The organism is Dactylosporangium sp. NPDC049742, assembly GCF_040674675.1.
Taxonomy (GTDB): domain Bacteria; phylum Actinomycetota; class Actinomycetes; order Mycobacteriales; family Micromonosporaceae; genus Dactylosporangium; species Dactylosporangium maewongense.
Window position 1 is genome coordinate 121,116 of record NZ_JBFANF010000006.1, and the last position, 115,343, is coordinate 236,458.

Sequence of the window (115,343 nt, forward strand, 5' to 3'; positions counted from 1 at the left end):
GGTGCGGGGAAGACCGCGCTCGCGCAGGGGATCGGCAAAGGGCTGGACGTGCAGGGCGCGGTGACGTCGCCGACGTTCGTGATCGCCCGCGTGCACCGTCCCGTCGTCGCGGGCCGCCCCGCGATGGTGCACGTCGACGCGTACCGCCTCGGCGACGTCAAGGACCCCATCGGCGAGCTCGACGCCCTCGACCTCGACGCCACCGTCGAGGACTCGGTGACGCTCGTCGAATGGGGTGAGGGGTTCGTCGAGCACCTCGCCGACGACCACCTCGAACTGCGCCTGACCCGCCACGACGACGACACGCGCACCGTCACCGTCGTCCCGCACGGCGCCGGCTGGCCAGCCCGGGTGGCACATCTCGTACCGGCGAAGAAAACGCAACAAAGCAGCGCCGAAGACTAGGCGGGCTGCAGGACTTCCCAGACGTCGATCGACGTGCCTTCGTCGTCGGTCCGGCGGGCCAGCAGGTGCCGCCCCTGGTGGCAGAACGCGGTCCGGACCTGCCGCGCCGGCGACAGGTCCGCGCGGAACACCTCCGCCTCCGTCTCGACGTCCCGCACGCACACCGAGCCGTCGAGCACCGCGGCCCGCAGCCGCCCGTCGGGGCTCGCCATCTCGGTCGCGAACGCGTCCGCGCGGCTCGTGCCCGTGTACCCGGCGAACCGCCGCATCAGGTCCTCCCCGACGATCCGGTCGAGCCGCGCCCCGGTCGCCAGGTCCCACACGGTGGCCACGTCCCGCCGGTACCGGCCGACGCTCGCCGCACCCTCCCCGGACGCGACGAGCCGCCACTCGCCCTCGTTGACGAGGACCGCGTCGGGCCGGTGCCCGTCGGAGAAGCTGCTGGTCATGCGCCCCGACAGGACGTCCCACACGGCGAAGTGGCCGTCGGCGTCCCAGGTGACCAGCGCCAGCTGATGGTTGGGGCCGAGCGCCACCTGCCCGTGCTGCGGGCGGCCCGCGCCGCGACCGGGGCGCAGCTCCGTGACCAGCGCGCCGCTGTCGACCGCGCGGACCTTCACGTACTCGCCGGTCCGCGACCACTCGACCAGCATCCGGCGGTCCGGCATCAGCAGCCAGTCGCCCGCGACCCGCAGGTGGTGCCGCTTCGCGAGCTGGAACCGTTCGGCGGTCGGCACGATCCGCACGTGCGCCGCGGCCGCGCCCGACACGACCATGCCGCCGACCGGCACGCGGTGCTCCAGCAGCACCCCGCCGGTGCGCCCGGCGGTGAGGTCGAAGACCCGGTCGTCGGCGGTGCGGACCTGCGCGAGCGGCGCGCCCGCCGGATACGGCTCGCCCTCCTTCGCCAGCCAGCGCACCAGCCGGCCCCGCCCGCCGGGGATCGTCCACGCGAGCGGCTCGACCCGCCACGGCGCGGGGTCCGCCGGCAGCGTCCGCGTCCCCCGGTCGCCGGCCAGCCGGGCCGCGCCGCGCAGCACCGCCAGCTCCGGCTCCGGCGGTCGCGTCACCGGACGGCCGAGCCCCGCGTGCAGCGCCTGCGCCACCCCGGGCAGGTGCGCGCAGCCGCCGTCGAGCACCACGGCCGCCACCTCCGCCGGCACGATCCCGGCCCGCGCGACCACCGCCCGGCAGCTGGCGATCAGCCACCGGTTCGCGGGTTCGGTCAGCTGCTCCAGGAGGTTCCGGCGGATGGTGTACGGCGGAGCTCCCGGCTCGACCTGGTCCGTCGCCTCCGGCGCCTCGCTCAACCGATGCTTGAGCCTGCGCACGATGTCGAGGGCGTGGAGGTTGGCCCGCACGCTGGTGTCGCCGCCGGCCGCGAACGCGGGCTCCACCCACTCCGCCAGGGTGGCGCGCAGGTCCGCGGCGAGCACCACGTCGAGGTCGCGCCCGCTGCCGGAGCTCTCCTGGCTCAACGGCACCGCCATCCCGCGCTGCACCTGCGTCAGCGTGGCGCTCCAGGTCGCCCCGAGGTCGCAGACCAGCACGTACGCGCCGTCGGGCAGGTCCAGCTGCGCCAGCGGGTCGGCGACCGCCGCCGACGGGTCGTGCACCAGCTCCACGTCCGGGAACCCGGCGACCGCCGCGGCCGTCACCAGTATCTCCCTGCGCGGGTCGTGCGTCCGGTACGCCGCCGGCACCGTCACCGCGAGCCGCCTGACATCCCCGTGCTGCCGCCTCGCCTCCTGGACGACCGCGTCGAGCGCCGCCGCGACCAGCTCGGCGCCGTTGACCAGCTGGTCGCCGAGCCAGATCGGGGCGTTGGCGTCGACGGCCCGCCGCACCCCGTCGACGTAGTGCCGGGGATGCTGGTCCCTGAGCTGCTCCCCGGCGACCAGCCGTTTGCTCGCCGGGTCGAGGCACGCCCCGCCGGGCCAGCGGGCGGCGCCGGTCGCCGGATCCCGCACGAGATGCAACTGGTCCCGCGTGACGACGGCGGCGGACAGTGCCCAGGACCCCAGGTCCACGACCAGGACCGGCTCAGTCATACCGCTCTCCCTGCCGCACGCGGGTCGATGTCGGCCGATGCTAGGCCCGGCTCGTTGCGGGCCTGTTAACTGACGCGGACGACGACCGCGGGAAGTGTCGGACCCGGTCGGTAGAGTTGGCGGCGTGCTGGTGATGGTGGTGGACTCCTCGACGCCCGCGGTGACGGCCGCGCTCGTCCGCGTCGACGAGCTCGCGGTCACCGTCGTCGCCGAGCGCGTCACCGTCGACGGCAAGGCCCACGGCGAGCTGCTCGCCCCGCAGATCCATGCGGTCCTCGCCGAAGGTCAGGTGGCGCCCGGCGACCTGGCCGCGGTCGTCGCCGGCACCGGCCCCGGCCCGTTCACCGGCCTGCGCGCCGGCATGGTCACCGCCGCCGCCCTCGCCCACGCCCTCGACGTCCCGGTCTATGGCGTCTGCTCCCTCGACGGCATCGGCCACCCCCTCCCCGGCCGCGTCCTCGTCGCCACCGACGCCCGCCGCAAGGAGATCTACTGGTCCGTCCACCACGACGGCACCCGCGTCACCGACCCCGCCGTCGACAAGCCCGCGGCGGTGGCCGCCGCGATCGCCGCCGGGGAGGTGCCTGCCGTCGACGGGGCGGCGGGTGACGGCGCCGGGAAATATGCCGATGTGCTCGGCCTGCCGGTGCTGCCGCTGCTGTACCCGTCCGCGCGGGCGCTCGCCGAGCTGGCCGCCGACCGGGTCCTGTCCAAGGCACCCAGCGAGGCGCTCGTCCCGCTCTACCTGCGCAGGCCCGACGCCGTCGCGCCCGGCGAGCGGAAGCCGGCGCTGCAGTGAGCGTCCAGCTGGCCGAGCTTCGCTGGTTTCACATCGAGTCACTGCTGCCGATCGAGGACGAGCTGTTCGGCGAGGAGCGGTGGTCCGCGGGCATGTTCTGGAATGAGCTGGCCAACGGTCACCACTACCTCGTGGCCCTCGACGGCGAGCGGGTCGTCGGCTATGCCGGGCTGGCCCTCGCCCCGCCCGACGAGGCGTGGATCCAGAATGTCGGGGTCCGCAAGGACGCGCAGCGGCAGGGCATCGGGCGGCGGCTGCTCGAGGCGCTGCTCGACGAGGCGACCAGGCACGGCATCCGGCAGGTGCTGCTCGAGGTCGCCGTCGACAACCTGCCCGCGCAGAAGCTGTATGCCGGCTACGGGTTCGAGGGTGTCGGCGTCCGCAAGGGCTACTACCAGCCGAGCAACACGGATGCGTTGGTGATGAGACGTGAAGACTGAGCCCCTCGTCCTCGGCATCGAGACGTCCTGCGACGAGACGGGCGTCGGCATCGTCCGCGGGCACACGCTGCTCGCCGACGAGGTCGCGTCCAGCGTGGAGGAGCACGCGCGGTTCGGCGGGGTCGTCCCCGAGGTCGCCAGCCGCGCCCACTTCGAGGCGATGGTCCCGACCGTCCAGCGCGCCCTCGACACCGCGGGGATCACGCTCGGCGACGTCGACGCGATCGCCGTCACCGCCGGGCCCGGGCTCGCCGGCGCGCTGCTCGTCGGTGTCGCCGCGGCCAAGGCGTATGCGCTCGCCGCCGGCAAACCGATCTATGGCGTCAACCACCTGGCCGCGCACGTCGCCGTCGACACCCTGGAGCACGGCCCGCTGCCCGAGCCGGCGATCGCGCTCCTCGTCTCCGGCGGCCACTCGTCGCTGCTGCGGGTCGACGACCTCGCCGGCCGGGTCGAGCCGCTCGGCGCCACCATCGACGACGCCGCGGGGGAGGCGTTCGACAAGGTCGCGCGGCTGCTCGGGCTGCCGTTCCCGGGCGGCCCGCCGATCGACCGCGCCGCCCGCGAGGGGCAGATCGTCATTCCGTTCCCGCGCGGGCTGACCGCCGCCCGGGACCTGGTCGAGCACCGGTTCGACTTCTCGTTCTCGGGCCTGAAGACCGCGGTCGCGCGCTGGGTCGAGGCCCGGCAGCGCACCGGCGAGCCGGTCCCCGTCAACGACGTCGCCGCCAGCTTCCAGGAGGCGGTCTGCGACGTGCTCACCGCCAAGGCCGTCGACGCCTGCCTCGCCGGCGGCGTGCGGACCCTCGTCATCGGCGGCGGCGTCGCCGCCAACTCCCGCATCCGCGCCCTCGCCCAGGAGCGCTGCGACAAGCACGGCATCACGCTGCGCGTCCCACACCCCAAGCTCTGCACCGACAACGGCGCCATGGTCGCCGCCCTCGGCTCCCACCTCGTCGCCGCCGGCACCACCCCGGGCCGGCTCGCCTTACCCACCGACTCCGCGATGCCGATCACCCTCGTCACCGCCTGACCACCAGCACCCCCTGCCCAGCGGAATCCACCACTCGCCGAGACCGACCGTCGACCGAGAGCGGCCGTCCGACGGGAGCGCTGTCCGGCGGGGGAGGCTGTTCGACAGGGGAGCCGTTTGGCCGGAGCGACTGTTCGGCGGGGAGCCGTTTGGCGGGAGTGGCCGTCTGGCGGGAGCGGTCGTCCGGCCTGCACAGCGGGAGTGATCGCCAGCCGGAATCCACCGTTCGACGGGAGCGGCCGTTCGGTGGGCAGAGTCGTTGGCGGGGCGGCTGTCCGGCGGGAGCGGCTGTTCGGCGGGGGAGCCGTTGGCGGGAGCGGCTGTTCGACCTGCACAGCGGAAGCGACCGCCAGCCGGAATCCACCGTTCGACGGGAGCGGCAGTTCGGCGGGAGGAATTCTTGGCGGGGCGGCTGTCCGGCGGGCGGAGCCGTTCGGCGGGAGCGGCCGTTTCGGCGGGAGCGGCCGTTTCGGCGGGAGCGGTGTCCGGCCTGCACAGCGGATTGACCGCCCGCCTGAATCCACCGTTCGGCGGGAGGAGTCGTTGGCGGGGTGGCTGTTCGATGGAGCGGCTGTTCGGCGGGAGGAACACGAACAGCACGAGTGGCCGACCGGCGGGTGCAGCTCGAACAGCGGTAGTGCCGGACCAGCGGAGTGGGAGCTGTTTGGCCGGAGCGACTGTTCGGCGGGGAGCCGTTTGGGGGGAGTGGCCGTTCGGTGGGCGGAGTCGTTGGTGGGGCGGCTGTTCGGCGGGAGCGGCTGTTCGGCGGGAGCGGCTGTTCGACCTTCACAGCGGAGGCGACCGCCCGCCGGAATCCACCCTTCGACGGGAGTGGCTGTTCGGCGGGAGGAGCACGAACAGCAGGAGTGGCCGACCGGCGGGTGCAGCTCGACCAGCGGTGGTGCCGGACCAGCGGGAGTGTCGAACTGGCGGGAGCTGCCGGCCGCCGGGGTGCAGTTTGAATAGCGGGAGTGGCCAAGCGGCGAGTTGACCGACCGGTGGAAGCCGCCTGCGTCGCCGAGCGGCGGGAGTCGCCAACCGGTGGGAGCAGCTTGAACGGCGGGGGTGGCCAGTCAGTAGGAGCGGCGGATTGGCGAGATCTGCTGATCGGTGGGAGTGGCTCGACGTGGACAGTGGGAGCTGCCGAGCGGAGGAAGTCGCCGACCGGTGGGATTAGCCGAGCGGTGGGGTCGCCGAGCGGTGGGAGTCGCCGTCCGCTGGGAGTGGCTACCGGCCGGAGCGGTCAGCTGGTCAGGAGCAGCCCGGCCAAGTGGAGCGGGCGGCCGGCAGAAGTTGTGGGACCAGTCTGAGTGGCCGGCAGGAAGGAACTGCCCGACCGGCCGGGGCGGTCGGCTGGCAGAAGCAGCGCGACTCGCTGGGAGCAGCCGATCGGCAGCAGCAGGCCTGACCAGCCGCAGTAGCCAGTCCGCCGGAGCGGGCCGACCAGCCGGAGTGGCAGGTCCGCCGGAGCAGACGAACAGGCAGAGTAGGCGGCTCGCTGAGGTGGGCTTAGCGGTGGGGAGCGGGGGCGGGCGGTGGGGTGGCATGGTGGGCAGGAGCGGGAAGGACGGTGGGAGTGGTATGGGAGTAGAGTCCAGCGCCGTGATCGTGCGCATGTGGGAGGTCCGGGCGCACCCGGAGGCGTTCGACGAGCTGCTGTCGTGGGTGTGTGAGGCGATGCTGCCCAAGGTCGAGGTGCATCCGTTGCACATCAGCAGTGAGGTGTACTCGTCGACGGACCATCGGCTGGTGGTCATCGCGAAGTGGCGGGGGAGCACGCCTGAGGAGTTCGCGGACCCGCCGTCGCATCTCGTGTCGCGGCGGCCGCAGGCGTGGGACTTCACCGAGGTCGACCGCTGAGGGCGGGCCGCGGGGGCGGTCCGGCGGGCGGAAAAATGTAAGGCGTCCGACCGGGGTTCCGGGTTACCGTCGGCGGGCCATGAAACGGTTGCCGATCGACGAGCCGGGGGAGCCTGACAGCAGGTCCGCCGCGCGGTTTCTGCTGTGGGTGCTGCGGCACCAGCTGCCGACGATCATCGCGGGGATCGCGCTCGGGATCGTCTGGATGGTGAGTCAGGCGCTCGTGCCGGCGGCGCTCGGTGCGGGGGTCGACGCGTTGACCGGCCATGACCGGGGTGCGCTGGTCGCGGCTGGTGGGGCGCTGCTCGGGCTGGGGACGGTGACCGCGGTCAGCGGCATCATGCGGCACCGGTTCGCCGTCACGAACTTCCTGTCCGCCGGGTTCCGGACCATGCAGGTCACCGCCCGGCACGCGACGCGGCTCGGGGCGACCCTGCCGAAGAAGGTCGCGACCGGCGAGGTCGTGAGCATCGGCACCACGGACTTCGACCACGTCGGGTACGCGATGGACGTCACCGCCCGCGGTGGTGGGGCCGTCGTCGCGATCGTCGTCGTGTCCGTGCTGTTGCTCGACGTGTCGGTGCCGCTCGGGCTCGTCGTCGTCATCGGGGTGCCGCTGCTCGTGGCCGTCGTGGGGCTGCTGCTCAAGCCGCTCCACCAGCGTCGCCGCGCGCAGCGGGAGCTCGCCGGCGCGCTCACCGGCCGCGCCGCCGACATCGTGTCGGGGCTGCGGATCCTGCGCGGCATCGGCGGTGAGGACGTCGTGTCGGGGCGGTACAGGGCCGAGTCGCAGCAGGTGCGCGCCGCCGGCATCCGGGTCGCGAAGGTCGAGACGCTCCTCGAAGGCGCGCAGATCCTGCTGCCGGGGCTGTTCGTCGCGCTGGTCACGTGGCTCGGCGCCAGGTTCGCCGTCGCGGGCAAGATCACGCCGGGTGAGCTGGTCGCGTTCTACGCGTACGCGGCGTTCCTCGTCAGCCCGCTGCGGACGCTCACCGAGGTCGCGGAGAAGGTGACCCGCGGGCACGTCGCCGCCGGCCGGGTCGTGTCGCTGCTGCGGGTCGAGCCCGAGCTGCACGACCCCGCCGACCCGGAGGCGCCGCACGACGGCGACCTCGAGGACCCCGGGTCGGGCTTCACCGCGGGCCACGGCCGGCTCACCGCCATCGCCGCCGCCCGCCCCGAGCACGCCGCGGCCATCGCCGACCGGATCGGCCTGCTCGACCCGGGGTCGGAGGCGAGGCTGCTCGGCGTGCCGCTGCGGACCATGCGGATCGACGACGTCAGGTCGCACGTGGTCGTCGCCGACAACGACGACCGGCTCTTCCGCGGGCGGCTCCGCGACGAACTGAGCGGCCACCAAACCACCAAGAGCGACACCGCGGTGCTGGGCGGCCACCAGACCACGAAGAGCGACACCGCGGTGCTGGGCGGCCACCAGACCACGAAGAGCGACACCGCCGTGCTGGGCGGCCACCAGACCACGAAGAGCGACACCGCCGTGCTGGGCGCGCTGGAGACGGCCGCGGCGCAGGACATCGTCGACGCGCTCCCCGACGGGCTCGACACCGAGATCGCCGAGCGGGGCCGCGACTTCTCCGGCGGGCAGCAGCAGCGGCTGCGGCTCGCCCGCGTGCTCGCCCTCGACCCGCCGGTCCTGGTGCTCGTCGAACCCACCAGCGCCGTCGACACCCACACCGAGGCCCTCATCGCGCGGCGCCTGCCGGCCGCCCGCGCCGGCCGGACCACCGTCGTGTGCACCACCAGCCCGCTGCTGCTCGACCGGGCCGACGTGGTCGCGTTCGTCGACGCCACCGGCCGGGTCGCCGCCACCGGCACCCACCGCGAGCTGCTCGCCACCTGCCCCGCGTACAGCGCGACCGTCACCAGGGAGGAGGACGCCTGATGCTGCTGCCCGTCGCCTCCGGTGCCGAGGTCCGCGCGTACCTGCGGCGGCTCGTCCGCGAGCACCCGCGGATGCTGGCACTCGTCGTCACCCTGCACGTCGGCGCCGCCGTCGCCGGTCTCGTCACCCCGCGCCTGCTGGGCGACCTGGTCGAGAAGACCTCCGCCGGCACCACCATCTGGACCGTCGACCGGATCGCGCTCACCATCACCGGTTTCGTCGTCGCCGTGTCGGTACTGGTGCGCTTCGCCAGACTCGCCTCCGCCCGCCTCGGTGAGCAGATCCTCGCGACGCTGCGGGAGGAGTTCGTCGACCGGGTCCTCGCCGTCCCGCCGTCCACGGTGGAGCGGGCCGGCACCGGCGACCTGCTCACCCGCGCGTCCCGTGACGTCGAGGGGACCTCGGACACGGTCAGGTTCGCCGTGCCGGAGGTCGTCGTCGGCGTCCTGCAGGTCATCCTGACGATCGGCGCCGTCGCGCTCGTGTCGCCGCTGTTGCTGCTGCCGGCCCTCGTCGCCGTGCCGATCCTGTGGGGTGCTTCGCGCTGGTACTTCCGGCGGGCGCCGGCCGGATACCTAGCGGCCAGCGCCGCGTTCGCCGAGCTGACCGACGGGCTCGCCGAGACCGTCGAGGGCGCCCGGACCGTGGACGTCCTGCGGCTGCGGCGGCGCCGGGTCGAGCGCACCCAGGAGCATCTGCGCGGCCTGTACGACCGGAACATGTACACGCTGAAGCTGCGCACCGTCTGGTTCCCGCTGACGGAGTTCGGCTACGCGCTGCCGGGCGCGGTCACGCTCGTCGCCGGCGGGTGGTTCGTCGCGGAGGGGTGGGCGACGGTCGGTCAGGTCACCGCGGCCGTCCTGTACTTCCTGGCGCTCATCGACCCCCTCGACCGGGTCCTGTCGTGGTTCGACCACCTGCAGGTCGGGTTCGCCTCGTTCGCCCGGATCGTCGGCGTCCAGTCGGTGCCGGTGGCCGCTTCCGGCGCCGCCGAGGTCCCCGCGGACGAGCGGATCGTCGCGCGGGGGGTGCGGTACGCGTACGTCGACGGCCGTGACGTCCTGCACGGCATCGACCTGGAGGTCCGGCCCGGCGAGCGGCTCGCGATCGTCGGGCCGTCCGGCGCCGGCAAGTCCACCCTCGGCCGGCTCCTCGCCGGCATCTACCCGCCGGGCGGCGGCACCGTCACCATCGGCGGCGTCCCGCTGACGGACCTGCCGCTGTCGTCGCTGCGCCGGCACGTCGCCCTCGTCACGCAGGAGCACCACGTCTTCCTCGGGACCGTCCGCGACAACCTCGTCCTCGCCCGCCCGTCCGCGACGACCGCGGACCTCCGGCACGCGCTCGCCACCGTCGACGCCCTCGACTGGGTCGACGCCCTGCCCGCCGGCCTCGACACCGTGCTCGGCGAGCCGCCGCTGTCCCCGGCCCAGGCGCAGCAGCTCGCCCTGGCCCGGCTCGTCCTCGCCGACCCGCACACGCTGGTCCTGGACGAGGCGACGTCCCTCATCGACCCCCGTGCCGCCCGCCACCTGGAGCGTTCACTCGCGGGCGCGCTGCACGGGCGGACCGTCATCGCCATCGCGCACCGGCTGTTCTCCGCCCACGACGCGGACCGGGTCGCCGTCGTCGAGGACGGCCGGATCACCGAGCTGGGCACCCACGACGACCTGGTGGCCGCCGGCGGTGCCTACGCCGCCCTGTGGCGCTCCTGGCACGGCACCACCCATCAGCCCGCGGCGTAGCGGGTCAGTGGAACGCGGCGTAGACGAGTCCCAGCAGGACGGCGGCGACCAGCGCGATCGCGAACACCCACAGCACGTGGCGGTCGTTCGACGTGCCCGCGGGCGCCGTCGCCGGCACCGGTGGCAGCGCCGGCAGGTCATGGGTGGCGGCGCGCAGCTCGGCGAGGGTCTTCGCGGCGAGGACGGCGTCGCAGCGGTCGGCGAACTCGTCCAGGGTGAGGCGGCCGGCCTGGGTGTGGTGCTGGAGCGCGTCGATCACCCGCCGGCGGTCCTCGTCGGAGGCACGCATGGCCGGTGCGTGCGGGCGGGCCTCGTCCGGCGGCATGGTCAGTGGGTCGCGATGGGGGCGAGGACGGCGCCGGTGACCTTGACGAGGTCGTCGGGGGCGAGCTCGATCTGCAGGCCGCGCCGGCCGCCCGAGACGTACATCGTGGACAGTCCGGACGCCGAGGCGTCGATGACGATCGGGAGCCGGGAGCGCTGGCCGACGGGGGAGATGCCGCCGGTCACGTAGCCGGTGGCGCGTTCGGCGGCGGCGGGCTCGGCCATCGCGGCGCGTTTGCCGCCGACGGCGGCGGCCAGGGCCTTCAGGTCCAGGGACGCGGAGACGGGCACGACACCGACCGTGAGCTGCCCGTCCACGGTGGTGACGAGGGTCTTGAAGAGGTGGTCCGGCGCGACGCCGAGGGCGGCCGCGGCGGCCTCGCCGTAGGAGGCGGCCCGGGGGTCGACCTCATACGTGTGCGGAGTGAACACGATCTTCTGCCGCGCCAACAGTGCGGTCGCCGGGGTGCCCTTGCTCGCCACTGGCCCACAATAGCGAGATGCAGATCGGTGCCGTCCAGATGTACCTGGGCTTCGGGCACATCTTCCTGGGCGCCACCACCGGCCGGGACATGTCCGTGTTCGACGGCGACGGGCCGATCACGGCGACGGACCGGCACGTGCGGGTGGCGGCCAGGCCGCAGGTCGGGCTGGTCAGGGTCAGGTTGTGGCAGGGGGCTGGGCCGCGGGTCGGGCGGCTGGTGTTCGACGGGGTGCTGGACCTGCCGGACGCGCGGTTCTGCGTGGAGGAGGCGACGGGGCTGTCGCGGTTCGTGACGAAGGTCAGCTCGGTGGAGCCGCGGGTGCTCGTCGCCGTCGACGACCCGGGGCACGCGTCGCGGATCGACGTGGTGCTGGAGCCGGAGTTCGTGCCGCGCAGCGCGCAGGTGTGGACGTCGGGCGATCCGCCGTTCCCGAAGCTGACGGTCGCGCCGACCGCGCCGCGGCACCGGGCGGACGTGTTCGCCGACGCGCTCGCCGGGCACGACTTCCCGCGGCGGCGGCTGGCGGCGGCGCTGACGGTGATGGCGGAGGAGCGGCGGGTCCGGGGGTCGGAGCAGATCGTCGCGTTCTTCATCAACGACGTCGTCGAGTGGCTGCGGTGGCTGCACGAGCGCGTGACGTGGGACATGTGCCGGGAGTCGGGGCGGATGCTCACGGAGCAGCTGGGCCGCCGCCCGCCGGAGGACCTCGCCGACGACGTCCTCATCGACCTGCAGCGCCGCCTGGGGCAGCAGCTCTACTGAGCGACGGACTGAGCGACGGGGCGCAGCAGGAGCACGGCGGGGGCGCCGGCGACCCTGGTCAGCGCGATCACCGCGGGCCGGGTGCCGGCCAGGCGCAGCGACCTGCGCAGCTCCTCCACGTCCAGGGCGGAGCCGCGTTTCAGGATCGTCAGGGAGCCGACGTCGAGGGCGCGCAGCGCCGCCCGGAGCCGCTTCAACGCCACCGGCAGCTGGTCGAGCACCTCGTAGCAGCGCCCGAACGGGGTCGGCACGGCGGAGGCGGTGTAGACGTAGGCGATGGTCGGGTCGGCGATGGCGCCGTCGACCGTGGCGGCGAACTCGGCGACGAGATGCGACCGCACCACCGCCCCGTCAGGGTCATACACGAAATTTCCGACCTGTCCGACAGGTGCGGTGGTCGTGCCGGAACCGGTCAGTGCGAAGACCTGTGATCCCTGGAACAGGGTCGCGCGGCGGGGAGCGGCGGCGAGGGGGCCGCACCAGGCGGCCGCCTCGACCACGTCACCGTCGACCGAGACCCATTCTCCTTCCGCGCCGGGCGGCAGCAGCGCGTGGTCGATGCCGGGTGCGAGCTTCAGCACCGTCATCGGCACCCGCGCCGCCAGGCCGATCACGAAGTCCCACGGCGGCGAGTAGGCGCGGGGGTCGAACACCCGCCGCCCGCCGGACGTGCGCCTGGCGGGGTCGCAGAACACGGCGTCCACCTCGTCGAGGGGCACCTCGGTCGCGTCGCGGGCCTCCACCAGTACACCGGCCGCCAACCCCAACGCGTGGACGTTCGCCGACGCCGTCGAGGCCGTCTCCGGCGAGGCGTCGACCGCGTGCACGCGCAGCCCGGCGCGGGCGAAGGCGATCGTGTCGGCGCCGATGCCGCAGCCGAGGTCCGCGACCCGGGTGGCGCCCGCGGCGGCGAGCCGGGCCGCCCGCCGGGCCGCGACGGGAGCCCTGGTCGCCTGCTCGAGGCCGGCGCGGGTGAAGTGCATCACCGCCGCGTCGGCGCCGAACTTCGCGACCGCCTTGCGTCGCAGCGCCACCTGGGTGAGCGCGGCGGCGGCGAGGTCGGGTGGGAAGCCGGCCGCCCGCAGCGCCGACGCGGCGGCGAGCGGGTCGCCGTCAGGGAGTGCGGCCGCGGCCTGAATCGCCTGTTCGAGCATGCGTCTATGAAATCCCTAGGATGCCCCCGGCCTTGCCGAGGCTCTTGCGAACCTTGAAGGTATAGCTGTCGCCGGCGTTCGACGAACCGTGCACGAGCCAGTAGTCGCCCTTGTCCTCCTTGGGCTGGCCCTCGGTCCAGTTCGGCGGTGCCTTCTTGCCGCCGTAGCTGCCGGCGATCGACTGGCTGGAGTAGCTGGCCATCCGGGCGGTGTTGCCGTTGTACCAGGCGTTGATGAAGTTCTGCACGTAGCTGGACGCGTCCGACGGGTACTCGGTCTTCTCGATGACGACGTCGGTGACGGCCTGCGGCTTGCCCAGATTGTGCTCGTCGATCGTGACCTGGAGCTGGTCGCCGTGGTCGTTGCGCAGGACGCACTCGGAGCCGTCCTTCTTCACGTACTTCCAGTTGTGGTCGGCGCCCTTCTCGATGTACTGGAAGTTGGACACGGCGCCGCTGCTCGCGAGCTGCTTGATCCGGTTCATGTCGTTCTTGGTCCAGGCGGACACGGCGGCCTGGCAGTAGCCCTTGGCGTCACCCGGGTACGTGGGTCCGGCGGCGCTCTTGTCCGCGGCCGGATCCTGGGTGCCGCCGGTCCCGCCGGTGCCCCCCGTGCCGCCGTTGCCGGGCGACGCCGAGGCGCCGCCGGGGCCCTCGCCGAACTCGGCCGAGTTCGAGGGGCCGTTGCTGGCCTCCGCGGCAACGTCGCCGCCGTCCTTCTTGCCGCAGGCGGCGAGGGACCCCATGGCCAGGGTCGCGACGATCAACGTGCCGAGCAGCCTCTTCATACAGGTGAGCGTAGATCGGTATGCGATGCCCGGCCGCTGTCCGTCGCCTAGCCGACGACGGGTGATTTCGTGGCGTGTTTGGCACTCTCCTTGACGGAGTGCTAGCCAGCGACATAACCTCCGATTAGCACCCTCGACATGAGAGTGCCAGCCAACCGGCTGGAGCCGGCACCCGCGACGACGGCTTCACCGGGCACTCGATAGCGTAAGAAATCGATACCCCAGGAGGGTATGCCCGTGACTACCGCGACGAAGGTTGCGATCAAGCCGCTCGAGGACCGCATCCTGGTCCAGGCCAACGAGGCTGAGACGACCACCGCCTCGGGCATCGTCATCCCGGACACCGCCAAGGAGAAGCCCCAGGAGGGCACCGTCCAGGCTGTGGGCCCCGGTCGCATCGACGACAAGGGCAACCGGGTCCCGATCGACGTCAAGGTCGGCGACACCGTCATCTACTCGAAGTACGGCGGCACCGAGGTCAAGTGGGGCGGCCAGGAGTACCTCGTGCTCTCCGCCCGTGACGTCCTCGCGGTCATCGAGAAGTGACCCAGACCAAGTAGATCAGTGGCCACCGCCCCGGACCCGTGCGCAGGAGCGCTGCGGCCGGGGCGGTGTCGCTTTGAAGGGACATCACACGCATGGCGAAGATCCTGAGCTTCTCCGACGATGCGCGGCACCTGCTGGAGCACGGCGTCAACCACCTGGCCGACACGGTCAAGGTCACGCTCGGCCCGCGCGGTCGCAACGTCGTCCTGGACAAGAAGTTCGGTGCCCCGACGATCACCAACGACGGCGTGACGATCGCGAAAGAGATCGAGCTCGCCAACCCCTATGAGAACCTCGGCGCCCAGCTGGTCAAAGAGGTCGCCACCAAGACCAACGACGTCGCCGGCGACGGCACCACCACCGCCACCGTGCTGGCCCAGGCGCTGGTCCGCGAGGGCCTGCGCAACGTGACCGCCGGCACCAACCCGGCGGGCATCAAGCGCGGCATCGACCTGGCGACGGCCGCCGTCGTCAAGGCGCTCAAGGACAAGGCGACCCCGGTCGCCAGCCACACCGAGATCGCCCAGGTCGCCACCATCTCCGCGCAGGATGCCACCATCGGCGACCTGATCGCCTCCGCGATGGAGCGCGTCGGCCGCGACGGCGTCATCACGGTCGAGGAGGGCTCGACCCTCACGACCGAGCTCGAGGTCACCGAGGGCATGCAGTTCGACAAGGGCTACATCTCCCCGCACTTCGTGACCGACGTCGAGTCGCAGGAGGCGGTGCTCGAGGACACCTACGTCCTCGTCACCACCCAGAAGATCGCCGCCATCGAGGAGCTGCTGCCGCTGCTGGAGCAGATCGTCAAGGACAACAAGCCGCTGCTGATCATCGCCGAGGACGTCGAGGGCCAGGCCCTGTCGACCCTCGTGGTCAACGCCATCCGCAAGACCTTCAAGGTCGTCGCGGTCAAGGCGCCCGGCTTCGGTGACCGGCGCAAGGCGATGCTCCAGGACATCTCGATCCTCACCGGCGCCGAGCTCGTCGCCCCCGAGCTGGGCTACAAGCTCGAGTCGGTCGGCACCGAGGTCCTCGGCAAGGCCCGGCGGATCGTCGTGGGCAAGGAGCTCACCACGATCGTCGACGGCGGCGGCGAGCAGAGCGAGGTCTCCGCGCGGGTCGAGCAGCTCCGCAAGGAGATCGAGGCCTCCGACTCCGACTGGGACAAGGAGAAGCTCAACGAGCGGGTCGCCAAGCTCGCCGGTGGGGTCGCGGTCATCAAGGCCGGCGCCGCCACCGAGGTCGAGATGAAGGAGCGCAAGCACCGCATCGAGGACGCGATCTCCGCGACCAAGGCGGCGGTCCAGGAGGGCATCGTCCCCGGCGGCGGCGCCGCCCTGGCCCAGGTGCTCCCGGTCCTCGACGGCGACCTCGGCCTGACCGGCGAGGAGAAGGTCGGCGTCTCGATCGTGCGCAAGGCGCTCGTCGAGCCGCTGCGCTGGATCGCGCAGAACGCGGGCTTCGACGGTTACGTCGTCGTCGGCAAGGTCGCCGCGCTCGACTTCGGTCACGGCCTCGACGCCGCCACCGGCGAATACGTCGACCTGGTCAAGTCCGGCATCGTCGACCCGGTGAAGGTGACCCACAGCGCGGTCTCCAACGCCGCCTCGATCGCGGGCCTGCTGCTCACGACCGAGAGCCTGGTCGTGGACAAGCCGGTCGCCCCCGAGCCCGCCGCCGCCGGTGGCGGTCACGGCCACGGGCACGGCCACGGCCACTCGCACGGCCCGGGCTTCTGAGTTCAGAGCGTCGGAAGAAGGGCCCGGTCCGGTGACCGGGCCCTTCTTCCTTATGGATCGATTACCGCCCTTGGTGGGCGGTGGTGCGCGGCGCAGACTGGAGCCGTGCTCAGCAAACGGAACGGCGCGCTCGCCGGCATGGCCGCCGCGGGGGTGGCGCTCGGCGTCGCCGAGGTCGTCTCGATCCTGACCGGCGCGACCACCTCCCCGCTCGTGTCCGTCGGCGGGGTCGTGATCGACGCGGTGCCCGCACCCGTGAAGGACTTCGCGGTCGCGGTCTTCTACACCTACGACAAGATCGCGCTGCAGGCCGGGACGCTGCTGATCCTCGCCGTCTTCGCGGCGGTCGTCGGGATCCTGGCGCTGCGCCGGATGTTGTACGGGTATGCCGGGATCGCCCTGTTCGCCGTGATCGGCGTCCTGGCGGCGATGACCCGCCACGACGCGCCCTGGTACGCGTTCGCGCCGACGGTGGCCGGGGCGCTCGCCGGCGCGGGCGTGCTGCGGTGGCTGCTGGTGCGGCCGCCGATCGAGTCGTACGAGCAGCGCCGCTTCTTCCTGCGCGCCGCCGGCGGCACGCTCGCCGCCGCGTTCGTCGCCGGCTTCACCGCCCGCTGGTGGGCGACCCGCCGCGACGTCGAGGCCGACCGCGCGGCCGTGCGCGTCCCGGTCGTGCCCGACACCGCCACGCCGCTGCCGGCGGAGGCCGACGCGAACCTGCCGGACCTGGCCCCGTTCGTGACGCCGAACAAGGACTTCTACCTCATCGACACCACCCTCGTCGTGCCGCAGGTGTCGCCGGCGGACTGGACGCTGCGCATCCACGGCCGGGTCGAGAAGCCGCTCACCCTCACCTTCGACGAGCTGCTCAAGCGGCCGATGATCGAGCGGTACGTGACGCTCGCCTGCGTCTCCAACGACGTCGGCGGCGGCCTGATCGGCAACGCGAAATGGCAGGGCGTCCGGATCGCCGACCTCCTCGACGAGGTCCGGCCGAAGGCCGGCGCCGACCAGGTGGTCAGCAGGTCCGTCGACGGATGGACCGCCGGCACCCCGACCGCGCTGCTGCGCGACGGGCGGGACGCGATGCTCGCGATCGCGATGAACGGCGAACCGCTCCCGATCGAGCACGGATTTCCCGTTCGAATGGTGGTGCCCGGCCTGTACGGATATGTATCGGCCACGAAGTGGCTGGCCGAACTGGAGCTGACGTCGTTCGCCGACTTCGACGCGTACTGGATCAATCGCGGCTGGGCCCGGGAGGGACCGATCAAGACGCAGTCGCGGATCGACACGCCCCGCGACGGCGGCCGGCCCGGCGCCGGCCAGGTCGTCATCGCCGGGGTCGCCTGGGCCCAGCACCGCGGCATCTCCAAGGTCGAGGTCCGCGTCGACGACGGCCCCTGGCAGCAGGCGAAGCTCGCCGCCGTGCCGTCGATCGACACCTGGCGGCAGTGGACGCTGCCGTGGACCGCGACGCCCGGCAAGCACCGGCTGACCGTCCGCGCCACCGACAACGGCGGCGACACCCAGACAGACGCCGTGGCGCCGCCGGACCCCGACGGCGCCACCGGATGGCACTCGGTGCAGGTCGAGGTGCGCTGACCCGCACATGTTCGCCGGCTGCGCCGGCGGCTCGTACTTGGTGACCCGCTCCCCGCAGTTACCGGGCGGCGGGGCGGGCGCGGTCGGTGCCGGCGCGGCGCCGCTGGGCCGGCACGCTGGGCGCCGGGTGGGTGCGGATCGTGCGCAGCTGGATGGGCGGCGGCGAAGGACGCAGCCCGAGCTTCGCCTCCAGGCGTGACACGTCGACCTTCTCCTGGCCCCGCACGGCGCAGTCCTCCCAGCCGACGGCCAGCAGCCGCAGGCGCTCGCCCTCGCTGAAGCCGCCCCACACGCCGTACGGCTCGCGGGTCGCCAGGGCCTGCGCGGCACACTGCGCCCGGACCGGACACGCCCGGCACACGTTCTTCGCCGCCGCCTCACGCCGGCCGCGCGACGCGCCACGCTCGCCGTCCGGGTGGAAGAACTGCGCGCTGTCCCGCCCGCGACACAGGCCGAGTCGCTGCCAGTCCCACATGTCCGCGATCGGGCCGGGCAGTCGAGTCACATTCGTCATTCGCCCCTCCTTCCTAGCTTGCGGGCCGGAATTCGCGAGTGGCACAGACCCTGTACAACGCGCGAGACCGCCGCAGGTAACGGGATGTCGTCGGTCAATTTCTCGTAGGCCAATCGCGGCGAAACCACGTCTAGATCTCGCCATTTCGTGTTTCTCTCTTTGAGAGAGAGGAGCACGACGGTGCGTACGATTTTGGTGTGTGTGCGAACACAGGTCGCGGCACAGACGGTCGCCGCAGCCGCGGCCAGGCTCGGAGTGGCACACGCGGTGCGGACCGCCGTCACGATGGTCGAGGCTTTGGCCCGCCTGAGTGAGCAGCCCGCGGACCTGGTGCTGGCCGACCCGACCCTCGCCCGGCCCGACAGCGCGGAGTTCTCCCGCCGCGTCCTGGCGGTGTCGCCGGGCTCGACGGTGGTCTTCTTCGGCACGGAGGAGCCCCGCGCGGCGGCGGCGGCGATCGCGGCCGGCGCCAGGGCGGTCATCCGGGTCGACACGGCGGACCCGGTCACGACGCTCGCGAAGGCGGTGCTGCTGGTGCTGAGCCAGGTCGGCCGCGGCAGCAACGGCGAGCCGGTCCTGCCCGCGCGGGTCGGCACGCCGGCCCAGACGCCCGGCGGGATGCTTCCGGCGGGCCGGGGGCTGCCCGGGGCGGCGAGGACGGCGGTCGGGGTGCCCAACGCGCGGATCGTGGGCGCCGGCGTGCCGCAGCAGCGCGGCGACATGCCCGGCGAGCCGCCGCGGCGGCGCGTCGAGCTCACCGAGCGCGAGCTGCAGGTGCTGCGCGGCATGGCGGACGGCAAGAGCAACGCCGAGATCGGCCGGGAGCTCTTCGTCTCCGAGGACACGGTCAAGACGCACGCTCGCCGGCTGTTCCGGAAACTGGGTGCACGCGACCGGGCACACGCCGTAGCGGCGGCCTTCCGTGCCGGGTTGGTGAGCTAGCGTCGCGTGCCATGCCGCGTCGGTACCCCGCGCGCGGCAAACCTAAACGAAGGTGCCCGCGGACTCAGCCTTCGTTGTCGTCCGTGGCACTCGCGAGTGCGTCATGGACTCCGTCAGCGTAACCCCGCGCGTACTCCCATGTGACGTAATGGTCCGGGTCCGGGTCGAAAGCGGGCTCGTGCACCCGTGGCCGGCCCGACGTGAGCAGGTGCTTCAGGTTTCCCCGCAGCAGGTCCCAGTCGAAGTAATGCGGCTCGTGGCAGTCCTCACACTCGATGACGAGCCCACGGACACCGATCGCCGTGAGCAGCGCCTGGTAGATCTCGAGGTCGGCAAGGTCCTCGAGAACGTCCTGGCGCTCGGCGGCGGTCAACGGGTCGTCGGCACCGCTGTCGTCGAGCTCGGCCGAAGGATCGGCCGGGTCACCGGCGAACGGGTCGATGGGCTCTTCGTGCACGCCTCAACGGTAGCCCTAATACCGGCATGTGTGGGGCTCGGTGTGCGGAGCGGTAGTAAGCCAGGGCACGTCCGGCTATGGCGGAGGGGGTGCGCCGTCGGGGCGGAAGTACGATGAGACGCACCCGCCGGAGACCGAGAGCTGGGATGCGCTTCATGGATTTCTCGCCGCGACCTGACGTGCTGTCACGCCCTTCCGGCAGCTCCGAGCTGCCTTTGGGCCTGACGTTCGACGACGTGCTGCTGCTGCCGGGCGAGTCCGACGTCGTGCCGAGCGCCGTCGACACGTCGAGCCACGTCACCCGCAACATCACCCTGCGCATCCCGCTGGTCTCCAGCGCGATGGACACGGTGACCGAGGCCCGGATGGCGATCGCCATGGCGCGCCAGGGCGGCATCGGCACGCTGCACCGCAACCTGTCGATCGACGACCAGGCACAGCAGGTCGACCTGGTGAAGCGGTCCGAGGCCGGGATGGTCACCAACCCGGTGACCTGCTCGCCCGACGACACCCTCGGTGAGGTCGACAAGCTCTGCGGGCGGTACCGGATCTCCGGCGTCCCGGTCGTCGACGGCGCCGGCCAGCTCGTCGGCATCGTCACCAACCGGGACATGCGCTTCGTCTCCGACCCGGCCACGCCCGTCCGCGAGATCATGACCGTCGCCCCGCTCTACACGGCTCCCGTCGGGGTCAGCAAGGACGAGGCGCTCGCGCTGCTGCGCAAGCACAAGGTCGAGAAGCTGCCCATCGTCGACAGCTCCGGCAAGCTCCGCGGCCTGATCACGGTCAAGGACTTCTCCAAGAGCGAGAAGTTCCCGCACGCCACGAAGGACGACGCCGGCCGGCTCCGCGTCGCCGCCGCCGTCGGGGTCGGCGACGACTCCTACAAGCGGGCCCGCACCCTCATCGACGCCGGCCTCGACATCGTCATGGTCGACACCGCGCACGGGCACAACCGGCAGGTCGTCGAGATGGTCGCCCGGCTGAAGAAGGAGACCGCCGTCGACGTCGTCGGCGGCAACGTCGCCACGTATGCCGGCGCGAAGGCCCTCGCCGAGGCGGGCGCCGACGCGGTCAAGGTGGGCGTCGGCCCCGGCTCCATCTGCACCACCCGCGTCGTCGCGGGCGTCGGCGTGCCGCAGATCACCGCGATCATGGAGGCCGCCCGGGCCTGCGCGCCGCTCGGCGTGCCGGTCATCGGCGACGGTGGCATGCAGTATTCCGGCGACATCGCCAAGGCGATCGTGGCCGGCGCCAGCACCGTCATGCTCGGCAGCCTCCTCGCCGGCTGCGAGGAGAGCCCCGGCGACCTGATCTTCATCAACGGCAAGCAGTTCAAGTCCTACCGGGGCATGGGCTCGCTCGGCGCGATGCAGTCCCGCGGCCAGGCCCGGTCCTACTCCAAGGACCGTTACTTCCAGGACGACGTCCTGTCCGACGACAAGCTCGTCCCCGAGGGCATCGAGGGCCAGGTACCCTACCGCGGCCCCCTCGCCGCGGTCGCCCACCAGCTCGTCGGCGGGCTGCGCTCCGGCATGGGCTTCGTCGGCGCCGCCACCGTCCCCGACATGCACGAGCGGGGCCAGCTCATCCGGATCACCGCGGCCGGGCTCAAGGAGAGCCACCCGCACGACATCCAGATGACCGTCGAGGCACCCAACTACCACTCGCGGTAGACACCCCTAGCAGGGCTTAACAATGGCAGGAGCGGCAAATGCGTGACGTGGTCGAGATCGGGCTGAGCAAGAGTGCCCGGCGTGGCTACCACCTGGACGACATCGCGATCGTCCCGACACGGCGCACCCGTGACGTCGACGACGTGTCGACCAACTGGCAGCTCGACGCGTACCCGTTCAAGATCCCGTGCGTGGCGCACCCCTCCGACGCCATCATGAGCCCGGCGACCGCCGTCGAGCTCGGCCGCCTCGGCGGGCTCGGCGTGCTCAACGTCGAGGGCCTCTGGACCCGCTACAGCGACCCGAGCAAGATCCTGGAGGAGCTGTCCGGGCTGGACGAGGACTCCCGGGCCACCAGGCGCCTCCAGGAGGTGTACGCGGAGCCCATCAAGCCCGAGCTCATCGGCGAGCGGGTCAAGGAGATCCGCGACGGCGGCGTCACGGTCGCCGTCCGCGTGTCCCCGCAGCACACCCTCGCCCTGGCGCCCGTCATCCTCGACGCCGGCGTCGACCTGCTGGTCATCCAGGGCACCCTCGTCTCCGCCGAGCACGTGTCGACGACCGACGAGCCGCTGAACCTCAAGGAGTTCATCGCCGACCTGGACCTGCCGGTCATCGTCGGCGGCTGCACCAACTACCAGACCGCGCTGCACCTCATGCGCACCGGCGCGGCCGGCGTGATCGTCGGCATCGGCGCCGACGAGTGGTCGACGACCGACCGGGTCCTCGGCATCCGCGTCCCGATGGCCACCGCCATCGCCGACGCCGCCGACGCCCGCCGCGACTACCTCGACGAGACCGGCGGCCGGTATGTCCACATCATCGCCGACGGCAACCTGCAGACGTCCGGGGACATCGCCAAGGCCCTCGGCTGCGGCGCCGACGCGGTCATGGTCGGCGAGCCCCTGTCGCGCAGTGGGTCCGCCCCGGCCGGCGGCGCCTGGTGGCACTCCGCCGCCAGCCACCCGAAGCTGCCCCGCGGCTCGTTCGGCTCTGCGGAGGAGTCCCTCGGCGACCTCGAGAAGGTCCTGTACGGCCCATCCGAGGACCCCGACGGCGTCCTCAACCTGTTCGGCGGCCTCCGGCGCGCGATGGCCAAGTGCGGCTACCGCGACCTGAAGGAGTTCCAGAAGGTCGGCCTGGTCCTCGACCGCTGACCGGCGCACGACGCCTGACGGCCCGGCCCCCGCCTGGGGGTCCGGGCCGTTTCGCATTCCCCCGGGAGCGCCCGGCTCCCACGACCCGGAAGAGGCCGAACGAGGTCTTCCGGATCACGCGGGAAGGGTCAGCGGGGGAAGGAGTCAGCGGGGGAGGGCCTGCTGGAGCTCGGCCCGCAGCGCCGGGGTGAGCATCTCGCCGGCCTGCTTGGCCAGGCGGGCCATCTCGTACCCGACGACGCCGATGTCCGCCTCGCGGCCGGCGAGCACGGCCAGGATCGAGCCGTCGCGGATCGTCATGACCAGGAAGAAGCCCTGGCCCATCTCGACCACGGTCTGCTTGACCTCGTCGCCGTCGAAGATGCGGGCGGCGCCGCTGGTGACGCTCACCAGACCCGACGTGACGGCGGCCAGCTGGTCCGCGCTGTCGCGCGGCAGATGGTCCGACACGGCGACCAGCAGGCCGTCGGAGGACACCACCACCGCGTGCGCGATGCCCGGCACCCGTTCGGTGAAGGCGTTGATCAACCAGCTCAGGTCCCGTGCTTGTTGGCTCAGGGTCACGCCGTGCTCCCTCGATGATCGTTGATCGGCACCGTGGGTACCTCGTCCTCGTTCGCGGCCCGGTGCACGCCACTGTAGAACCGGGTGAGCATGCTGCTGACGCTCGCGGGGTCCGGCTCGGTGTGCGACGAGACCTGGATCGGCTGGGTCACGTCAGGTCTGGTCTCCGCCTGCCCAGTGTCACCCGGCAACTGTGCCAGCGGCACCCGGATCGGCAGGCCGCTGGCGCTCGTGCCCGCGATCACCGGGGCCCGCTGCGCCGGGACCGCCGGGGCCGACGACGCCGGCGCGTCACCCGCGCCGCCCCGCGACCACCAGCGGGTGCCCTTGGCGGGCGGCGCGGTGTTGCCCCGCGCGGCCGCGCCGATGATGTCCTCGGCCCGGCTCGGCCCGCGCCGCTGCGCGCCCGCGGCGGGCCCACCGTTCGCGGTCCGCTGCGCGGGCGGCCCCGAGGCGGGGCCCGCCGGGCCACCGCCGGCCCCCGGCACCCCGGAGACGGGCGCACCAGCGCCCGCAACAAGGCCAGCACCAGGCCCAGCGCCGTTGCCGGCCACGGGCACCCGCGGCCCCGGCACCTGCGGCCCGGGGCCACCGGAGACAGGGCCGGCCGGACCGCCCGGGGCGGGAAACCCGGCGACAGGCACGCCGGGGCTCTGAAGTCCGAAGCTCGACGCCGGGATCCCCGACGCCGGCACGCCGGAGACCGACGCACCCGACACTGGCATGCTCGAGACCGGCACCCCCGACACGGGCGCCGCACGCAGCGGCATGCCGGACACCGGCATGCCGGAGACCGGTACACCGGACACGGGCGCGCCGGAGATGGGCACCCCGGACACGGGCGCCCCCGAAACCGACGCCGGCACCGGCTCGGCACCCGCGGCGGCGGAAGCATCGGCGGAAGCCGCGCCCGCGGCGGCGGAGGCGGCGACCGGCCAGGTCGGCAGGGCGACCGGCCCCGCCGGCAGCGGCGGCGCCGCGACGGCCGGCACGTCCCCTTCGGCGGGCGACCCGGCGGCGCCGGCCCCGCTCGGCCGCCCCGGCAGCGCCGGCAGCACGGCCGTCGGCGCGTCCTCGGCGGAGACCATCGCGGGCACGGGCCGCGCCTCTTCGGCGGCGATCGGCAGCCGCGACATGCCGGCGATGCGGTTGCCGCTGCCGTGGTACAGCCCGGCGCCCTCCGGCGGAGCGGCCAGAAGGCGGGCGGGCAGGGTCACGTAGGCGGTGACACCCTCGTCGGAGGCGTCGAGCCGGACCTGGACGCCGTGCCGCGCGGCCAGGTGGCCGACGACGACGAGACCCATCCGCTCGGACGCGGCCACGTCGATGGCGATCGGCGCCGACACGCGGTCGTTGGCCTCGACGAGCCCGGACTCGGTCATGCCGAGCCCGCGGTCCTCGATGACGATCGTGGCCTCGCGGGTCTGCTTCGAGGGCCAGCCGGACACGGTGACGACGGTGTCGGGCGGCGAGAACGTGGTCGCGTTCTCGAGCAGCTCGGCGAGCAGGTGGACGATGTCGGAGACGGCGTGCCCGACGACGAAGATGTCGGTGGCGACGTCGTGCCGGATTCGCGCGTACTGCTCGATCTCCGCCATCGCCGCGAGCGCCACCGCGGAGAGGGACACGGGCTGCGCCCAGCGCCGGGTGGCCTCGCTGCCGGCGAGGACGAGGAGGTTCTCGTCGTTGCGGCGCATGCGGGTGGCGAGGTGGTCCAGGCGGAAGAGGTTCGCCAGCTGGTCGGGGTCGGTCTCGGCGGACTCCAGCTGGTCGAGCAGCTGCAGCTGGCGCTCGACCAGGGTCTGCGAGCGGCGGGCCAGGTTGACGAACATCGAGTTGACGTTGCGCCGCATGACGGCCTGCTCGACGGCGAGGCTGACGGCGCTGCGGTGCACGGCGGTGAACGCGTCGGCGACCTCACCGATCTCGTCGGTGGAGCGGACCCTGGTGGTGGTGTCGACGGTGACGGTCTCGCCGCGGGGGAGGGTCCGCAGGCGTTGGATGGCCTCGGGGAGGCGGTGCTGCGCCACGTCGAGCGCCTGGGCCCGCAGCTGCCGCAGCGAGCGCGCCATCGACCGGCCGATGAGCCACGACAGCAGCAGCGCGATGAGCATGACCAGGACGATCACGGAGGTGGCGACGATGGCGTCGGTGCGCTGCGAGGCGCTGCGGTTGGCGGCGCCCTCGATCGCGTCCTCGAGCAGCTCCTGCTCGATGGTGCGGATGTAGTCCAGCTCGCTGGTGCTGGCGAGCCACCACTCCTCGGGGGTCACGCCGACGGCGGCGCCCCGGGCGCGGGAGATGACCTGCTGCTGGAGGCGGGCGACCGTGCCGACGGCGGTCTGGCGCAGGTTGCGGTCGTAGAGGGCGAGGTGCCGCGGGCTGGCGGAGTCGCGGAAGCGCTCGGCGGCGGCCACCTGCCGCGCCTGGATCTCGGAGAACGTCTCGAAGTCGTCAGGGGCGAACTTGCCGGCGCTGGCGGCCGCGAAGATCCGCCCGCGCAGCTGGTCCTTGAGCTCCTTGGCCTGGGCGAGGTCCATGAGGGATGCGACCTCGGTGACCGACTGGGAGTCGCCGCCGATGTCGGGGCGGTCGGGGACGAGCCCGAACAGGTGCTGGATGGTGGAGGAGTACTGGTCGAAGACCGCGTCCTGGCGCAGCCACCGCTGCTTGACGCCCTCGCGGACGAGCTGGAGGTCGGCGAAGTCGGCGGCGACCCGGTTCTGCGACTGGTTGAAGATCGGGTTGGCCAGCAGCGGGCGGGCGGCGGCGGAGAAGGCGGCGAGGGCCGCGTCGGTGGCGGCGTAGTTCGCGGCCAGCTCCTGATTGCTCGAAGTCGACCCACTCGGCGCTTGGACGGTGGTCGATTTGGCGAGAACTCCGGCCGTTCGGTCCCTTTCCAGCTGCAGATAGTGGATCAGATTGGTCAACTGGCGGCCGACCTTGACCCCTTGGGCGAACTGGTCGAGCTTGGAGGCGTCCTGGACGGAAGCGTTGATCTGGACGCCGGCGATGACGAGGAAGGCCACGGCGGGCAGCACGAGGACGGCGGCGAGCTTGGTCGGCACGCGCCAGTCGCGGACCCGGAACAGCGACGCGCTGCGCCGCTGCGGCTCCCCTGGCCTGCGGCGCCGGTGGCTGTTCACCTTCATGACGACGGCGGGAGCCCTCGATGAAGGTGGCGAAGCGAAGGTCTGCACCCCTCACACCTTTCGCATGCGTCATCGCGCTGCCTGAGCAGCGTGCGAGCCTTATCAAACCAGGGTTGCGACATCTGTCCAACCACGGCATTGTGGTCCAGGTCACATTACTTGGCATTCGACTTCGGGGTTGAAACGCATCGACCAGACGGGAAGGATACGCACCGTCCGACCAGCCGCGTGTCCCAAGGAGCTTCCTGTCGTGCACACCCTCGGCCGCCGGCCCGCCGTGGCCGCGTTCGCCGTGGTCACCGCGCTGCTCCTGACCGCCTGCACGAGCAAGGGCAACCCCGCGCCGAAGCCGCCGGCGTCGGTCGCGATCGGCCTGCTGGTCTCCACGACCGGGCCCAACGCCGCGATCGGCCAGCAGGCGCAGCTCGGCGCGAAGCTCGCGATCGAGCTGGTCAACAACGACGTCACCGACCTGAAGCTGCCCCTGCCGCTGGCCGTCGGCGCCGGCCTGCGCAACGGCACGAAGCTCACGCTCGTCGTCGGCAACAGCGACAGCGCGCCGGAGAAGGTCGAGAAGGAGGCGTCGCGGCTCGTGCACGACGGCGCCGTCGGGCTCGTCCTGGCCGACACCCTGGACGTCGCCGCACCCGCCGGCCGCGAGACCGACACCATCGGCGTCGCGCTCGTCGACGCGCTGAGCACCGCGGACACGTTCGCCGACCTCAACCGGGCGGCGCACTTCCGTATCCAGCCCAGCGACCGGCAGGCGATCTCGACCGCGCTGGCGCTGCTGTACCGGGAGCGCGACACCGGCGACGAGTTCAAGCGGATCATCACCGCGATGGGCAAGGCCAGCGGCACCGTCGGCGAGGAGCTCGCCAACGTGCGGGCCTCGATCGAGGACCTCAGCCTCGCCGCCGGCTACGAGGTCGGCGGCAGGCAGCAGATCGCCCTGGACTCCGGCGGCGCCGGCGACAGCAGCTTCGTCGAGAAGGGCGACGCCGTCCTCGCCTTCGTGCTCAACGCGCAGGACGCGGCGGCCGCGGTGGAGCTCGCCGGCCGGCTCAAGGGCAAGGCGCCGGTCATCGCGCTCGGCCCCGGCGTCGGGGCGCTCGACGGGGTCAAGGGCAACAACCAGGTGCTGCGGGCCACGGGCTGGTCCGGGGACTTCGCGGGCCGCAACCCCGTCGCGAGGGTCGTCGGCGGCATGTTCGAGCAGGCGTTCCACGCCAAGCTGACCGACGTCGCGGCGGCCGCGTTCACCGCGACGATGCTGCTCGCGCTGGCGATGAACACCGTCACCACCGACCTGAGCCCGCCGACGATCCGCAACGCGGTGCAGCAGTTCTCGCTGCCGGCGACCCAGATCGTCATGCCGTGGAACGGGATCCGGTTCGACGGCGCCGGCTACAACCAGCTCGGCGCCTGCGTCGTCGAGCAGCACGCCCCCAACGGCTACCTGGTGATCCACCCCGTCGAGCTGGCGGCTACCCCGACGCTGAGCCTGTAGCCGCGAGCAGCCGCCGCAGCTCGTCGGGCTTCTGGTACAGCTCGTTCAGGTCGAGCACCTCGCCGCCGGGCGCGACCAGGCGCCGGGCCACCAGGGGGTGCTCCCGCCGCCAGCCCTGCCGCAGCAGCGTGTGCTCGACGAGCACGGACAGCAGCACGACCCCCATCCACGGCGGTGCCGGCTGGTCGTCGGCGGCGGTCTCGCCGCGCCGGGCCCGCTCCACGTCGACCGGCCGGCGCAGCAGCGTGCCGGCGAGCTCGTCACGGTCGTCCGGGTCGCGGCCGAGCACGGCCCGCACCGCCCGCACGTATTCGCGGGCCTGGCGCTCGACCTCCGCGCCGTACACCTCGACCGGCAGCTGCTCGAAGCGCGTCCACTCCCCGTCGCCCTCGATCACCTCGGCGGCGAGCGTGCGCTCCTCCTCGGCGGTCAGGGTTTCCACGTCGACGGCGTCGCCGGCCAGCCCGGGCCGGGGCACCTCGCCGATGGCGCGCAGCTCGGCGGCGAGCCCGGGGTGCCGCAGCGGCACCTCGTCGAGCAGCGCGCCGCCGTCGACCGCCGGCGCGCCCCACCGCGACAGGCGCAGCCGCCAGCCGGCGTGCAGGTCCGAGATCCGCACCGGCACCGGTTCGGCGGCCGGTTCGGCGGCACTGCCAGGGGTGAGCAGGTGGCGGCCCTCGGCCGCGGCGAACGCGGCGAACGCCGCCTCGATCGTCGCGGCCCGCAGCAGCGCCGCGGCCGCGTCCTCGACGCCGGACAGCCCGCCACCGCCCGCGGCGATCGCCGCCGCGTCACGGACCTGCTCCACCGCGACCCGCAGCGGACCCGTCGCGGCGTGCACCTTGGCGTCCGCCGTCGCCAGCAGGCCGCGGACCAGCTCGGGGTGCTTGGTGTCCGGCAGTGCCAGCTCGTGCGCCAGGACGATGCGCAGGTGGTCGGCGGGCAGTCCCCACACCAGGGGCAGCCCGACGCGCAGCACGCCGCCGGTGTACCGGACGGTGCCGGACCCGGCGAGGGTGACCGCGACCGGTGGGGTCGCGTCCGCGTACTTCGCCGCCTCGGTCACGAGCGAGTGCAGGACCGTGTGGCGGGCGGCGGTCACCTTGGCGGTGTCGGGGCCCCAGTGCTCCTTCATGGGCGCCGGGCCGGCCCCGCGCAGCAGCCGGCGGCCACGCCAGGCGGCCAGCCCGCCGGGAAGTCTCGCCATGCGCCTCAGTGTGCCGCACCCCGCCCGGTAGCTGGGGGAGGCGCTCCGGCGGGACTGACGCCGGCCGATACGGAACTGGGTACTTCCCAGTAACTTACTGGTGAGTCACCATGAGGCGTGCGATATGACGTGGTGGTCATCGGTTCGGGCTTCGGCGGCAGCGTGACCGCGCTCCGCCTGGCCGAGAAGGGCTACTCGGTCGCGGTCCTGGAGGCCGGCCGGCGCTTCGCCGACGACGAGTTCCCCAAGACGTCGTGGGACGCCAAGCGCTTCCTGTGGGCACCGGCCCTGCGCTGCTTCGGCGTCCAGCGGCTCAAGCTGCTGCGCAACGTGCTGGTGCTGTCCGGCGCCGGCGTCGGCGGCGGGTCGCTGATCTACGCCAACACCCTCTACCGGCCGCTCGAGCAGTTCTACGACGACCCGCAGTGGCGCGGCATCGCCGACTGGCGCGCCGAGCTCGCACCCTTCTACGACCAGGCCGAGCGCATGCTCGGGGTCAGCGTCTACCACCGCATGACCCGGGCCGACCTGGCGATCAAGGCCGTCGCCGAGCGGATGGGCGTCGGCGACACCTTCCACCAGACCCCCGTCGGGGTGTATTTCGGCAAGTCGGGCGTCGACCCGTACTTCGGCGGGGCCGGACCGCTGCGTCACGGCTGCGAGCACTGTGGCTCGTGCATGACCGGCTGCCGGGTCGGCGCGAAGAACACCCTGGTGAAGAACTATCTGCACCTGGCTGAGCGGCTCGGCGCCGAGGTCCACCAGTTGACGACGGTGGCGTCGGTACGACCTGAGGACGGCGGCTATCGCATCGACACCCGCGGGACCGGGCGGCGGCGGGACCGCCGGGCGTTCCACGCGGCGCAGGTCGTGTTCGCCGCCGGCGCCCTCGGCACCCAGGAGCTGCTGCTGCGGATGCGCGCCGACGGGCAGCTGCCGGGGCTGTCGGCGAGGGTCGGCACGCTCACCCGCACCAACTCCGAGTCCATCCTCGGCGCCCGCTCGCTGCGCAAGGACGTCGACTTCACCGACGGCGTGGCGATCACCAGCTCGTTCCACCCCGACGCGCACACGCACATCGAGCCCGTCCGGTACGGCCCCGGCTCCAACGCCATGGGGCTGCTGCAGACCGTCCTCACCGACGGCGGGCCGTTGCGGCCGCTGCGCTGGTTCGGGGCGTTCTTCCGGCACCCGATCCGGCACACCCGGGTGCTCTCCGTGCGGCGCTGGTCGCACAAGACGGTGATCGCCCTGGTCATGCAGTCGCTGGACAACTCGCTCAACGTCCGGCTCCGCCGCGGCTGGACCGGCCGGCGCAAGCTCACCACGTCGCAGGGGCACGGCGAGCCCAACCCGGCCTGGATCCCGGCCGGCAACCACGCTGTCCGGCTGCTGGCCGAGGAGATCGGCGGCATGCCCGGCGGCAGCTGGACCGAGGTCTTCAACATCCCGGTCACCGCGCACATCCTCGGCGGCGCGCCGATCGGCGACTCGCCGGAGCACGGCGTCGTGGACGCCTACCACCGGGTCTACGGCCACCCCGGCCTGCACGTGGTCGACGGCGCCGCGGTCAGCGCCAACCTGGGCGTCAACCCGTCCCTGACGATCACCGCCCAGGCGGAGCGGGCCATGTCCATGTGGCCCAACCGCGGCGAGGAGGACCCCCGGCCGCCGCTGGGCGAGACCTACGTCCCGGTGCCGGCCGTCCCGCCGGCCAACCCCGCCGTCCCGGCCGGCGCGCCGGCGGCGTTGCGCGTCACCGCCGTGCCGGCGCCGCGACGGCGACAGGAGCACCATTCGTGACCGAAGTGCGCGGCACCGCGGTACCGACGCCGCAACGGCCACGGGAGCGCCGTTCGTGATCGAAGTGCGCGGCACCGCGGTACCGACGCGGCAAAGGCTGAAAAGAGCGGCAGTGAGGCGCAGGTCACCCCGGGGCGCCGACTAGGCTCGACGCATGACCACGCCGCCGCCGGTTCTCGTCGTCGACTTCGGTGCCCAATACGCGCAGCTGATCGCCCGCAGGGTGCGCGAGGCGCACGTGTATTCCGAGATCGTCCCGCACTCGATGCCGGTCGCGGACATGCTCGCCAAGGGCCCCGCCGCGATCATCCTGTCCGGCGGCCCCTCCTCGGTCTACGAGGAGGGCGCCCCGCAGGTCGACGCCGCCCTGTTCGACGCCGGCGTGCCGGTCTTCGGCATCTGCTACGGCTTCCAGGCGATGGCGGTCGCGCTGCGCGGCGAGGCGAGCCACACGGGGCTGCGCGAGTTCGGCGGCACCCCGCTGAGCATCGCCGGGGGCGGCGGCGTGCTGCTGCGCGGCCTGCCCGACGACCAGTCGGTGTGGATGAGCCACGGCGACTGCGTCACCACCGCCCCGGCCGGCTTCACGGTCACCGCGGGGTCGCCGGCCGCGCCGGTCGCCGCGTTCGAGGACGTGTCGCGGCGGCTCGCCGGCGTGCAGTTCCACCCGGAGGTCGCGCACACCCCGCACGGCCAGGAGGTGCTGCGCCGGTTCCTGTACGACGTCGCCGGCATCGAGCCCACCTGGACGTCCAACAACATCATCGAGGAGCAGGTCGAGGCGATCCGCGCCCGCGTCGGCAGCAAGCGCGTGCTGTGCGCGCTGTCCGGCGGCGTCGACTCCGCCGTCGCCGCGGCCCTCGTGCACAAGGCCGTCGGCGACCAGCTGACCTGCGTCTTCGTCGACCACGGCCTGCTGCGCGCCGGCGAGGCCGAGCAGGTCGAGAAGGACTACGTCGCCGCCACCGGCATCAACCTGAAGGTCGTCGACGCCTCCGCGCGCTTCCTCGGTGCCCTCGCCGGCGTGACCGACCCGGAGCAGAAGCGCAAGATCGTCGGCCGGGAGTTCATCCGGGTCTTCGAGCAGGCCGCCCGCGACCTGGACGCGGAGGAGCACGTCGAGTTCCTCGTCCAGGGCACCCTCTACCCCGACGTGGTCGAGTCCGGCGGCGGCACCGGCACCGCCAACATCAAGTCGCACCACAACGTCGGCGGCCTCCCCGACGACCTGCAGTTCGCGCTGGTCGAGCCGCTGCGGACGCTCTTCAAGGACGAGGTGCGCGCGATCGGCGCCGCGCTCGGCCTGCCCGAGGAGATCGTCATGCGGCACCCGTTCCCCGGGCCGGGCCTGTCGATCCGGATCATCGGCGCCGTCGACGAGGAGCGGCTCGCCATCCTGCGCGCCGCCGACCTGATCGCCCGCGAGGAGCTCACCGCCGCCGGCCTGGACCGGTCGGTCTGGCAGTTCCCGGTCGTGCTGCTCGCCGACGTCCGCAGCGTCGGCGTCCAGGGCGACGGCCGCACCTACGGTCACCCGATCGTGTTGCGCCCCGTCTCCAGCGACGACGCCATGACCGCCGACTGGTCCCGGCTGCCGCACGAGCTGATCGCGAAGATCTCCACCCGGATCACCAACGAGGTCCGCGAGGTCAACCGCGTGGTCGTGGACGTGACGTCCAAGCCGCCGGGCACCATCGAGTGGGAGTGAGTGTTTCTTCATTCACCCATTGGTCTGAGCGTCGCTCTTGCGACTGGCCTGAAATGCCGGACAATTTATCGACGTGACTCCTGCGTTACAGCCGCTGCGGCGCATCGCGGCCTACTGCGTCATTGCCGACTCCGACGAGTTCCTACTGGTCCGGGCGTCGGCGAAGGCCGGCACGCCCGGAGTCTGGTCGCTGCCCGGCGGCGCCGTCGACCACGGTGAGCAGCCGGTCGACACCGTCGTGCGGGAGACCGCCGCGGAGACGGGCCTGTCCGTGGCCGTCGCCCGGCTGCGCGACGTCCTCGCCGACATGCGGGCGCTGCCCGACCGTGGCCTGACGATCCACACCGACCGGCTCATCTACGAGGTCACCGTGCGCGGCGGCGCGCTGCGCGACCGCGTCGGCCAGCCCACCGACCTGGCCCGCTGGGTCACCCGCGAGGAGGCCGAGCAGCTGCCGCTGCGCCGCTTCACCGCCGACGCGCTCGGCCTGCGCGAGGCCGCGGTCGACCTGCGCCCCGACGGCGTGCCCGAGGTGCCGTCCTTCTACGCCGTGCCCGGCCCCGACGGCCTGCACCGCGCCCAGCGCTTCGCCGCCTACGCCGTCTGCACCGACCGGCGCAACCGGGTCCTGCTGACCCGCATCTCCGACGGGTACCCGGGCGGCGGCTCCTGGCACCTCCCCGGCGGCGGGACCGACTTCGGCGAGCAGCCCGGCGTGGCGCTCATCCGCGAGCTGGCCGAGGAGACCGGGCAGGAGGGCCACATCGTCGAGCTGCTCGGGGTGGCGTCGCACCGGGACGCGGCCCAGCTCGGCCCCGAGGGGTACCCGATCGACTGGCACGGCGTCCGCGCGTTCTACCGCGTCCAGGTGCCGCGCTCCAGCCGTCCCGTGATCCACGACGTCGGCGGCTCGACCGCCGAGGCCCGCTGGTTCGACCCCGAGGACCTCGACGAGCTGCAGCTGACGGAGGTCACCGAGGAGGCGCTGCGCGGGGCGGGCCTGCGCTAGCTCTGCTTTTGCTCGTCGTTGCTCTGCTTTGCTCTTTTTGGTTGCCTTGCCCCGCTTCGCTTGCTTTTGTTAGCGCTGCCCGGGCCCGCTTCGCGGCGGGCGCGTTCTACGCTTGGCGCCATGTGCGCAGCCCGGGTGATCACCGTCTACGGCCGCCGACCCGGAGGGACCGACGACGTCGGCGGACCGGTCCGGCACGGCGAGAGCCCCGCGACCGCGATGGTCCGGCACTTCGTCGAGCAGGCGGACCTGTCCGTCGTGGTGCTCTCGGTGCTCGACGTGCACGCCGTCATCACGCCCGACCTGCACGAGGACCGGGTGGTCTTCGAGGTCGCCCCGGCCCCCGGCGCGGCCGTCGGCGACTTCACCGAGCGGCCCGACCCCAACGGGCTGCCGACCGGGCAGCGCTTCGCCGCGTACGGCTTCGTCGCCGACCCCGACGGCCGGGTGCTGCTCACCCAGATCGCCCCCGGCTACCCCGGCGCCGGCAAGTGGCACCTGCCGGGCGGCGGTACCGACCCCGGCGAGCAGCCCGGCGAGGCGCTGCTGCGCGAGCTCGTCGAGGAGACCGCCCAGCACGGGGAGATCACCGAGCTGCTCGGGGTCACCCACCGGCGCAACCCGGGCGCGATCGGCCCCGAGGGTTACCCGATCAACTGGCACGCCGTACGGGCCCTCTACCGCGTCCTGGTGCCCGCGCCGACCGCACCCAGAGTGACCGAGGCCGCCGGCGGATCGACCGCGGCCGCGGCCTGGTTCGACCGCGCCGAGCTGCCCGGCCTCTCACTCACGGAGGTGGTCCAGTGGGCCGCCTCACTCCCACGGCGGGACAGTGATCGTGGTCGTTAAGATAAATTACAGGTGAATTTTGGACTACGCTGAGTAGTCCGGCATCAGCACCCGACGAGCATGTTTCTAGGCTGGTTCCTATCTGAGCCATCGCCAAGCGCGACACGATATGCGATGGTGTAGATCGCGAGGCAGTCTCGCGAAGACGGACACAGTGGGGCAAAGGGCCCCGGAATGCGACCGTGGGAACCCCGTTCCTGCATGGAGGATCAGTGCCGAGAGCACCTTGGCAGCGACGACGCACCACGGACAGTCCTCGCCCCGGTGGCAGCAGACAGTGGGCGGGCCGGCTGCGACGCAGCGGTTCGCTCGCCCGCCAGGTGCTCTTCGCCGGGCGGGTCGGTCGTCGCGGTGACGGCAACGTCGCCGGCGCGACCTCGCTGCTCATGCCGCCGCCCGCCGAGACCGAAACCCGCGAGGGCAGGGTCCGGCTCCCGCGCCTGCGTATGCGCCGCCGTGACGGACTGTCACGAGACGTGGTGTCTGTCGCGCCGGTCAGCCCCGCCGTCCCGTCGGTCTCCCTGGGCGCCGAAGAGGCCTCGAGCTTCAGCATCCCGCTGCTGCCGGGCGAGCGCACCGTCGGCCGGCGCATCCGCTTCGCCCTGGCCAACGCCTGCACCATCAGCAGCCTCCTGCTGGGCCTGTGCGCGATCTTCGTCGCCGTGAACCACGGCGACGTCCGCATCGCCGCCACCCTGCTGATCGCCTGCGTCGTCTTCGACGGCCTGGACGGCTTCCTGGCCCGCCGCCTCGGCGTCGCCAGCCCGTTCGGCGCGCAGATGGACTCCCTCGCCGACATGTGCTCCTTCGGCCTGGCCGCGCCCGTCGTCGTCTACGCCTGGCTGAGCGACTCGGCCCCGGCCGCGGCCCTCATGCCCGCCTGCGCCCTCGTGGCCGCCTGCGCCGCGATCCGCCTGGCCCGCTTCAACGTCTCCCCGAAGGACGGCCGCTTCTTCTGCGGCGTGCCGACCACCATGTGCGCGGCGGTGCTCGCCCTCGCCACGCTGATCGCCCCGGAGATGCCCCCGGCGCTCCGCGTGGCCGGCGTCGCGCTGCTCGGCCTGGCGATGGTGTCCAGCTTCCCGTACGCGAAGCTCGCCCGCCTGGCGAAGCTCCCGCCGTGGCTCTTCGCCCTGCCGGTGGTCGGTGCCCTGGTGGACTTCCGCCTGACGTTCGTCGCCGTGGTTCTGGCGTACCTGGTGAGCGGCCCGATCCTCTGGCTCCGCCAGCGTCGCCACGCCGCCGCCTGACCTTCCCGCACCTCGCAGCGCCCCGCCTCCGGCTCCCCGGACGCGGGGCGCTTCGCTTTCCCCTTGCCCTAATGCTGCGGCCGCCCCGCCCCGGACGGATTTGAGGGTGGACGATGCGGCACCTATGACGCAAAGGCCGCGAAGCCGGGCATTGACCAACGTCTGCCCGGGGGAGTGCGGAGCGCTGGGCGCAGGTCTGCCGGAAGGTAGGCGAGCGCGTGGCCGCCGCCGGACGCGGGGAGCTGATCGCAAGGTCTGCCGGAGGTGGGTGAGCGCGTGGCCGCCGCCGGACGCGGGGAGCTGATCGCAAGGTCTGCCGGAGGTGGGTGAACGCTTGGCCGCCGCCGTGCGCAGGGCGCTTCGCTGCCCCTCGACTCAAGCGCTGCGCGGATAGATGTTGCGCGATCCACCCACGTTTAGAGATCAACTTTGGGGGATCGCGCAGCCCCGATGGCGCACAGGCTGCAAACCCGGGCATTGGCCAATGCCTGTCGGGGTGGTGTGGAGTGCTGGGTGCAGGTCTGCCGGGAGGTGGGCGAATGCGCGGCCATCGCTGTGCGCGGGGTGCTTCGCTGCCCCTCGGCTAACGCCGCGCCCGGTGCCGCATGGATAGACGTTGCGCGATCCACCCACGTTTCAGAGATCAAACCGGGGGTGGATCACGCAGCCTCGATGCGCAATGGCCGCAAAGCCGGGCATTGACCAACGTTTGTTGAGTGGGTCGGAGTGCTGGCCGCGCCGGGGGCCGGTGGAGTGTGAAGCTCCACCGGGCCCCGGGGAGGACGGGATCAGAGCCAGGTGGCGATGACCGTCGAGCCGCCGACGACCCGGTCGCCGGGGGCGACCGCGGGGGTGGCCTTGTCGGCGGGCAGGTAGACGTCGGTGCGGGAGCCGAAGCGGATCAGGCCGAAGCGCTCGCCCTTGGCGAGCAGGGAGCCGACCGGGGCGCGCTGCACGATGCGGCGGGCGATCAGGCCCGTGCGCTGGACGACGGCGACGGGGCCGTGGGCGGTCTCCAGCAGCGTGTACGCCGCGACGTTGTGCTCGGCCTCCGGCTTCATCGCGGCCGCGTAGCCGCCGTCCTCGACGAAGTAGTCGACGACCTTGCCCGCGACCGGGGCACGGTTGACGTGGACGTCGAGGACGGAGAGGAAGACCGCGATGCGGAGGAACTCGATGTCGCCGAAGCGCTTGTCGTGCAGGCGCTCGACGCCGAGGACCTTGCCGTCGCTGGCGGCGACCACGGCGCTCGCGTCCTCGGGGACGTCGCGCTGAGGGTCGCGGAAGAACGCGGCGACGGGCGCGGCGGCCAGGGCCGGGACCAGCCACAGCTTCGACTTCGGCCGGGCGGCCTTGGCCAGGGCGGCGAGGCCGAGCGCGATGCCGGCGGCGGCGACGCCGTTGGAGTCGATGTGCATGCCCCGGGTAAGGGGGACGCTGGAGGGGCGCAGCGCCGGCAGCAGGTTGTGCGCCGCGGCGTGGTGGGCCGGGGTGTGCCGGAGGCGGTGCACGCGGACCGGCGGCACGTTGCGCAGGACGAGGTCGCTGCCCACGCCGTACAGCGCGGCCTGGCGCTCCACCTCGTCGGCGGCGCCGCTCGGCAGGCGGGTCGCCGGGACGACGACCGTGAGGACGCCGCCGGTGGTGACGAGCTTGGTCAGGCCGGCGAGGACGGTCCGGGCGTCGTCGGCGCCGCCCGCGAGGGGCTCGGCCAGGATCACCACGTCGGCGGGCTCCGCCTCGGTGAGCGACTCGACGACGCGGGTCCGGTCGGACACCCAGCGCCCCTGCCGCTCGACGTGCTCCCGGAGTGCCGCGACGGCCCCTGCGGCCGCCGAGGCGCCGGACGTGGCGACGATGGTCAGGCGGTCGTCGGGCAGCAGCGCGTCGATCGCCGCCGCGAGCGTGGCGGAGCCGGCCGCGGCGCCGACCAGGAGGCCGGTCTTGGGCCCGCCGTGACGGGCGAGCTCGGAGGCGAGGACCCGGGCGGCGCGGTCACCGATCTGGATCGGGCGGCGGGAGACGCCGGACGCGCCGCCAACGGGAAATTGGGTCATGTCTGAAGGGCTCCTCAAGCAACAAATGCAAACGAAAGGCCGGCGGGGGAACGCGCCCCGCCGGCCCAGCATATTCCGTGACTAGTCCGCGTCGTCCGGGTCGTACGCGGGAGGTGCCGAAGAAGCCGGCGGCGCCGACGAGGCGGGCACCGAACTGGACGGCTTGTCGGACTTGTCGGAGCGCAGCGCCCCGAGCAGCCCCAGCAGGCCGAAGACGATCAGTCCGACGGCGACGATCCAGCCGGCGTTGAGATTGACCGAGACCGCCTGGTTGAAGAGCCAGACGATGACGATGCCGAGGAAGATCAGGCCGAACGTGAGGGAGAGGCCATCGGTGCGGTGCGGCTTCACCGGGTCACCTCCAGGTTGCCGTAGCGAAGGTCGAGGTCGAGGTGCAGCTTGCCGCCGCCGGCGCCGTCGGTGCCGAGGTCGGTGAACTCGTTGGTCTGGTTGAACCCGCCGCACTCGCGCCCCAGGACGCGGCAGTCGCCGCCCTCGACCCGGACGTCGACGTACACGTCCACGTTCTTCGGCAGGATGATCTCCATGTTGCCGCCGTACCCGACCCGGAAGCTGATGTTGACGTCCTGGCCGGCGAAGTCCACCTGGCGGAGGTCGGCGTGGATGTTGCCGAAGTCGGTGCGGTAGTCGCTGTCGAGCTCGGTGACGGACATCGGGCTGATGTTGATGTTCTCGACGTCCTTCGTGCTCGGGCCGTCCATCGTCGACGCGGTCGAGATGGCGAGGGCGAGGCTCAGCACCACGCCGAGCAGGATCATGAGCCGGGCCCGGCCGAACCACGCGCCCACGATCAGGCCGAGCGCGACGATCGCGAGCGGCACCGCGAAGTACGTGCTGACCAGGAAGTTGAACGAGGTCACCTCGAGCGCGGCGAGCACGCCGAGCGACAGGCAGATCAGCGAGAAGATCACCCGGCCGAGGCGGGAGCGCGGCTTCGGCGGTTTCGGAGGCTTGGGCGGCTGCGGGGCGAGTCCCGGGTACGGCGACGCGGGCGCCCCCGCCGGGTAGCCGAGCGACGCCGCGTACGGGCTGCTCCCGCTGAACGGCCCGTGCGGCGCGAACGGCGGCCGGTAACCGGTCGGCGGCAGCGGTGGAAACGGCGGCAACGGCGGCAGCACGGGCGGTGCCGGCGGCCCGGACGGCCGGGCGGGTGCCGGCGTCGCCGGAGTGGCGGCCGGGACGGGCTGGGTCACGGCGGTCTGGTGTTGCAGCCACGCCGGGTGTACGCCCGGCGTCTTGCCGACGGATCCGCCGCCGCGCCCGGTGTACGACGGTCCGGCGGACTGGAACGGCGGCACCGACGGCGGGAACGGCGCGGCGGCCGCCGGACCCGGCTGCGGCACGAACGGCCCGGGCGGCGTCGGCGGCACCGGCGGCATCCAGGGCCGGCCCCCCGGCGGGCCGCCCGGTTGGTCCGGCTGCGGTCCGGGCGGCAGGTTGCCCTGCCCGCGGACGAGCAGCGCCACCACCCCGATGACCACCGCGAGGCCGATCGCGGCCGCGCCGACGTTGCGGGACATGACCAGCAGGAACGCCAGCACCGCGCCGACGCCGATCACGATCGCGACCGGGGCGGACGTCGTCGACCTGCCCCGGCCGAGCAGTGCCTCCAGCGGGGAGCCGGTGTCGCCCTCGGCGGGCAGCAGGAGCCAGCCCAGCAGGTACGCGACGATGCTGACCCCGCCGGCGAGCGTGAGCACGGCGAAGATGACCCGCCACAGCGTCGGGTCGGTGTTCGTGGCCCGGCCGATCGCGGCGCACACCCCGGCGACGTACCGGCCGTGCTGCGGCCGCACGAGGTTGCTGCGGCTGAATCCGAACGGCGGCACCCCTCCGGCCGCCGTTCCGAACGCCCCAGGACCACCGGGACCACCGGGACCACCGGGACCACCAGGACCGCCGGGACCACCAGGCGCACCGGGCCCACCGGCGCCGCCGGTGGGAGGAGGGCCGGGCGGCGGCGGGCCGGCCGGTCCGGCACCCGCGGGCGCGCCCGGCGCGAAGCCACCGGACGGCGGCTCGAAGCCCTCCGACGCCGGCTCCCCCCGCTCCACCTTGGTCAGGTCCAGCTTCGGCTCCGCGGGGACGGTCGCCGCCTCCCAGGCAGCATCCACGGCGCCGTGGTCCAGGGTCGTGTCGTGCCCGAGCGTCGCCGCGGGCGGCGCGCTGGCCGGCGCCCCGCTCACCGGTGCGCCGCTGACGGGCGACGCGCTGACGGGCGACGCGCTGACCGGAACCGCGCTGACGGGAACCGCGCTGACCGGCTCATCCCCGGCCGGCGCCCCACTGACAGGCGCGGCAGAGACGGGTGCGGCAGGGGCGTCCTGCGACGTGGCGGCGTCGGAGGCGTCGGCAGTGGCGGCAGTGTCGGCAGTGGCGGCGGCGTCGTCGGACCCGTCGGGCAGGTAGTCCGCCTCGTAGCTGGGCGCCACTCGTACACCATCCGGCTCTTGATCTTCTGCACGTGCTCTTGCGGCCGCCGGCTCGTCGGCGGCAGGCGGGTTCGTCATGCCACCGATCGTCGCCGACCCGGAGCCCTCCGCGCCTCAGGCATCGACCCTGACACCACCCTGATTTGCCGGTTCCGGGGCGGCTCGGAGTGGTCCGGGCGTCGGTCGGCGTGTGACGATCTGGTGGAACCCAGTTGCGACCGCGAGCCGAAACGAGTCCGATGACCAGCCCAGTGCCCGTCCGCCGCCTCTACCGCGAGCCCGCGGACCGGGTCGTCGCGGGCGTCGCCGCCGGCATCGCCGCGCACCTCGGCGCCTCCGTGGTGCTGGTGCGGGTGGCGTTCGTGCTGCTCGCGGCGTTCAACGGGCTCGGCGCGCTGCTCTACGCGGCGTTCTGGGCGGTGCTGCCGATGCCGCCGCACGTGCGGTCGGGCCGGCGCAACGTCAACCAGCTCTTCTCGTTCCTCGCGCTCGGCGTCGGCATGGTGCTGCTGGTGCTGATGGCCGGCCCCAGCGACGGCATCCAGGCGGTGATCGGCTGGCTGGCCGCCGTCATCGCGCTCGGCGCCGGCATCATCTGGCACCAGGCCGACCCGAAGCGGCGCGAGCGCTGGTCGGCGACCGTGCCCGGGATGCCCTGGCTCGGCGCCGTGATGGACAACAACCGCAAGTCCTACCTGGTCCGGTTCATCGGCGGCGGCCTGCTCGTCATCGTCGGGATCATCGGCGCGTTCGTGGTGGGGGTGCCGATCTCCGGCGCCACGCTCGCCTCGATCGGCTACGGCCTCGGCTTCGCCGCGGTCGCCCTCGCCGGCGTCGGCCTCGCCCTGGCCCCGCTGCTCTACCGCATGTTCACGCAGCTCAGCACGGAGCGCGAGGCGCGGGTGCGCGAGCAGGAGCGGGCCGAGCTGGCCGCCATGATCCACGACCAGGTGCTGCACACCCTGGCCCTGATCCAGCGCAACGCCGGCGACCTGAAGGAGGTCCAGCGCCTCGCCCGCGGGCAGGAGCGGACCCTGCGGAACTGGCTGTACAAGCCCACCGCGTCGCCGACGGAGAAGTTCAGCGCCGCGCTGGAGGAGACGTCGGCCGAGGTCGAGGACACGTTCGCGATCGCGGTCGAGACCGTTGTCGTCGGTGACGTCGACGTCGACGAGCGGGTCGGGGCGATCGTCGCCGCCGCCCGCGAGGCCCTGGTCAACGCGGCCAAGCACGCCAAGGTCGAGACCGTCTCGCTCTACGCGGAGGTCGAGCCCGACTGCGTGAGCGTGTTCGTCCGCGACCGGGGCGTCGGCTTCGAGCTCACCGCCGTCGAGTCCGACCGGCACGGCGTGCGAGGCTCGATCCTGGCCCGCATGCGGCGCCACGGGGGCAAGGCGGAGATCCGCAGCACACCGGGCGACGGCACCGAGGTGCGGTTGAGCCTGCCCATCGATACGGAGAAGTGATGACTGACGAGACCCAGCGCCTGCGGGTGTTCCTGGTCGACGACCACGCCATGTTCCGGGCGGGGGTCCGCGCCGAGCTCGGCGTGCACGTCGACGTGATCGGCGAGGCCAGCGGGGTCGCGGAGGCGGTGCAGAAGATCGGCGCGCTGGAGCCCGACGTGGTGCTGCTGGACGTGCACATGCCCGACGGCGGCGGCCGGGCCGTCCTCGACGCGATGCGCCGCGCGCGGCCGCAGGTGAAGTTCCTGGCGCTGTCGGTCTCCGACGCCGCCGAGGACGTCATCGGGCTGATCAGGGCCGGCGCGCGGGGGTATGTCACCAAGACCATCTCGCCGGACGAGCTCGCCGACGCGATCCGCCGGGTCGCCGACGGCGACGCCGTCTTCAGCCCGCGCCTGGCCGGCTTCGTGCTCGACGCGTTCGCCGCGCGCCCCGACGCGCCGGTCGCCGACCCGGAGCTCGACCAGCTGACCAACCGCGAGCGCGAGGTGCTGCGGCTGCTGGCGCGTGGGTACGCGTACAAGGAGATCGCCAAGGAGCTCTACATCTCGATCAAGACGGTCGAGACGCACGTGTCCAACGTGCTCCGCAAGCTGCAGATGTCGAACCGGTACGAGCTGTCCCGCTGGGCCGCGGACCGCCGCCTGGTCTGATTTTTTTCCCAGGATTTCCGGACAAACCGGTGTGACTGGTGTGGCTGCTGTGACGCAGGAGATGACAGGAGGGGTCTCCGACCGCTACAAACGAGCGTCCCCCTGATTCTCGTCAAAGGTGGTCCAGTCACCGTGTCACGCATTTCCCGTATGGCCGGTCTGGCCGCAGCGGTGTTCGTCGGGGGTGCCGTCGCGCTCAGTGGAGCCGGCGCCGCCTACGCCGATGCCGCCATCGGCACTCAGGTCTTCATCGATGACAAAGCTCACGCGATCAAGGTCGTCAACTCGAAGGACACCTCGTCTAACCCCAACGGCAACGAGACCGCCGCGCCGCGTCTCGGCCTGAAGGTCGCCGGTGCGTCCGAGCCCGTCATCGCGTACTGCATCGACTTCGCCCGCGAGATCACCGACGCGAACTACGTCGAGGCGCCGTGGGCGAGCAACAAGAACTCCTCGCCGACGGCGGAGGAGCTGGGCCAGGTGCAGTGGGTGCTGACCCACGCGTACCCGACCGTCAGCCCCGACGCGCTCCTCGCGGCAGCGAAGGGCACCAAGCCGGCCGGCATCGACGCCACGCTGTTCACCAAGCTGGTCTACGCCGGCACGCAGAGCGCCATCTGGACGATCACCGACGGTGACATCTTCGCGCTCCGCGACAACAACGAGGGCTTCAACACCGGCAACACGCCGGAGCAGTACGCCGTCATCGTCGCCGTCAGCGAGTACCTCGTGAAGGCGTCGAAGAACCCGGCCGCCGACCCGCAGCCGAAGCTCGAGATCAACCCGGCCACCCTGGCCGGCGTGGTCGGCAAGAAGATCGGCCCGTTCACCGTCGTCTCCGGTGGTGGCGAGGCTGCCCTCACGGCCACCGGCGGCAAGCTCGTCGACGCCGACGGCAAGGCCGTCACGTCCCTGCCGAACGGCGGCAAGTTCTACGTCGTCGCCGACGCCGTGGGCACCGTGACGATCGACGCCAAGGGCAGTGGCTCCGTGCCGATCGGCCGGATGTTCGTCACCGCCAAGGAGCCGAACAAGACGCAGAAGCTGATCCTGGCGGGCGTCGCCGGCACCGAGCTCGAGGCGAAGGCCACGGTCACCATCAACCCGGCCCCGCCGGAGCTGCCGGTCACCGGTGTGAAGCTCACCGGCGCGATCACCGCCGGCGCGCTGCTCATCGCGGGTGGCGTCGCCCTGCTGCTGGTGGTTCGCCGCCGCCGGCAGGTCCGCTTCACCGCCTAGTTCCTGTCACGTCGCGTGCCCGGTCTTCCTCGGAAGGCCGGGCACGCCGCGTTTCAGGCGGTGCTCTTCTCCAGGCCGCGTTTCTCAGGCGGTGTGGAACACGGAGAAGGCCTCGGCGAGGCGGCCCGGCGTCCCCGATGTGGCCGCGAGGCGGGCCCGCAGCATGCCGTCCAGGTCCTCCAGGTGCGACGTCTGCGACACGTGCGCCCTGAGTGCCTTGAGCTTCCGCTCGTACGTGTCGGTGACGTCGACCAGGTGGTCCGGGTCCGGCCCGCCCGAATACCAGATCTCGCGGACGGTCCACGCGGGCAGGTCGAGCTCCGTGAACGTGAACGGGTTGCGCGCGTCCGGGTACACCGCGCACGTCGTCGCCTCCCCGGCCGCCAGATGATCGGGGTGGCTCGGCCCGGCGATCCGGTCCCAGCGCCGCAGCGGCGAGTTGGTCAGGACCCGGTCGGGGCGGAACCGGCGGATCGCCGCGGTGATGTCGCGCCGCAGGTCGATCGACGCCGTGAGCACGCCGTCGCGGTAGCCGTCGAGGAACTCGACGTGATCCACCCCGACGACCGCGGCCGCCGCGCGCTGCTCCGCCTCCCGCAGCGCCGGCATCATGGCGCGCGGGGTGTCGTCGAAGCCGCCGGCGTCGCCGCGCGTCACCAGCAGATACCCCACCTCGAGTCCGGCGTCGACCCAGCCGGCGACGGTGCCGGCGCAGCCGAAGTCGACGTCGTCGGGGTGGGCGAACACGCACAGGACCCGCCGCACGTCCTGAAGCGGGGTGGCTGATCTCGGGAAGCTCATGGCTTCCTGTTTACCGTTTTTTCGCTGGTACCGGCGAACCACCCGCAAGGTCCGCGGTCGGCGGCGCGAGTGGGTCTGCCCGTATCGGGGCCGACGACGCCGCACTGCGTCGGCCGGCCCACGCCTCGCCGCCGGTCCGGCCGGCTCCGGCGGTACACACGCCGCGAACGCCAGGACGCGAACCTCGGCGGTCCGTGCGAGGGCTACAGGGGTCCGCGGCCGGCGCGCAGGATGAGCAGGGCCAGCTGGGTGCCGTCGGCGCCGAGCTCCGCGGAGAAGCGCTCCAGGATCTCCCGCTCGCGCGACAGCACCAGACGCGTGCCGCCGGCGGCGACGCGGGTCGCGCCGACCTCGCGGGAGATCGCGGCCCGCTCCTTCCAGAGCGCGACCAGCGCCGCGTCGATCTCGTCGATCCGGTTGCGCAGGCCGGCGATGTGCTCGTCGGCGGCGGGCTGCTGTTCCATGGTGATGGCGGCCATTCTCTCGTCCTTGTCAGCTCTGGCTCTGGTGCCCCGCCCCGGGAACGCGGAACGCCCCGGGCTCGGGAGCCCGGGGCGTCGGTAGGTATCAGCGTTCAGGCGCGACCTACGGCTGCCGGACTCCCGGAGCCGTAAAAAAAGTACGGACGCGCCTGCTCGATCACGTCACCGAGTATGGCACGCGCTTCTCAGCGACGTGAAGTCCTCCGCCGGTTTTCTGTCAGTGGTGCGGCATAGACTCGCCGGTGCGATGCATGCTCTCTTCGATCTTCCTCAGTCAGAGCCGGCCGGCGTGACCGCTCCCGCCGCCCCGGCCCAGCCGTCCCGCGGCCGTGACCCGCAGTCGCTGCTCGAGGGGCTCAACGGTCCTCAGCGCGACGCCGTCATCCACGAGGGCGCCCCGCTGCTCATCGTGGCCGGCGCCGGCTCCGGCAAGACCAAGGTGCTGACCAGCAGGATCGCCTATCTGCTCGCGGCGCGGCACGTGCACCCCGGCGAGATCATCGCGATCACGTTCACCAACAAGGCCGCCGGCGAGATGAAGGAGCGCGTCGCCAACCTCGTCGGCGGGCGCGCCCGGCTGATGTGGGTGTCCACGTTCCACTCCGCCTGCGTGCGCATCCTGCGCGCCGAGCACGGCCACGCCGGCCTCAAGTCGACGTTCTCGATCTATGACGCCGACGACTCGCGCCGGCTCATGCAGCTCGTCATCCGCGAGCTCGACCTCGACCCGAAGCGCTATCCGGCTCGCGGCCTCGCCGCCCAGGTCTCCAATCTCAAGAACGAGCTGGTCGACCCCGAGACGTTCGCGGCCAGGGCGGTCGGGCCGGCCGAGCGCGCCCTCGCCGAGGCGTACACGCTGTATCAGCAGCGGCTCACCGAGGCCCACGCCCTCGACTTCGACGACCTGATCATGCGGGTGGTGCACCTGCTGCAGAGCCACCCCGAGGTCGCCGAGACCTATCGCCGCCGCTTCCGCCACGTGCTCGTCGACGAATACCAGGACACCAACCAGGCGCAGTACATGCTGGTGAAGGAGCTCGTCGGCAGCACCGGCGAGCTGTGCGTCGTCGGCGACGCCGACCAGTCGATCTACGCGTTCCGCGGCGCCACGATCCGCAACATCCTCGAGTTCGAGCGCGACTATCCCAACGCCCGCACGATCCTCCTGGAGCAGAACTACCGCTCCACCCAGACGATCCTGTCCGCCGCCAACGCCGTCATCGGGCGCAACACGGAGCGCAAGCCCAAGCGCCTGTGGAGCGACCAGGGCGCCGGCGAGCAGATCGTCGGCTATGTCGCCGACACCGAGCACGCCGAGGCCGACTGGGTCGCCCGCGAGATCGACCGGCTCTCCGACAACGCCGGCGTCCGCCCCGCCGACGTCGCCGTCTTCTACCGCACCAACGCGCAGTCCCGCGTGTTCGAGGAGATGTTCATCCGCTTCGGCCTGCCGTACAAGGTCGTCGGCGGCGTCCGGTTCTACGAGCGCAAGGAGGTTCGCGACGCCCTCGCGTACCTGCGCGCCGTGGTCAACGAGGACGACACCGTCAGCATCCGCCGGGTCCTCAACACCCCCCGCCGCGGCATCGGCGACCGGGCCGAGGCCTGCGTCGAGGCCCTCGCGTCCCGCGAGCGCATCTCCTTCGGCGCCGCCCTGCGCCGCGCCGCGGAGGCCCCCGGCATCTCCACCCGCGCCGTCAACGCCATCGGCGACTTCGTCGCGCTGCTGGACGAGCTGCGCACCCTCGCCGAGACCGCGCTGCCCGAAGAGGTGCTCGAGGCCGCCATCGAGCGCTCCGGCTACCTCGGCGAGCTGGAGGAGAGCACCGACCCGCAGGAGGCCGGCCGCGTCGAGAACCTGCAGGAGCTCGTCAGCGTCGCCCGCGAATACACCGAGCGCGCCGAGGCCACCATCGCCGTCGCCGCCGAGCAGGGCGACGCCACCGCGGCCCCGCCCGCGACCGTCGCCGGCTTCCTGGAGCAGGTCTCCCTCGTCGCCGACGCCGACCAGATTCCCGACGACGACCCCGACCACACCGGCGTCGTCACCCTCATGACCCTGCACACCGCCAAGGGCCTCGAGTTCCCCGTGGTCTTCCTCACCGGCCTCGAGGACAGCGTCTTCCCCCACCAGCGCTCCATGAGCGACCGCAAGGAGCTGGAGGAGGAGCGCCGCCTGGCGTATGTCGGCATCACCCGGGCCCGCCAGCGCCTCTACATCTCCCGCGCCGTCACCCGCTCCGCCTGGGGCCAGCCCGCCTACAACCCGCCGTCCCGCTTCCTGGAGGAGCTCCCACCCGAGCTGGTCCGCTGGGAGCGCACCGACGCCGCGTACACCAGCTGGTCCGGCGGCGGCGGCCACGGCGGCCGCAACACCGGCCCCGCCCAGTCCCGCACGTCCTCCTTCGTCGGCGGCACCCCGAAGGCCGCCCAGCTCGCCGCCAAGCTCGGCCTGGACGCCTCCAAGCTATCCACCGCCAGCGAGCTATCCCGCGACATCCCGTCCCTGACCGTCGGCGACCGCGTCAACCACCAGCGCTACGGCCTCGGCCGCGTCCTCGCCGTCGAAGGCACCGGCCCCCGCACCCAGGCCCAGGTCGACTTCGGCGACCAGGTCATGTGGATCGTCCTGCGCCACGCCCCCATCGACAAACTCTGACCCCTCCCCGCACGCCTCTGGAAGCCCCCACGACTCAGCCCGGCCCAGCTGCGGCCCGGTCCGCCTCGGGTTCGGTCCGCCTCTGCCCCAGCCGGCCTCAGCCCCCGCCGGCCCCGGTTCGGCTCGGGTCCGCCTCGGGCTCGGTTCGCCCGGGCCTTGGCCCCGGCTCGGGTCCGTCCCGGCTCGACTGGAGTCCGGCTCGGCCTTGGTCTGGCCCGGCTCCGGTCGGTCTCGGGTCCGGTTCTGCTCGGGCCCGGCCCGGCCCCGCCTCGGGTCTGGCTCGGCTCGACTGGAGTCCGGCTGGGTTCGGCTGGGGTGTGGCTCGGCCCCGGCTCGGGTCTGGCTCGGCTCGACTGGAGTCCGGCTGGGTTCGGCTGGGGTGCGGCTCGGCCCCGGCTCGGGTCTGGCCCGGCCCCGCCTCGGGTCCGGCTCGGTTCGGCTGGGGTGCGGCTCGGCCCCGGCTCGGGTCTGGCTCGGCTCGGCTGGAGTCCGGCTCCGTTCGGCTGGGGGTGCGGCTCGGCCTCGGTTCACCTCGGCTCCGGTCGGTCTCGGGTTCGGTTCTTCCCGGCCTCGGCCCGGATCCGGCTCGGGTTCGGCTCGGGTCGGCTGAGGTTCGGCTCGGCCCAGGTCCGCCCCGGGTTGCCGCGGCCCCGGTCGGGTTCGGCTCGGGTCCGGTCTGGGCTGGCGCTGACTTGGGCCAGCTCTGTCTCTGGCTTGACCTGTCTCTCGGCCGGTCTGGCTCTGCCCCTGGTGGCCTGACCTCTTGGTTGGTTCGGCCCGGCTCGGTCCCATGGCCGCACCGTTCGATCAGGTGATCAGTCCCGGCTGTCCTCGCCTGCGGGAGGCGGTCGTCGGCGATCCTTGTTCTGGGGCCTAGCGGCAGTGGTGTCGCCACTTCACAGGCGCGGCACGGGCGGCCACCGACAGGCCGGCCGCGCGCAGACGTTGGTCAATGCCCCGGAATGCCCCCCTTGGGAGATCGACGTTGCGCGATCCGCCCACATGTTGATCTCTGAATTGACGGCAGATCGCGCAGCGTCGATGCGCAAAAGCCGCAAAGCTGGGCATTGACCAACGTCTGTGGAGGGTGTCGAGTGGTGGCGGGTCGGCGCTCCGTCGGCGGGGCGGACCGTGTCGCCGTTCCCCGTGATCGAATGACGATTCTGGATTCTGGTCGTCTGGACAGCCAGATCCGTCTGTGGATCAACGCCGCCGTGATCGACATCGCGTGCTGGGTGTCCGGGGTGGCCGGCCACCGGATGCGGCGCGTATGAGTTACTGCTTCAGCCGTAGATGTCTTCGGTGTGCTTCTGGATGTCGACGCCGTGTTTGCGCATGAAGGCGAGCGGCTCGACCGGCTTGTCGTGCTCGCGGACCTCGAAGTGCAGGTGGGCGCCGAACGAGTGGCCGGTGTTGCCGGTGAGGGCGATCCTGTCGCCGGCCCGCACGAGCTGGCCTTCCTTGCACAGGAGCTTGGAGGCGTGGCCGTACACGGTGACGATGCCGTCGCCGTGGTCGATCATGACGTTGTAGCCGTAGCCGCCGTTCCAGCGGCAGAGGACGACCTTGCCGGCGGCGACGGCGTTGAAGGGGGTGCCCTGCGGGGCGCCCAGGTCGACGCCGGGGTGGAGGCGGCCCCAGCGCTCGCCGTAGAACGAGGTCAGCGTGTACCGCTGGATGGGCAGGATCCACACGTCGGGGGCCGGCATGTTCACGGTCGACATGGGGGTGCTGGTGCGGGAGCGGCTGGCGCGGTCGTCGGAGACGGCGCCCCGCATGCTGACGTCGTCGAAGTTGCCGCTCGCCTCCAGGGAGAGGTCGTTGCGCGGCTCCGGGAGGGCGGTGGACACGCCGAGCGCCACGATGCCGGCGCCCACGACGGCGGTGGTGAGCACGGCCGCGTAGCGGGTGTGCGCCGACTGGGCGCGGTGGTGGCCGCGGTACGCGTAAGGCGCCTGGGCATCGTCCATATACGCACACCCCCGCAATTCTGGAAAAAGACGGAAATGACGGAGACGTCATTCGAAGGCAATGGCTGAACCGCAGGCCACCGTAGCCAATACGGAATACGCGCCACAAGCCACGACAGGCCCTTAGGTCAATGAGTGCCCGGGCGGTTGGTTGTGCGTAACCCGGGGTCCGCAAGGTCGTTGCGGGCGCTCCATGCGGTACCTTCGGGCCAGGCGTGCGCCGCAACGGAGCGGTGCCTCCAACGGGAAGGACCGTGAGGATGAGCGCGCGGACCCGCGTCGTCATCGCCAAGCCCGGCCTGGACGGGCACGACCGAGGCGTCAAGATCGTCGCCCGGGCACTCCGGGACGCCGGGATGGAGGTCATCTACACGGGCCTGCACCAGACGCCGGAGCAGATCGTGGAGACCGCCATCCAGGAGGACGCCGACGCGGTCGGCCTGTCGGTCCTGTCGGGGGCGCACATGACCCTGTTCCGGAAGGTCATCGAGCTGCTCGCCGAGCGCGGCGCCGACGACATCCTCGTGTTCGGCGGCGGCATCATTCCCGACGACGACCTGCCGGAGCTGGAGCGGCTCGGCGTCAGGAAGATCTTCACGCCGGGGGCGACCACGCAGTCGATCGTGGAATGGGCTCGCGAGCACATCGCACCGGCGCATGCCTGATTGACGGCATTCAATCGGAAATGGTGCGGAAAAAGGGGGAGAGGCCGGACGCACCCCTCACACGTCCGGCCTCTCTATCGCACGATGCCCCGCCGCCACCCCTCGACCGACAGGGCATCGGCCGTTTTTGGTGCCGGCCCTACCCCTGCAGGCGGGCCGACACTGCACTCAACGACGGCCGCCGGGCCCGGTTACGCGCGCCCGGCGGCGTCCCTCTAAAGAGGGAGCGGCTGTGGAATCGGGCACACCCCGCACCCGCCAAGTCGCAGCCTGTTCAGACCTGGTTAGGCTGCGAGCGTTGAGCCGTCCTCGCGATGGGGCAGGCGGCACGGTTGACGGAACGGGACCACTGTGGACCTGTACGAGTACCAGGGGCGCGCCCTCTTCGCCAAGCACGGGTTGCCTGTGCTCGGCGGCGGCGTCGCCGAGACCCCTGAAGAGGCCCGTGCGATCGCCGAGGAACTCGGCGGCCGGGTTGTCATCAAAGCCCAGGTGAAGGTCGGCGGTCGCGGCAAGGCCGGCGGCGTGAAGCTCGCCGAGGGCGCCGACGAGGCGACCAGCCACGCCACCAACATCCTCGGCATGGACATCAAGGGCCACACGGTCCACAAGGTGATGGTCACGACCACCGCCGACATCGCCGAGGAGTACTACTTCTCGTACCTGCTGGACCGGGCGAACCGCACGTTCCTGTGCATCGCCAGCGTCGCCGGCGGCATGGAGATCGAGACCGTCGCGCACGACGCGCCGGAGAAGGTCGCCAAGGTCGCGATCGACGCGGTCAAGGGCGTCGACGAGGCCACCGCCCGCGCGATCGTCGAGCAGGCGAAGTTCCCCGCCGAGGTCGTCGACCAGGTCGTGGCGATCGCGGTCAAGCTGTGGCAGGCGTTCATCGCCGAGGACGCCACGCTGGTCGAGGTCAACCCGCTCGCGAAGACCACCGACGGCACGGTGCTGTGCCTCGACGCGAAGGTGACCCTCGACGAGAACGCGGGCTTCCGCCACGCGGACCACGAGGCGCTCGAGGACAAGGCCGCCGCTGACCCGCTCGAGCAGGCGGCCAAGGCCAAGAACCTCAACTACGTGAAGCTCGACGGCAACGTCGGCATCATCGGCAACGGCGCGGGCCTGGTCATGTCGACGCTCGACGTCGTCGCGTACGCCGGCGAGGGCCTCGGCAGCAAGCCCGCCAACTTCCTCGACATCGGCGGCGGCGCCAGCGCCCAGGTCATGGCCGACGGTCTCGAGATCGTGCTCGGCGACCCGGACGTGAAGAGCGTGTTCGTCAACGTCTTCGGCGGCATCACCGCCTGCGACGCGGTCGCCAACGGCATCGTGCAGGCCCTGCAGCTGCTCACGGACCGCGGCGAGACGGTGTCGAAGCCGCTCGTGGTCCGCCTCGACGGCAACAACGCCGAAGAGGGTCGCCGGATCCTCGACGACGCCGCCAACCCGCTGATCGAGCGGGTCGACACGATGGACGGGGCGGCCCGCCGCGCCGCCGAGCTCGCAGCGAGTGGGGTGTAACGACCATGGCGGTATGGCTGACCGAGTCCAGCAAGGTCATCGTCCAGGGCATGACCGGTGCCGAGGGCTCCAAGCACACCCGGCGGATGCTCGCCGCGGGCACGAACGTGGTCGGCGGCGTCAACCCGCGCAAGGCCGGCACGCAGGTCGACTTCGACGGCACGAAGCTGCCGGTCTTCGCCAGCGTCGCCGAGGCGATCGAGCAGACGGGCGCCGACACGAGCGTCATCTTCGTCCCGCCGGCGGGCACCAAGTCCGCGACGCTCGAGGCGATCGACGCGCAGATCCCGCTCGCCGTGGTGATCACCGAGGGCGTGCCGGTGCACGACACCGCGAACTTCTGGGCGCACCTGCAGTCCAGCGGCAGCAAGACCCGCGTCATCGGGCCGAACTGCCCCGGCATCGCCAGCCCCGGCAAGTCCAACGCGGGCATCATCCCCGCCGACATCACCGGCCCCGGCAAGATCGGCCTGGTGAGCAAGTCGGGCACGCTGACCTACCAGATGATGTACGAGCTGCGCGACATCGGCTTCTCGACGTGCATCGGCATCGGCGGCGACCCGGTCATCGGCACCACGCACATCGACGCGCTCGCCGCGTTCGAGGCCGACCCGGAGACCGCGGCGATCGTCATGATCGGCGAGATCGGCGGCGACGCCGAGGAGCGCGCGGCCGACTTCATCAAGGCCAACGTGCGCAAGCCGGTCGTCGGCTACATCGCCGGCTTCACCGCGCCGCCCGGCAAGACCATGGGCCACGCCGGCGCGATCATCTCCGGCTCGGCGGGCACCGCCGACGCCAAGAAGCTCGCCCTGGAGGCCGCCGGCGTCCGTGTCGGCAAGACCCCCACCGAGACCGCCAACCTGATGCGGGACCTCGTCAAGGCACTGTAAAAGCAAATTCGGGACGGCCGGGGTGAGTGACCGGCCGTCCTGTCTTTGACAGAGTAAGAGCGATGCCCACCACCCCAGAGGAACCAGACGAAGGGGCGCAGACCCGGCTGGCCGATCGGGAGACCGTCCGCCTGCCGATCCAGCGGCGCTCCACCCGGGGCCGGCCCCCGGGACGGCGTCCTGCCCGGCGCGCCCCACTGATCCTCGCCGCCACCGTCACCACGCTGTGGGCGGCGGTGGTGACGCTCGTGCCGACGCTCGTCGTGGTGTGGCTCCTGCACGCCGTGGACAGCTCCGGCGCCCCCCTGATGCAGATCCTGCGCGTCGGCGCGGCCGGCTGGCTGCTCGCCCACTGGGTCGCGCTGGACACCGGGATCGGCCCGCTCTCCCTGGCGCCGCTCGGGTTGACCGCCGTCGCCGTCTGGCGCGTGTACCGGGCCGGCGTGCACACCGCCCGCGCCGTCGGTGCCCGGGCCCGCCAGCCCGGCGGTGCGTGGAGCCCCTTGCCCGCCGCGCGCGCCGCCGGGTGCATCGCCGTCGTGTACGGCCTGCTCGGCGCCATCGTCGCGATCGTCGCCGGTCACAAGGGCGTGGACGTCTCAGTCGTCGGCGCCGGGTTCACGTTCGCCGGGTTCGGGCTGGTGGCGGGCGGGCTCGGCGCGTTTGTCGAGGCCCGCGCGATCGCCCGGCTTGCCGGCCGGCTGCCGGGCGTGCTGCGCGACGCGACCCGCACAGGTGCCGTCGCGGCGCTGCTGATCCTCGGCGCGGGCGCGGCGGTCGCGGGGATGGCGATCGCGGTCAGCGCGAGCGACGCCGGCCAGATCATCGACGACTACCACACCGGCGTGGCGGGGCAGGTCGGGCTCGTCGTCCTGTGCGGCTTCTACGTCCCGGACGTCGCGGCGTGGAGCGCCAGCTACCTCGTCGGCCCCGGGTTCAACATCGGCGCGGAGACGACGATCAGCGCCGCCGAGGTGTCGATGGGCCGGCTGCCCGCGGTGCCGCTGCTCGCCGGGCTGCCGTCCACGCCCGCGACCGGCTGGGCGCCGCTGCTGCTCGGCCTGCCCCTCGCCGCGGCGCTGGTGGCGGGCTGGCTGCTGGCCCGCCGGTCGCTGCGCAGCGACGCCGGGCGGGGCTGGCTGCCGCTGCTCGGCGCGGCGGCGCTCGCCGGACCGGTCGCGGGGGTGCTGCTCGGGCTGATGTCCGTCGCGGCGAGCGGGTCGGTCGGCGCCGGCGGGCTGGAGGTGGTCGGCCCGCGGGCGGGGGAGGTGGCGTTCGTCGCGATGCTGATGGTGACGATCGGCACAGTCCTCGCCACAGCCGCCACGAAGATCGCGCTGCGGGTCCGGCACGGCAGCCCCTGACCGTTTCCGGTTGCCGTCGCCGGTACGAGCTGCCGCCGACCGCACGGCACGTGGATCAGCAGCACCGGCCGGCAGGTCCAGGCCGCCCATTCGGCGAAGCGTCGTGAGTCGGGCGTCGCGCTACCGGTACAAGATGAAAAAACGCAAACAGCCCGGTCGCTGCGGACAGCGGACCGGGCGATTGCGTCGTGCGCAGGGGGTGGGCTAGTAGGTGTAGAACCAGCCGCTCGCCGCGCCCGCGAAGTACAGCACCCAGATGGCGATCTCGATGACGACGCCGACGGCGCCGGTGATGATGCCGGTGAGGGCCATGCCGCCGTTGTTGGCCAGGCCCTGCTTGACCTTCTGCTGGCCGAGGTAGCCGAGCACGATCGCCGCGGCGCCGAGCAGGAGGCCGATGTAGCAGCAGGCGAACGGGATCGACACGATGCCGAGGATCATCGAGACGAGGCCGAGCGTGTTCTGCGGCTGCTGCTGCCCGTAGCCGGGCTGCTGGTAGCCGGGGGTGCCGTAGCCGGCCGGCGGGTACGCGCCGCCGGAGGTGGGGTAGCCACCGCCCGACGTCGGGTACGGCGTGCCGGACACCGGCGGCTGCTGCGCGTACGGGTCCTGGTAGGCCGGCTGCTGCGGCTGCGCGTAGGGGTCCTGGTACGCGGGCTGCTGCGGCTGGGCGTAGGGGTCCGGCTGCTGCGGCTGCCCGTACTGCGGCTGGCCGTACTGCGGCTGCTGACCGTAGGGGTCCTGGTACGGCTGCTGCTGCCCGTACGGATCCTGGCCCTGTGGTGGGTAGCCCATTGCGGTGGCTCCTAAGGCTGGGGACGTCTGTTGCTCCGTGTTCGCATCAGGTTAGTCCCGAGGGTGATACGGAACTTCGGCAGCGTACTGGCCAGGTTCAAATCTTCGCAGTGGCAAAACGGTGGAACATCGGCAACTTGCGGCTTTCATCGCTATATGTCACCCGGCCCGACGCTGAGCAGGGCCGACCCGGTCGGTAGAGTTTCACGGTGACCGTTCGGCTTGTCGTGCTCGTGTCCGGCTCCGGCTCCAATCTGCAGGCGCTCCTCGATGCTTCCGCGGACCCTTCCTACGGTGCCACCGTCGTGGCCGTCGGGGCGGACCGGCCCGACATCGAGGGTCTGGCCAGGGCCGCCAAGCACGAGGTGCCGACCTTCGTGGCGGCCGTGCCGTCGTTTCCCACCCGGGACGAGTGGGACGCGTTCCTGACGGCGTCGTGCGCCGGGTTCGCCCCCGACCTGATCGTCTCGGCCGGATTCATGAAGCTGGTCGGGCCGCGGTTCCTCGCCTCGTTCGAGGGCCGGTACGTGAATACGCACAATGCGCTGCTCCCGGCGTTTCCGGGCATGCACGGGCCGCGTGACGCGCTCGCCTACGGGGTGAAGCTCGCCGGTGCCACGCTGCACTTCGTCGACAGCGGCGTCGACACCGGGGCGATCATCGCGCAGGTCGCGGTGCCCGTCCTCGACGACGACACCGAGGAGACCCTCCTCGAGCGGATCAAGGTGGCCGAGCGCCGCCAGCTGGTCGACACCGTCGGCCGGATGGCCCGCGAAGGCTGGACCGTCAACGAACGAAAGGTCAGGTTGGGTCGTGGCTAACCGCCGTCCCATCAGGCGCGCGCTCATCAGCGTCTACGACAAGACCGGGCTGGAGGACCTCGCGCGCGCCCTCGCCGGCGCCGGCGTCGAGCTCGTCTCCACCGGCTCGACAGCGGCCCGCATCGAGGCGGCCGGCCTGCCGGTCACCAAGGTCGAGCAGCTCACCGGGTTCCCGGAGACGCTCGACGGCAGGGTCAAGACCCTCCACCCGCGGGTGCACGCCGGGCTGCTTGCCGACCTGCGGCTGGAGTCGCACGCCGCGCAGCTCGCCGAGCTGTCGATCGAGCCGTTCGAGCTGCTCGTCTCCAACCTGTACCCGTTCACCGACACCGTCGCGTCGGGCGCGTCGGACGACGAGTGCGTGGAGCAGATCGACATCGGCGGGCCGGCGATGGTGCGGGCGGCGGCGAAGAACTTCCCGTCCGTTGCCGTGGTGACGTCCCCTTCGTCGTATGCCGCCGTCGTGTCCGCTTTGTCGGAGGGCGGCTTCACGCTTGAGGAGCGACGTTCGTTGGCGGGTGTCGCCTTTGCGCACATCGCCGAGTACGACGTCGCGGTGGCCTCGTGGTTCGCGCGGGACAGTTCGGACTTTTCGGGCACGGCGCTGCGTCGTTCGGCGACGCTGCGGTACGGCGAGAACCCGCACCAGAGCGCCACGCTCTACGTGGACCCGGCCGCCGCGCCCGGTCTCGCGCAGGCCGAGCAGCTCGGCGGCAAGGAGATGTCCTACAACAACTACGTCGACGCCGACGCCGCCTGGCGCGCCGCGCACGACTTCACCGAGCCGTGCGTCGCGATCATCAAGCACGCCAACCCGTGCGGCATCGCGATCGGCGCCGACGTCGCCGAGGCCCACCGCAAGGCGCACGCGTGCGACCCGGTCAGCGCGTTCGGCGGGGTGATCGCGGTCAACGCGCCCGTCACCATCGACCTGGCGAAGCAGATCAGCGAGATCTTCACCGAGGTCGTGGTGGCTCCGGCGTACGAGGAAGGCGCCGTCGAGGTCCTCACCGCCAAGAAGAACCTGCGGGTCCTGCGCGCTCCCGCCTGGACGCCCGTCCCCGTCGAGTCCCGCCAGATCTCCGGCGGTGTCCTCGTGCAGGCCGCCGACCGCGTCGACGCGCCCGGCGACGACCCCGCCAACTGGACGCTGGTCACCGGCTCCGAGGCCTCGCCCGAGGTCAAGCGGGACCTCGAGTTCGCCTGGCGGGCCGTGCGGGCCGTCAAGTCCAACGCGATCCTGCTCGCCTCCGGCGGCGCGACCGTCGGCGTCGGCATGGGCCAGGTCAACCGGGTCGACTCCGTGCGCCTCGCCGTCTCCCGCGCCGGTGACCGGGCCGCCGGCTCCGTCGCCGCCTCCGACGCGTTCTTCCCGTTCGCCGACGGGCCGCAGGGGCTGATCGAGGCGGGCATCACCGCCATCGTGCAGCCGGGCGGTTCGATCCGCGACGAGGAGGTCATCGAGGCCGCCCGCGCCGCCGGGGTCACGATGTACCTCACCGGGACGCGGCACTTCTTCCACTGAGCACTGTTTGCGGTTTTGCGGGCCCGGCCTTTCTGCCGGGCCCGTTGCTCATGGCGTCGTGATCTTCGCCGGTACCGGTGCGCCGAAGTACGTCGCCACCGCGTCGCTCACCGCATGGGCGCCCTTGCCGAGGGTGCCGCTCGCGCCCTGCTCGTACATGGCGGCCACGACGTACCGCTCCCCGGCGCCCGCGAACCCGACGGTGTGCGTCACCCAGACGGTCCTGCCGTTGACCGGCTTCTGCGCCCAGCCGTCCTTGTTGCCGGGGTTGAGGGCGCTGCCGGCCGCCCACACGCCCCAGCGCTGGCTGCTCGCCACGTTGCGCAGCGTCTTCGTGAGATACGCGCGGTCCGCCGGGTCGAGCTTCTCCAGCACGTACCCCATGAGCGCCTGCAGATCGTCGGCGCTGCACCGCAGGTTCCGCCAGAACGTGTCGTACCCCGGGACCACACTCAGGGTGCGCATGCCGAACTTCTGCTGGAAGCGCCCGAGCATCCCCGCCCCGTCATAGCGGTTCCACAGCGCGGTCGCGGCATCGTTGTCGGAGCTGATCAGCGCCTTGTCGAGGTTGGCCCGGTCCGTGCCGTCCAGCGTGATCGCACCCTGCCGGTGCCGCTCGAGCAGGTCGGTGGCGATCGCCAGCTTGATCGTCGACGCGGTCCAGGTGGTGGCCGTCGTGTTGCCCGCCTTCCACACCGCGCCGGTCTGCCGGTCGCGGATCACGACACCGAACGTGCCCGGCTGCTGCTTCACGAACGCAGCGGCGCTGGCCTCTCTGCTGCCAGCGCTCGCCTTCGCCGTGGGGCTGGCGCTCGCGCTCCCACTCGCCTGCCGCGCCCCGACACCGGCCTCTGCCGCGCCTGCGCTGACGCTTTCGCTCGCCGGCGCTTGGCTGGCGTTCTGCGGTGCTTTGTCGCTTCCGCACGCCGCAAGGGCAAAGATAGTGAGGAGAGGAACAAGCCACCGCCGGACGGACACCCCCGGAACTCTAGCGGCAGGATCAACCCACGCCGGCAACGCTGCTCGTCGGCAAGGCCACCACGGCCGCCATCAAGGACGAGCCCCCGCATCCGGTCAAGGCCCTCGCCGAACACCACTCTTTCTGAACCCCGGGGAGAAGCCCGTTTCGCGATGGCGGCGGCAAAACGTCCTCTGAGCAGACATGCCCTCAGACCAGCAACCGCCGCCGCTCGCACATGAGCCGCAGCGGCCAACCGGGCGAGCCGGGCCGTTACTTACCGGTCGTGGCGGGCTTGCCGGCAGGACAGTGCCGTATTGCCGTTCGCCGAGCTGCCGAGTCGCTGTTCGCAGGACGGTGCCGAGCCGCTTGCCGTCGTCGGGGTCCAGCGCGTGCTCATGGGCCAGCCTGCTGGGCTCGCCGGACAAGCCCACCAACCCTGCGCACTCTGTCAACCGGCGCCATGCCGCCTGCCAAGCGGGCTGAGCAATCGCCTGCCGGCCCGGCCGATTGCCGCCCGCCCCGGCGGCTGACCGGTCGTCTGCTGAGCGATGCAGGCCCGGCCTGTCGGGGGTTGAGCAGATAGCTGCCCGCCGACCAGGACGGCCCGCTGCCCGCCCGGGTGGGCGCCCCGCTTTGTTCAGCCGATGTGCGCTGGGCCGTTGCACGCCACGCGGCCCGCCTGCTGCCCGCTGCCCGCGACCCGGGGCGCCCGCTGCCCGCCGACCCGGGGGTAACGGGCCTGCTGCCCGCCGGGTGGGTGGCCCGCTTCACCTCAGGCGATGTGCGCTGCGCCGTTGCATGCCTCGCGGCTCGTCCGCTGCCCGCCACGTGCCTCGCCCGCTGCCCGCCACGCGGCTCGTCCGCAGCCTGCCACGCGGCTCGTCCGCTGTCCGTCGGGTGGGTCGGTCCGCTTCGTTTCGGGCGATGCGGCCCTGCCAAGCTGCCCGCCACATGGTCCGCCAAGCTGCCCGCCGCACGGTCCGCCCGCTGCCCCGCCAAGCTGCCCGCACGCGCCTCGCCCGCTGCCCGCCACACGGTCCGCCCGCCGTCCGTCGGGTGGGGCGGCCCGCTCGTTTCGGGCGATGCGGAACCGATCCGCTGCACGCCGGCCGGGACGGGCCGCTGCACCTCGGCGATGCGGCCCGGCGGCGGTGGACGTCGGGCTGCGGGCGGGGCGGTGTGCGGCTGTCCGCGGGGTGCGGCGGGGTCAGGTGACGCTCAGGTACAGCTCGGTGGCCTTGTCCTCCCTGGTGGTGACGACGGCGTGGGTGGGGGTGGCGGCGACGGAGACCTCGGGGCAGCGGGTGGGGCAGGTGATGGTGCGGTCCTCGGTGGCGCTGCCGTCGGTGGTGCGGGCGCCGATCAGCCGGAGGCGGCCGTCCGGGGCGCGCCAGACGACATACGCCTTGTCGGCGGTGGTGGTGGCGGTCAGGGGCTGGTGGGAGCCGAGGCCCGGCAGGCCGACGTCCCACTTGACGGTGCCGGTGTGAGGGTCGACGGCGGTGAGGTGGGCGCGTTCGCCGCTGGGCTCGGCGTACAGGAGCAGGCCGGAGGGCGTGGCGACGGCTAAGGCGCCGGCGGGGTCGTGGCGGGTGCCGACGGTGCCGGTGACGGCGTCCATGAAGACGGCGCGGCGCGGGGAGCTGCCGGTGATGGTGACGAAGCCGTCGCCGACGGCATGGACGCGCAGCTCGGTGGCGCTGCGCTGGACCGTGTGCCAGGACCAGCGCTCCGCGCCGGTGGTGGCGGTGAGGCCGACGGCGACGTCGTCGACGCCCTGGGCGCGGCAGCGCAGGGCGATCGCGACCGTCTCGGCGGTGGTGGCGAGGTCGGTGACGTCGCAGGGGCCGCCGTTGCGCGCGGGGGTCCACCGCCACAGGAGCGTGCCCGTGGTCGCGTCGATGGCGAGCAGGTCACCCGCGCCGATGCCGGCGCCGGCGAGCACGACGGTCTTGCCCGCGCCGTGGACGGATGCCATCTTCCCCGAGGTGTACCGGCCGGAGAAGCGCACCTGACCGCTGCCGGCATCCAGTGCCGCGACGAGAACGCCGTCGTCGGTGCCGAAGACCACGACGACCGTGCCGTCCACTAAACCGGCGGTCTGGGTCGGCAGGTCGGAGCGCAGGTAGCGCCAGGCAACAGCGCCGCTGGACAACCACACGGCCCGCACGCCGTCCTCGGCCCGCACGATCGCCAGCTGGTCGTGGACGCCGACGAGCTGCACCCCGACATATGGCAGCGGCCAGGTCTGGTCGCCGCCGGCCGGGGGCGGGTCGCCGGCCGTGGTCGAGTCGACGAAACGACCCTCGCGGGCATAGTCGACGCCGAATCCGGCCACGATCACCAGTACGACACCCGCTGCGACAATCGCGAGCCACGGCCGGGTGGCAGACGGCAACGCACCGGGCCCGGAGGCCGTGAGCAGCACCCAGCCGAGGGCGACCGCGGCAGCGCCCGCGACCGTGACAGGGCCGCCGAGCCCGACGCCCGCGCTCGGCTCGACCAGCCTGGCGAGGCCGACAGCGACCAGGGTCGCGGCCAGCCCGGCGACGGCCGCGACGGCCGCGGTCAGGCGGAAGCGGCGTGGCTCCGCCCGCGTGTAGGCGAGGCACAGCCCGCTGATCAGCGGCCCGAGGAACACGATGCCGGCGACCGTCACCAGGTCGGGGTGGCGGCTGCCGGCGATGGTCCAGGGCAGCACGAGGCCGGCGACGACGGCGATGGTGCCGAGGGCGATCGCCAGGAGGCCTGCGCCGCGAATCACGGGGTTCACGGGAACAGGATGCCGGGTACCTACGACAATTTCACGCGGCGCTTCTGGCGGTACGCGGCGGACTTCGCCCGGTTCTGGCACGCGAGCGAGCAGAACCGCCGCGACGTGTTCTTGGTGACGTCGAGGAAGTACGCGTCGCACGCCTCGGCCTCGCACGTGCCCAGCCGGTGCGTCTGCCGGGTGCCGACGAGAAACGCCAGGCTGGTGGCCGACTCCGCGGCCCATGCGTCGACGACGTTGGCGTCGGCGGCGTGGAAGGCGAGGACGGCGGCTCCGTGCAGGTTGGGCACCGCGCCGTGATCGGCGAGCACCTCGTTGAGCGCGCGGGCGGCGCTGTGCAGGTCGCCGGCGATGCACGCGTCCACCGCGACCCGCAGCCGGACGGCGGCCTCGGTCAGGACGTCGACGTCGGCGCCGGCCAGCGGGAACTTCTGCCACCGCTCGCTCTCGGCCAGGTCGGTGAACGCATCGCCGATCCGCTGGTCCACGCCGAGGTGGCGACCTTGTCGCGGCGTCACCGTGAGGTCGTTGACCAGGTCCAGACACAGTTCGACGTGCTTCAGCACGTAACTGTCTATCTCGCCTTGACCAGTGATGCCCATCCCAGCTAACGTCACTGGCATAGCTTAACTTGGCAGTGACGGGGAGAGGCGCGATGCAGTTCGAATTCACCGACGCCGGCCGCATCCTGGCTGGCATCGCCCTGCTGTCGATCGTGACGATCGAGGTCGGCGGCTGGTTCCTGACCAAGATCGTCCGGGGCGACGTGCCGATGACACCGTTCCAGCAGGCCTTCGCCCGCGCCGGGCACGCCCACGCCGGCGTCCTGGTCACCCTCGGGCTCGTGGGCATCCTCTATGCCGACCTGGCCCGCATCGACGGGGTCCTCGGCTGGATTTCCCGGGTCGGTGTGCTGGCCGCCGCCATCCTCATGTCGGGCGGGTTCTTCGCGGCGTCGGCAGGCAGGGGGCGTACTGCGCCGAACAAGGCCATCGTGATGGTCTGGATCGGCGCGTTGTCGCTCGCGGCGGGCGTGCTCAGCCTGGGGGTCGGGGTCCTCGGCTCGTGATCCGCTCGATGCAGTACGCTCGTACTGCTAAGCGAAGCAAGCCCGCGAGAGGAGCGCCCGGCCGATGGCGAAGATCAAGGTAAACAACCCTGTCGTCGAGCTCGACGGCGACGAGATGACCCGCATCATCTGGAAGCAGATCCGCGAGCAGCTGATCCTGCCGTACCTCGACGTCGACCTGAAGTACTACGACCTGTCGATCGAGTACCGCGACCAGACCGACGACCAGGTCACGATCGACGCGGCCAACGCCATCAAGGAGCACGGCGTCGGCGTCAAGTGCGCGACGATCACCCCCGACGAGGCCCGGGTCGAGGAGTTCAAGCTCAAGAAGATGTGGCGGTCGCCGAACGGCACCATCCGCAACATCCTCGGCGGCGTCGTCTTCCGTGAGCCGATCATCATGTCCAACGTCCCGCGGCTCGTCCCGGGCTGGACCAAGCCGATCATCATCGGCCGTCACGCCCACGGCGACCAGTACAAGGCGACCGACTTCGTCGTGCCCGGCCCCGGCAAGGTCACCGTGACCTACACCCCCGAGGACGGCGGCGCGCCGATCGAGTTCGAGGTCGCCAAGTTCCCCGGCGGCGGTGTCGCCATGGGCATGTACAACTTCGACGACTCCATCCGCGACTTCGCCCGCGCCTCGCTGCGCTACGGTCTCGACCGCGGCTACCCGGTCTACCTCTCGACCAAGAACACGATCCTCAAGGCCTACGACGGCCGGTTCAAGGACCTCTTCGCCGAGGTCTTCGAGACCGAGTTCAAGGGCGAGTTCGCGGCGGCCGGTATCACGTACGAGCACCGCCTCATCGACGACATGGTCGCCGCCGCCCTGAAGTGGGAGGGTGGCTTCGTCTGGGCCTGCAAGAACTACGACGGTGACGTCCAGTCCGACACCGTCGCGCAGGGCTTCGGGTCGCTCGGCCTCATGACCAGCGTCCTCATGACCCCCGACGGCAAGACCGTCGAGGCCGAGGCCGCCCACGGCACCGTCACCCGGCACTACCGCCAGTGGCAGAAGGGCGAGAAGACCTCGACCAACCCGATCGCGTCCATCTTCGCCTGGACGCGCGGCCTCGCCCACCGTGGCAAGGTCGACGGCACGCCCGAGGTCACCGCGTTCGCGAACACCCTGGAGCAGGTCTGCGTCGACACCGTCGAGGCCGGCCAGATGACCAAGGACCTCGCGCTGCTCATCTCCCGCGACGCCCCGTGGCTCACCACCGACGAGTTCATGAACGCGCTCGACCAGAACCTCGCGAAGCGCCTCGCTGGCTGATCAGCACGACCACGACGGGCCGGCCGGGGTGTCCTGCCATGGACACTCCGGCTGCCCGCACCACCAACGGATCGCGTCGTCGACGACCCAGCCGCCGTGGCGCTGACAGAGAAAGACCACCGCCGTAGCGCGGTGACCAGCGGCGCGACCCGCCCGCGCGCGCCGAGCCACACCAGCCGCCCGCGCGCGCCGCCCGCGCGGTGAGGACTGCGCGGTGAGGACTGCGCGGTGAGGACTGCCGCCGCAGGAGTGCGGTGACGAGCAGTGTGGGCTGTGAATGTGCGTTGAGTCGGACCGGAAATCCCGCGTGGTGCCGTCCGCGGTGTGAGCCGTCCGAGTGTGTCGAGCCGGGCCCGCCGTCCGCGTGTCGAGGAACTGCCGCCGCCGGAGTGCGGTGATTGAGCGGTGTGGGCTGTGGGGGTGCGCCGAGTCGGGCCGGAATCCCGCGTGGTGCCGCCCGTGGTGAGGGACGCCGCCGCAGCGTGGTGGGCGGCGGTGTGAGTAGTCCGAGTGGGGCGAGCCGGGCGGCGTCTCGTGCGTTCTCGTTCGTCGGAGATGTCTGGGTCGGTGACCCGAGTTCTGTGGCGCCTGTTCGAGACTGAGCGCAATGGCGGGTCGCTGTCGTCGATGTGTCGTTGGAGCCATCGGCGTCGGGGCGCCTGGAATTGCTAGGCGGATGGCGGCTGTGCCGCGTCGTGGGGTTCCGCCATGGTGGTGCCAGGTGTTGTGCGGGCAGATGGCAAGAGGGCTGCCCGGGCGGCGGCTTGGCTCGCCCGGGGTGCGAGCGTCAGGGGTGCGAGCGTCAGGGGTGCGGGCGTCAGGGGTGCGGGCGAGCCGGGGGCGCGTGGGGTCAGATGCCGTGGCCGCGGCGGTGGAGGGCGCCCAGGACGCTTTCGACCTTGACCACGCCGGTGACGGCGGCCAGGGCGATGGCGGCGCGGGGTTCGCGCCAGTTGGAGCGCATGGCGGCCTTGGTCCAGAGCCAGGCGTCGCGGCGGTTGCCGGAGGCGGCGGACCAGCAGGCGAGCTGGCCGTAGACGCGGCCGGCGCCGGTGCCGGAGCCGGCGATCTCCGGGTGGCGGGTCATCATCCAGCGCAGGGAGGCCATCTTGGTGGCGTACTCGTAGGCGAACATCGACGTGCGGCCCCACAGGACGCGGACGAGGGGCTCGTCGACGTGGACGATCTCGCCGCGCTTGGCGGCGCGCAGGAGCAGGTCCCAGTCCTCGTTCTGGCTGCCGGGGGCGTCCTCGGCGACGAGGCCCATCTCGTCCTCGGCGAAGACGAAGCGGCGCACCAGGAACGTCGAGGAGTGCAGCATCGACATCCGCGACCGGATCAGGTCGTCGAGGCCGACGAGGGACGCGCCCGCCAGGCGGGGGGTGAGGCGGTCGCCGAACTCGACCTCGATCGCCGCCGTGCAGAACTCCGCCTGCGGGCGCTGCTGCAGCGCGTGCACCTGCCGGCGCAGCTTCGTCGGGGTCCAGGCGTCGTCGTCGTCGCAGAACGCGACGAGATCCGTGTCCAGGGCGACGATGCCGGTGTTGCGGGCGCCGGCGAGGCCGGGCTTGCGCAGGTTGGGCAGCACGTCGAGCGGGCGGTCGCCGCCGCGGCACAGGCCGGCGTCGGGGTCGTGCTGGTCGAACACCACGATGGTGCGCACGGGTCCCGGGTAGTCCTGGGCGACGATGCCCTCGACGGCGCGGGCGAGCAGTTCAGGGCGGTTTCGCGTCGGTACGACCACGCCCACGCTGGGCCAGTGACCGGTGGTGTTCATCGGGCCCCCCGGTAGCCGTACATGCCGAGCAGCGGCGCGGTGAGTGCGCTGACCACCCGTCGCTGCCGCCCCGGCAGTGCGGTGCGCCAGGCGTCGTCGCGACGCAGTGGGACGGGGCCGACGGTGAACCGCATCGGGTTGCCGGCGGCGCTGTGGCACGGCCCGAGCTCGGCGGTGCCGCCGTGCAGGAAGTCCATCCCGCCTCCCGCGAGATCGGCGAAGTCCGAAATTTCCGACAGTACCGTCGCCGGGGAGTCCAGCAGTGACTCGTACCGGACGCGCATCACCGGTACGCCACAGCGGTGCAGCACCGAGAGCGCGGTGTTGTGCGCGTTCCACAGCAGGGCCGACCGGCTGGGCGAGTAGCGGGTCATCTCCTCGGCGCCGTCGGTCTCGGGCCGCCGCACCTTCTTCGTCCAGGAGTACGCGACGCCGCGGCTGTCCCGCACCACGTGCACGACCCGCAGGTCGATGCTCGGCGCGAACCGCAGGCAGTACGCCAGCGCCGCGTGCTTCGAGGAGTCGACGAGCACCTGGGCCCCGGAGACGACCGCCGCCGCCTCGTACAGCCGCGCGTACCAGTCCGCGTACTCCTCGACGAGCAGCCGGTGGGAGGGGCTCATCCGTACACTGGCCAATCGCGGAATGTGCCGGGTCCGCTCCACCGCGTGCCGCAGCGCGAGCACCCGCCACACGTCGACCTGCTGCCAGCCGCCGAACGCCTTCTCCCCGACCGCCTGCCAGAAGTCGCAGGACGAGAAGTGTGCCCCGCAGGCGCAGCGCTCGTCGCCGGCGACGTCGCGTTCCCACAGGTGGACGACCTCGCCGAGCGGGCACACGCCGGGCAGCTCGCCGAGCAGGCGCTCCAGCAGGGTGGTCCCGCTGCGCCCGAGCCCGCCGAGGAACAGAACGCGTACCAACCGTCCTCCTTGGTCGTTTTGGTAGATATGCCAGCTGTGCTGGCATCTGTTACCTCTAACGACGAATTACGGATGAACGATGCTGCACACCAGAGCACGCTGGCGGCGGGTCCCTCTCGGCGGCCTCTCCGTGGACCCGTTGACCGAGGCCGAGGTCGTCTCGCACGTACGGTCGGCGCTGGCCCGCGGCGAGGGCGGCTGGATCGTCACGCCGAACGTCGACATCCTGCGCCACGTGTCCCGCGACCCGCAGCTGCGCGCCCAGCTCCGGGAGGCGGACCTGGTCGTCGCCGACGGCACGCCACTGGTCTGGGCGGCCCGCCTCGCCGGCTGGAACCTCCCCGCCCGCGTCACCGGCTCCGACCTCATCTGGTCGCTGTCCCGCGCGCTCGCTGCCGACGACCACGGCGTCTTCATCCTCGGCGGCGCCCCCGGCGACCTCGGCGAGGACGACGGCGCGCACCGGGCCGCCCTGGTCCTCGCCGACACCTTCCCGGGCCTGCGGATCGCCGGCACGCTCTGCCCGCCGTTCGGCTTCGACAAGGACCCGGCCACGCTCGCCGAGGTGTGCGACGCGGTCGTCGCCGCCGACCCCCGGATGGTGTACGTCGGCATCGGCTTCCCCCGTCAGGAGCACCTCATCCGCCGCCTCCGGGCCGCCCTGCCCCACACGTGGTTCCTGGGCTGCGGCGCGGCCGTCAACTTCGTGGCCGGCGACATCCAGCGCGCGAACCCGGCGATGCAGAAGGCCGGCCTGGAGTGGCTCGACCGCCTGGCCCGCGAGCCCCGCCGCCTGGCCCGCCGCTACCTGCGCGAGGACGCCCCGTTCGCCGCCACCCTCCTCGCCCGCTCACTGCACCACCGCCTGACCCACCGCCCCGCCCACCGCGCCTGACCCCCGCAGCCCTCCATGCTCCGCCGCGCCCCGGTCGAACGGCTGGGTGCCACGCATAGCTCGCCGTCGATGCGGCGCGGGTGGAGGGGGAGGGGAGGATGTCGGCGACCGCCTGATCCACGCGCCTGACCTGCGTGGCCTTCCATGCTCAGACGTGGCCCAGTCGAGCGGCTGGGTGTCGCGCATGGCTCACCGTCGATGCGGCGCGGGTGGAGGGGTGGGGAGGGGGCGGTGTCGGCGACCGCCTGGCCTGCGTGGCCCTCCGTGCTCAGGTGCGGCCCGGTCGAACGGCTGGGTGTCGTGCATGGCTCGCCGTCGATGCGGCGGAGGTGGAGGGGTGGGAAGGGTGTCGGTGACCACCTGACCAACACGCCTGACCTGCGTGGCCCTCCGTGCTCAGGCGCGGCCCGGTCGAGCAGCTAGGTGTCGCGCATGGGGCTCGCCGCCGATGTGGCGGTGGGGGAGGGTGTCGGCGATCGCCTGACCCACCGCCCGCCCACCGTCCCTGACTCGCGCTGCCCTCCATGCTCAGATGCGCCTCCGTCGAGCGGCTGGGTGTCGCGTATGGCTCGCCGTCGATGCGGTGGGTGGAGGGGGCGGTGTTGGCGACTGCCTGACTCACCGGCCCGGCCCACGTGCCTGAGCAGCGTGGCGTCCGTGCTCAGGTGCGGTCCGGTCGGGCGGCTGGGTGTTGCGCATGGCTCGCCGTCGATGGGGTGGGGGAGGCGGAGGGGTGGCCGGCGACGGACTGACCCACCGCCCTGCCCACCGCGCCTGAACCGCGCGCGGCCCATGGGCAGCCGCAGGTGGGGACCGGGTCGCCGAGGATGGTCTTGAGCAGTTCGGCGGCCCAGTCGAGTGGCTGGGTGTCGTGCGTGGGCTCCCCCGGCGGTGCGGCGGGGGAGGGGGACGGTGTCGGCGACTGACTGACCCGCCGTCCCCGGTCCGCTGAGAGGGCGGCGATCAGGCGGGGACCGGGTCGCCGAGGACGGTCTTGAGCAGTTCGGCGGCCCGGTCGAGCGGCTGGGTGTCGTGCGTGGGCTCCCCCGGCGGTGCGGCGGGGGAGGGGGACGGTGTCGGCGACTGCCTGGCCCACCGTCCCCGGTCCGCTGAGAGGGCGGCGATCAGGCGGGGACCGGGTCGCCGAGGACGGTTTTGAGGAGTTCGGCGGCCCAGTCGAGCAGCTGGGTGTCGCGCATGGGCTCGCCGCCGATGCGGCGGGTGGAGGGGCGGGGCAGGGAGACGGTGTCGGCGGCGGACTTGTAGACCGACTCCGGGTAGAGGCGCTTGAGTCGCAGCTGCTTCGAGTCGGCCAGCTGGAGCGGGCCGAAGCGCACGTGCTTGCCCTGCAGCGACACGTCCGTCAGGCCGTAGGTGCGGGCGAGGAACCGGAACCGCGCGACCGCGAGGAGGTTCGCGACCGGCAGCGGCGGCTCGCCATAGCGGTCCTTCATCTCGGCGACGATCTCGTCGAGGGCGGCGCCGTCCTTGGCGCCGGCGATCTTGCGGTAGATCTCCAGGCGGAGGCGCTCGGCGGAGATGTACTCCAGCGGCAGGTGGGCGTCGACCGGCAGGTCGATCTTGACGTCGGGCTCCTCCTCCTCGGGACGCTCGCCCTTGAACTGCTGGACGGCCTCGCCGACCATGCGCACGTACAGGTCGAAGCCGACGCCCTCGATGTGGCCGGACTGCTCGCCGCCGAGGAGGTTGCCGGCGCCGCGGATCTCGAGGTCCTTCATCGCGACATACATGCCGGCGCCGAGCTCGGTGTGCTGCGCGATGGTGGCGAGCCGCTCGTGGGCGTGCTCGGTCAGCGGCTTGTCCGGCGGATACAGGAAGTACGCGTAGGCGCGCTCGCGGCCACGGCCGACGCGGCCGCGGATCTGGTGCAGCTGGGAGAGGCCGAGCAGGTCGGCGCGCTCGACGATGAGGGTGTTGGCGTTGGGGATGTCGATGCCGCTCTCCACGATCGTGGTGCAGACGAGGACGTCGTACTCCTTCTCCCAGAAGCCGACCATGATCTTCTCGAGGGCGTCCTCGGTCATCTGGCCGTGCGCCACCGCGATGCGCGCCTCGGGCACGAGCTCGCGCAGCTTGCGGGCCGCGCGGTCGATCGACTCGACCCGGTTGTGCAGGTAGAAGACCTGGCCGTCGCGGAGCAGCTCGCGGTGGATGGCGGCGGAGACCTGCTTGTCGTCCTGCGCGCCGACGAACGTGAGGACCGGGTGCCGCTCCTCGGGCGGGGTTGCGATCGTCGACATCTCGCGGATGCCGGTGATCGCCATCTCCAGGGTGCGGGGGATCGGGGTGGCCGACATGGTGAGCACGTCGACGGAGGCCCGCAGCTGCTTCAGGAACTCCTTGTGCTCGACGCCGAAGCGCTGCTCCTCGTCGACGATGACCAGCCCGAGCTGCTTGAACCGGGTCGCGGTCTGCAGCAGCCGGTGGGTGCCGATGACGATGTCGACGGTGCCGTCGGTGACCTTCTCCATGGTCAGCTTGGTCTCGGTCGGGGTCTGGAAGCGCGACAGCTGCCGCACCTCGACCGGGAACTGGGAGACCCGCTCGGAGAACGTGTTGAAGTGCTGCTGCGCGAGCAGCGTCGTGGGCACGAGCACGGCGACCTGCTTGCCGTCCTGCACGGCCTTGAACGCGGCCCGGACCGCGATCTCGGTCTTGCCGTAGCCGACGTCGCCGCAGATCAGCCGGTCCATCGGGGTCGGCTTCTCCATGTCGCCCTTGACCTCTTCGATCGCGGCGAGCTGGTCGGGCGTCTCCTGATAGGGGAACGCGTCCTCCAGCTCCCGCTGCCAGGGCGTGTCGGCCCCGAACGCGTGGCCCTGCGAATTCTGCCGGACGGCATACAGCTGGATGAGCTGCGCGGCGATCTCCCGGACCGCCTTGCGGGCCCGCGACTTGGCCTTCTGCCACTCGGAGCCGCCCATCTTGTGCAGGGCGGGCGTCTCGCCGCCGACATAGCGCGACAGCTGGTCGAGCTGGTCGGTGGGCACGAAGAGCCGGTCGCCGGGCTGGCCGCGCTTGGTGGCGGCATACTCCAGGACCAGATACTCCCGGTCGGCGCCGTTGACGGTGCGCTGCACCATCTCGATGTAGCGGCCGATGCCGTGCTGCTCGTGCACCACGTAGTCGCCGGTGCGCAGCTCGAGAGGGTCGATCTGGTTGCGCCGCCGCGAAGGCATCTTGCGCATGTCCTTGGTGGACGCGCCCCGGCCGCCGGAGATGTCGGTGCCGGTGATGATCGCCAGCCGGGCGCCCTCGTCCAGGTAACCGTTGCCCAGCGAGCCGGTGGTGACGGTGATGACGCCAGGGTCGGGGACCGAGGCGATGCCGTCGACCAGCACCACGCCCAGGCCGGCGTCGCGCAGCACCTCGACGGCACGCTGGGCGGGGCCGGAGCCTTCGAAGACCAGCGCCAGCCGCCATCCGTCACCGGCGAGCCGCTTCAGGTCGTCGACGACCCGAGCGGTCTCACCGTGATAGAGCGGCGCGGGCTGCGCCGGCAGGGTGATCGAGATGGCGTCGTCGGAGACGACGACAGGAGCGTCCTCGCCGGCGCGCCAGGGCTCGTCAACCAGATGATCAGCGGAAGGAGCGAGCGAGAAGGCGCTCAGCGACCACCACGGCAGACCGAGCGACGCGGCCGCCGCCCGCACCTCGGCCAGGCTCTTGAACGCGGCCGCGCCCAGGTCGATCGGCGCCTTCCCGCCGACCGCGGCGGCGGCCCAGCTCGCCTCCAGGAACTCCTCGCTGGTGCGGACCAGGTCGTGCGCGCGGGTGCGGATCCGCTCGGGGTCGCACAGCAGCACGTGCGTGCCGGCGGGCATGGTGTGCAGGACCAGCTCGAGGGAGTCGGTGTCGCCGAGCAGCGCGGGCGCCAGGGACTCCATGCCCTCGACGGGGATGCCGCCGGCGAGCTTGTCCAGCAGCTCCGCCAGCTGCGGGTGGTCGGTGGACAGCGCCGCGGCCCGGGCCCGGACCTCGTCGGTGAGCAGCAGCTCCCGGCACGGCGGCGCCCACAGCCGGTCGACCGCGGCGATCGTGCGCTGGTCGGCGACCGCGAACGAGCGGATCTCCTCGACCTCGTCACCCCAGAACTCCACCCGCAGCGGGTGCTCCTCAGTCGGGGGGAACACGTCGAGGATCCCGCCGCGGACCGCGAACTCGCCGCGCTTGGTGACCAGGTCGACCCGCGCGTACGCCAGGTGCGCCAGCCGTGCCACGAGGTCGTCGAGGTCGGCGGATCCGCCGGGGGCCAGCTCGATGGGCTCCAGGTCGCCGAGCCCCTTGAGCTGCGGCTGGAGCACCGAACGGACCGGGGCCACGACGACCCGCGGCAGCCCAGAGGAAGGGGTGGGGTGGGCGAGCCGCCGGAGCACGGCGAGCCGCCGCCCGACCGTGTCGGAGCGGGGGGAGAGGCGCTCGTGCGGCAGGGTCTCCCAGGCCGGGTAGACGACCACGTCGGCGGGGTCGAGCAGGCAGCCGAGCGCGGCGGCCAGGTCCTCGGCCTCCCGGCCGGTGGCGGTGACCGCGAGGACGGGGCGCTCCGCCGCCACGACCGCCGTCACGAAGGTGCGCAGCGCCGGCGGCGCGGTCAGGTCGACCTGGTCGCTGTGACCACCCCGGGCCAGGTCACGGGCACGGGCGAGCGCTGGGTCCGACAGTGCGGCGGAGGTGAGACCGGCCAGTCTTGGCATTGGAGCAACCCATCTGCACAGCAAAGAACCCCGGCGCCCAGGAAGGACGGGGGTGTGTCGAGCGGTACCCAGCCTATCCCCGGGGTATGACAAAAGAGCGTTGAGACCTGACTCACCGGAATGGCACGGTGCGTCGCAGTAGCCGATACGATGCCGGTGAAAACGGACAGCGCCGTCCCAGCCGTCTCGTCCGGAGGGATCCAGCATGTCTGCAGAGGCACCCGCGACCAGCGACGCTGACGCCGCGCTGCGCGCCGACATCCGCCGCCTCGGCTCGCTGCTCGGGCAGAGCCTCGTCCGGCAGGACGGCCAGCAGCTGCTCGACCTCGTCGAAGAGGTCCGCGCGCTCGTCCGGTCCGACCCGGAGGCCGCCGCCGAGCGGCTGAGCGGCCTCGACGTGGTCGCCGGCACGCAGCTGGCCAGGGCGTTCTCCACCTACTTCCACCTGGCCAACATCACCGAGCAGGTGCACCGGGCCCGCGAGCTGCGCCGCATCCGCGTCCGTGAGGGCGGCTGGCTGGAGCGCGCCGCGAAGCTGATCGCCGACCGTGGCGTCGGGGTGAAGGAGATCGGCTCGATCGCCTCGAAGCTCGCGGTGCGGCCGGTCTTCACCGCCCACCCGACCGAGGCGGCCCGGCGCTCGATCCTGACGAAGCTGCGGGCCGTCGGCGACGAGCTGGACGCCGAGGCGGTCGCGACCGCGCTGGACGGCTCGCTGGAGCCGGACAAGACCCGCACCGCCCGCACCGACCGCCGCCTGGCGGAGCTGCTCGACCTGCTGTGGCAGACCGACGAGCTGCGGCTGGAGCGGCCCGAGCCGAGCGACGAGGCCCGCAACGCGGTCTACTACCTCGCCGACCTGGCCGGCGGCGCCGCCCCGCAGGTGCTCGACGACCTCTACGACACGCTCAAGGACCTCGGGGTGCAGCTGCCCCCGACCGCCCGCCCGCTGAGCTTCGGCTCGTGGATCGGCGGCGACCGGGACGGCAACCCGTTCGTCACCCCGGCCGTCACCCGCGACGTCCTGCTGATCCAGCACGAGTACGGCATCCGCGCCGCCGAGGGCGTCATCGACGGCCTCATCGACGAGATCTCGGTCTCCAAGCGCCTGCGCGGGGTGTCGCTGGACCTGTCCGCGAGCCTCGCCGCCGACCTGGACAACCTGCCGGAGCTGCCGGCCCGCTACCGGCGGGTCAACCTGGAGGAGTCCTACCGGCTGAAGCTGCGCTGCATCCGGCTGAAGCTCCAGCACACCCGCACGCGGCTGGCCACCGGCACGCCGCACAAGCCGGGCCGCGACTACCTCGGCACCGGCGAGCTCATCGCCGACCTGGAGCTGATGCGGGCGTCCCTGGCGCGCAACGGCGGCCAGCTCGCCGCGACCGGCAAGCTCGCCTCGGCGATCCGCACGCTGTCCGCGTTCGGCCTGCAGCTGGCGACGCTCGACGTGCGCGAGCACGCCGACGCCCACCACGAGGTGCTCGCCCAGCTGTACCGGCGGGTCGGCGAGGTCGACTACGCCACGCTCGACCGGGACGCCCGCCGCCAGCTGCTGATCGACGAGCTCAACGGCCGCCGCCCGCTCGCCACCCGCGACACCGGGCTGACCGACACCGCCCGCAAGACGTTCGACGTGTTCGCCGCGATCCGCGAGGTGCAGGAGCGGTTCGGCCCGGAGGTCGTCGAGACGTACATCATCTCGATGACGCAGGGCATCGACGACGTGCTCGCCGCGGTCGTCCTCGCCCGCGAGTGGGGCCTGGTCGAGGTCAGCGCCGGGGCGGGGTTCGGCGGGGCGTCGATGGAGTCGGCACGGGCCCGGATCGGCTTCGCGCCGCTGCTGGAGCAGGCGCGCGAGCTGGAGATGGCCGGCGAGCTGCTGGACGATCTGCTGTCGATCCCGGTGTACCGCGCGATCGTGCGCGCCCGGGGTGACGTCCAGGAGGTCATGCTCGGCTACTCCGACTCCAACAAGGACGCGGGCATCACCACGTCCCAGTGGATGATCCACAAGGCGCAGCGGCAGCTGCGTGACGTCGCCTCCCGCCACGGGGTGCGGCTGCGGCTCTTCCACGGCCGCGGCGGCACCGTCGGCCGCGGCGGCGGCCCGACCCACGAGGCGATCCTGGCCCAGCCGTGGGGCACGCTCGACGGCGCGATCAAGGTCACCGAGCAGGGCGAGGTCATCTCCGACAAGTACACGCTGCCGGCCCTCGCCAGGGAGAACCTGGAGCTCACGCTCGCCGCCGTGCTGCAGAGCGCCCTGCTGCACACCGAGCCGCGGCAGCCCGCCGAGGCGCTCGCCCGCTGGGACGCGGCGATGGAGACGGTGTCGACGGCCGCGTTCGCCAACTACCGCGGGCTGGTCGAGAACCCGGACCTGCCGGCGTACTTCTGGGCGGCGACGCCGACGGAGCTGCTCGGCGCGCTCAACATCGGCTCCCGCCCGGCGAAGCGGCCGAACGCCGACGCCGGCCTCGGCGGCCTGCGGGCGATCCCGTGGGTGTTCGGCTGGACGCAGTCGCGGCAGATCGTGCCCGGCTGGTTCGGCGTCGGCAGCGGCCTGGAGGCGGCCCGCGTGGCCGGCCTGGGCGACGTGCTGCGCGAGATGCACGAGAAGTGGCACTTCTTCGGCACGTTCCTGTCCAACGTCGAGATGATGCTGGCCAAGACGGACCTGGAGATCGCCTCGCGCTACGTCGACTCGCTGGTGCCCGACCCGCTCAAGCCGGTCTTCGACGTCATCCGCGCGGAGTACGACAAGACCGTCGCCGAGGTCCTCGCGATCACGGGCGAGTCGTCGCTGCTGGAGCGGCAGCCGGTGCTGGACCGCACGCTCGGCGTCCGCGACAGCTACCTGCAGCCCCTGCACCACCTGCAGGTGTCGCTCCTGGCGCAGTACCGGGCGAGCAAGGCCGCCGACAGCGGCGTCTGGGGCGGCGGCCGGAAGTCCTCGCCGGACCCGGCCCTGGAGCGCGCCCTGCTCACCACGGTCAACGGCATCGCCGCGGGCATGCGCAACACGGGCTGAGCGCATCGCGAAAAGGGCCCGTCGCATGAGCGACGGGCCCCGCTGGGAGAAAAGCGCGGGAAACTGACAGACTGTCACGCGTGTCTGTGAACGGTTGGCCTGCCGAGGAATGGTCGTTGCCGGACGAGGTCCTCCGGGACGCCCCGACCTACACGCCCAAGCCGTCGGAGATCGCCGACCTCGAGCTGCTGCTGTCGGGCGCGTACCGGCCGCTGACCGGCTTCCTCGGCTCGGCCGACCTGACGTCGCTGCGCCGCAACGGCCGGCTCGCCGACGGGACGGCCTGGCCGGTGCCGGTGACGCTGGAGGTGCCGCCGGGCCTGATCGGCCAGCTGGACGTCGCCGACCCGACGCGCCGGGTGCTGATCCTCGCCGACCTCGAGGGCGCCCCGATCGCCGCGATGAACACCGCCGAGGTGTACCCGACGCGGCAGGGCTGGGGCGCCGCCGGCACGGTCAAGCGGCTCGGTGACGGCGGCCACGGGCCGTTCCGCCGCATGCGCAGGACGCCCGCGGAGGTGCGCGGCGTGCTGCCGCAGGGCCGGGTCCTCGGGGTCATCGCGGACCGCCCGCTGCACCGGCCGCAGCTGGCCCAGATCGCGCGCGCCGCCCGTACCCTCGCGGCACACCTGCTCGTGCTGGTGCCGGTCGGCAGCCCGGGCCCCGACGGCCTGGCCCCGGAGGCGCTGGTCCGCTGCGTCCTGGCGGCCCGCGACCGGATGCCCCCGTCCACGATCGTGACGCTGCCGCTGCCGCACTACGGCGGCGACGACATCCGCGCGGCCATGCTGCGCACCCGGGTCGCCGCCGCGTACGGCGTCACCCACCTGCTCGCGTCCAGCGACTCGATGCTGTCCGGCGGCGGCCTGCGGGTCCTCGTGCCCCGGGAGCTCGCGTACGACGGCCGCGACGGGCAGTGGCGCTCGCTCGACGACATCCCGCCGAAGCACCGCAGGCTGCCGCTGACCACCGCGGAGATCGACGACCACCTCGACCGGGGCACGATCCTGCCAGAGTGGCACACCCCGCCGGCGGTCGCCCGCGAGCTGACCCGGGACCGCCCGCCGCGCCGGCAGCGGGGGCTGGTCGTGTTCTTCACCGGCCTGTCCGGCTCCGGCAAGTCGACGATGGCGACCGGCGTCGCCGACGCGCTGCAGGAGACGGGGGAGCGCACCATCACCCTGCTCGACGGCGACATCGTGCGCCGGCACCTGTCGGCCGGCCTCACGTTCTCCGCCGCGGACCGCGACACGAACATCAAGCGGATCGGCTGGGTCGCCGCCGAGGTGGGCCGGCACGGCGGGGTGGCGATCTGCTGCCCGATCGCGCCGTACCACGACGGCCGCGCGGCGGCTCGGGAGTTCGCCCGTAACGCCGGGGCCGGTTTCGTGTTGGTCCATGTGTCGACGCCGCTCGCCGAGTGCGAGCGGCGCGACCGAAAAGGGCTCTACGCGAAGGCGCGGGCCGGCCTGATCAAGGGCATGACGGGGATCGACGACCCGTACGAGACACCGGTCGACGCCGAGTTGACGATCGACACGACCGGGCTGTCGTACGGCGAGGCGGTCACCACCGTCCTGCGCTACCTCGGCAACAACGGCTGGCTGGACCCACGCCCTATTCCGTAAAAGAGACGGAAAAGACGTAAAAGCGGGCACATCAGCCCATTACGCCGAACGTCCCGGAAGCGTTAGCCCCTGGAGAACCTGACGCCGAAGGGGCCGCCGCTTCATGGACGCCAACCGCCAGCTTTCCGCCGAAATCGACTCTCCGGGCGTCGACCTGCTCGGCATGGCCCGGCGCCATTGGTGGCTGGTGCTCCTGCTGGTCGGCGCCGGTCTCCTCGGCGCGGTGCAGTTCACCGGCATGCAGACGAAGGTGTACGAGTCCGCCACGTCCGTCCTCGTCTCGCCGCTCGGCAACGGGCAGGACGCGAACTCCACCAGCGGCCGCACCAAGGGCGACATCAACCTCGACAACGAGGCGCAGCTGGTGACCTCGACGACGGTGGCAGCCGGCGCCCGCGAGCTGATGCGCGCCGCGGAGACGCCGGACGAGCTGGCCCGCAAGGTCCGCGTCGAGGTCCCGCCGAACACCACGTTCCTGGTCATCACCTACTCCTCCAGCGACGCCCGGATCGCGCAGGCCGGCTCCCACGCGTTCGCCGAGGCGTACCTGCGCAACCGCGAGGAGAGCGCGAAGACCGAGGTCGCCGGCCGGATCGCGATCCTGCAGGACAAGCTCAACCAGCTCAACGCCAACCTGCTGCAGATCAACAACCGGCTCGCCAACCTCCGCCCGACCGACCCCAACCGGCCCAACCTGGAGAGCCAGCGCACCACCGCCACGTCGCAGATCAACACCCTCGCCGGCCAGCTCAACCAGCTGCTGACCACGACCGTCAACGCCGGCAAGATCACCCGCGACGCGGAGTTGCCGTCCCGCCCGGTGAAGCCCAACCGGCTGCTCAACCTCGCCAGCGGCGCCATGCTCGGCCTGCTGCTCGGCGTCGGCGCGGCCCTGCTGCGCGAGCGGCTCGACCAGCGCGTCCGCCGCCCCTCCGACCTGCCCCGCCGGGTCGACGTCACGGTCCTCGCCGCCGTCCCCGGCCGGGTCAAGCCGCGCCTCGACGACGTGTTCGCGCCGTTCGGCGCCGGCGGCCGCATCTTCAACCGGCTCCGCAACGAGGTCCTCGCCAGCGTCCCCGCGCCGCTGGGTGCCGACGCCCGGGTCGCCCTCGCCGGGCAGGTCGTCGTCGTGGCCGGGGCCAGCCGCGGCGCCGCGTCGACCGTCGTCGCCGCCAACCTCGCGGCCGCCTTCGCCCGTACGGGCGCCGAAACGGTCCTCGTCTGCGCCCACCTCCCCGACAGCCTCGTCGACACCGCCAGCGTCAACAAGATGCTCGGCGTGCGGTCCGTGCCGGGCCTGTCCGACGTGCTCGCCGGCCGGTTCTCCCTGAGCAGCGCCACCCAGCGCGCGCCGCGGCACCCCAACCTCAGCGTCGTCACCACCGGCGGCACCGCCAGCGCCGGCGGGCTGCTGCAGTCGCAGGCGCTGCGGGACACTCTCGCGACGCTGCGGGAGCGGGCCGCGTACGTGGTCGTCGAGGCACCCTCGACGTCGACCAGCGCCGACGCGCAGAGCCTCGCCAGCCTCGCCGACGCCGCGATCGTCGCGGTCGAGCTGCGGCGCACCCGCAACACCGAGGTCGCCGACGCCGCCGACCAGCTGCGCCGGGTCGGCACGCCGCTGCTCGGCGCGGTCGTCCTGCCGCGCCTGGCCGTCACCCGCGGCGGCGAGGAGCGCGACGCGCAGGAGGTCACCGTCGCCGACGACATGACCGCCGTCCTGGAGAAGCTGCCGCCGAAGGAGACCGAGGAGCCGGTGGCCCCGAAGCGGATCCGCACGGCGCCCGCCGCGCCCGCCGGGCCCGCCGGCGGCACCGCCACCGCGACGGCGCCGAAGGTCACGCAGGCGTCGCCGAGCGTGCCGAAGCGGCAGACCCGCACCATCTCGGTGACCCGCGTCAACGCCGAGACCGCGGGTGAGAACGGCGCCGACAAGCGCCGATGAGTGAGCTTGCGAGCGAATCATGTAGCAGGTTCAGGGCAGGCCGACGCCGGAGCGAAGCGGAGGTGGCGGGTGAGTGAGCTTGCGAGCGAATCATGTAGCAGGTTCAGGGCAGGCCGACGCCGGAGCGAAGCGGAGGTGGCGGGATGACCGCCCTCGCGAACCATCCCTTACCGCAGGCGGCGGCACCGGCGACCGGCCTGCTGAAACGGGCGCACCGGCTGCCCGCCTGGCCCGTGACCGGCCTGCTCCTGCTGTACCCGCTGTGGTGGGCGCTGGGCCTCGGCACCCTGATCTTCTTCCTGGTCGCCGTGCCGATGCTGGTGTCGCTGCTGCGGCACCGCGCGTCGGGGCAGCTCGTCAAGCTGCCGCCCGGGTTCCTGCTGTGGCTGCTGTTCCTCGCCGTGGTCGCGCTGGGGCTGTTCAGCCTCGGTGCCGACCCGGCCGGCACCGTGCCGGGCACCGCCGCCAGCCGGCTGGTCTCCTACACGTACCGCCTCGGCGGCTACGCGGCGCTGACCGTGATCCTGATCTACGCCGGCAACGTCGGCCGCCGGGAGCTGCCGCAGCAGCGGTTCGTCCGGCTGCTCGCGTGGCTCTTCGTCATCACCGTCGCCGGCGGGCTGCTCGGCATGGCCGCGCCCACGTTCGAGTTCACCGCGCCGCTGGAGCTGCTGCTGCCGCACCACCTGCGCGAGAACAGCTTCATCCAGTCGCTGGTCCACCCGACCGCCGCGCAGATCATGAACCTGCTCGGCGGGGAGACCCCGCGCCCCGGCGCTCCCTGGGGGTACACCAACACCTGGGGCAACAACGTCTGCCTCCTCATCGGCTGGATGCTCGTCGCCGGCTGGTCCCTGACCAGGAGCAGGAAGGTCAAGACGTTCACCGCGGTCGTCCTCCTCGCGGCGATGGCGCCGATCGTCTACTCGCTCAACCGCGGGCTGTGGATCGGCCTGGGCGTCATGGCGCTGTACGTGTCGGTGCGCCTGGCACTGCGCGGCCGCCTCGCCGCCCTCGGCCTGGTCGGCGTCGCCGGCATCGCCGTCGTGGTCGCCGTCGCCACCACGCCGCTGGGCGACGTCGTCAGCGCCCGGCTCGAGGACGGCAAGTCCAACGGGGTCCGCATGTACACCACGGAGAAGGCCGTCGGCGGGGTGGCGGAGTCGCCGCTGATCGGCTTCGGATCCACCCGCAACACCATCGGCGGCCGCAACTCGATCGCCGTCGGGGAGAGCGACGGCTGCGAGCGCTGCGGCAACTTCACCATCGGCGGCAACGGCCAGCTGTGGCAGCTCCTCTTCGCGCACGGGCTGCTCGGCACCGGCACCTACCTGGGGTTCTTCGTGGTCGGCCTGTGGCGCTTCCGGCGCGACGCGACCCCCGCCGGCCTCGCCGCGTCCGCCGCGATCGTGTCCAGCTTCGCCGCGATGTTCTGGTACAACGCGCTCGTCACCCCGCTGGCGTTGACCTTCCTCGCGTATGCCGTCCTGTGGCGCAACCGTTTGGAGAGCCGATGAGCCCAGTGAAGACCGCCCCGGCCGCGCTGCAGGTCGACGACGAGCAGCTGCGCGCGCAGTACATCGAGGAGGTCCTCGCCCTGCTGTACCCGGGGCAGGGATCCGGGGTCGTGGAGTACCTGGTCGTGCCGAACGCCCGCAAGCCGCGGCTGCTCGTGCCCGCCGACGACCGCCGCCTCGCCGCCGCCGCCGTGCGCCGCTACGCCGAGCCGCAGTCCCGGATGGCGAAGCTCAAGCGCGACGCGGTCGTCGCCGCCCTGCGCACCGGCGCGTCGTCGGTGCTGCTGCGCGACCGGCTGCGGATCACGCCTGGCGCCGACACCATCGACACGTACCTGCGCCGGGCCCTCGGCGCCGACGTGCGGCTCAGCGTCCACATCGGACCGGCGCGGGCCAACCGCAAGCCGGTGCTCCAGCTGCTCACCGAGTCCGGCGCCACCATGGCGTTCGCGAAGCTCGGCACGTCGGCGCTGACCCGCACCCTGGTCAAGGCCGAGGGCAACGCCCTGGCCGCCGTGTCGACCGCCGGGCTCAAGGCGCTGCGGGTGCCCGACGCGATCCACATCGGACAGTGGGGCGAGCACGAGGTCCTCGTGCAGTCGGCGCTGCCGGTGTGGCGGCCCAGGGTCCCGCTGACCGCGCCCCGGCTCGCCAGGGCGATGGGCGAGGTCGCCGCCTGCTGCGGCACCCGCCGCGGCCGCCTCGACGACAGCGGCTACTGGACCCGGCTGCGGGCCCGGCTCGACGCGATCAGCGGCCACACTGAGGGCGGCGCGCTGCGGGCCGCCGCCGAGCGGATCGCCCGCGCCGCCGGCGGCGTCCAGCTCACCTACGGCTCCTGGCACGGCGACTGGTCCCCGTGGAACATGGCCAGCCTCGCCGACACGATCCTGGTCTGGGACTGGGAACGCTTCACCCCCGGGGTCCCGATCGGCTACGACGCGCTGCACCACGCGCTGCAGCTCGACATCGGCCGGTCCCCGTCGCCGGACAGGTGCGTCAACGACCTCATCGACGCCGCGCCCGAGCTGCTGCTGCCGTTCGGCGTGGTGCACCGCCAGGCGGTCGAGGTGACCACCCTGCTCTACCTCATCGACCTGGCCACCCGGTACGTCACCGACCGGCAGGCGGAGGCCGGCGCCCGGCTGGGCGTGCTCGGCAGCTGGCTGCTGCCCGTTCTCGTCGCGCGAGTGGAGGCTCTGTAACCATGCCCGTGCAGGTTCCCGACACGATGAAGCGGATCATCCACTTCGGATCCCGCAACTACGGGCAGCTCACCGCCAACCGGCGGATGCTGCCGCAGTTCCTGATCTGCGGCGGGCAGCGCTGCGGCACCACGTCGCTCTACCGCGCGCTCGCCACGCACCCGGCCGTCATCAAGGCCGTGCTGCACAAGGGCGTGCACTACTTCGACGTCGGCTACCACCACGGGCTGCGCTGGTACCGCGGGCACTTCCCGCTGCAGCGGCGGTCCGAGCGGATCCGCGACGAGCACGGCGTGCCGGCGCAGACGTTCGAGTCGAGCCCGTACTACATGTACCACCCGCACGCCCTGGCCCGGATCGCCAAGGACCTGCCCGGCGTGAAGCTCGTCGTGCTGGTCCGCGACCCGGTCGAGCGCGCCTACTCCCAGCACGCGCACGAGGTCGCCCGCGGCTTCGAGACCGAGGTCGACTTCGGCAAGGCGCTCGCGCTGGAGCCGTCCCGGCTCGCCGGGCAGCGGGAGCTGCTCGCCGGCGACCCGTCCGCCTACAGCTTCGCGCACCAGCACCACGCGTACCGGGCCCGCGGCGAATACATCGAGTACATCGAGCCGATGGCCGCGCTGCTCGGCCGCGACCGGGTGCACGTCGTGGACAGCACCGAGTTCTTCCTGCGCCCGGAGCCCGTGTACGACGCCGTCCTGGACTTCCTCGGCCTGCCGCGGGTCGGCCAGTACCCGGCGTTCGAGCGGCACAACGCCCGCCCCCGCAACCGCCTCGACGACTCGATCGCCCAGGAGCTCGCCGCGCACTACGCGCCCTACGACGAGCGGCTCGCCGCCTGGCTCGGCCACCGTCCCTCCTGGCTGTCCACAGCGGACAGTCCGGCGTGACGGCGACCCTCGACAAGTCCACCACCGGAGCCGGGCTGGAGTCGCCCGGCCGCATGCTGCGCGGCGCCGCCCGGGGTGGCCTTGCCAACCTCGCCGGCACCGTCTGCACCGGCGTCGCCGGGCTCGGCGTCACGTGGCTCGCCGCCCGTGCCCTCGACCCGCGCGGCGCGGGCGCGTTCTTCGCCGCGACCGCCGTCTTCGGCCTCGGCGTCACGGTCGCCAAGCTCGGCGTGCAGACGTCGCTGGTGTACTGGCCGGCGCGGATGCGCGCGGTCGGCGACCTGTCGCGGCTGCGGGAGTGCCTGCGCGCGGCGCTGGTCCCGGTCGTCGTGGCGGCGCTGGTCATCGCCGGCGGCCTGTGGTTCGCCGCGGACCTGCTGCCGGGGCGGCCCGACCTGGTCCGCACGCTCGCCGTGTTCCTGCCGCTCGCCACGGTCAGCGACGCGCTGCTCGCGGCGACCCGCGGGCTGCGCTCGATGCGCCCGACCGTGCTGCTCGACCGGGTCATGCGGCCCGGCGCGCAGCTGGTCCTCCTGGCGCTGGTGTGGGCCGCCGGCTGGGGCCCGGACGTGTTCGCCGCGCTGTGGGCGCTGCCCTACCTGCCGGCCGCGCTGTTCGCCGGCGTGGCCCTGACCCGGCTCCGCGCCAGGATCACGGGCCCTGCGGCGGACGCGGCGGAGCGCTCCGACTTCACCCCGCGGCGGTTCTGGGCGTTCACCGCGCCCCGCGCCGTCGCCAGCTTCGCGCAGATGGCGCTGCAGCGCGTCGACGTGCTGCTCGTCGCGGCGCTCGCCGGCCTGGCACCCGCCGCCATGTACGCCGTCGCCGGCCGCTTCGTCATCCTCGGGCAGTTCGTCAACCAGGGGGTCACCCAGTCCGTCCAGCCGCGCCTCGCCGAGCGCCTCGCCGTGCGGGACAAGGCCGGCGCGAACCTGCTCTACCGTCAGGCGACCGCCTGGGTGGTGCTCGCCTGCTGGCCGTTGTACCTGCTGATGTTCACCTACGCCCACCTGTACCTCGACCTCTTCGGCGAGCACTACGAGGGCGGCGCGCGCATCGTGCGGCTCCTCGCCGCCACGATGATGGTCGCGACCGCGTGCGGGATGGTCGACGTCGTCCTCGCCATGGCCGGCCGCACGTGGTGGAACCTCGCCAACGTCGGCCTCGCCCTGGTCACCATGCTCGGCGTCGACGCGCTGCTGATCCCCCGGCTCGGCGCGTTCGGCGCCGCCGTCGGCCTGTGCGCCGCGGTGCTCGTCAACAACCTGGTCCCGCTCGTGCAGGTCGTGCGGGGCCTCGGCCTGCACCCGTTCGGGCGGGCCACGCTGCTCGCCTGCGGGCTGGCCACATCGTGTTTCGCCGTGCCGCAGCTGGCCGTGCTGCCGGTCCACGGGCTGATGGTGAAGTTCGCCGCCACGGGGGCGGGTGCGGCCGTGTACTGCTACGCGGCCGTGCGTTTGAGGCACGTTCTGATGCAGGGGGAGCGATGAGAACCGATTACGCGGAGGTCTTCCAGTCGGATGCGGCGGTCGACAAGTACGAGCGGGTGGTCTACGCGCCGGAGACCTACTCGACGGCGGTGAGCGGCCGGCAGCGCGCGTTCCTGCGCCGCCTGGTCCGCCGGGAGTTCACCGCCCGCCGGCCCGTCCAGCACGATTTCGCGTGCGGCACCGGCCGGGCGATCAAGCTGCTGCACGGTGTCGTACGGGCGGCGCACGGCTACGACGTGTCCGCCCAGATGCTCGCCAAGGCCCAGGAGGCGGGCGTCTACGCGAAGCTGCACCAGGTCGCCGGCGACGGGCCCGTCCCGGAGCCGGCCACGGTCGACGGCCCGGCGCTGGTGACCGTGTTCCGGCTGCTGCTCAACGCGCCCAAGGAGGTCCGGGACCGGGCGATCGCCTTCGCCGCGAAGATCCTGCCGGAGGCGGAGTCGGGCCTGCTCGTCGTGGAGAACCACGGCAACCGCTCGTCGCTGCGGCACCTGCGGTACCGCTCCAACCGCACCAACAGCTGGTTCGCGGAGCTGCACCACGCCGAGGTGGAGCAGCTCCTCGCCCGGCACGGCTTCGAGGTCGTCGAGCGGCGCGGCTTCGCGCTGTGCCCGGCCGGGGCGTACCGGCGCGAATGGCTGCGCCCGGTCGCCCGCCGCACCGACGACATCGCCGCGCGCAGCCGCCGCCTCTCGGGGGTGGCCACCGACGTGCTCTACGTGGCACGGCGGATACCCAAGTAGCTCTAGCGGAGGACCTTTCGCAGTGAAGCGGATCGGGCTCGTCGCCGCCGTCGTGGTCGCCGTCGTGGCGGGCGCGACGGCGGTGACCCTCAGCGTGATGTCCACGAAGGACACCCCGGCCCCACGGCCGTCGCCGACCGGCGCCCAGGCGCCCCCGGGCGGACCCGGGGCACCGCCGGCCATCGCCACCTCGACCGGCCCGTTCGCGGCCGGGCCCATCGCGCCGCCGAAGCACGGCTCGTACCTCGGCGCGTGGGTCCGGCCGGAGCACCTCACCGAGTCGGGCCGGCTGTCGGCGATGACGGCGTGGGAGAAGACCGTCGGCCGCAAGATGGCGATCGTCAACACGTACCGCCGCTTCGACGAGAACTTCTTCAACGCCTCCGACGAGCAGTTCGCCGCCCGGGGCACGACCCTCATGCTGTCGTGGGCGAGCGGCGACACCAGGCTCATCACCCTGGGTCGCTACGACGGGCTGATCCGCGAGCGGGCCCGCGAGCTCAAGGCCTTCGGCAAGCCGGTGCTGATGCGCTTCCGGTGGGAGATGGACCGCCCCAACCTGCGGGCCCAGATGTGGTCGGGGGAGGACTACATCGCCGCCTGGCGGCACGTGCGCGCCATCTTCACCGCGGAGGGCGCCACCAACGCGTCCTGGGTCTGGTGCCCGACCGTGGAGGGCTTCCAGGGCGGCTACGCGGCCGAGTTCTACCCCGGCGACGACGCCGTGGACTGGAACTGCGTCGACGTCTACGCCGGCTCCAGGTACGGCACGATCGGCGAGCTGATGCGGCAGTTCCTGGAGTTCTGCGCGGCCCACCCGACGAAGCCGGTGATGATCGGCGAGTTCGGGGTGGCCCGCGCGTGGGGCACCGAGCAGCGCGCCGCGTGGCTGCGTGACGCGTCCGCGACGTTCAAGGCCAACCCGCAGATCCGGGCCGTGATGTACTTCGAGTCCGACCCGACGGACAACAAGGGCCCCACGCGGCAGTTCCAGGTGTCGGACGACCCCACGGTCCTCGGCGCCTTCCGCCAGTCCCTCGCCCAGGACCCGCACTACACGCCGATGACCACCGCCGTCGCCGGCAAGACGAGGAAGAAGTGACGATGCCCCGGTTCCGTGTGTTCGCGCTGGTCGCGGCCCTCGCGTGCGCGGCCCTCGCCGGCTGCCGGTCGGACCCGGGGGTGGCCGCCTACCTGGGCGGCGGCGCCGTCACCATCGACCAGGTCACCGCCGTCGCCGACGACCTGACCTACGCTCCCGCCCAGCGCGGCAACGTCACCGGATACGTCCTCGGCTCCATGATCATCCGGGACGTCGGCGGCCGGCTCGCCGCCTCGCGCGGCCTCGCGCTGCGGCACGACACCGACCCCGGCCTGGTCGCGCAGTACTACGGCGTCGCCCCGGACGCGCCGATCGTGCCGCTCGTCACCGAGGCCCAGGACGTCCTGGTCACCCTCGCCGCCGCCGTCACGCCCGTCGAGCCGGACCTCGCGCAGCAGCGGGCCGCCTTCGACGCGCTGTTCTTCGCCAGCGGGCGCCCGGTCTCCGACTTCTACGCGTTCGAGCAGGTCCAGTACCTGCTGACCCGCGACGCGATCGGCCGGATGATCGCGCTGCGCCGGCAGCTGGACGACGCCGTCGCCGGCTCGGGCATCACCGTCAACCCGCGGTACCAGGGCCTCACGTACGGGCTGCCGATCACCGTCGACATCGGCCGGGGCGGCGTCGCCCGGGCCAGTATCCTGGTCCATCTGACCTTCGACGGAGGTCTCGCCGAGGAGGTCTGAGGAACTGTGCCGGGCAGCGTGATCCTGCTGGTGACCTCGCCCCGCCTCCCGGCCGGCGTGCTCACCGCCGAGGCGTGGGACGTGGTCCGCGCCCATCCGGTGTACACCGGATCCGCCTCCCCGCAGGTCGACGCGCTGCGGGCCGCCGGCGCCACCGTGACCGTCGTGGACCCAGCCGTCGAGGTCCTGCTCGACGCCCTCGCCGAGCACGGCACCATCGTCTGGCTCGCCGCCCCCGACGGCGACGAGGAGCTCGCCCGCTCGCTGGGCCTGCGGCTGGCCCGCGAGCCCGGCCTCGCCGCCCTGGAACTGCTCTACGGCTCCTGGGACCCGCCCGGCGCCCGCGTCCTGGACGCCGTCACCGTCATGGACCGGCTCATGCACCCCCAGACCGGCGACGCGTGGAAGCGCGCGCAGACGCACGAGAGCCTGGCGCCGTTCCTGCTCGAGGAGGCGTACGAGCTGTACGACGCCATCCGCGACGCCGACCTCGAAGCGGTCCGCGAGGAGCTCGGCGACGTCCTGCTCCAGGTCGTGCTGCACGCCCGCCTCGCCGAGGAGGCGGCGGACACCGACGACAGATTCACCCTCGACGACGTCGCCGGCGACCTCGTCGCCAAGCTCATCCGCCGCAACCCCCACGTCTTCGCCGACACCCAGGTCGGCGGCATCGACGACATCATCGCCAACTGGGAGCAGATCAAGCAGGCCGAGAAGTCCCGCGCCTCCGCCGTCGACGGGGTCGCCCTCTCCCAGCCCGCGCTCGCCCTGACCGCGAAGCTCCTGCACCGCGTCGCCCGCGCCGGCCTCACCGTCGACTTCACCCCCGCCGACCCCCTCGGCGCCGCCCTCTTCGCCCTGGTGGTCGAGGCCGACCGGACCGGCCGGGACGCCGAGGCCGCCCTGCGCGCCGCCGCCCTGTCCTACATGGACGCCGTCCGCCGCGCCGAATAAGGCCGCTCCTACCAGGGGAGGGGGTGGGTGGCGCCCTGGTGGGTGGCGGCCTCGACGACGGCGGGCCAGCGGGACGGGTCGAAGACGTTGCCGCCGATGGCGGACTGGGAGTCGGGGTCCGGCTCGATCAGCGTGCCCGTGGCAGGGGTGTCGCGCTGGAGCATCGGGATGCGCGGGGCGAGGACGACGACGCGGTCGTAGCCGGCGGCCAGGTCGGCGTTGGTGCGGGAGCGGACGCCGCCGTCCATGTACCTGCCGCCGTTGACGGGCATCGGCGGGAACAGGCACGGCACCGCGCAGCTCGCGGCGACGGCCGGCACCAGCGGGACGCCCGACGCCGCGGTCCAGAAGCCCGGCTCGCCGGTGGCGGTGTCGACGGCGGTGATGAGCAGGCGGTCGGGGAAGCGGTCGATCGGCAGGCGGCGGGCGAAGGACGCCAGCCACGGCTCGGGCGGCCCGACCTCGGCTTCGAGGGCGATCGCGCCGATCCGGCGGCGCAGCTCCACGGGCGGCAGCGACGGGTCCTGCAGCAGCTGGAACGCGACGGCGCCGCGGGTCCAGTCGGCGCGGATGCGCGGGTCGCCGGGGCCGAGCGGGGCCTCCATCGCGGCCGCCGCGGCCGGGTCGTGGCCGGCGGCGACGAGGGCGCCGGTGATCGCGCCGGCGGAGGTGCCGACGATCAGGTCCGCGCGGGTGAGGTCGAGGCCTTGCCGGGCGAGGCCGATGAGGAGACCGAGCTGCCAGGCGACGCCGGTGATGCCGCCGGCGCCGAGGACGAGTGCGGTGCGTTCCATGCATCCTGGTTATCACGGCCGGCGCCGGTGTCCGGGGATCGCGGACCGCCGCGCAGGCCGAGGACCAGGCCGGCGGAGACGGCCGCGACGCCGAGCAGCTGGTGCGGGTCGGGCGTGACCCGGTCCACCACGGCGACCGTGAGCAGGGCGAAGACCGGGACCAGGCCGACGAACACGCCGGCGCGTTCGATGCCGAGGTGGGCGACGCCGCTGTACCAGCAGACGAACGCGACCACGGTCAGCACCAGACCCAGGAAGGCCAGGGCGGCGGTCTCGCCGGCGGACGGCAGGCGCGGCACCTCGCCGGTGAAGGGGAGGGCGACGAGCAGGAGCGGGACGGCGAGCGCGGTGCTCCACGCCGACACCCGCACCGGCCCCAGCCGGGGCAGCAGCGGCGCGGCCAGCAGCGAGAACGCCGCCTCGCAGACGAGGACGCCGATCGCGGCGGCGAGGCCCGGCCCGTCGATGCGGCCGCCGCCCTGCACGAGGACCGCGCCGAGGACCACGACCGCGGCGGCGAGGAGCAGGCGCGGGGCGGGGCGGCGGCGCTCCTGCAGGGGGCCGAGCAGGGCGAGCAGCAGCGGGCTGGCGCCGACGATCGTGCCGATGGCCGCGGGGTCGGCGTGGCGCAGGGCGTACATGAGCAGCACGTTGAAACCGACCAGCCCGGTCGCCGCGACGCCCGCCAGGCGCAGCAGCTCGCGGCCCGTGGGCCGCAGCCAGCTGGTGAGGAGGGCGAGCGCGGCCGCGGCGAGGGTGTACCGCAGCGCCTGGCCGGTCAGGACCGGGAAGTCGGCCAGCGACCGGCTGACGGTGAACGAGGAGCCCAGGATCGCGCAGGTCAGCACGCAGTAAAAGGTGTGCAGCCGGTTCATGACAGCGAACTTACGATCGCCAGTGGTCCACGCTACAGTGCCACCGAGCACCGCGTTTGGAGGTCCACTTTGTCGGTCTGGGAGGCGTTGGTCGAGCTTGACCGCACTCGGCCGCGGGTCGGCGACCAGCTCGTCGGTGCGCTCCGCGAGGCGATCACCGGGGGGCGGCTGGCGCCCGGGACGCGGCTGCCGTCGACCAGGGACCTCGCCGCCGACCTCGGTGTCTCGCGAGGCCTTGTCGTCGGGGCGTACGAGCAGCTCACGGCCGAGGGGCGGCTGCTGACGCGGCGGGGGTCCGGGACGGTCGTCGCCGCCGTCTCCGCACCGGTGCAGCGCCGGCGCAGCGACCCGCCGGACCGGCCCGTCGCGGTCGCGCCACTGCGCCCGGGCGTGCCCGACCTGGGGATGTTCCCGCGCACGGCGTGGCGGCGGGCGTACGAGACGGCCCTGACCAACGCCCTGGACGCCGACTTCGACTACGGCGACGCGACCGGCGCGCCCCGGCTGCGTCAGGAGCTGTCGGGCTACCTCGGGCGGGTCAGGGCCGCGCTGGTGCCGCCGGAAGGGCTGATCGTCACCGCCGGCGTCACCCAGGGCCTGGCCCTGCTGGCGAAGGCGCTCCTGGCGCAGGATGTGCGGCGGATCGCGCTGGAGGATCCGGGTCCATCGGCGCTGCGGGAGCACCTGCAGCGGCTCGGGCTCGACGTGGTGCCGGTGCCGGTCGACGACGACGGCCTCGACGTGCGGGCGCTCGCGCGCAGCAGGTGTACGGCGGTCGTCGTCACCCCCGCGCACCAGTTCCCGACCGGCGTGGTGCTCGCCCCGCAGCGGCGCACCGACCTGATCGCCTGGGCCCGGCGGGTCGGCGGGCTGATCGTCGAGGACGACTACGACGCCGAGCACCGCTACGACCGCGAGCCCGTCGCCTGCCTGCAGGGGCTCGCGCCGGACCGGGTCGCGCTCGTCGGCTCGGTGAGCAAGGTCCTCGCGCCGGGGCTGCGGCTGGGCTGGCTGGCGCCGCCGCCGGGGCTCCACCAGACGCTGCGCGCGGCGAAGGCGGACGCCGACAACGGCGGGCCGGCGCTGCAGCAGCTCGCGTTCGCCGAGTTCCTTGCCGCCGGCGGCTACGACCGGCACCTGCGCCGGGCCCGTCGGCTGCACCGGGAGCGCCGCGACGCGGTGGTCGCCGCGCTGCGCCGGCACCTGCCGCGGGCCCGCATCGGCGGGATCGCCGCCGGGCTGCACCTGGTCGTGGAGCTGCCGCCGGGCACCGACGACCGGGCCGTGGCGCAGCGCGCGCTCGCGAGCGGGCTCGGGCCGCTCGCCCTGTCGTCGCTGCGGGTCCGCAAGGGACCGCCGGGGCTCGTCCTCGGGTACGCCGCGCACACCCCGCACGAGCTCGCCAGAGCGGTCCGGACCCTCGCCGGTCTCGTCTAGGTTCCTCGGCCAGGTTCCTTGTTGGTTCTCGGCCAGGTTCCTTGTTGGTTCTCGGCCGGGTTCCTTGTTTGGTTCTCGGCCGGGTTCCTCGTTTTGGTTTCTCGGCTAGGTTCGAAGCCATGCCGCATGACTTCGTGCCACTGGCCGAGCACATCGCCGACGCGCTGCTGGAGTCCGACCCCCGGCTCGCGGCGTCGGCCGGCGACCACCGTTTCGACGACCGGCTGCCGGACCTGTCCGCGGAGGCGGTCGCCGGCGACGTCGACATGCTCCGCGACGCCTCCGCCGCGCTGACCCAGGTCGACCTCGACCTGCTGGACCCGCAGGAGCAGGTCGACCACGCGGTGCTCCTGGCGCGGGTCGAGCGGATGCTGTTCGAGCGGACCGAGATCCGCGAGCACGAGTGGAACCCCCTCGCCCACAACCCGGCGACGCTGCTGAACGCGCTGATCGCCCGGCCGTTCGCACCGGCGGAGGAGCGGCTGGTCTCGATCGCGGCGCGGCTGTCGGCGATCCCCGACGCGCTCGCGACCGCCCGGGACACGCTCACCGACATGCCGCGGGTCCACGTGGAGACCGCGGCTGGGCAGTTCCAGGGCACCGCGCGGCTGGTCCGGGACGAGCTCGGCGACCTGTTGAAGGAGGCGCCCGGGCTGGCCGACGTCGTGCGCCCGCTGCAGGAGCGGGCCGCGGCCGAGCTCGACGGGTTCGCCGCCTGGCTGCGCGAGCGGATCGACACCGCCGACCGGGACCCGCGGCTCGGCCGGCGGCTGTGGGAGGCCCGGCTGTGGCACACCCTGGACACCGAGCTCGGCGCCGCGACGGTCCTGCGGCGCGCCGAGGACAACCTCGCGGAGGTGACCGCGCAGCTGCGGGCCGCGGCCGCCGAGCTGACCGGCGGCCCGGAGTCCGACGAGACGGTCCGCGCCGCGTTCGCGCAGGCCGCCGCCGACGTGCCCGACAACGACACGATCGTGGACCTGGCGAAGGTCGCCCTCGCGGAGGCCACCGCGTTCGTCCGGGAGCACGACCTCGTCACCCTCATCGACGACCCGCTGGTCATCATGGAGATGCCGGAGTTCGCCCGGGGGTTCGCCGTCGCGTACTGCGATCCGCCCGGCCTGCTGGAGTCCGCCGAGCTGCCGACGTTCTACTGCATCTCACCCACCCCGTCGGACTGGAGCGCGGAGCGGGTCGCGTCGTTCTACCGCGAGTACAACAGCCACATGCTGCGCGACCTCACGGTCCACGAGGCGACCCCCGGCCACTTCCTCCAGCTCGCGCACGCCCGGCGCTTCCGGGGCCGCACGCGGGCCAGGGTGATCGGCTGGAGCGGACCGTTCGTCGAGGGTTGGGCGGTGTACGCGGAGCAGCTGCTGGCCGAGCGCGGGTTCGGTGGCCTGCCGGTGCGGCTCCAGCAGCTCAAGATGCAGCTGCGGATGAGCATCAACGCCATCATCGACCAGCGGATCCACTGCGACGGGATGACCGAGCAGGAGGCGATGGCGCTCATGATGGGCCCCGGCTTCCAGGAGGAGGGCGAGGCGGCCGGGAAGTGGCGCCGGGCGCTGCTGTCCTCGACGCAGCTGTCGACGTACTTCGTGGGCTACACCGAGGTCCGCGAGATCGCCGATGAACGACCGGTGAACGTCACGCTGCGCGACTGGCACGACCAGATGCTCGCGCACGGCTCACCCCCGCCCCGTCACCTGCGAACGCTGCTCAACATCTAGGTCCAGGTCGGCAAGATCGGTGCAACCGATAGGCTCAGGGTGCCGCACCGTGGCGGCCGACCAATCTTTGTCTGCAAGGAGTGACAGTGGCCACGATTGAAGCAATCGGCGCGCGGGAGATCCTCGACTCGCGGGGCAACCCGACCGTTGAGGTCGAGGTCGTCCTCGACGACGGCACCCTGGCCCGCGCGGCTGTCCCGTCCGGTGCCTCGACCGGCGCCTTCGAGGCCAACGAGCTGCGCGACGGCGACTCGAAGCGTTACCTCGGCAAGGGCGTCGAGAAGGCCGTCGAGAACGTGAACGAGCGCATCGCCGAGGCCGTCCGCGGCTTCGACGCCACCGAGCAGCGCCTCGTCGACCAGGCCATGCTCGACCTCGACGGCACGCCGGAGAAGTCCAACCTCGGCGCCAACGCGATCCTGGGCGTGTCCCTCGCGGTCGCCAAGGCCGCCGCCGACTCGGCCGGTCTCAGCCTGTTCAAGTACCTCGGCGGGCCCAACGCGCACCTGCTGCCGGTGCCGATGCTCAACATCCTCAACGGTGGCTCCCACGCCGACTCCAACGTCGACGTCCAGGAGTTCATGATCGCCCCGATCGGCGCGCCGACCTTCCGCGAGGCGCTGCGCACCGGCGCCGAGGTCTACCACTCGCTCAAGTCGGTCCTGAAGAAGAAGGGCCTGTCGACCGGCCTCGGCGACGAGGGTGGCTTCGCGCCCAACCTGCCGACCAACGCCGCCGCGCTCGACCTGATCGCCGAGGCCGTCGAGAAGGCCGGCTTCTCGCTCGGCAGCGACATCGTCCTCGCCCTCGACGTGGCCGCCACCGAGTTCTACAAGGAGGGTGCGTACACCTTCGAGGGTGGCGGCAAGTCCTCCGACGAGATGATCGCGTACTACACCCAGCTCGTCGACGCCTACCCGATCGTGTCCATCGAGGACCCGCTGTCGGAGGAGGACTGGGACGGCTGGAAGGCGATGACCGACGCGCTCGGCAGCCGCATCCAGATCGTCGGCGACGACCTCTTCGTCACCAACCCGCAGCGCATCGCCCGCGGCATCGCCACCGACACCGCCAACGCGGTGCTCGTCAAGGTCAACCAGATCGGCTCGCTCACCGAGACGCTCGACGCCGTCGACCTGGCGCACCGCGCCGGCTTCCGCACGATGATGAGCCACCGCTCCGGCGAGACCGAGGACACCACGATCGCCGACCTCGCGGTCGCGGTCGGCAGCGGCCAGATCAAGACCGGCGCCCCGGCCCGGTCCGAGCGGGTCGCCAAGTACAACCAGCTCCTGCGCATCGAGGACGAGCTCGACGACGCGGCGCGCTACGCCGGTCGGGGCGCGTTCCCGCGGTACCGTTAGTCCGGTTTCACGTCCGCGGCTCTCTCCTGGGGAGCCGCGGACGCTTCTCCGGGGGTTGTGGCACAGCCCCCGGCGGCGAACCTAGGGGGAGGGCATGCAGCAGCGCACCAGGCCGGGCGGGCGCGGCACGCCCACCAGGGCCTCGGGCCCTCGGGGCGCTGCCGGGCGGGCCGGCGGGGGCCGGGCACCGGCCAGGCCGACCGTGGCCCGCAGGTCCGTGTCGTCCGGCGGCGCCGCGATGCGCACCCGGGCGCCGCAGCCCAGGCGCTTCACCAGCCGCGCCGTGGTCCTCGGCCTCCTCCTGAGCGTCCTCCTGCTCGCCTACGCCTACCCGGTCCGGGTCTACCTGGCCCAGCAGGCGGAGATCTCCGCCCTGGAGCAGAGCCAGGAACGGCAGACCGTCAAGATCGCCGAGATGGCGGAGCGGGCGGCGAAGTGGAACGACAACGAGTATGTGATCAGCCAGGCCCGCCAGCGGCTGAACATGGTGCTGCCGGGCGAGAAGTCGATCGTCGTGATCGACCCGGCGCGCGGCCAGCAGACCGACCCGGCCGCGATCCCCGGCACGGAGAAGTCCGCCCGGCCCTGGTACGGCAAACTGTGGTCGAGCGTCGAGGCGGCGGACTGAGGATGACAACGGAATTCGAGCCGACGGCCCCCGGGTCGGCGGCCTCTTCGCCTGCGGCGCCTTCGTCTGCGGCGCCTTCGTCTGCGGCGCCTTCGTCTGTGCCCGCCGAGGCGGCTCCCGCTGCCGGGCCGGGTGCTGAGCCGGCTGCCGGGTCGGCTGCCGGGTCGGATGCCGAGTCGGCTGCCGGGTCGGGTGCTGAGTCGGCTCCCGCTTCCGCGACGGGGTTCGAGCCGGCCACCGAGGAGGATCTCGCGGTGGTGGCCGCCCAGCTCGGCCGCACCCCGCGCGGCACCCGCGCGGTCGCCCACCGCTGCCCCTGCGGCCTGCCCGACGTGGTCGAGACGACCCCCAGGCTGCCCGACGGCACCCCGTTCCCGACCCTGTTCTACCTGACCTGCCCGCGCGCCGTGCACGAGTGCAGCCGCCTGGAGTCGTCCGGCCTGATGCGCGAGATGGGCGCCCGCCTCGCCGCGGACCCCGAGCTGCGCAAGGCGTACGAAGCGGCCCACGAGGACTACCTCCGCCGCCGCGAACAGGTCGGCCACGTCGACGAGATCGCCGGCGTCTCCGCCGGCGGCATGCCGACCCGCGTGAAGTGCCTGCACGTCCACCTGGGCCACGCTCTCGCGGTCGGCCCGGGCGTCAACCCCTTCGGCGACGAGACCCTCGCCCTCGCCGCCGAGTGGTGGGCCTCCGGCCCCTGCGTCCCCCCACCCGCCTGACCACAGTCCGGCAACCGCACAACACCCCGGCGTGCAGCTCCGGCCCCGTCGCGCTGAACCGGTCCGTCACTCAAACCGACATTGATCAATGCCCTGAAAAGCCCCTTTTCTGTATAGACGGGACGCGATCCACCTGCAATTCAGAGATCACTTTGGGGGTGGATCGCGCAACATCTATGGAACAAAAGCCACAACCATGGGCATTGATCAACGTCTCCGCGAAGGGTGCCGCCACGGCAGCGGTGAGGGCCGAATGCGGCGCGCACAGTTGCCCTGCCTCGCACCTCGGCGCGGGCAGTGCGCCACGGAGCGGCGCATGTGGGTGCGGGGTGAGCATCCCCGTCAGGACCCGCCGGGCCGGCGCTGGGGCGGCAGCGCAGCGCATCCCCGCAGGGCCCCCGCCGCGGCAACGGTGGGGCGGCAGCGCGGCGGTCGGGTGAGGGTCCCCGCCGGGACCCGGCGCGGCAGCGGTGGGTGGCAGCGCAGCGTCGGGTGAGAATTCCGTTGGGACCCGCCGCGGCAGTGGGGGATTGCCTGCCTAGATGCGGGTGACGACGGAGCGGAGGATCTCCCAGCCTTCGAGGTCGTCGGTGGTGCCGGTGTGGGGGCGGCGGAAGCGGCGCACCTCGACGGCGATGTCGGTCAGGGCCCAGCGCAGCTGGTACAGCATGATGGTCGAGGGGCGGGGCAGGACGCCGGTGGCCGCCGCGTAGGCCGAGAAGATCGAGCCGTCGCCGGGCTCGATCAGCCACAGGTCGCGCTCGGGCGGGGAGATCAGGACGGTGTCCCAGTCGATGAGGCGCCAGCCGGTCGGGGTGAGCATGGTGTTGCCCGAGTGCGGCTCGCCGTGGGTGAGGACCGCGCGGACCGGCTCGCCGTGGCTGTCCAGGACCAGCTCGTCGTAGCGGGCGAGCAGGCCGGCGAGGGCCTCCCGGTGGCCGGCGAGGAGCTCCGCGGCCATGCGGGCGTAGGGGCCGCAGTCGGGGCCGGGGGCCTTCAGCGCCGCCTCGATCTCGGCGCGGCCGGGGACGGCGAAGTCGTCGACGCGGGCGTGGCGGTGGACGATCGGGGGCGCGGTGTGCAGCTGGATGATCATGTCGAGGGTGGCCTGGCGGTGCTCGGGGCCGCGGAAGGCGTTCCAGTCGAAGCTCTGCCCGTCGACGAACGGGAACAGCGTGACGGCGAAGCCCCCCAGCAGGAACAGCGGCTCGCCGCGGCGGGTCGGCACGGGGGCGACGGCGAAGGTGCGGCCGGTGGCGTGCAGGTCGACGGCGACGCTCAGCGACGCGGTGAGGCGGGCGACGTCGGCGTCCTGGTCGACGGTGACGAACCAGCGGTTGCCGCCGTCGTCGGCGACCTCCCAGTGGTGGCTGCCGAAGCCGACCGCCCGGTAGCCCAGCGACGCGACGGAGAGGCCCCATTCGCGGAGAAGGGCCTCCTTGAGCGCGTCTTCGGGTAGACCAGCGGGCGGCGTCAGCACGGTTCTGCACGTTACGGCAGCCCCGGCGCCTTCGCCGCCCGACGACTACAGAGTAGGACAGGAACGTTTACTTACCAGCGACCGGCGGAGCGGTGCCCTCGACGATCTGGGCGCCCTTCGGGGCGACGAACGCCTGCGCGTCGACCTTGTCGCTGTACTTGCTGAGCTCGACGCCGATGGCCTTGTCGTCGGTGCCCACACCCTTGAACCGGGTGAGCAGGCCGCTCTCGGCGACGCAGACGTGGAACTCCTTGGCCGTGACGTCGTTCGGGCCCGCGTTGGCGTCCTGCGGGATGCCGGTGACGTCGAGGCAGTCGCTCTTCTGGCCGGCGATGGTCGCGGTGTTCTCGGCGATCTTGACACCCGGTACCAGCGCCGCCGCCGTCATCAGGCCGAGCGCCATCTCCGTGTTGATGAAGCCACCGCCCGCGACGGCGGAGAGGTAGGCGGCCTGGTCGGCGGAGGACAGCTGGCCGGTCTGCACGGCGCTCTTCTGGCAGACGACCTTCTGGCCGCTCTTGCCGGTGCAGACCAGCAGTGCGTCCCCGGTGAGGATGAAGCGGCCGTCCTTGCCGATGTACGCGGCCTTCGGCGGCTGCTGCACCACGGTCGTCGGGGTGCCGTCGTCGGTCTTGTACTCGGCGGTGAAGGTCAGGTTTCCGGACTTGCCCATCCGGTCGGCGAGATTGGTGATCGCGGAGACGTTGTCGACGGTCTGCTTGACCTGGTTGATGAGACCGCAGCCGAGCGCGCCGGCGCCGAGCGCGGTCGCGAGCACGACGGTCAGGATTCGGGTACCGGCACGATGCATGCCGCCCAATGTGGGGCCGGTCACCGGGTCTTTCAACGAACTGTCAGCAGGGCGACCCGTTGACGGTGCAGCTGACCGGGTCGGCTGCGGCGCCCTTCGCCTCGAACCCCATCCGGATCGACCCGCCCGGCTCCAGGTACGTGTTCCACGACTGGGAGCGCAGCGTCAGCCGGTCGGCCTTGTGCTCGGCCGCCGCGCCCCAGGTGGACGTCGGGTCCACGTGCGGCGGCAGCTGCAGCTGCACGACCCAGCCCTGCAGCGGCTGGCTGCCGATGTTGGTGACCGTCACCTCGGCGTTGAAGCCGTCCTTCCACTTGCTGCGCACGGCGTAGCCGGCCTTCACGCCGCCCTTCGCCACGGGCTTGCCGGCCGAGGTGCTCGGCGACACGAGCTGGGTCCGCTCCACGGTCACCACCTTCGAGGCGGGTTCCTGCGTCAGGTACAAAACGGTCATGGTGCCCGCGGCCACGGTCGCCACCGCGGCGGTGACGACAAGCACGCGCTCACGTGTCATATGCCACATCCGCGCGCCACTACCCTGACCGTCATGGAGGTAACCGTCCGGCGGGCCCGGACCGCAGACGTGCGGGGCATCCGGCGGCTGGTCGCCATGTACGTGGCGGACCGGCGGCTGCTGTCGAAGCCGATGGTGGCACTGTACGAGGCCGTGCAGGAGTTCTGGGTCGCCGAGCGCGACGGGGTGATCGTCGGCTGCGGCGCGCTGCACGTCATGTGGGAGGACCTGGCCGAGGTGCGCACCGTCGCGGTCGATCCGACCATCCGCGGGCACAAGATCGGGCACAGGATCGTTTCGGAGCTGCTCACCGCGGCCCGCGAGATCGGCGTCCGGCGGGTGTTCGTGCTCACGTTCGAGACCAGGTTCTTCGGCTCGTTCGGCTTCGTGCCGATCGACGGCACGCCGGTCACCCATCAGGTCTACGAGGAGCTGCTGCGTTCGTACGACGAGGGCGTCGCGGAGTTCCTCGACCTGGAGCGGGTCAAGCCCAACACCCTCGGCAACCACCGGATGCTGCTGCATCTGTAGCTTGATCGCATGACTCGCGTCGCGGCCATCGACTGTGGAACGAACTCCGTCCGCCTGCTGATCGCCGACGCCCAGCCCGACGGGTCGCTCGTCGACGTCACCCGGCAGATGCGCATCGTGCGGCTGGGCGAGGGCGTCGACCGGACGGGGCACCTGGCGGAGGCGGCGATCGAGCGCACCCGCGTGGCCCTGGTCCACTACGCGGCCGAGATCGCCGCGGCCGGGGTGGATCACGCCCGGATGGTCGCCACCAGCGCGAGCCGGGACGCGTCCAACGCCGACGACTTCCGGGCCATGGTCACCGCCACCCTCGGCTTCGCCCCGGAGGTCGTCAGCGGCGACGAGGAGGCCCGCCTCACGTTCGCCGGCGCGGTCCAGGGGCTGGGGGCCGAGCCGCCGTTCCTGGTCTTCGACATCGGCGGCGGCTCGACCGAGTTCGTGGTGGGCTCCGCCGCCGGCGTCGACGCCGCGATCAGCGTCGACATCGGCTGCGTCCGGCTCACCGAGCGCCACCTGCACGACCACCCGCCGACGGCGGCGCAGGTCGCGGCGGCCGAGAAGGACATCACCGGCGCGGTCGACCGGGCCCTCGCGGCGGTCGACGCCGGCCGGGCCCGCACGTTCGTGGGGCTGGCCGGGTCGGTGACCACCGTCACCGCCCTGGCGCTGGGGCTGACCGAGTACGTGCCGGAGCACATCCACCGGGCCCGGGTCTCCACCGCCGACGTGGCGAAGGTGACCGCGGACCTGCTCGCCGCCACGCCGGAGCAGCGGCTCGCCAACGCGGTCATGCACCCGGGGCGCGCCGACGTGATCGGTGCCGGCGCGCTGATCCTGCGGATCATCCTGGAGCGCTCCGGCGCGGACGCCGTCATCGCCTCCGAATCCGACATCCTGGACGGCGTCGCGATGTCGTGTTTGCGTCAGAGGTGACCGGCCCGGCTCAGCCGGTGCGGCGCACCTCGGCGCGGGACTGCTCGCGCGGGTCGGCGTCGTCGCGGGACCACCACCAGCCGTAGGTCAGGACACCCTCGGCCGGCATCGTCATGATGATCTTCGCGGGCATGGGCCCCTCGTACGCGTTGAACACCCCGGGCTCGTGCTCCACAAACCGGGTCACACCGGGAAGTTCCAGGCATGTGACGTGGAGTTCGAGCCGCCCGGCCTCACTCGCCGTGAGGATGGTGTGCTCAACGTGTTGCAGGCCCTTGCTGTCGCTGACCGCCTCGTAGTCGAGGGTGATCGCGTTGCCGCGCACCACCGACGTCACCTTGATGCGGGCGACGAACGGCCCGGACTCCAGCCCGTCGCCGCGCCCGCGGTAGACACCGGGCGCCGAGGCGAGGCGTTTCAACAGATCGGTCACGGCGCACACCGTAATACGTGCGCGCACCTGACTGTATGCATCTCGCACCTGCGGTTATCGTGGGCCGTCACCCCCGGGCTCAAGGAGCACGTTAGGGTGATATTTGCGGCATATCCGGAAGGAAGCACATGTCTGATCAGTACCCGCCGCCCGGCGGCTATCCGCCGCCCCCCGGTGGCGGTGATCCATACGGGCAGCAGCCGCCACAGTACGGCCAGCAGCCGCAGTACGGGCAACAGCCGCAGTACGGGCAGCAGCCTCAGTACGGCGCCCCCCAGTACGGGGAGCAGCCGCAGTACGGTGGCGCCCCGCAGTACGGCGACCAGCCTCCCTTCGGCGCGCCGCCCGGCCCGCCCTTCGGTGCCCCGCCGCCCCCGCCCCGCCGGGGCAAGGCCGGCAAGGTCATCCTGATCATCGTCGCGGTCCTCGCCGTGCTGTGCGTCGGGTGTGGCGGCGCGATCTGGTACTTCGCCAAGGACAGCTCGACCAACGCCAAGGTCGGCGACTGCCTCGCGGGTGACGAGATCACCGGCTCGAGCACCAAAGAGGTCGACCTCAACATCGTCAAGTGCACCGACGCCAAGGCGAAGTACAAGGTCATCGGCATCGTCGACAAGGTGGCCCGGGCCGACGCGCTGAAGACGAAGACCACCGTCTGCGACGCGTACATCGACCAGGGCGCGGAGTCCGTGCTCTGGCAGGGCACCGACCCGGCCAAGGGGCAGGCGCTCTGCCTGGGTCCCGCCAAGTAGTTCCCCCGAAGCACGTCCTGACGGGCGGTCCGCGACACGCGGGCCGCCCGTCGGCTTGTGTACTTGATAGTACTGCGCATTGCGTACTACTCTGCTTCACGTGGACACCACCCAGCTGCTCAAAGGGGTCCTCGACCTGGCCGTGCTCGCCGTCCTGCGGGACGAGGACGGGTATGGCTACGACATCCTGCGCCGCCTGCGGTCGGCCGGGCTCGACGAGGTCGGCGACGCCTCCGTGTATGGCACCCTGCGCCGGCTCTTCCAGGCCGGGATGCTCACCACCTACGTGGTCCCCAGCGAGTCGGGGCCGCACCGCAAGTACTACGCGCTGAACGCCGCCGGCCGGACCCAGCTCGGCGCCTCGGGCAAGGTGTGGCGGGGCTTCGCCACGACCATGGACCAGTTGATCGGGGAGACGTCGTGACCGAGGCAGCCACGATCGAGATCGACTACTACTACGAGCGGGTGGCCGCGGCCCTCGCCGACCTGCCCGCGGAGACCCGCGACGAGCTGCTCGAGGACCTGCCGGCGCACTTCGCCGAGGTCATCGAGGAGCAGGGCGGCCCGCTCGTCGACCGGCTCGGCCCGCCGGCCACCTACGCCGCCGAGCTGCGCGCCGCCGCCGGCCTCGACGCCGCCGCGGTGGGAGCGGACGCCCGCCGGGCCCCGGTCGTCGTCTACTACGAGCGGCTCGTCGCGGCCCTGCCGGAGCTCGACCGGCGCGCCGGCCGGGTCATCGGCTACCCGCGGGCGACGGAGTTCCTGCGGCTGCTGCGCCCGGCCTGGTGGATCGCCCGCGCGGTGGGGATCGTGGTGCTGATCTTCGCCATGGACGTGGTGCCCGCCGACCGCTTCGACGACCCGATCGGCTGGCTGCTGCTGGCGGTCGCCATCGTCGTGTCGATCCGCGTCGGCGCGACGGGCGTGCCCCGGGCGCCCCGCTGGATCCGGTTCGCCGGGACCGCCGTCGCCGTCGTCGGCGTGCTGTTCGTGATCGCGAACGCGCCGAGCCTGCTGCGGGGGTATGGCAGCAGCCCGGACTACTACCCGACCAGCGGCGGCCGCTTCGACGGCGTGACCAACGTCTTCCCGGTCGACGAGCAGGGCCGCTCGCTGCAGCACATCACCCTGTACGACCAGAACGGCCAGCCGATCCAGGTCGGCGACTACTGGCGCTGCACCACCGGCGACGAGTCCAGGCCGGTGAGCTACCCGCTGTGCCTCGGCACGCCCCGCCCCGGCGAGTCCGAGACGCCGTCGCCGTCCTCGTCACCGTCGCCTTCCGCCCCTTCCTCCGCATCTCCTGCCGCGTCCGGGTCGGCGTCCGCGTCCGCGTCCGCGTCCCCGCCGGCGCCGGCGTCGCTCAGCCCGAGCCCGTCCCGCTAGCTTTGAGGCGTGCCCGACGACCTTGACAACCCCGACGACCTCGACCTCCTCGACGCGGAGATCTGCGACTGCCGGCTGTGCCCCCGGCTGGTCGAATGGCGGGAGCAGGTCGCGGCGACGAAACGGGCCGCGTTCCGGGACCAGGAGTACTGGGGCCGTCCCGTCCCCGGCTTCGGCGCCCACGACGCCACGCTCGCCATCCTCGGCCTGGCACCCGCCGCACACGGGGGGAACCGGACCGGTCGCATCTTCACCGGCGACCGGTCCGGTGACGTGCTGTTCGCCGCCATGCACCGGGCCGGCCTCGCCAACCAGCCCACCAGCGTCAGCAGCGACGACGGCCTGTCACTGGAGCGCACCAGGATCTTCGCCGCGGTGCGGTGCGCCCCGCCGGACAACAAACCGACCCCCGCGGAGCGCGACACCTGCGCGCCGTACCTGCACCGCGAGCTCGCCCTCATCCGCCCGACGCTGCGGGTCGTGGTCGCGCTCGGCGGATTCGCCTGGGCCGCCTTCTGGCCCGCGCTGCGCGCGGTCTACGGTGTAGCACCGGCACGGAAGGTACCGTTCGGCCACGGCGCCCTGTGGCAGGCCGACGGCGCCCCCGCGTTGCTCGGTTGTTACCACGTGAGCCAGCAGAACACCTTTACCGGCAGGCTCACGCCAGGAATGCTGGACGAGGTTTTCACCCGTGCGAAGGCACTCGCCGGGATCGGATGACGCTGACCGACGGGATGTCATGGACCGCACCTTCAACCGCTGGTTGCCGGTGCTCGCCGTCGTCGCCGTGCTCGGCATCGCCGCCGCGGCCGCGTCCACCTCGTCGCCCGAGATCAGCAAGGTGCCCGTGCCGGAGCTGCTCGCGACACCACCCGCGGTGTCCCCGACGCCGGACGTCATGACCTCGGGCGGGCCGCTGGCCTCGGCCGCGCCGGAAGAAGCCCCGTTCACGCTCCCCGACTGGGTGACGTACACCGCCGGCATCCTGTGCCTGCTCGTCGTCGCGGTGCTCGTCGGCTGGCTCGCCTGGTCGCTGCTGCGCAACGCCGGACCGAAGCGCAAGGCCCGGCTCTTCGTCGAGCCGAAGCAGCCGACCCCGATGACCGACGGCGGCGCCGAGGTGATCGCCGCGGTCGACGCCGGCATCGTCGAGCTCTCCGACACCGACACCGACCCGCGCCGCGCGGTCATCGCCTGCTGGGTCCGCCTGGAGCGGGCCGCCGCGGCCGCCGGCACCCCCCGCGAGACCGGCGACAGCCCCACCGACCTGGTCACCCGGCTCCTCGCCGGCCACCAGGTCAGCCGGTCGACCCTCGAAGGGCTCGCCTTCGTCTACCGCGAGGCGCGCTACGCGACCCGCCCCGTCGACGAGCGGTCCCGCCAGGGCGCGATCGAGGCGCTGCGGCAGCTGCGCTCGGAGCTGTCGCTGCAGGGAGGTGCCGCCCGTGGCGCGTAACCCCGACGAGATGGTCAGCCTCGAAGAGCTCTTCGACGCCGGCCGCACCGCCGTCGCCGCCGACCCGCGGCCGGTGCGCCGCCCGTCCCGGCCCTACGACACCCGCTGGTGGATCCGGCGGCTGTTCATCGCGTTCGCGCTCACCACCGTCGGCTGGGGGCTGCTGTACGTGGTGGGCCTGACCGTGTCGTACCCACTCGTCTTCCTCGGCATCCTGGCGGTCGGCATCATCCAGGAGGCGCTGCGGCAGGTCCACGCCGACGAGCTGCCGGTCACCGTCACCGGCCGCGGCCTCACCCCGGTCCGCCCGCCGACCCTGGCCAAGAAGAAGGCCCTGGCCAGGACGCGGCGCACCGGCGAGGTCCTGGACGGCGTCCCGGTCCTCGACGGCCTGCGCCTCGCCGTCGGCCGGTGGGAGGACCGCCTCGTCTGGGGCGAGCGCGACGCGAAACGCTTCGCCGCGCTCGTCGTGCCCCGCATCGCCGACCTGGTCGACACCAGGCTGCGGCAGAAGCACGGGATCACCCTGGCGGGGTCGCCGAGACAGGCAAGAGCACTGCTGGGGGAGGAGCTGTGGACGCTGCTGCACCAGCCGCCGTCGCGCGTGCCGAGCCCAGGGGACGTAGCATCGATCGTCGCGAAGGTGGAGGGGCTATGAAGACGCTCGCACCGGCCGAGGTTGGCCGGATCGCCAAGGTGGTCCTCGACCAGGTCGGCACGGTGGTCGTCGGCAAGCGCGACTCCCTGGAGCTGGTGCTGGCCGGGATCCTCGCCGGTGGCCACGTGCTGCTGGAGGACCTGCCGGGCCTCGCGAAGACGCTGACCGCGCGCTCGTTCGCGCAGGCGCTCGGCATCAGCTTCCGCCGGCTGCAGTTCACCCCCGACCTGCTGCCCGCCGACGTCACCGGCTCGTTCCTCTACGACCAGCGCTCGCACGAGTTCACCTTCCGCGCCGGCCCGGTCTTCACGAACCTGCTGCTCGCCGACGAGATCAACCGCACCCCGCCGAAGACGCAGTCGGCGCTGCTGGAGGCGATGCAGGAGCGGCAGGTGTCGGTCGAGGGCGCCACGTACCGGCTGGACCCGCCGTTCCACGTCCTCGCCACCGCCAACCCGATCGAGTACGAGGGCACCTACCCGCTCCCCGAGGCGCAGCTGGACCGGTTCCTGCTGCGGGTGTCGTTCGGATACCCGGAGGCCGACGAGGAGTGGGAGGTCCTGCGCCGCAGGATGTCCCGCCGGCAGGAGGACGCGATCCTCGAGCCGGTCGTCGACTCCGAGACCCTCCTCGCCATGCAGGGCGCGCTGGAGGACGTCAGCGTCGAGGACTCGATCGGGCGGTACATCGTCGCCCTCGCCGCGGCGACCCGCTCCCACCCGCAGGTCCTCGTCGGGGCCTCGCCCCGCGGCTCGCTCGCGCTGCTGCTGCTCGCCCGGGCCGCCGCCGCGCTCAGCGGCCGTGACTACGTCATCCCCGAGGACGTCAAGGCCGTCGCCGTGCCCGCCCTCGCCCACCGCATCACGCTCCTGCCGGAGATGTGGCTCAAGCGCATCGACCCCCGGGCCGTCGTGGGCGAGGTGCTCGCGCAGACCCCGGCACCCGCCAGCGGCGCGCTGCCCACGTACGGCGGAAGGCGTGGCTGAGCGGCGCCCCTCGCCGGGCGTGCGGTCCCATGCGCGGGCCTTCGAACCGACCCGCGCGCTCGGCCGGGCGGTCTTCGTCGCCGGCGTGCTCGTCTTCGTCGCCGTCCTCATCGGCCGCTTCGACCTGGTCCTGCTCGCCACGCCGTTCGCCCTCGGCACCGCCCTGTCGCTGCTGCGCCGGCCCGGCCGCGCGCCGACCCTCGAAGTCACCGCCGCCGAGCCGTTCGTCGTCGAGGGCGCCGACCTCGACGTGAGCGTGGGCGTCGGCAACCCCAACCCGGGCGGCTTCGACCTCGTCGTCGTCCGCATCGCCGTGCCCCGCTGGATCCGCCTGGAGCACAGCGACCGCCCGTACGCCGTCGGCGTCGACCCCGGCACGATCGCCTCCGTCGACCTGCACGGTCGGGTGCTGCGCTGGGGCCGCCACCCGCTCGGCCCCGTCGACGCGCACGGCTTCGCCGCCGACGGCCTGCTCATCAGCCGCGCCGTGCAGGCACCCGCGCTGCCGATCAAGGCGTACCCCGCGATCGAGCACTTCGACGCCGCCGAGGCGATGCCCCGCGCCGCCGGCCACGTCGGCGGCCACCGCTCCCGCCGCCCCGGCGAAGGCGGCGAGCTCGCCGGCGTCCGCCGCTTCGGCTCCGGCGACCGGCTGCGCCGCATCGACTGGCGCGTCTCCCTGCGCACGCGGGAGCTGCACGTCGTCAGTACCCTCTCCGACCGCGACGCCGAGGTCGTCGTCCTGCTCGACGCCCTGCACGAGGCCGGCCGCTCCGGCGGCATCGACGGCCGCGCGTCCGTCCTGGACACCACCGTCCGCGCCGCCGCGGGCATCGCCGAGCACTACCTGCGCCGCGGCGACCGGGTGGCGCTGCTGCAGTACGGCGGCCAGATCCGCCAGCTGCGCCCCGCCAGCGGCCGCAGGCACTACATGACGACCCTCGAGTGGCTGCTCGACATCACCCCCGCACAGGTCGCCGACGAACCGCCACCCTCGGTCTTCGGCCCGCACATGGTGCAGCACAACGCGCTGGTCATGGTCCTCACCCCGCTCCTGGACCCCCGCTCCGCGTCGATGCTCGCCAACCTGGCCCGCGCCGGCCGCTTCGTCGTCGCCGTCGACACCCTCACCGAGCCCTCCACCGCCCTGCGCGGCACCGGCCCGTGGGGCGCGGTCGCCCACCGCCTCTGGCTCCTCGAACGCGACAGCGTCATCGGCCAGCTCCGCGAGCACGGCGTCCCCGTCGTCCCCTGGGGCGGCGCCGGCAGCCTCGACGAGGTCCTGCGTGGCGTCGCTCGCGTCGCCCTCTCCCGGACGGTCACCAAATGATCGAGGAGCTGCAGGACGCCCTGCTCACCCGCCTGGGCCGCCTCAAGGACATGCTCGAGCGCGCCGCCGCCGGTCCGCTCCTCGTCCGCTTCGCGGTCTTCCTGCTCACCTTGGTCGCGGCCCTGGCCGCCTTCCCGGCCGAGGTGATCCTCCGCCCTCTCGCCCTGCTGATGGCCGCGGTACTGGCCGCGCTGCCCGCCCTCTTCCCCCGCACCCGCCTGGTCGGACTGGCCATCCTGCTGTGCGCCTTCGGCTGGCTCCTGAACACGTACACCTACGGCCAGAAGATCACCATCCCGCGCCTGATCACCCTGGCGACCCTCCTCTACCTCACCCACTCCCTGTCCGCCCTGGCCGCCGCCCTGCCCTACGACGCCATCGTCTCCCCGGGCATCATCGTCGCCTGGCTCCTCCGCGCCACCGCCATCGTGAGCGCCTCAGCCATCGTCAGCGTCATGCTCCTGGCCGTGGTCAAGGCGGTCATCGGCCCGGTCTTCCTCCTCGCCTCCCTGGTAGGCGTCCTGGCCGCCGCCACCCTGGCCTGGCTCATCACCCGCAAAGCGCCGTAATGCTGTAATTCCCCCCACCGCTGCCGCGGCGGGGCCCGGCGGGGATTCTCACCCGCACCCCAATGCGCCGCTCCGCGATGCACTGCCCGCGCCGAGGCGCGCGGCAGGGCAAGCGGCGCATGCGCGCCGCATCCGGTGGTCGCCCGCCGTCCTGGACGGCCTGCCTGAGGCGTGCCCTCCCCGCTGCCGCGTCGGCCCCTCCCCGCTGCCGCGGCGGCCCCTCCCCGCTGCCGCGTCGGCCCCTCCCCGCTGCCGCGTCGGCCCCTCCCCGCTGCCGCGTCGCCCCCTCCCCGCTGCCGCGTCGCCCCCTCCCCGCTGCCGCGTCGGCCCCTCGTGGAGACGTTGATCAATGCCCGCGGTTATGGCTTTTGTTCCATAGACGTTGCGCGATCCACCCCCAAAATGATCTCTGAAATGTAGGTGGATCGCGTCCTGTCTATACGAAAAAAGGAACATTCCGGGGCATTGATCGATGTCGGTTTGGGTGGCGAACCAGGTTCAGCGGGTGCGCTCACCGGCCGGCCCGGACAGCAAGCGGGCACCGGCGGCCGCCGCGAAGTGGTGGGCGGTCCTGTGCGGCGGTGACCAGCGGGATGCGGCGCGTATGCACCGCTTGTTCTGCGTCGCGCCTCAGCGCGGGCAGTGCGTCGCGGAGCGGCGCATTGGGCGGGTGAGAATCCCCGCCGGGCCCCGCCGCGGCAGCGGTGGGGGGATTTACAGTGACTGCGGTTACAGCTTGCGTAATGGTCGTTACATGTCTGTGGCCTGACTGAAGATGAGGGGTGTTCGCGGCTAGCGTTGCTGGTGTGGCTGCTAAGCGAATCCTTGTCGTCGGTGCGGGGCACGTCGGGCTCTACGCCGCTCTTCGTCTGTCCAAGAAGCTGGGCCGGCACGAGGCCGAGGTGACGGTTGTCGACCCGCAGCCGCACATGACCTACCAGCCGTTCCTGCCGGAGTCGGCGGCCGGCAACATCTCGCCGCGGCACTCGGTCGTGCCGCTGCGGCGGGAGCTGAAGCGCTGCCACGTGCTCGCCGGTGAGGTCACCCGGATCGAGCACGCCCGGAAGGTGGCCATCGTCCAGCCGATCGTGGGGCCGGCTCGTGAGGTGCCGTATGACCACATCGTCGTCGCGCCGGGGTCGGTGTCGCGGACGCTGCCGATCCCAGGGTTGCGCGAGCACGCGGTCGGCTTCAAGACGATCGGTGAGGCCATCTTCCTGCGCAACAGCGTGCTGGACCGGCTCGACGTCGCCGCGACCACGAATGACCAGGCGACCCGGCGCCGGGCGCTGACGTTCGTGTTCGTCGGCGGTGGGTACGCGGGCATCGAGGCCCTCGCCGAGATGGAGGACATGGTCCGGGGCGCGCTGCGGTACTACCCGGAGATCCCCCAGGAAGACGTGCGGTTCGTGCTCGTCGAGGCGGCCCAGCGGATCCTGCCCGAGGTCGGGCCGGAGATGGGCGCCTACACGGTGGTGCAGCTCACCCGCCGCGCGATCGACATCCGGCTCGGCACGCGGCTCGAGTCGTGCGTCGACGGGATCGTGAAGCTGTCCGACGGCGACGAGTTCCCGGCGGACACGATCGTGTGGACGGCGGGCGTCAAGCCGCACCCGATGCTGGAGGACACGGACCTGCCGCGGACCCAGCGCGGGGCGATCACCTGCCTGCCGACGCTGCAGGTCGTGGACGCGGACCAGAACGTCGTCGACGGGGCCTGGAGCGCCGGTGACTGCGCCGCCGTGCCTGACCTCACGTCGGCGGTGCCCGGGGCGCTGTGCTCGCCGAGCGCGCAGCACGCGGTCCGCCAGGCGGCGCGGCTCGCCGACAACATCGCCGCCGTGGTGCGTGGGCGCCGGCCGGTGGAGTACAAGCACAAGCACGTCGGCTCGGTCGCCGGGCTCGGCCTGTACAAGGGTGTCGCGCACGTCTACGGGGTCAAGGTCCGCGGGCTGCCGGCGTGGTTCATGCACCGGACGTACCACCTGAGCAGGATCCCCACGCTCAACCGCAAGATCCGGGTCCTGGTCGACTGGACGCTGCAGCTGGTGCTGCGCCGCGAGGTCGTCGCGCTCGGGTCGCTGCACGAGCCGCGCGAGCCGTTCCTGACCGTGGCCCCGCCGATCCCGCTCCACCCGACGGCCAAGTCGGACCAGAAGGCGAAAGCCGCCTAAGGCGCGCGCCACACCCAGACGTCCTCGACCCGCTCGCCGTGGCCGAGCAGGCCGTCCATGGTCTGCTTGAGCGCCCCGGCGTTCGGGTGACGGGGGTCGAGCACGAAGGACGCCGCCCGCCAGTACGCGACGTCGCGGGCGAGCGCGGCCCGGGCCTGGTCGGTCGGGTAAGCGGCGGACCCGGACTTCGCGACCCGCTGCAGCAGCTGCGACGTCGGCCGCGGGTAGACGCCGACGGCCGCCGCGCCGTTCTTGCCGTACGGCCCGATGAACCAGCCCTGCGGGGTGGCGATCCGCACGTCGGTCGCCGCCGCCCACCGCATCGCGTCGGGGTCCCGCGGATCCGGCAGCGGCACGGGCACGACCACGCCGTCCTCGGGCGCGTACATCCGCCAGTACCCCTCCGTGAAGAACCGCGGCGCGGGGGCACGGTCGGTCACCGGCAGCGGCACCGGGGCGAGCGGCACGAGCGCGGCCGTCACCGCGACCGGCACCAGCAGCCGCAGCGTCTCCGTCTGCGTGATCGCCGCGTGTACGACCCGCGCCACGATCACGGCGAGCAACGGGATCGCGCCGAGGGCGAACCGCGTCGGCAGCGCCGACTCGATCACCGGCAGGCCGGACAGCAGCGCGAACGGCCCACGCTGCTCGGTGGGCGAGTCGTCGACGACGATCCACGGGCCGAGCGCGAAGAGCGACAGCACGACCGCGGTCACGGCCGACGCGAGGACCGCCGGCTGCCGCCACATCCAGACCGTCGCTCCGAGCACGACCAGCAGCAGCGGCGCGCCGAAGAAGGTGGTGTACTCCGCTGGCCCGCTGACCAGCCGCGCGGCGCTGTCGTCGCCGGCGAGCGACTGCGGCGAGATGGCGGTGAAGCTGGTGAGGTCGGCGGAGAAGAAGGAGGGATGGAACACCCCGCCCGAGGCGCTCTGCGGCCCCTGGAACTGCAGCCACAGCGGGTACGCCAGCAGCGCCGCGGCCAGTCCGGCGCCGATGCCCAGGCCGAGGATGAACGGCGGCACCATCCGCCGCGACGGCCGGGCCGCCGCCACGAACACCAGCGTGAACACCGCGAGGGTCACGGCCGTGAGGAAGAGCACCTCCTCGCCGACGAAGAACTGCGCGGTGACGAGCGAGCCGAGCAGCAGTCCGGTCCACGCGGTCCGCCGCGTCACGTCCGTCTGGCGGGCGAGGCGGACCACGCACCAGACGATCGGCGGCACCAGCCACGCCGCCGTCATGTGCAGGTGCGCGTTGGACTGCGACACCATGCCGGGCGCGAACGCGGCGAACGCGCCCCCGAGGAGCGCGCCGGCCCGGTGCGTCCCGAGGGTGCGGGCGAACAGCAGGTACCAGCCGATCCCCGTCGCGGCGAGGTTTCCGGCGACCAGCAGGCTGAACGTGACGGGCGCGCCGAACGCGAGGGTCACCGGCGCCAGCAGCAGCCCCATGCCGATGAGCGAGGCGTTCGCGAGGAGGTTGACGCCCTCGGGCGCGTTGAGCATGCCGGTCACGAGGGTGAAGTCGCCGCGGTACGCTCGGGTGGCGTAGGCGAGGAACCACTCGTCGAGTGCCTGGTCACTGGGGTTGCTCGCGAGCACGCGCCCGGCCGGACCGGGCCACAGCCGGTGCGTCAGCAGCGCGGCGGCGAGGACGAAGAGCAGCCCGGCGCCCACGTCCACCGGCCAGCGTCGCGGTGCCTGCAACGGTGGACCCTCGTTTGTCAAGGGCTCCGGCGGGACCATCTCAACCTCGTCGGTCAGTGGGGGGCTGCTCACCCGGATGACAGTAACGGCGGTCCCCTTGTCGGTGTTGACGGTTCGTCGGACGGGCTACCGTGAGACGCGTTTCTACGCCCGGGTGGTGGAACGGCAGACACGGCCGCCTTAAAAGCGGCTGCCGCGAGGCGTGCGGGTTCGAACCCCGCCCCGGGCACTCCTTCCTGCTGCCCCATCGTGCGCGGTGGGCGCCGCGCGAGAGCGGGCGACACACTCGCACCGAGCGTTTCGCCGTGTGTTCATGTGCTGGTCGTCCTCGTGGTCGAGGCTCGCGGAAAACACATTTCCCGCGAAGGACCGGCGACATTGCGCACCCCATTCCGTGTGATTCTTGCCCTTTTACCCGCATTATCGGGCGTCGCCATTGCGACCACCTCGGCGGTCGCGGCGGACACCCCTGCCATCCACATCAACGAGGTTGAGTCCAACGGCGGCACGCCCGGCGACTGGATCGAGCTGGTCAACACCGGTGCCACGGCCGTCGACGTCTCGGGTTGGCTGGTGAAGGACAACGACGACACCCACGTGTTCACCATCGCGGCGAACACCACGGTGGCGCCCGGCGGCTACCTGGTCGTCGACGTCGACCCGGTGTTCGGGCTCGGCGCCGCCGACTCCGCCCGGCTGTTCGCCGCCGACGGGACGACGCTGGTCGACTCGTACACCTGGACCGCCCACGCGGCGACGACCTACGGCCGCTGCCCGGACGGCACCGGCACCTTCGCCACCACCTCGTCCTCGACGCGCGGCGCGGCCAACGACTGCGCGCCGGCCGCCGCGAAGGTCCGGATCAACGAGGTCGAGTCCAACGGCGGCACCCCGGGCGACTGGGTCGAGCTGCTCAACACCGGTGCCACGGCCGTCGACCTGTCCGGCTGGCTGGTGAAGGACAACGACGACACCCACGTGTTCACGATCGCGGCCAACACCACCCTCGCCCCCGGCGCGTACACCGTGGTGGACGTCGACCCGGCGTTCGGCCTGGGCGCCGCGGACTCGGCACGGGTCTACGCCGCCGACGGCACGACGCTGATCGACTCGTACACGTGGACGGCCCACGCGGCGACGACCTACGGGCGCTGCCCGGACGGCACCGGGCAGTTCGCGACGACGTCGTCCTCGACGCGCGGCGCGGCCAACGACTGCACCTCGCCGGCGGCCAAGGTGAAGATCAACGAGGTCGAGTCCAACGGCGGCACGCCCGGCGACTGGGTCGAGCTGGTCAACACCGGCGTCACCGCGGTCGACGTGTCCGGCTGGCTGGTGAAGGACAACGACGACACGCACGTGTTCACGATCGCGGCCAACACCACCCTCGCCCCCGGCGCCTACCTGGTCCTGGACGTGGATCCCGTGTTCGGCCTCGGCGCCGCCGACTCCGCCCGGCTGTTCGCGGCCGACGGGGTGACGCTGGTCGACTCGTACACCTGGACGGCCCACGCGGCGATCACCTACGGGCGCTGCCCGGACGGCACCGGACCGTTCGCCGCCACGACCGCCTCGACGCGCGGCGCGGCCAACGCCTGCGCCGGCCAGACGCCCGCCACGGCCTGGCCGGGCGGCGCCGACGTCACCACCGCCGACCAGTCCGGCGGGTTCGGCGGGAACATGAGCGGCCTGTCGTTCCAGGGCCGCGACGTCCTCTGGGCGGTCAAGAACGGACCGGGCACCCTCTACCGCCTGACCTGGGACGGGTCGGCCTGGACGCCGTCGTCGTCCACCGTGCTGCACTACGCGGACGGCACCGGCGACGTCGACGCCGAGGGCGTCGTGTGGCGGCCGGACGGGATCTACGTGTCGACCGAGCGGAACAACGCCGTCAGCGGCGTGAGCCGGCCCACGATCGAGCGCTACGACGGCGTCAGCGGCACCGCGAACGCCGAGTGGAACCTCACCGCCGACCTGCCGGCCGTCGCCGCGAACAGCGGCCTGGAGGCGATCACCTGGGTGCCGGACGCGTACCTCACCGCGCACGGGTTCGCCGACCAGCGCACCGGCGCCGCGTACGACCCGGCCGTGTACCCGGGCCACGGCGACGGGCTCTTCCTCGTCGGGCTCGAGGCCAACGGCAGCGTCTACGCGTACGCGCTCACGCCGGGCGGCTTCACCCGGGTCGCGACGTTCGCCAGCGGGTTCCCGTCGGTGATGGACCTGGAGTTCGAGCCGGAGACCGGCCACCTGTGGGCCGTCTGCGACGACACGTGCAACGGCCGGGTCGCCACCCTCGACGTGACCGCGGGCGCGTTCGCCGTCAGCGGCCTGTACGAGCGCCCCGCCGGCATGCCGAACCTCAACAACGAGGGCTTCGCGATCGCGCCGCAGCAGGCGTGCGTCGCCGGGCGCAAGCCGGTGGTCTGGTCCGACGACAGCGGCACCGACGGGCACGCGCTGCGCGCCGGCACGATCACCTGCGTCGACCTGGACGCCGACGACGACGGCATCCTCGACGCCGTCGACCCGGCGCCCGCCGACCCGGCCAACGCGACGTTCGCCACGGCGGCCGTCTCCGGCCGGATCGTCGGCACGGGTGGGCGCACCGTCGCGGTGTCCGCCGGGCCGTCGTCGTCGGTCCGGTTCGACGTCGGCGCCGGTACCGCTCCCGCCGAGGTCCAGCTGTCCGGCAGCGACGCGGCGATCCGGTTCGGGGAGGGCTCCTACCTGCTCACCGGCCTGGTCGGCGTGTCGACCCTCGCCGGTGACGCCGCGACCGTGACGGTGGCCGCACGCTCGGTGCCGGTCACGTTCAGCGTCCCGGCCGGCGGCTCGCTCGGGCTCACCGCCGCGCTCACCGGCATCCGGCACACCGGCGCCGTCACGGTGCGGGCGGCCGGGCTGACCTGCGGCGCGGTCGACGCGGTCGTGGTCGGCACCACCGGCAACGACCGCCTCGCCGGCACCGCCGGCAGCGACCTCATCGTCGGCCTCGGCGGTAACGACACCGTCACCGGCGGTGGCGGGTCCGACTGCGTCGTGACCGGCCCCGGCAACGACGTCATCACGACCGCGGGCGGCGACGACCTGATCGACGCGGGCGGCGGCAACAACGTCGTCGACGCGGGCGCCGGTACCAACACCGTGATCGCCGCCTCGGGCAACGACGTCATCACGACCGGCGCCGGCGACGACCGGATCGAGGCCGGCGGCGGCAACAACGTCATCCGCGCCGGCGACGGCGACAACGTGGTCGTCACCGCCTCGGGCAACGACAGCATCACCACCGGTGCCGGCGACGACCGCGTCGACGCCGGGAACGGCAACAACACCGTCTCGACGGGCGCGGGCGCCGACGTGATCGGCACCGGGAGCGGCAACGACGTGGTGGACTGCGGCGCCGGCACGGACAGCGCCGCCGCCGGCCGCGGCAACAACACCAACGCCGGCGGTCGCTGCGAGTCATTCGGCGTCTGACACTGCGTGTGCCGGCGAAACTGAGATCCACTCAGCGCCGGCACACGCGGTACGCTGGTCGTACACATGAATGCGACGCCTCTGGAGGCTGATCGTGCAGAGTTCGAACCCGGTGCTCAACCGCCTGGGTCAGGCGGCGAGGCAGGAGCGCTCGCAGCTGACGCCCCCGGGCTTCGGGTATCCCCAGTCCGGCTATGGGGTGCCGCAGCCCCCGGCCGCCACGCGGGCGATGACCATGGACGACGTCGTCGTCCGCACCGTCGCCCTGCTCGCGATCACCGGCATCTTCGGTGCGGTCTCGTGGGTGCTGCTGCCGGCCGGCGGCGCCATCACCGCGATCGCGACCATCGGCTCGCTCATCGCGGGCCTGGTCCTCGGCCTGGTCATCTCGTTCGCGCGGGTGACCAACCCGGCCGTCATCATGGCCTACGCGGCGCTGCAGGGTGTGCTGCTCGGCCTGGTCAGCCGCTGGTATGAGGGTGCCTACAGCGGCATCGTCATCCAGGCGGTCATCGGCACGTTCGGCATCTTCGCGATCATGGCGGTGCTCTACAAGCTGCAGATCGTGCGGGCCACGCCCCGCTTCACGAAGATGGTCATCGGCGCGCTCATCGGCGTCGTGGTGCTGAGCCTGGCCAACTACCTGTTCTACCTCTTCGACATCAACCTGGGCCTGCGCGAGTACAGCCTGGACGGCAAGGTCGGCTGGCTGCCGATCGTCTTCAGCCTCGTGATCATCGTCGTCGGCGCGCTCACGTTCGTCCTCGACTTCGACGCTGTCGAGCAGGGCGTCCGGTATGGGCTGCCGGAGAAGTACGCGTGGTACTGCTCGTTCGGCATCCTGGTCGGCCTGATCTTCCTGTACTGGGAGATCCTGCGCATGCTCAGCTACCTGCGACGCTGATGAGTGCCGACGACCCGCTCACCGCGACGGTGGGCAGGCTGGTCGGCCAGGTCGGACACTGGACGCCGCCCCGGTGGGCGGCGTCCGGCGTGTCCGGGGTCCCGCGCGGCGACGCGGTGCACGAGCTGATCCAGTGGCTCGCCGACCGCTGCGCCGACGCCGAGGGCCGGCCGCGCCTGCCGGTGCCGCGGCTCGACAACGATCTCGCGCTGCCCGACCAGCTGCGGGTGGTGGCGGCGGACCTGGCACGCTTCGGCGGCCCCGCCCTGGTGGACGAGGCCGCCGAGATGGTGAAGGCCGTGCGCGGTCAGCTCTGACGGCTCGCGCCGCGCCCGGCGTTCCGGGCGAAGGGCCGTGCGCGGGCAGCTCTGACGCCTGTGTCTCAGTGAGGCTGTGATGCCCGCGCCCGGCCGACGCGACCCTACCTACGACAGGCGCTCGATGACCATGGCCATGCCCTGGCCGCCGCCGACGCACATCGTCTCCAGACCGATGGACTTGTCGTGCCAGTTCAGCGAGTTGATCAGCGTGCCGGTGATGCGGGCGCCGGTCATGCCGAACGGGTGGCCGACGGCGATGGCGCCGCCGTTGACGTTGAGCTTCTCGATCGGGATGCCCAGCTGGCGGTACGAGGGGATCACCTGCGCGGCGAAGGCCTCGTTGATCTCGACGAGGTCGACGTCGTCGATGGTCATCCCGGCCCGCTTCAGGGCGCTGCGGGAGGCCTCGACCGGGCCGATGCCCATGATCTCCGGCGACATGGCGGTCACGCCGGTCGACAGGATCCGCGCGAGGGGCGTGATGCCCAGCTCGCGGGCCTTGACGTCGCTCATGATGACGACCGCGGCGGCGCCGTCGTTGAGCGGGCAGCAGTTGCCGGCGGTGACCCGGCCGTCGGGGCGGAACACGGGCTTCAGGCCGGCCACGCCCTCCAGGGTCACCCCGGCGCGGGGGCCGTCGTCGGTCGAGACGACCGTGCCGTCAGGGGCGGTCACCGGGGTGATCTCGCGGGCCCAGAAGCCGTTCTTGATCGCTTCCTCGGCCAGGTTCTGCGACCGGACGCCGAACTCGTCCATGTCGGCCCGGGTGACGCCTTCGAGCTCGGCGAGGTTCTCGGCGGTCTGGCCCATCGCGACGTAGATGTCGGGCAGGGCGCCGTCCTCGCGCGGGTCGTGCCACGGCTCGCCGCCGCCCTCGGCGCGCTTGGTGGTGCGCGCGTACGCGTCGGCGAAGGCCGGGTTCTGCCAGGGGCCGCCGACCGCCGCCTGCGCCTCGGTGGGCAGGCCGTCGGA

94 protein-coding genes, 1 tRNA gene and 1 pseudogene (2 of these 96 cut by a window edge) are annotated in these 115,343 nt (G+C 72.6%); 65 read left to right on the top strand and 31 right to left on the bottom strand.

Annotated features, from left to right (window positions below):
* On the top strand, positions 1-405 hold the 3' portion of the coding sequence (tsaE, locus tag AB0J72_RS10815; protein ID WP_363397347.1) for a tRNA (adenosine(37)-N6)-threonylcarbamoyltransferase complex ATPase subunit type 1 TsaE. It extends 111 nt beyond the left edge of the window; the window shows 405 of its 516 coding nt (coding positions 112-516); the start codon falls outside the window, past its left edge; its stop codon occupies positions 403-405.
* Here tsaE and AB0J72_RS10820 read toward each other — a convergent pair.
* A complete protein-coding gene (locus AB0J72_RS10820; RefSeq protein ID WP_363397350.1) occupies positions 402-2,456 on the bottom strand; it encodes an Hsp70 family protein in 2,055 nt (684 codons plus the stop codon). The two genes, tsaE and AB0J72_RS10820, sit on opposite strands and share 4 nt — an antisense overlap.
* A 124-nt stretch (positions 2,457-2,580) precedes the next feature.
* Here AB0J72_RS10820 and tsaB point away from each other — a divergent pair, with 124 nt between their 5' ends.
* From tsaB to AB0J72_RS10850, 6 genes are all read left to right on the top strand, one after another.
* Positions 2,581-3,255 carry a tRNA (adenosine(37)-N6)-threonylcarbamoyltransferase complex dimerization subunit type 1 TsaB gene (gene tsaB, locus AB0J72_RS10825; protein ID WP_363397353.1) on the top strand — a complete coding sequence of 225 codons (675 nt, stop codon included), beginning with the start codon at positions 2,581-2,583 and terminating at the stop codon, positions 3,253-3,255.
* Entirely contained in the window at positions 3,252-3,695 is a 444-nt protein-coding gene (rimI, locus tag AB0J72_RS10830) for a ribosomal protein S18-alanine N-acetyltransferase (protein ID WP_363397356.1), read from the top strand. The genes tsaB and rimI overlap by 4 nt, the downstream gene beginning before the upstream one ends.
* Positions 3,685-4,728 (top strand): tRNA (adenosine(37)-N6)-threonylcarbamoyltransferase complex transferase subunit TsaD, encoded by a 1,044-nt coding sequence (gene tsaD, locus AB0J72_RS10835; RefSeq protein ID WP_363397358.1) that lies wholly within the window; start codon positions 3,685-3,687, stop codon positions 4,726-4,728. Before rimI ends, tsaD begins: the two co-directional genes overlap by 11 nt.
* A 1,602-nt stretch (positions 4,729-6,330) precedes the next feature.
* Complete coding sequence (locus tag AB0J72_RS10840; protein WP_344501918.1) at positions 6,331-6,588, top strand: hypothetical protein; 258 nt, start codon at positions 6,331-6,333, stop codon at positions 6,586-6,588.
* Between the two features lie 79 nt (positions 6,589-6,667).
* The gene (locus AB0J72_RS10845) at positions 6,668-8,491 is read left to right on the top strand and encodes an ABC transporter ATP-binding protein (RefSeq protein WP_363397361.1); all 1,824 of its coding nucleotides are present in this window, start codon (positions 6,668-6,670) and stop codon (positions 8,489-8,491) included.
* Positions 8,491-10,236: an ABC transporter ATP-binding protein gene (locus AB0J72_RS10850; RefSeq protein WP_363397364.1), complete on the top strand. Its 1,746-nt coding sequence runs from the start codon at positions 8,491-8,493 to the stop codon at positions 10,234-10,236. Before AB0J72_RS10845 ends, AB0J72_RS10850 begins: the two co-directional genes overlap by 1 nt.
* 4 nt (positions 10,237-10,240) lie before the next feature.
* Here the strand turns inward: AB0J72_RS10850 and AB0J72_RS10855 are convergent, their stop codons facing one another.
* A complete protein-coding gene (locus AB0J72_RS10855; RefSeq protein WP_363397367.1) occupies positions 10,241-10,561 on the bottom strand; it encodes a DUF1707 domain-containing protein in 321 nt (106 codons plus the stop codon).
* Between the two features lie 2 nt (positions 10,562-10,563).
* Complete coding sequence (ybaK, locus tag AB0J72_RS10860) at positions 10,564-11,043, bottom strand: Cys-tRNA(Pro) deacylase (RefSeq protein ID WP_363397370.1); 480 nt, start codon at positions 11,041-11,043, stop codon at positions 10,564-10,566.
* A gap of 17 nt (positions 11,044-11,060) precedes the next feature.
* Here ybaK and AB0J72_RS10865 point away from each other — a divergent pair, with 17 nt between their 5' ends.
* Entirely contained in the window at positions 11,061-11,807 is a 747-nt protein-coding gene (locus tag AB0J72_RS10865) for a hypothetical protein (RefSeq protein WP_363397373.1), read from the top strand.
* Here AB0J72_RS10865 and AB0J72_RS10870 read toward each other — a convergent pair.
* Entirely contained in the window at positions 11,801-12,961 is a 1,161-nt protein-coding gene (locus AB0J72_RS10870) for a class I SAM-dependent methyltransferase (RefSeq protein WP_363397376.1), read from the bottom strand. The two genes, AB0J72_RS10865 and AB0J72_RS10870, sit on opposite strands and share 7 nt — an antisense overlap.
* Positions 12,962-12,965: 4 nt before the next feature.
* On the bottom strand, positions 12,966-13,748 hold the full coding sequence (locus tag AB0J72_RS10875; RefSeq protein ID WP_363397379.1) for a hypothetical protein: 783 nt from the start codon (positions 13,746-13,748) through the stop codon (positions 12,966-12,968).
* Between the two features lie 231 nt (positions 13,749-13,979).
* Between AB0J72_RS10875 and groES the strand changes: the two genes are divergently transcribed.
* The 3 genes from groES to AB0J72_RS10890 all read left to right on the top strand — a co-directional run bounded on the left by groES (position 13,980) and on the right by AB0J72_RS10890 (position 17,641).
* On the top strand, positions 13,980-14,294 hold the full coding sequence (gene groES, locus AB0J72_RS10880) for a co-chaperone GroES (protein ID WP_203845131.1): 315 nt from the start codon (positions 13,980-13,982) through the stop codon (positions 14,292-14,294).
* 92 nt (positions 14,295-14,386) lie between these two features.
* A complete protein-coding gene (groL, locus tag AB0J72_RS10885; RefSeq protein WP_363397382.1) occupies positions 14,387-16,036 on the top strand; it encodes a chaperonin GroEL in 1,650 nt (549 codons plus the stop codon).
* Between the two features lie 138 nt (positions 16,037-16,174).
* Positions 16,175-17,641, top strand: coding sequence for a molybdopterin-dependent oxidoreductase (locus tag AB0J72_RS10890; protein WP_363397610.1), 1,467 nt, complete (start codon positions 16,175-16,177; stop codon positions 17,639-17,641).
* A 175-nt stretch (positions 17,642-17,816) separates the two neighbouring features.
* On the opposite strand, the pseudogene AB0J72_RS10895 reads toward AB0J72_RS10890, so the two are convergent.
* Positions 17,817-18,155: pseudogene (locus AB0J72_RS10895) on the bottom strand (WhiB family transcriptional regulator); the annotation flags it as partial.
* A 180-nt stretch (positions 18,156-18,335) separates the two neighbouring features.
* Between AB0J72_RS10895 and AB0J72_RS10900 the strand changes: the two are divergent.
* The gene (locus AB0J72_RS10900) at positions 18,336-19,097 is read left to right on the top strand and encodes a LuxR C-terminal-related transcriptional regulator (RefSeq protein ID WP_344501790.1); all 762 of its coding nucleotides are present in this window, start codon (positions 18,336-18,338) and stop codon (positions 19,095-19,097) included.
* A gap of 64 nt (positions 19,098-19,161) precedes the next feature.
* On the opposite strand, the gene AB0J72_RS10905 is transcribed toward AB0J72_RS10900, so the two are convergent.
* The gene (locus AB0J72_RS10905; RefSeq protein WP_327008183.1) at positions 19,162-19,554 is read right to left on the bottom strand and encodes a DUF5319 domain-containing protein; all 393 of its coding nucleotides are present in this window, start codon (positions 19,552-19,554) and stop codon (positions 19,162-19,164) included.
* A gap of 155 nt (positions 19,555-19,709) precedes the next feature.
* On the opposite strand from AB0J72_RS10905, the gene guaB reads away from it, so the two are divergent.
* A complete protein-coding gene (gene guaB, locus AB0J72_RS10910) occupies positions 19,710-21,230 on the top strand; it encodes an IMP dehydrogenase (RefSeq protein WP_363397386.1) in 1,521 nt (506 codons plus the stop codon).
* A gap of 38 nt (positions 21,231-21,268) precedes the next feature.
* Positions 21,269-22,387, top strand: coding sequence for a GuaB3 family IMP dehydrogenase-related protein (locus AB0J72_RS10915; protein WP_363397389.1), 1,119 nt, complete (start codon positions 21,269-21,271; stop codon positions 22,385-22,387).
* Positions 22,388-22,531: 144 nt separating this feature from the next.
* Here AB0J72_RS10915 and AB0J72_RS10920 read toward each other — a convergent pair whose 3' ends face one another.
* Positions 22,532-22,945, bottom strand: coding sequence for a roadblock/LC7 domain-containing protein (locus tag AB0J72_RS10920; protein WP_344501915.1), 414 nt, complete (start codon positions 22,943-22,945; stop codon positions 22,532-22,534).
* Positions 22,946-22,947: 2 nt separating this feature from the next.
* A complete protein-coding gene (locus tag AB0J72_RS10925; protein WP_363397391.1) occupies positions 22,948-26,151 on the bottom strand; it encodes a nitrate- and nitrite sensing domain-containing protein in 3,204 nt (1,067 codons plus the stop codon).
* 202 nt (positions 26,152-26,353) lie between these two features.
* On the opposite strand from AB0J72_RS10925, the gene AB0J72_RS10930 reads away from it, so the two are divergent.
* Positions 26,354-27,613 (top strand): ABC transporter substrate-binding protein, encoded by a 1,260-nt coding sequence (locus AB0J72_RS10930; RefSeq protein WP_363397394.1) that lies wholly within the window; start codon positions 26,354-26,356, stop codon positions 27,611-27,613.
* Here the strand turns inward: AB0J72_RS10930 and AB0J72_RS10935 are convergent.
* Entirely contained in the window at positions 27,591-28,820 is a 1,230-nt protein-coding gene (locus AB0J72_RS10935; protein ID WP_363397397.1) for a hypothetical protein, read from the bottom strand. The genes AB0J72_RS10930 and AB0J72_RS10935 overlap by 23 nt on opposite strands.
* A 117-nt stretch (positions 28,821-28,937) precedes the next feature.
* Here AB0J72_RS10935 and AB0J72_RS10940 point away from each other — a divergent pair, with 117 nt between their 5' ends.
* The 5 genes from AB0J72_RS10940 to AB0J72_RS10960 all read left to right on the top strand — a co-directional run bounded on the left by AB0J72_RS10940 (position 28,938) and on the right by AB0J72_RS10960 (position 35,439).
* Positions 28,938-30,623: a GMC family oxidoreductase gene (locus tag AB0J72_RS10940; RefSeq protein WP_363397400.1), complete on the top strand. Its 1,686-nt coding sequence runs from the start codon at positions 28,938-28,940 to the stop codon at positions 30,621-30,623.
* Between the two features lie 154 nt (positions 30,624-30,777).
* Entirely contained in the window at positions 30,778-32,331 is a 1,554-nt protein-coding gene (guaA, locus tag AB0J72_RS10945; RefSeq protein ID WP_363397403.1) for a glutamine-hydrolyzing GMP synthase, read from the top strand.
* A 73-nt stretch (positions 32,332-32,404) separates the two neighbouring features.
* Entirely contained in the window at positions 32,405-33,340 is a 936-nt protein-coding gene (locus AB0J72_RS10950; protein ID WP_363397406.1) for an NUDIX domain-containing protein, read from the top strand.
* Positions 33,341-33,460: 120 nt separating this feature from the next.
* Positions 33,461-34,189: an NUDIX domain-containing protein gene (locus AB0J72_RS10955; RefSeq protein ID WP_363397409.1), complete on the top strand. Its 729-nt coding sequence runs from the start codon at positions 33,461-33,463 to the stop codon at positions 34,187-34,189.
* A gap of 290 nt (positions 34,190-34,479) precedes the next feature.
* Positions 34,480-35,439: a CDP-alcohol phosphatidyltransferase family protein gene (locus AB0J72_RS10960; protein ID WP_363397612.1), complete on the top strand. Its 960-nt coding sequence runs from the start codon at positions 34,480-34,482 to the stop codon at positions 35,437-35,439.
* 788 nt (positions 35,440-36,227) lie between these two features.
* Here AB0J72_RS10960 and AB0J72_RS10965 read toward each other — a convergent pair.
* The 3 genes from AB0J72_RS10965 to AB0J72_RS10975 all read right to left on the bottom strand — a co-directional run bounded on the left by AB0J72_RS10965 (position 36,228) and on the right by AB0J72_RS10975 (position 39,949).
* On the bottom strand, positions 36,228-37,496 hold the full coding sequence (locus AB0J72_RS10965; RefSeq protein ID WP_363397412.1) for a phosphatidylserine decarboxylase: 1,269 nt from the start codon (positions 37,494-37,496) through the stop codon (positions 36,228-36,230).
* Positions 37,497-37,577: 81 nt separating this feature from the next.
* Entirely contained in the window at positions 37,578-37,847 is a 270-nt protein-coding gene (locus AB0J72_RS10970; RefSeq protein ID WP_363397415.1) for a hypothetical protein, read from the bottom strand.
* Entirely contained in the window at positions 37,844-39,949 is a 2,106-nt protein-coding gene (locus tag AB0J72_RS10975; RefSeq protein ID WP_363397418.1) for a PspC domain-containing protein, read from the bottom strand. Before AB0J72_RS10975 ends, AB0J72_RS10970 begins: the two co-directional genes overlap by 4 nt.
* Before the next feature lie 239 nt (positions 39,950-40,188).
* Between AB0J72_RS10975 and AB0J72_RS10980 the strand changes: the two genes are divergently transcribed.
* From AB0J72_RS10980 to AB0J72_RS10990, 3 genes are all read left to right on the top strand, one after another.
* On the top strand, positions 40,189-41,415 hold the full coding sequence (locus tag AB0J72_RS10980; RefSeq protein ID WP_363397421.1) for a PspC domain-containing protein: 1,227 nt from the start codon (positions 40,189-40,191) through the stop codon (positions 41,413-41,415).
* Positions 41,415-42,068 (top strand): response regulator transcription factor, encoded by a 654-nt coding sequence (locus tag AB0J72_RS10985; protein WP_344501777.1) that lies wholly within the window; start codon positions 41,415-41,417, stop codon positions 42,066-42,068. Before AB0J72_RS10980 ends, AB0J72_RS10985 begins: the two co-directional genes overlap by 1 nt.
* Positions 42,069-42,200: 132 nt before the next feature.
* Positions 42,201-43,307, top strand: a complete 1,107-nt coding sequence (locus AB0J72_RS10990) for a thioester domain-containing protein (RefSeq protein ID WP_363397424.1) — start codon at positions 42,201-42,203, stop codon at positions 43,305-43,307.
* 84 nt (positions 43,308-43,391) lie between these two features.
* Here AB0J72_RS10990 and AB0J72_RS10995 read toward each other — a convergent pair whose 3' ends face one another.
* Complete coding sequence (locus AB0J72_RS10995) at positions 43,392-44,108, bottom strand: PIG-L deacetylase family protein (protein WP_363397427.1); 717 nt, start codon at positions 44,106-44,108, stop codon at positions 43,392-43,394.
* A gap of 203 nt (positions 44,109-44,311) precedes the next feature.
* Positions 44,312-44,686, bottom strand: coding sequence for a chorismate mutase (locus tag AB0J72_RS11000; protein WP_360558118.1), 375 nt, complete (start codon positions 44,684-44,686; stop codon positions 44,312-44,314).
* 151 nt (positions 44,687-44,837) lie between these two features.
* Between AB0J72_RS11000 and pcrA the strand changes: the two genes are divergently transcribed.
* Positions 44,838-47,249: a DNA helicase PcrA gene (gene pcrA, locus AB0J72_RS11005; RefSeq protein WP_344501774.1), complete on the top strand. Its 2,412-nt coding sequence runs from the start codon at positions 44,838-44,840 to the stop codon at positions 47,247-47,249.
* 1,283 nt (positions 47,250-48,532) lie between these two features.
* Here the strand turns inward: pcrA and AB0J72_RS11010 are convergent.
* The gene (locus tag AB0J72_RS11010; RefSeq protein ID WP_363397431.1) at positions 48,533-49,219 is read right to left on the bottom strand and encodes a M23 family metallopeptidase; all 687 of its coding nucleotides are present in this window, start codon (positions 49,217-49,219) and stop codon (positions 48,533-48,535) included.
* Between the two features lie 260 nt (positions 49,220-49,479).
* On the opposite strand from AB0J72_RS11010, the gene AB0J72_RS11015 reads away from it, so the two are divergent.
* The 4 genes from AB0J72_RS11015 to AB0J72_RS11030 all read left to right on the top strand — a co-directional run bounded on the left by AB0J72_RS11015 (position 49,480) and on the right by AB0J72_RS11030 (position 53,668).
* Positions 49,480-49,884 carry a cobalamin B12-binding domain-containing protein gene (locus AB0J72_RS11015; protein ID WP_344501772.1) on the top strand — a complete coding sequence of 135 codons (405 nt, stop codon included), beginning with the start codon at positions 49,480-49,482 and terminating at the stop codon, positions 49,882-49,884.
* 351 nt (positions 49,885-50,235) lie between these two features.
* Positions 50,236-51,411, top strand: coding sequence for an ADP-forming succinate--CoA ligase subunit beta (gene sucC, locus AB0J72_RS11020; protein ID WP_363397434.1), 1,176 nt, complete (start codon positions 50,236-50,238; stop codon positions 51,409-51,411).
* A 5-nt stretch (positions 51,412-51,416) separates the two neighbouring features.
* Positions 51,417-52,304: a succinate--CoA ligase subunit alpha gene (gene sucD, locus AB0J72_RS11025; RefSeq protein WP_344501770.1), complete on the top strand. Its 888-nt coding sequence runs from the start codon at positions 51,417-51,419 to the stop codon at positions 52,302-52,304.
* A gap of 62 nt (positions 52,305-52,366) precedes the next feature.
* Complete coding sequence (locus tag AB0J72_RS11030; protein WP_363397437.1) at positions 52,367-53,668, top strand: DUF6350 family protein; 1,302 nt, start codon at positions 52,367-52,369, stop codon at positions 53,666-53,668.
* A gap of 204 nt (positions 53,669-53,872) precedes the next feature.
* Here AB0J72_RS11030 and AB0J72_RS11035 read toward each other — a convergent pair whose 3' ends face one another.
* On the bottom strand, positions 53,873-54,463 hold the full coding sequence (locus AB0J72_RS11035; RefSeq protein ID WP_363397440.1) for a DUF4190 domain-containing protein: 591 nt from the start codon (positions 54,461-54,463) through the stop codon (positions 53,873-53,875).
* 209 nt (positions 54,464-54,672) lie between these two features.
* Here AB0J72_RS11035 and purN point away from each other — a divergent pair, with 209 nt between their 5' ends.
* Complete coding sequence (purN, locus tag AB0J72_RS11040; RefSeq protein ID WP_344501767.1) at positions 54,673-55,284, top strand: phosphoribosylglycinamide formyltransferase; 612 nt, start codon at positions 54,673-54,675, stop codon at positions 55,282-55,284.
* Complete coding sequence (purH, locus tag AB0J72_RS11045; protein ID WP_363397443.1) at positions 55,277-56,809, top strand: bifunctional phosphoribosylaminoimidazolecarboxamide formyltransferase/IMP cyclohydrolase; 1,533 nt, start codon at positions 55,277-55,279, stop codon at positions 56,807-56,809. The genes purN and purH overlap by 8 nt, the downstream gene beginning before the upstream one ends.
* Positions 56,810-56,857: 48 nt before the next feature.
* Here the strand turns inward: purH and AB0J72_RS11050 are convergent, their stop codons facing one another.
* The 3 genes from AB0J72_RS11050 to AB0J72_RS11060 all read right to left on the bottom strand — a co-directional run bounded on the left by AB0J72_RS11050 (position 56,858) and on the right by AB0J72_RS11060 (position 61,109).
* Positions 56,858-57,562 (bottom strand): tat pathway signal sequence, encoded by a 705-nt coding sequence (locus AB0J72_RS11050; protein WP_363397446.1) that lies wholly within the window; start codon positions 57,560-57,562, stop codon positions 56,858-56,860.
* A gap of 1,415 nt (positions 57,563-58,977) precedes the next feature.
* Positions 58,978-60,543, bottom strand: coding sequence for a PQQ-binding-like beta-propeller repeat protein (locus tag AB0J72_RS11055; RefSeq protein ID WP_363397449.1), 1,566 nt, complete (start codon positions 60,541-60,543; stop codon positions 58,978-58,980).
* Between the two features lie 20 nt (positions 60,544-60,563).
* The gene (locus AB0J72_RS11060) at positions 60,564-61,109 is read right to left on the bottom strand and encodes a CGNR zinc finger domain-containing protein (RefSeq protein ID WP_363397452.1); all 546 of its coding nucleotides are present in this window, start codon (positions 61,107-61,109) and stop codon (positions 60,564-60,566) included.
* An 89-nt stretch (positions 61,110-61,198) separates the two neighbouring features.
* On the opposite strand from AB0J72_RS11060, the gene AB0J72_RS11065 reads away from it, so the two are divergent.
* Both AB0J72_RS11065 and AB0J72_RS11070 read left to right on the top strand, forming a co-directional pair.
* Positions 61,199-61,612 carry a hypothetical protein gene (locus AB0J72_RS11065; RefSeq protein ID WP_363397455.1) on the top strand — a complete coding sequence of 138 codons (414 nt, stop codon included), beginning with the start codon at positions 61,199-61,201 and terminating at the stop codon, positions 61,610-61,612.
* 64 nt (positions 61,613-61,676) lie between these two features.
* A complete protein-coding gene (locus tag AB0J72_RS11070; protein WP_363397458.1) occupies positions 61,677-62,894 on the top strand; it encodes an NADP-dependent isocitrate dehydrogenase in 1,218 nt (405 codons plus the stop codon).
* Positions 62,895-63,744: 850 nt separating this feature from the next.
* Here the strand turns inward: AB0J72_RS11070 and AB0J72_RS11075 are convergent.
* Positions 63,745-64,671 (bottom strand): glycosyltransferase, encoded by a 927-nt coding sequence (locus AB0J72_RS11075; protein WP_360557983.1) that lies wholly within the window; start codon positions 64,669-64,671, stop codon positions 63,745-63,747.
* A complete protein-coding gene (locus AB0J72_RS11080; RefSeq protein WP_344501759.1) occupies positions 64,668-65,591 on the bottom strand; it encodes a sulfotransferase in 924 nt (307 codons plus the stop codon). Before AB0J72_RS11080 ends, AB0J72_RS11075 begins: the two co-directional genes overlap by 4 nt.
* Positions 65,592-65,670: 79 nt before the next feature.
* Between AB0J72_RS11080 and AB0J72_RS11085 the strand changes: the two genes are divergently transcribed.
* Positions 65,671-66,486 carry a WecB/TagA/CpsF family glycosyltransferase gene (locus AB0J72_RS11085; RefSeq protein ID WP_363397462.1) on the top strand — a complete coding sequence of 272 codons (816 nt, stop codon included), beginning with the start codon at positions 65,671-65,673 and terminating at the stop codon, positions 66,484-66,486.
* A gap of 1,124 nt (positions 66,487-67,610) precedes the next feature.
* Here the strand turns inward: AB0J72_RS11085 and mfd are convergent.
* The gene (mfd, locus tag AB0J72_RS11090; protein WP_363397465.1) at positions 67,611-71,201 is read right to left on the bottom strand and encodes a transcription-repair coupling factor; all 3,591 of its coding nucleotides are present in this window, start codon (positions 71,199-71,201) and stop codon (positions 67,611-67,613) included.
* A 205-nt stretch (positions 71,202-71,406) separates the two neighbouring features.
* On the opposite strand from mfd, the gene ppc reads away from it, so the two are divergent.
* The 11 genes from ppc (at position 71,407) to AB0J72_RS11145 (ending at position 86,392) form a co-directional block, all read left to right on the top strand.
* Positions 71,407-74,232: a phosphoenolpyruvate carboxylase gene (gene ppc / locus AB0J72_RS11095; protein ID WP_363397468.1), complete on the top strand. Its 2,826-nt coding sequence runs from the start codon at positions 71,407-71,409 to the stop codon at positions 74,230-74,232.
* Positions 74,233-74,318: 86 nt separating this feature from the next.
* Positions 74,319-75,860 (top strand): adenylyl-sulfate kinase, encoded by a 1,542-nt coding sequence (gene cysC / locus AB0J72_RS11100; RefSeq protein WP_363397615.1) that lies wholly within the window; start codon positions 74,319-74,321, stop codon positions 75,858-75,860.
* A 103-nt stretch (positions 75,861-75,963) separates the two neighbouring features.
* Positions 75,964-77,805, top strand: coding sequence for a GNVR domain-containing protein (locus AB0J72_RS11105; RefSeq protein WP_363397471.1), 1,842 nt, complete (start codon positions 75,964-75,966; stop codon positions 77,803-77,805).
* A gap of 143 nt (positions 77,806-77,948) precedes the next feature.
* Complete coding sequence (locus AB0J72_RS11110) at positions 77,949-79,322, top strand: hypothetical protein (RefSeq protein ID WP_363397474.1); 1,374 nt, start codon at positions 77,949-77,951, stop codon at positions 79,320-79,322.
* A complete protein-coding gene (locus tag AB0J72_RS11115) occupies positions 79,319-80,527 on the top strand; it encodes a hypothetical protein (RefSeq protein WP_363397476.1) in 1,209 nt (402 codons plus the stop codon). Before AB0J72_RS11110 ends, AB0J72_RS11115 begins: the two co-directional genes overlap by 4 nt.
* Positions 80,528-80,529: 2 nt before the next feature.
* The gene (locus AB0J72_RS11120; protein ID WP_363397478.1) at positions 80,530-81,417 is read left to right on the top strand and encodes a sulfotransferase domain-containing protein; all 888 of its coding nucleotides are present in this window, start codon (positions 80,530-80,532) and stop codon (positions 81,415-81,417) included.
* Positions 81,414-82,907 (top strand): lipopolysaccharide biosynthesis protein, encoded by a 1,494-nt coding sequence (locus AB0J72_RS11125; RefSeq protein ID WP_363397480.1) that lies wholly within the window; start codon positions 81,414-81,416, stop codon positions 82,905-82,907. The genes AB0J72_RS11120 and AB0J72_RS11125 overlap by 4 nt, the downstream gene beginning before the upstream one ends.
* Complete coding sequence (locus AB0J72_RS11130) at positions 82,904-83,650, top strand: SAM-dependent methyltransferase (protein WP_363397482.1); 747 nt, start codon at positions 82,904-82,906, stop codon at positions 83,648-83,650. Before AB0J72_RS11125 ends, AB0J72_RS11130 begins: the two co-directional genes overlap by 4 nt.
* A gap of 22 nt (positions 83,651-83,672) precedes the next feature.
* On the top strand, positions 83,673-84,752 hold the full coding sequence (locus AB0J72_RS11135) for an endoglucanase (protein WP_363397484.1): 1,080 nt from the start codon (positions 83,673-83,675) through the stop codon (positions 84,750-84,752).
* A 2-nt stretch (positions 84,753-84,754) separates the two neighbouring features.
* On the top strand, positions 84,755-85,438 hold the full coding sequence (locus AB0J72_RS11140) for a hypothetical protein (RefSeq protein WP_363397486.1): 684 nt from the start codon (positions 84,755-84,757) through the stop codon (positions 85,436-85,438).
* Between the two features lie 6 nt (positions 85,439-85,444).
* A complete protein-coding gene (locus tag AB0J72_RS11145; protein WP_363397488.1) occupies positions 85,445-86,392 on the top strand; it encodes a MazG family protein in 948 nt (315 codons plus the stop codon).
* An 8-nt stretch (positions 86,393-86,400) separates the two neighbouring features.
* Here AB0J72_RS11145 and AB0J72_RS11150 read toward each other — a convergent pair whose 3' ends face one another.
* Together AB0J72_RS11150 and AB0J72_RS11155 are read right to left on the bottom strand one after the other, a co-directional pair.
* Positions 86,401-87,186: a patatin-like phospholipase family protein gene (locus AB0J72_RS11150; protein WP_363397490.1), complete on the bottom strand. Its 786-nt coding sequence runs from the start codon at positions 87,184-87,186 to the stop codon at positions 86,401-86,403.
* On the bottom strand, positions 87,072-88,061 hold the full coding sequence (locus AB0J72_RS11155; protein WP_363397492.1) for a DMT family transporter: 990 nt from the start codon (positions 88,059-88,061) through the stop codon (positions 87,072-87,074). Before AB0J72_RS11155 ends, AB0J72_RS11150 begins: the two co-directional genes overlap by 115 nt.
* Before the next feature lie 69 nt (positions 88,062-88,130).
* On the opposite strand from AB0J72_RS11155, the gene AB0J72_RS11160 reads away from it, so the two are divergent.
* From AB0J72_RS11160 to AB0J72_RS11180, 5 genes are all read left to right on the top strand, one after another.
* Positions 88,131-89,498 carry a PLP-dependent aminotransferase family protein gene (locus AB0J72_RS11160; protein ID WP_363397494.1) on the top strand — a complete coding sequence of 456 codons (1,368 nt, stop codon included), beginning with the start codon at positions 88,131-88,133 and terminating at the stop codon, positions 89,496-89,498.
* Positions 89,499-89,617: 119 nt separating this feature from the next.
* On the top strand, positions 89,618-91,231 hold the full coding sequence (locus AB0J72_RS11165) for a DUF885 domain-containing protein (RefSeq protein WP_363397496.1): 1,614 nt from the start codon (positions 89,618-89,620) through the stop codon (positions 91,229-91,231).
* An 86-nt stretch (positions 91,232-91,317) separates the two neighbouring features.
* On the top strand, positions 91,318-92,595 hold the full coding sequence (gene eno / locus AB0J72_RS11170; RefSeq protein WP_363397498.1) for a phosphopyruvate hydratase: 1,278 nt from the start codon (positions 91,318-91,320) through the stop codon (positions 92,593-92,595).
* 94 nt (positions 92,596-92,689) lie between these two features.
* Positions 92,690-93,223: a septum formation initiator family protein gene (locus AB0J72_RS11175; protein WP_363397500.1), complete on the top strand. Its 534-nt coding sequence runs from the start codon at positions 92,690-92,692 to the stop codon at positions 93,221-93,223.
* A 254-nt stretch (positions 93,224-93,477) separates the two neighbouring features.
* A complete protein-coding gene (locus tag AB0J72_RS11180) occupies positions 93,478-93,945 on the top strand; it encodes a DUF501 domain-containing protein (protein WP_363397502.1) in 468 nt (155 codons plus the stop codon).
* A gap of 538 nt (positions 93,946-94,483) precedes the next feature.
* Here AB0J72_RS11180 and AB0J72_RS11185 read toward each other — a convergent pair.
* From AB0J72_RS11185 to AB0J72_RS11195, 3 genes are all read right to left on the bottom strand, one after another.
* Positions 94,484-95,425 carry a phosphotransferase gene (locus AB0J72_RS11185; protein ID WP_363397504.1) on the bottom strand — a complete coding sequence of 314 codons (942 nt, stop codon included), beginning with the start codon at positions 95,423-95,425 and terminating at the stop codon, positions 94,484-94,486.
* A 67-nt stretch (positions 95,426-95,492) separates the two neighbouring features.
* Positions 95,493-96,236, bottom strand: coding sequence for a hypothetical protein (locus AB0J72_RS11190; protein ID WP_363397506.1), 744 nt, complete (start codon positions 96,234-96,236; stop codon positions 95,493-95,495).
* 43 nt (positions 96,237-96,279) lie between these two features.
* Complete coding sequence (locus tag AB0J72_RS11195) at positions 96,280-96,750, bottom strand: cellulose binding domain-containing protein (RefSeq protein ID WP_363397508.1); 471 nt, start codon at positions 96,748-96,750, stop codon at positions 96,280-96,282.
* A gap of 33 nt (positions 96,751-96,783) precedes the next feature.
* Here AB0J72_RS11195 and AB0J72_RS11200 point away from each other — a divergent pair, with 33 nt between their 5' ends.
* On the top strand, positions 96,784-97,281 hold the full coding sequence (locus tag AB0J72_RS11200) for an amino-acid N-acetyltransferase (protein WP_363397510.1): 498 nt from the start codon (positions 96,784-96,786) through the stop codon (positions 97,279-97,281).
* Between the two features lie 9 nt (positions 97,282-97,290).
* Positions 97,291-98,214 (top strand): Ppx/GppA phosphatase family protein, encoded by a 924-nt coding sequence (locus AB0J72_RS11205; RefSeq protein ID WP_363397512.1) that lies wholly within the window; start codon positions 97,291-97,293, stop codon positions 98,212-98,214.
* Positions 98,215-98,224: 10 nt separating this feature from the next.
* Here the strand turns inward: AB0J72_RS11205 and AB0J72_RS11210 are convergent, their stop codons facing one another.
* A complete protein-coding gene (locus tag AB0J72_RS11210; protein WP_344501734.1) occupies positions 98,225-98,647 on the bottom strand; it encodes a hypothetical protein in 423 nt (140 codons plus the stop codon).
* A 128-nt stretch (positions 98,648-98,775) separates the two neighbouring features.
* On the opposite strand from AB0J72_RS11210, the gene AB0J72_RS11215 reads away from it, so the two are divergent.
* The 10 genes from AB0J72_RS11215 (at position 98,776) to AB0J72_RS11260 (ending at position 107,958) form a co-directional block, all read left to right on the top strand.
* Positions 98,776-99,399 (top strand): hypothetical protein, encoded by a 624-nt coding sequence (locus AB0J72_RS11215; protein WP_363397514.1) that lies wholly within the window; start codon positions 98,776-98,778, stop codon positions 99,397-99,399.
* A gap of 100 nt (positions 99,400-99,499) precedes the next feature.
* Positions 99,500-99,823, top strand: coding sequence for a PadR family transcriptional regulator (locus AB0J72_RS11220; protein ID WP_203845204.1), 324 nt, complete (start codon positions 99,500-99,502; stop codon positions 99,821-99,823).
* Positions 99,820-100,785 carry a hypothetical protein gene (locus AB0J72_RS11225; protein WP_363397516.1) on the top strand — a complete coding sequence of 322 codons (966 nt, stop codon included), beginning with the start codon at positions 99,820-99,822 and terminating at the stop codon, positions 100,783-100,785. Before AB0J72_RS11220 ends, AB0J72_RS11225 begins: the two co-directional genes overlap by 4 nt.
* A 9-nt stretch (positions 100,786-100,794) precedes the next feature.
* The gene (locus AB0J72_RS11230; RefSeq protein WP_363397518.1) at positions 100,795-101,505 is read left to right on the top strand and encodes a uracil-DNA glycosylase; all 711 of its coding nucleotides are present in this window, start codon (positions 100,795-100,797) and stop codon (positions 101,503-101,505) included.
* Between the two features lie 19 nt (positions 101,506-101,524).
* Positions 101,525-102,241: a DUF4129 domain-containing protein gene (locus AB0J72_RS11235; protein WP_354890864.1), complete on the top strand. Its 717-nt coding sequence runs from the start codon at positions 101,525-101,527 to the stop codon at positions 102,239-102,241.
* The gene (locus tag AB0J72_RS11240) at positions 102,231-102,899 is read left to right on the top strand and encodes a hypothetical protein (RefSeq protein ID WP_363397521.1); all 669 of its coding nucleotides are present in this window, start codon (positions 102,231-102,233) and stop codon (positions 102,897-102,899) included. Before AB0J72_RS11235 ends, AB0J72_RS11240 begins: the two co-directional genes overlap by 11 nt.
* Positions 102,896-103,885 carry a MoxR family ATPase gene (locus AB0J72_RS11245; RefSeq protein WP_360558023.1) on the top strand — a complete coding sequence of 330 codons (990 nt, stop codon included), beginning with the start codon at positions 102,896-102,898 and terminating at the stop codon, positions 103,883-103,885. The genes AB0J72_RS11240 and AB0J72_RS11245 overlap by 4 nt, the downstream gene beginning before the upstream one ends.
* Complete coding sequence (locus AB0J72_RS11250) at positions 103,878-105,215, top strand: DUF58 domain-containing protein (RefSeq protein ID WP_363397523.1); 1,338 nt, start codon at positions 103,878-103,880, stop codon at positions 105,213-105,215. The genes AB0J72_RS11245 and AB0J72_RS11250 overlap by 8 nt, the downstream gene beginning before the upstream one ends.
* Positions 105,212-105,784 (top strand): hypothetical protein, encoded by a 573-nt coding sequence (locus tag AB0J72_RS11255; protein ID WP_363397525.1) that lies wholly within the window; start codon positions 105,212-105,214, stop codon positions 105,782-105,784. The genes AB0J72_RS11250 and AB0J72_RS11255 overlap by 4 nt, the downstream gene beginning before the upstream one ends.
* Before the next feature lie 806 nt (positions 105,785-106,590).
* Positions 106,591-107,958: an NAD(P)/FAD-dependent oxidoreductase gene (locus AB0J72_RS11260; protein ID WP_363397527.1), complete on the top strand. Its 1,368-nt coding sequence runs from the start codon at positions 106,591-106,593 to the stop codon at positions 107,956-107,958.
* Here the strand turns inward: AB0J72_RS11260 and AB0J72_RS11265 are convergent.
* Positions 107,955-109,667, bottom strand: a complete 1,713-nt coding sequence (locus AB0J72_RS11265) for a hypothetical protein (protein ID WP_363397529.1) — start codon at positions 109,665-109,667, stop codon at positions 107,955-107,957. The genes AB0J72_RS11260 and AB0J72_RS11265 overlap by 4 nt on opposite strands.
* Positions 109,668-109,815: 148 nt before the next feature.
* On the opposite strand from AB0J72_RS11265, the gene AB0J72_RS11270 reads away from it, so the two are divergent.
* The 4 genes from AB0J72_RS11270 (at position 109,816) to AB0J72_RS11285 (ending at position 114,368) form a co-directional block, all read left to right on the top strand.
* Positions 109,816-109,896, top strand: a tRNA-Leu gene (locus AB0J72_RS11270).
* A 167-nt stretch (positions 109,897-110,063) separates the two neighbouring features.
* Positions 110,064-113,147, top strand: coding sequence for a lamin tail domain-containing protein (locus AB0J72_RS11275; RefSeq protein ID WP_363397531.1), 3,084 nt, complete (start codon positions 110,064-110,066; stop codon positions 113,145-113,147).
* Between the two features lie 94 nt (positions 113,148-113,241).
* Entirely contained in the window at positions 113,242-114,051 is an 810-nt protein-coding gene (locus tag AB0J72_RS11280) for a Bax inhibitor-1/YccA family protein (protein ID WP_360558032.1), read from the top strand.
* Complete coding sequence (locus AB0J72_RS11285) at positions 114,051-114,368, top strand: hypothetical protein (protein ID WP_344501721.1); 318 nt, start codon at positions 114,051-114,053, stop codon at positions 114,366-114,368. Before AB0J72_RS11280 ends, AB0J72_RS11285 begins: the two co-directional genes overlap by 1 nt.
* A 108-nt stretch (positions 114,369-114,476) precedes the next feature.
* Here AB0J72_RS11285 and AB0J72_RS11290 read toward each other — a convergent pair whose 3' ends face one another.
* Positions 114,477-115,343, bottom strand: the 3' portion of a protein-coding gene (locus AB0J72_RS11290) for an acetyl-CoA C-acetyltransferase (RefSeq protein WP_363397534.1). Its footprint extends 381 nt past the window's final position; the window shows 867 of its 1,248 coding nt (coding positions 382-1,248); the start codon falls outside the window, past its right edge; it ends in the stop codon at positions 114,477-114,479.

Bases quoted from the DNA above. Each gene is read 5' to 3' on its own strand.
- AB0J72_RS10820 (WP_363397350.1), bottom strand. From the start codon at position 2,456: ATGACTGAGCCGGTCCTGGTCGTGGACCTGGGGTCCTGGGCACTGTCC.
- AB0J72_RS10845 (WP_363397361.1), top strand. From the start codon at position 6,668: ATGAAACGGTTGCCGATCGACGAGCCGGGGGAGCCTGACAGCAGGTCC.
- AB0J72_RS10850 (WP_363397364.1), top strand. From the start codon at position 8,491: ATGCTGCTGCCCGTCGCCTCCGGTGCCGAGGTCCGCGCGTACCTGCGG.
- AB0J72_RS10855 (WP_363397367.1), bottom strand. From the start codon at position 10,561: ATGCCGCCGGACGAGGCCCGCCCGCACGCACCGGCCATGCGTGCCTCC.
- AB0J72_RS10865 (WP_363397373.1), top strand. From the start codon at position 11,061: ATGCAGATCGGTGCCGTCCAGATGTACCTGGGCTTCGGGCACATCTTC.
- AB0J72_RS10870 (WP_363397376.1), bottom strand. From the start codon at position 12,961: ATGCTCGAACAGGCGATTCAGGCCGCGGCCGCACTCCCTGACGGCGAC.
- AB0J72_RS10875 (WP_363397379.1), bottom strand. From the start codon at position 13,748: ATGAAGAGGCTGCTCGGCACGTTGATCGTCGCGACCCTGGCCATGGGG.
- groES (WP_203845131.1), top strand. From the start codon at position 13,980: ATGCCCGTGACTACCGCGACGAAGGTTGCGATCAAGCCGCTCGAGGAC.
- groL (WP_363397382.1), top strand. From the start codon at position 14,387: ATGGCGAAGATCCTGAGCTTCTCCGACGATGCGCGGCACCTGCTGGAG.
- AB0J72_RS10890 (WP_363397610.1), top strand. From the start codon at position 16,175: ATGGCCGCCGCGGGGGTGGCGCTCGGCGTCGCCGAGGTCGTCTCGATC.
- guaB (WP_363397386.1), top strand. From the start codon at position 19,710: ATGGATTTCTCGCCGCGACCTGACGTGCTGTCACGCCCTTCCGGCAGC.
- AB0J72_RS10915 (WP_363397389.1), top strand. From the start codon at position 21,269: ATGCGTGACGTGGTCGAGATCGGGCTGAGCAAGAGTGCCCGGCGTGGC.
- AB0J72_RS10935 (WP_363397397.1), bottom strand. From the start codon at position 28,820: ATGGCGAGACTTCCCGGCGGGCTGGCCGCCTGGCGTGGCCGCCGGCTG.
- guaA (WP_363397403.1), top strand. From the start codon at position 30,778: ATGACCACGCCGCCGCCGGTTCTCGTCGTCGACTTCGGTGCCCAATAC.
- AB0J72_RS10955 (WP_363397409.1), top strand. From the start codon at position 33,461: ATGTGCGCAGCCCGGGTGATCACCGTCTACGGCCGCCGACCCGGAGGG.
- AB0J72_RS10965 (WP_363397412.1), bottom strand. From the start codon at position 37,496: ATGACCCAATTTCCCGTTGGCGGCGCGTCCGGCGTCTCCCGCCGCCCG.
- AB0J72_RS10980 (WP_363397421.1), top strand. From the start codon at position 40,189: ATGACCAGCCCAGTGCCCGTCCGCCGCCTCTACCGCGAGCCCGCGGAC.
- AB0J72_RS10985 (WP_344501777.1), top strand. From the start codon at position 41,415: ATGACTGACGAGACCCAGCGCCTGCGGGTGTTCCTGGTCGACGACCAC.
- AB0J72_RS10995 (WP_363397427.1), bottom strand. From the start codon at position 44,108: ATGAGCTTCCCGAGATCAGCCACCCCGCTTCAGGACGTGCGGCGGGTC.
- pcrA (WP_344501774.1), top strand. From the start codon at position 44,838: ATGCATGCTCTCTTCGATCTTCCTCAGTCAGAGCCGGCCGGCGTGACC.
- AB0J72_RS11010 (WP_363397431.1), bottom strand. From the start codon at position 49,219: ATGGACGATGCCCAGGCGCCTTACGCGTACCGCGGCCACCACCGCGCC.
- AB0J72_RS11015 (WP_344501772.1), top strand. From the start codon at position 49,480: ATGAGCGCGCGGACCCGCGTCGTCATCGCCAAGCCCGGCCTGGACGGG.
- sucD (WP_344501770.1), top strand. From the start codon at position 51,417: ATGGCGGTATGGCTGACCGAGTCCAGCAAGGTCATCGTCCAGGGCATG.
- AB0J72_RS11030 (WP_363397437.1), top strand. From the start codon at position 52,367: ATGCCCACCACCCCAGAGGAACCAGACGAAGGGGCGCAGACCCGGCTG.
- AB0J72_RS11035 (WP_363397440.1), bottom strand. From the start codon at position 54,463: ATGGGCTACCCACCACAGGGCCAGGATCCGTACGGGCAGCAGCAGCCG.
- AB0J72_RS11065 (WP_363397455.1), top strand. From the start codon at position 61,199: ATGCAGTTCGAATTCACCGACGCCGGCCGCATCCTGGCTGGCATCGCC.
- AB0J72_RS11070 (WP_363397458.1), top strand. From the start codon at position 61,677: ATGGCGAAGATCAAGGTAAACAACCCTGTCGTCGAGCTCGACGGCGAC.
- AB0J72_RS11075 (WP_360557983.1), bottom strand. From the start codon at position 64,671: ATGAACACCACCGGTCACTGGCCCAGCGTGGGCGTGGTCGTACCGACG.
- AB0J72_RS11085 (WP_363397462.1), top strand. From the start codon at position 65,671: ATGCTGCACACCAGAGCACGCTGGCGGCGGGTCCCTCTCGGCGGCCTC.
- mfd (WP_363397465.1), bottom strand. From the start codon at position 71,201: ATGCCAAGACTGGCCGGTCTCACCTCCGCCGCACTGTCGGACCCAGCG.
- ppc (WP_363397468.1), top strand. From the start codon at position 71,407: ATGTCTGCAGAGGCACCCGCGACCAGCGACGCTGACGCCGCGCTGCGC.
- AB0J72_RS11105 (WP_363397471.1), top strand. From the start codon at position 75,964: ATGGACGCCAACCGCCAGCTTTCCGCCGAAATCGACTCTCCGGGCGTC.
- AB0J72_RS11110 (WP_363397474.1), top strand. From the start codon at position 77,949: ATGACCGCCCTCGCGAACCATCCCTTACCGCAGGCGGCGGCACCGGCG.
- AB0J72_RS11115 (WP_363397476.1), top strand. From the start codon at position 79,319: ATGAGCCCAGTGAAGACCGCCCCGGCCGCGCTGCAGGTCGACGACGAG.
- AB0J72_RS11120 (WP_363397478.1), top strand. From the start codon at position 80,530: ATGCCCGTGCAGGTTCCCGACACGATGAAGCGGATCATCCACTTCGGA.
- AB0J72_RS11130 (WP_363397482.1), top strand. From the start codon at position 82,904: ATGAGAACCGATTACGCGGAGGTCTTCCAGTCGGATGCGGCGGTCGAC.
- AB0J72_RS11140 (WP_363397486.1), top strand. From the start codon at position 84,755: ATGCCCCGGTTCCGTGTGTTCGCGCTGGTCGCGGCCCTCGCGTGCGCG.
- AB0J72_RS11150 (WP_363397490.1), bottom strand. From the start codon at position 87,186: ATGGAACGCACCGCACTCGTCCTCGGCGCCGGCGGCATCACCGGCGTC.
- AB0J72_RS11155 (WP_363397492.1), bottom strand. From the start codon at position 88,061: ATGAACCGGCTGCACACCTTTTACTGCGTGCTGACCTGCGCGATCCTG.
- AB0J72_RS11165 (WP_363397496.1), top strand. From the start codon at position 89,618: ATGCCGCATGACTTCGTGCCACTGGCCGAGCACATCGCCGACGCGCTG.
- AB0J72_RS11175 (WP_363397500.1), top strand. From the start codon at position 92,690: ATGCAGCAGCGCACCAGGCCGGGCGGGCGCGGCACGCCCACCAGGGCC.
- AB0J72_RS11190 (WP_363397506.1), bottom strand. From the start codon at position 96,236: ATGCATCGTGCCGGTACCCGAATCCTGACCGTCGTGCTCGCGACCGCG.
- AB0J72_RS11195 (WP_363397508.1), bottom strand. From the start codon at position 96,750: ATGACACGTGAGCGCGTGCTTGTCGTCACCGCCGCGGTGGCGACCGTG.
- AB0J72_RS11200 (WP_363397510.1), top strand. From the start codon at position 96,784: ATGGAGGTAACCGTCCGGCGGGCCCGGACCGCAGACGTGCGGGGCATC.
- AB0J72_RS11205 (WP_363397512.1), top strand. From the start codon at position 97,291: ATGACTCGCGTCGCGGCCATCGACTGTGGAACGAACTCCGTCCGCCTG.
- AB0J72_RS11215 (WP_363397514.1), top strand. From the start codon at position 98,776: ATGTCTGATCAGTACCCGCCGCCCGGCGGCTATCCGCCGCCCCCCGGT.
- AB0J72_RS11235 (WP_354890864.1), top strand. From the start codon at position 101,525: ATGGACCGCACCTTCAACCGCTGGTTGCCGGTGCTCGCCGTCGTCGCC.
- AB0J72_RS11245 (WP_360558023.1), top strand. From the start codon at position 102,896: ATGAAGACGCTCGCACCGGCCGAGGTTGGCCGGATCGCCAAGGTGGTC.
- AB0J72_RS11255 (WP_363397525.1), top strand. From the start codon at position 105,212: ATGATCGAGGAGCTGCAGGACGCCCTGCTCACCCGCCTGGGCCGCCTC.
- AB0J72_RS11285 (WP_344501721.1), top strand. From the start codon at position 114,051: ATGAGTGCCGACGACCCGCTCACCGCGACGGTGGGCAGGCTGGTCGGC.